The 112,533-nt window shown below is 67.7% G+C and carries 108 protein-coding genes, 2 tRNA genes and 1 pseudogene (1 of these 111 only partly in view); 56 read left to right on the top strand and 55 right to left on the bottom strand.

Features of this window, described 5'->3' with window-relative positions:
• Both ACFWF1_RS23650 and ACFWF1_RS23655 read left to right on the top strand, forming a co-directional pair.
• Positions 1 to 1,262, top strand: the 3' portion of a protein-coding gene (locus tag ACFWF1_RS23650) for an MFS transporter (RefSeq protein ID WP_379286537.1). The gene continues 289 nt to the left of window position 1, outside the view; 1,262 of the gene's 1,551 nt are visible here — the last part of the coding sequence; its start codon lies off the left edge, out of view; it ends in the stop codon at positions 1,260 to 1,262.
• Positions 1,252 to 1,860 (top strand): TetR family transcriptional regulator, encoded by a 609-nt coding sequence (locus tag ACFWF1_RS23655; protein WP_379286535.1) that lies wholly within the window; start codon positions 1,252 to 1,254, stop codon positions 1,858 to 1,860. The genes ACFWF1_RS23650 and ACFWF1_RS23655 overlap by 11 nt, the downstream gene beginning before the upstream one ends.
• A gap of 5 nt (positions 1,861 to 1,865) precedes the next feature.
• On the opposite strand, the gene ACFWF1_RS23660 is transcribed toward ACFWF1_RS23655, so the two are convergent.
• Positions 1,866 to 2,765 carry a phenylalanine 4-monooxygenase gene (locus ACFWF1_RS23660; RefSeq protein WP_379286533.1) on the bottom strand — a complete coding sequence of 300 codons (900 nt, stop codon included), beginning with the start codon at positions 2,763 to 2,765 and terminating at the stop codon, positions 1,866 to 1,868.
• A gap of 221 nt (positions 2,766 to 2,986) precedes the next feature.
• Here ACFWF1_RS23660 and ACFWF1_RS23665 point away from each other — a divergent pair, with 221 nt between their 5' ends.
• Positions 2,987 to 3,190, top strand: coding sequence for a type II toxin-antitoxin system VapB family antitoxin (locus tag ACFWF1_RS23665; RefSeq protein WP_379286531.1), 204 nt, complete (start codon positions 2,987 to 2,989; stop codon positions 3,188 to 3,190).
• Positions 3,191 to 3,199: 9 nt separating this feature from the next.
• Here the strand turns inward: ACFWF1_RS23665 and ACFWF1_RS23670 are convergent, their stop codons facing one another.
• Positions 3,200 to 4,720: an alpha/beta hydrolase gene (locus tag ACFWF1_RS23670; RefSeq protein WP_379286529.1), complete on the bottom strand. Its 1,521-nt coding sequence runs from the start codon at positions 4,718 to 4,720 to the stop codon at positions 3,200 to 3,202.
• Between the two features lie 161 nt (positions 4,721 to 4,881).
• On the opposite strand from ACFWF1_RS23670, the gene ACFWF1_RS23675 reads away from it, so the two are divergent.
• On the top strand, positions 4,882 to 5,562 hold the full coding sequence (locus ACFWF1_RS23675) for a RadC family protein (protein ID WP_379286527.1): 681 nt from the start codon (positions 4,882 to 4,884) through the stop codon (positions 5,560 to 5,562).
• An 18-nt stretch (positions 5,563 to 5,580) separates the two neighbouring features.
• Here the strand turns inward: ACFWF1_RS23675 and ACFWF1_RS23680 are convergent, their stop codons facing one another.
• A complete protein-coding gene (locus tag ACFWF1_RS23680; protein WP_379286525.1) occupies positions 5,581 to 7,233 on the bottom strand; it encodes an alkaline phosphatase D family protein in 1,653 nt (550 codons plus the stop codon).
• Between the two features lie 178 nt (positions 7,234 to 7,411).
• Here ACFWF1_RS23680 and ACFWF1_RS23685 point away from each other — a divergent pair, with 178 nt between their 5' ends.
• A complete protein-coding gene (locus ACFWF1_RS23685; protein ID WP_379286523.1) occupies positions 7,412 to 8,218 on the top strand; it encodes an LLM class flavin-dependent oxidoreductase in 807 nt (268 codons plus the stop codon).
• Between the two features lie 28 nt (positions 8,219 to 8,246).
• On the opposite strand, the gene ACFWF1_RS23690 is transcribed toward ACFWF1_RS23685, so the two are convergent.
• Positions 8,247 to 9,116, bottom strand: coding sequence for a hypothetical protein (locus tag ACFWF1_RS23690; protein ID WP_379286521.1), 870 nt, complete (start codon positions 9,114 to 9,116; stop codon positions 8,247 to 8,249).
• A gap of 45 nt (positions 9,117 to 9,161) precedes the next feature.
• Here ACFWF1_RS23690 and ACFWF1_RS23695 point away from each other — a divergent pair, with 45 nt between their 5' ends.
• The 3 genes from ACFWF1_RS23695 to ACFWF1_RS23705 are packed head-to-tail and all read left to right on the top strand — an operon-like array spanning position 9,162 to position 11,583.
• Positions 9,162 to 9,317 carry a hypothetical protein gene (locus ACFWF1_RS23695; RefSeq protein WP_379286519.1) on the top strand — a complete coding sequence of 52 codons (156 nt, stop codon included), beginning with the start codon at positions 9,162 to 9,164 and terminating at the stop codon, positions 9,315 to 9,317.
• Between the two features lie 36 nt (positions 9,318 to 9,353).
• Positions 9,354 to 9,692, top strand: coding sequence for a TIGR03618 family F420-dependent PPOX class oxidoreductase (locus ACFWF1_RS23700; protein ID WP_379286517.1), 339 nt, complete (start codon positions 9,354 to 9,356; stop codon positions 9,690 to 9,692).
• A gap of 58 nt (positions 9,693 to 9,750) precedes the next feature.
• Complete coding sequence (locus ACFWF1_RS23705; protein WP_379286515.1) at positions 9,751 to 11,583, top strand: hypothetical protein; 1,833 nt, start codon at positions 9,751 to 9,753, stop codon at positions 11,581 to 11,583.
• A gap of 75 nt (positions 11,584 to 11,658) precedes the next feature.
• Here the strand turns inward: ACFWF1_RS23705 and ACFWF1_RS23710 are convergent, their stop codons facing one another.
• Genes ACFWF1_RS23710 through sdhC form a run of 4 tightly spaced genes read right to left on the bottom strand, consistent with a single transcriptional unit; the run spans position 11,659 to position 15,042 of the window.
• Positions 11,659 to 12,429: a succinate dehydrogenase iron-sulfur subunit gene (locus ACFWF1_RS23710; protein ID WP_379286513.1), complete on the bottom strand. Its 771-nt coding sequence runs from the start codon at positions 12,427 to 12,429 to the stop codon at positions 11,659 to 11,661.
• Entirely contained in the window at positions 12,429 to 14,180 is a 1,752-nt protein-coding gene (gene sdhA / locus ACFWF1_RS23715; protein ID WP_379286621.1) for a succinate dehydrogenase flavoprotein subunit, read from the bottom strand. The genes ACFWF1_RS23710 and sdhA overlap by 1 nt, the downstream gene beginning before the upstream one ends.
• 30 nt (positions 14,181 to 14,210) lie before the next feature.
• On the bottom strand, positions 14,211 to 14,642 hold the full coding sequence (locus ACFWF1_RS23720; RefSeq protein ID WP_379286511.1) for a succinate dehydrogenase hydrophobic membrane anchor subunit: 432 nt from the start codon (positions 14,640 to 14,642) through the stop codon (positions 14,211 to 14,213).
• Between the two features lies 1 nt (position 14,643).
• A complete protein-coding gene (gene sdhC, locus ACFWF1_RS23725) occupies positions 14,644 to 15,042 on the bottom strand; it encodes a succinate dehydrogenase, cytochrome b556 subunit (protein ID WP_379286509.1) in 399 nt (132 codons plus the stop codon).
• Positions 15,043 to 15,319: 277 nt separating this feature from the next.
• On the opposite strand from sdhC, the gene ACFWF1_RS23730 reads away from it, so the two are divergent.
• Entirely contained in the window at positions 15,320 to 15,721 is a 402-nt protein-coding gene (locus ACFWF1_RS23730) for a cytidine deaminase (protein ID WP_357386542.1), read from the top strand.
• Positions 15,722 to 15,730: 9 nt separating this feature from the next.
• Here ACFWF1_RS23730 and ACFWF1_RS23735 read toward each other — a convergent pair whose 3' ends face one another.
• Entirely contained in the window at positions 15,731 to 16,000 is a 270-nt protein-coding gene (locus ACFWF1_RS23735) for a hypothetical protein (protein ID WP_379286507.1), read from the bottom strand.
• 99 nt (positions 16,001 to 16,099) lie between these two features.
• On the opposite strand from ACFWF1_RS23735, the gene ACFWF1_RS23740 reads away from it, so the two are divergent.
• From ACFWF1_RS23740 to ACFWF1_RS23750, 3 genes are all read left to right on the top strand, one after another.
• A complete protein-coding gene (locus ACFWF1_RS23740; RefSeq protein ID WP_379286505.1) occupies positions 16,100 to 17,389 on the top strand; it encodes a thymidine phosphorylase in 1,290 nt (429 codons plus the stop codon).
• 272 nt (positions 17,390 to 17,661) lie between these two features.
• A complete protein-coding gene (locus tag ACFWF1_RS23745; protein ID WP_379286504.1) occupies positions 17,662 to 18,759 on the top strand; it encodes an adenosine deaminase in 1,098 nt (365 codons plus the stop codon).
• A gap of 168 nt (positions 18,760 to 18,927) precedes the next feature.
• A complete protein-coding gene (locus ACFWF1_RS23750; protein ID WP_379286502.1) occupies positions 18,928 to 19,584 on the top strand; it encodes a hypothetical protein in 657 nt (218 codons plus the stop codon).
• A gap of 82 nt (positions 19,585 to 19,666) precedes the next feature.
• Here the strand turns inward: ACFWF1_RS23750 and ACFWF1_RS23755 are convergent, their stop codons facing one another.
• The 5 genes from ACFWF1_RS23755 to ACFWF1_RS23775 form a co-directional block, all read right to left on the bottom strand.
• Entirely contained in the window at positions 19,667 to 20,923 is a 1,257-nt protein-coding gene (locus tag ACFWF1_RS23755) for a primosomal protein (protein WP_379286500.1), read from the bottom strand.
• A 26-nt stretch (positions 20,924 to 20,949) separates the two neighbouring features.
• On the bottom strand, positions 20,950 to 21,297 hold the full coding sequence (locus ACFWF1_RS23760; RefSeq protein WP_379286498.1) for a YbaB/EbfC family nucleoid-associated protein: 348 nt from the start codon (positions 21,295 to 21,297) through the stop codon (positions 20,950 to 20,952).
• 76 nt (positions 21,298 to 21,373) lie between these two features.
• Positions 21,374 to 21,724: a hypothetical protein gene (locus ACFWF1_RS23765; protein ID WP_379286497.1), complete on the bottom strand. Its 351-nt coding sequence runs from the start codon at positions 21,722 to 21,724 to the stop codon at positions 21,374 to 21,376.
• Positions 21,721 to 22,851 carry an NlpC/P60 family protein gene (locus ACFWF1_RS23770; RefSeq protein ID WP_379286495.1) on the bottom strand — a complete coding sequence of 377 codons (1,131 nt, stop codon included), beginning with the start codon at positions 22,849 to 22,851 and terminating at the stop codon, positions 21,721 to 21,723. Before ACFWF1_RS23770 ends, ACFWF1_RS23765 begins: the two co-directional genes overlap by 4 nt.
• A gap of 4 nt (positions 22,852 to 22,855) precedes the next feature.
• Complete coding sequence (locus ACFWF1_RS23775) at positions 22,856 to 23,179, bottom strand: hypothetical protein (protein ID WP_379286493.1); 324 nt, start codon at positions 23,177 to 23,179, stop codon at positions 22,856 to 22,858.
• 147 nt (positions 23,180 to 23,326) lie between these two features.
• Here ACFWF1_RS23775 and upp point away from each other — a divergent pair, with 147 nt between their 5' ends.
• The gene (gene upp, locus ACFWF1_RS23780) at positions 23,327 to 23,950 is read left to right on the top strand and encodes a uracil phosphoribosyltransferase (protein WP_379286492.1); all 624 of its coding nucleotides are present in this window, start codon (positions 23,327 to 23,329) and stop codon (positions 23,948 to 23,950) included.
• Between the two features lie 19 nt (positions 23,951 to 23,969).
• On the opposite strand, the gene ACFWF1_RS23785 is transcribed toward upp, so the two are convergent.
• The 3 genes from ACFWF1_RS23785 to ACFWF1_RS23795 are packed head-to-tail and all read right to left on the bottom strand — an operon-like array spanning position 23,970 to position 26,492.
• Complete coding sequence (locus ACFWF1_RS23785; RefSeq protein WP_379286490.1) at positions 23,970 to 24,194, bottom strand: hypothetical protein; 225 nt, start codon at positions 24,192 to 24,194, stop codon at positions 23,970 to 23,972.
• Positions 24,195 to 24,215: 21 nt separating this feature from the next.
• Positions 24,216 to 25,712 carry a phospho-sugar mutase gene (locus tag ACFWF1_RS23790; protein WP_379286488.1) on the bottom strand — a complete coding sequence of 499 codons (1,497 nt, stop codon included), beginning with the start codon at positions 25,710 to 25,712 and terminating at the stop codon, positions 24,216 to 24,218.
• Positions 25,713 to 26,492: a purine-nucleoside phosphorylase gene (locus ACFWF1_RS23795; protein WP_379286486.1), complete on the bottom strand. Its 780-nt coding sequence runs from the start codon at positions 26,490 to 26,492 to the stop codon at positions 25,713 to 25,715.
• Positions 26,493 to 26,723: 231 nt separating this feature from the next.
• Between ACFWF1_RS23795 and ACFWF1_RS23800 the strand changes: the two genes are divergently transcribed.
• From ACFWF1_RS23800 to ACFWF1_RS23810, 3 genes are all read left to right on the top strand, one after another.
• Positions 26,724 to 27,428 carry an enoyl-CoA hydratase-related protein gene (locus ACFWF1_RS23800; RefSeq protein WP_379286484.1) on the top strand — a complete coding sequence of 235 codons (705 nt, stop codon included), beginning with the start codon at positions 26,724 to 26,726 and terminating at the stop codon, positions 27,426 to 27,428.
• Between the two features lie 214 nt (positions 27,429 to 27,642).
• Positions 27,643 to 28,815, top strand: coding sequence for a M20 family metallopeptidase (locus ACFWF1_RS23805; protein WP_379286619.1), 1,173 nt, complete (start codon positions 27,643 to 27,645; stop codon positions 28,813 to 28,815).
• A gap of 107 nt (positions 28,816 to 28,922) precedes the next feature.
• Positions 28,923 to 30,071, top strand: a complete 1,149-nt coding sequence (locus ACFWF1_RS23810) for a M20 family metallopeptidase (protein WP_379286617.1) — start codon at positions 28,923 to 28,925, stop codon at positions 30,069 to 30,071.
• A 69-nt stretch (positions 30,072 to 30,140) separates the two neighbouring features.
• Here ACFWF1_RS23810 and ACFWF1_RS23815 read toward each other — a convergent pair whose 3' ends face one another.
• Positions 30,141 to 30,614, bottom strand: a complete 474-nt coding sequence (locus ACFWF1_RS23815; RefSeq protein WP_150404309.1) for a gamma-glutamylcyclotransferase — start codon at positions 30,612 to 30,614, stop codon at positions 30,141 to 30,143.
• A 213-nt stretch (positions 30,615 to 30,827) separates the two neighbouring features.
• Here ACFWF1_RS23815 and ACFWF1_RS23820 point away from each other — a divergent pair, with 213 nt between their 5' ends.
• From ACFWF1_RS23820 to ACFWF1_RS23835, 4 genes are all read left to right on the top strand, one after another.
• Positions 30,828 to 32,231, top strand: a complete 1,404-nt coding sequence (locus ACFWF1_RS23820; RefSeq protein WP_379286482.1) for an NAD(P)H-quinone dehydrogenase — start codon at positions 30,828 to 30,830, stop codon at positions 32,229 to 32,231.
• 321 nt (positions 32,232 to 32,552) lie between these two features.
• Positions 32,553 to 33,623, top strand: a complete 1,071-nt coding sequence (locus ACFWF1_RS23825; protein ID WP_379286480.1) for a hypothetical protein — start codon at positions 32,553 to 32,555, stop codon at positions 33,621 to 33,623.
• A 79-nt stretch (positions 33,624 to 33,702) separates the two neighbouring features.
• Positions 33,703 to 34,740 (top strand): hypothetical protein, encoded by a 1,038-nt coding sequence (locus tag ACFWF1_RS23830; protein WP_379286479.1) that lies wholly within the window; start codon positions 33,703 to 33,705, stop codon positions 34,738 to 34,740.
• Between the two features lie 94 nt (positions 34,741 to 34,834).
• Positions 34,835 to 36,010, top strand: coding sequence for a PLP-dependent aminotransferase family protein (locus tag ACFWF1_RS23835; RefSeq protein ID WP_379286477.1), 1,176 nt, complete (start codon positions 34,835 to 34,837; stop codon positions 36,008 to 36,010).
• A gap of 30 nt (positions 36,011 to 36,040) precedes the next feature.
• Here the strand turns inward: ACFWF1_RS23835 and glpK are convergent, their stop codons facing one another.
• On the bottom strand, positions 36,041 to 37,540 hold the full coding sequence (gene glpK, locus ACFWF1_RS23840; RefSeq protein ID WP_379286475.1) for a glycerol kinase GlpK: 1,500 nt from the start codon (positions 37,538 to 37,540) through the stop codon (positions 36,041 to 36,043).
• Between the two features lie 255 nt (positions 37,541 to 37,795).
• Here glpK and ACFWF1_RS23845 point away from each other — a divergent pair, with 255 nt between their 5' ends.
• Positions 37,796 to 39,562, top strand: coding sequence for a glycerol-3-phosphate dehydrogenase/oxidase (locus ACFWF1_RS23845; protein ID WP_379286473.1), 1,767 nt, complete (start codon positions 37,796 to 37,798; stop codon positions 39,560 to 39,562).
• An 8-nt stretch (positions 39,563 to 39,570) separates the two neighbouring features.
• Here ACFWF1_RS23845 and ACFWF1_RS23850 read toward each other — a convergent pair whose 3' ends face one another.
• The 8 genes from ACFWF1_RS23850 to ACFWF1_RS23885 form a co-directional block, all read right to left on the bottom strand.
• The gene (locus ACFWF1_RS23850) at positions 39,571 to 40,566 is read right to left on the bottom strand and encodes a sensor histidine kinase (protein WP_379322215.1); all 996 of its coding nucleotides are present in this window, start codon (positions 40,564 to 40,566) and stop codon (positions 39,571 to 39,573) included.
• 275 nt (positions 40,567 to 40,841) lie between these two features.
• Positions 40,842 to 41,516: a winged helix-turn-helix domain-containing protein gene (locus tag ACFWF1_RS23855; RefSeq protein WP_379286472.1), complete on the bottom strand. Its 675-nt coding sequence runs from the start codon at positions 41,514 to 41,516 to the stop codon at positions 40,842 to 40,844.
• A gap of 108 nt (positions 41,517 to 41,624) precedes the next feature.
• Positions 41,625 to 41,846: a hypothetical protein gene (locus tag ACFWF1_RS23860; protein WP_379286470.1), complete on the bottom strand. Its 222-nt coding sequence runs from the start codon at positions 41,844 to 41,846 to the stop codon at positions 41,625 to 41,627.
• Between the two features lie 92 nt (positions 41,847 to 41,938).
• On the bottom strand, positions 41,939 to 42,508 hold the full coding sequence (locus tag ACFWF1_RS23865) for a TetR/AcrR family transcriptional regulator (RefSeq protein ID WP_379286613.1): 570 nt from the start codon (positions 42,506 to 42,508) through the stop codon (positions 41,939 to 41,941).
• Between the two features lie 86 nt (positions 42,509 to 42,594).
• Positions 42,595 to 43,956: a hydroxysqualene dehydroxylase HpnE gene (gene hpnE / locus ACFWF1_RS23870; protein WP_379286468.1), complete on the bottom strand. Its 1,362-nt coding sequence runs from the start codon at positions 43,954 to 43,956 to the stop codon at positions 42,595 to 42,597.
• A gap of 54 nt (positions 43,957 to 44,010) precedes the next feature.
• Entirely contained in the window at positions 44,011 to 44,193 is a 183-nt protein-coding gene (locus ACFWF1_RS23875) for a hypothetical protein (protein WP_357386591.1), read from the bottom strand.
• Between the two features lie 235 nt (positions 44,194 to 44,428).
• A complete protein-coding gene (locus ACFWF1_RS23880) occupies positions 44,429 to 45,211 on the bottom strand; it encodes a DNA-formamidopyrimidine glycosylase family protein (RefSeq protein ID WP_379286466.1) in 783 nt (260 codons plus the stop codon).
• A gap of 42 nt (positions 45,212 to 45,253) precedes the next feature.
• Positions 45,254 to 49,804, bottom strand: a complete 4,551-nt coding sequence (locus ACFWF1_RS23885; RefSeq protein WP_379286464.1) for an ATP-dependent helicase — start codon at positions 49,802 to 49,804, stop codon at positions 45,254 to 45,256.
• A gap of 211 nt (positions 49,805 to 50,015) precedes the next feature.
• Here ACFWF1_RS23885 and ACFWF1_RS23890 point away from each other — a divergent pair, with 211 nt between their 5' ends.
• Entirely contained in the window at positions 50,016 to 50,561 is a 546-nt protein-coding gene (locus tag ACFWF1_RS23890) for a histidine phosphatase family protein (RefSeq protein ID WP_150404323.1), read from the top strand.
• Here the strand turns inward: ACFWF1_RS23890 and ACFWF1_RS23895 are convergent.
• Positions 50,551 to 51,177, bottom strand: coding sequence for a TetR/AcrR family transcriptional regulator (locus tag ACFWF1_RS23895; RefSeq protein ID WP_379286462.1), 627 nt, complete (start codon positions 51,175 to 51,177; stop codon positions 50,551 to 50,553). The genes ACFWF1_RS23890 and ACFWF1_RS23895 overlap by 11 nt on opposite strands.
• Before the next feature lie 68 nt (positions 51,178 to 51,245).
• Here ACFWF1_RS23895 and ACFWF1_RS23900 point away from each other — a divergent pair, with 68 nt between their 5' ends.
• Together ACFWF1_RS23900 and ACFWF1_RS23905 are read left to right on the top strand one after the other, a co-directional pair.
• Entirely contained in the window at positions 51,246 to 52,193 is a 948-nt protein-coding gene (locus ACFWF1_RS23900) for a patatin-like phospholipase family protein (protein ID WP_379286460.1), read from the top strand.
• Positions 52,190 to 53,026 carry an SDR family oxidoreductase gene (locus tag ACFWF1_RS23905; RefSeq protein WP_379286459.1) on the top strand — a complete coding sequence of 279 codons (837 nt, stop codon included), beginning with the start codon at positions 52,190 to 52,192 and terminating at the stop codon, positions 53,024 to 53,026. The genes ACFWF1_RS23900 and ACFWF1_RS23905 overlap by 4 nt, the downstream gene beginning before the upstream one ends.
• Positions 53,027 to 53,079: 53 nt before the next feature.
• On the opposite strand, the gene ACFWF1_RS23910 is transcribed toward ACFWF1_RS23905, so the two are convergent.
• Positions 53,080 to 54,234, bottom strand: coding sequence for a lipase family protein (locus ACFWF1_RS23910; protein WP_379286611.1), 1,155 nt, complete (start codon positions 54,232 to 54,234; stop codon positions 53,080 to 53,082).
• Between the two features lie 688 nt (positions 54,235 to 54,922).
• Between ACFWF1_RS23910 and ACFWF1_RS23915 the strand changes: the two genes are divergently transcribed.
• On the top strand, positions 54,923 to 58,420 hold the full coding sequence (locus ACFWF1_RS23915) for an indolepyruvate ferredoxin oxidoreductase family protein (RefSeq protein ID WP_379286458.1): 3,498 nt from the start codon (positions 54,923 to 54,925) through the stop codon (positions 58,418 to 58,420).
• 101 nt (positions 58,421 to 58,521) lie between these two features.
• Here the strand turns inward: ACFWF1_RS23915 and ACFWF1_RS23920 are convergent, their stop codons facing one another.
• Positions 58,522 to 59,049: a hypothetical protein gene (locus ACFWF1_RS23920; RefSeq protein ID WP_379286456.1), complete on the bottom strand. Its 528-nt coding sequence runs from the start codon at positions 59,047 to 59,049 to the stop codon at positions 58,522 to 58,524.
• Positions 59,050 to 59,115: 66 nt separating this feature from the next.
• Between ACFWF1_RS23920 and ACFWF1_RS23925 the strand changes: the two genes are divergently transcribed.
• Both ACFWF1_RS23925 and ACFWF1_RS23930 read left to right on the top strand, forming a co-directional pair.
• On the top strand, positions 59,116 to 59,706 hold the full coding sequence (locus tag ACFWF1_RS23925) for a TetR/AcrR family transcriptional regulator (protein WP_379286454.1): 591 nt from the start codon (positions 59,116 to 59,118) through the stop codon (positions 59,704 to 59,706).
• A 101-nt stretch (positions 59,707 to 59,807) separates the two neighbouring features.
• A complete protein-coding gene (locus ACFWF1_RS23930; RefSeq protein ID WP_379286452.1) occupies positions 59,808 to 60,551 on the top strand; it encodes a helix-turn-helix domain-containing protein in 744 nt (247 codons plus the stop codon).
• A gap of 225 nt (positions 60,552 to 60,776) precedes the next feature.
• Here the strand turns inward: ACFWF1_RS23930 and ACFWF1_RS23935 are convergent, their stop codons facing one another.
• Both ACFWF1_RS23935 and ACFWF1_RS23940 read right to left on the bottom strand, forming a co-directional pair.
• The gene (locus ACFWF1_RS23935) at positions 60,777 to 61,403 is read right to left on the bottom strand and encodes a hypothetical protein (RefSeq protein WP_379286450.1); all 627 of its coding nucleotides are present in this window, start codon (positions 61,401 to 61,403) and stop codon (positions 60,777 to 60,779) included.
• Positions 61,404 to 61,688: 285 nt separating this feature from the next.
• Positions 61,689 to 61,762, bottom strand: a tRNA-Met gene (locus tag ACFWF1_RS23940).
• Positions 61,763 to 62,054: 292 nt separating this feature from the next.
• Here ACFWF1_RS23940 and ACFWF1_RS23945 point away from each other — a divergent pair.
• The 4 genes from ACFWF1_RS23945 to ACFWF1_RS23960 all read left to right on the top strand — a co-directional run bounded on the left by ACFWF1_RS23945 (position 62,055) and on the right by ACFWF1_RS23960 (position 67,715).
• Positions 62,055 to 63,722, top strand: coding sequence for an MDR family MFS transporter (locus ACFWF1_RS23945; RefSeq protein ID WP_379286449.1), 1,668 nt, complete (start codon positions 62,055 to 62,057; stop codon positions 63,720 to 63,722).
• A gap of 518 nt (positions 63,723 to 64,240) precedes the next feature.
• A complete protein-coding gene (locus ACFWF1_RS23950; protein WP_379286447.1) occupies positions 64,241 to 65,074 on the top strand; it encodes an acyl-CoA thioesterase in 834 nt (277 codons plus the stop codon).
• On the top strand, positions 65,074 to 66,465 hold the full coding sequence (locus ACFWF1_RS23955; RefSeq protein ID WP_379286445.1) for a hypothetical protein: 1,392 nt from the start codon (positions 65,074 to 65,076) through the stop codon (positions 66,463 to 66,465). The genes ACFWF1_RS23950 and ACFWF1_RS23955 overlap by 1 nt, the downstream gene beginning before the upstream one ends.
• Positions 66,462 to 67,715: a cytochrome P450 gene (locus ACFWF1_RS23960; RefSeq protein ID WP_379286443.1), complete on the top strand. Its 1,254-nt coding sequence runs from the start codon at positions 66,462 to 66,464 to the stop codon at positions 67,713 to 67,715. The genes ACFWF1_RS23955 and ACFWF1_RS23960 overlap by 4 nt, the downstream gene beginning before the upstream one ends.
• Positions 67,716 to 67,763: 48 nt before the next feature.
• Here the strand turns inward: ACFWF1_RS23960 and ACFWF1_RS23965 are convergent, their stop codons facing one another.
• Entirely contained in the window at positions 67,764 to 69,293 is a 1,530-nt protein-coding gene (locus ACFWF1_RS23965) for an aldehyde dehydrogenase family protein (protein ID WP_379286441.1), read from the bottom strand.
• A 112-nt stretch (positions 69,294 to 69,405) separates the two neighbouring features.
• Here ACFWF1_RS23965 and ACFWF1_RS23970 point away from each other — a divergent pair, with 112 nt between their 5' ends.
• From ACFWF1_RS23970 to ACFWF1_RS23980, 3 genes are all read left to right on the top strand, one after another.
• Positions 69,406 to 69,858 (top strand): Lrp/AsnC family transcriptional regulator, encoded by a 453-nt coding sequence (locus tag ACFWF1_RS23970; protein WP_150404358.1) that lies wholly within the window; start codon positions 69,406 to 69,408, stop codon positions 69,856 to 69,858.
• 63 nt (positions 69,859 to 69,921) lie between these two features.
• Positions 69,922 to 71,256 (top strand): L-lysine 6-transaminase, encoded by a 1,335-nt coding sequence (gene lat / locus ACFWF1_RS23975; protein WP_379286438.1) that lies wholly within the window; start codon positions 69,922 to 69,924, stop codon positions 71,254 to 71,256.
• Positions 71,257 to 71,447: 191 nt separating this feature from the next.
• The gene (locus tag ACFWF1_RS23980; RefSeq protein WP_379286436.1) at positions 71,448 to 72,659 is read left to right on the top strand and encodes a hypothetical protein; all 1,212 of its coding nucleotides are present in this window, start codon (positions 71,448 to 71,450) and stop codon (positions 72,657 to 72,659) included.
• Positions 72,660 to 72,753: 94 nt separating this feature from the next.
• On the opposite strand, the gene ACFWF1_RS23985 is transcribed toward ACFWF1_RS23980, so the two are convergent.
• Together ACFWF1_RS23985 and ACFWF1_RS23990 are read right to left on the bottom strand one after the other, a co-directional pair.
• The gene (locus tag ACFWF1_RS23985) at positions 72,754 to 73,098 is read right to left on the bottom strand and encodes a hypothetical protein (RefSeq protein WP_379286435.1); all 345 of its coding nucleotides are present in this window, start codon (positions 73,096 to 73,098) and stop codon (positions 72,754 to 72,756) included.
• Entirely contained in the window at positions 73,098 to 73,529 is a 432-nt protein-coding gene (locus ACFWF1_RS23990; protein WP_379286433.1) for a DUF1707 domain-containing protein, read from the bottom strand. The genes ACFWF1_RS23985 and ACFWF1_RS23990 overlap by 1 nt, the downstream gene beginning before the upstream one ends.
• A 268-nt stretch (positions 73,530 to 73,797) precedes the next feature.
• Here ACFWF1_RS23990 and ACFWF1_RS23995 point away from each other — a divergent pair, with 268 nt between their 5' ends.
• Complete coding sequence (locus ACFWF1_RS23995; protein ID WP_379286431.1) at positions 73,798 to 75,906, top strand: protein kinase; 2,109 nt, start codon at positions 73,798 to 73,800, stop codon at positions 75,904 to 75,906.
• Positions 75,907 to 76,002: 96 nt separating this feature from the next.
• Here the strand turns inward: ACFWF1_RS23995 and ACFWF1_RS24000 are convergent, their stop codons facing one another.
• The 3 genes from ACFWF1_RS24000 to ACFWF1_RS24010 all read right to left on the bottom strand — a co-directional run bounded on the left by ACFWF1_RS24000 (position 76,003) and on the right by ACFWF1_RS24010 (position 79,990).
• Complete coding sequence (locus tag ACFWF1_RS24000) at positions 76,003 to 76,941, bottom strand: patatin family protein (RefSeq protein WP_379286429.1); 939 nt, start codon at positions 76,939 to 76,941, stop codon at positions 76,003 to 76,005.
• 172 nt (positions 76,942 to 77,113) lie between these two features.
• Positions 77,114 to 78,916, bottom strand: a complete 1,803-nt coding sequence (locus tag ACFWF1_RS24005) for an acetyl/propionyl/methylcrotonyl-CoA carboxylase subunit alpha (RefSeq protein ID WP_379286428.1) — start codon at positions 78,914 to 78,916, stop codon at positions 77,114 to 77,116.
• A gap of 159 nt (positions 78,917 to 79,075) precedes the next feature.
• Positions 79,076 to 79,990, bottom strand: coding sequence for a sulfurtransferase (locus tag ACFWF1_RS24010; RefSeq protein ID WP_379286426.1), 915 nt, complete (start codon positions 79,988 to 79,990; stop codon positions 79,076 to 79,078).
• Between the two features lie 166 nt (positions 79,991 to 80,156).
• Here ACFWF1_RS24010 and ACFWF1_RS24015 point away from each other — a divergent pair, with 166 nt between their 5' ends.
• On the top strand, positions 80,157 to 80,963 hold the full coding sequence (locus ACFWF1_RS24015; protein ID WP_379286424.1) for a helix-turn-helix transcriptional regulator: 807 nt from the start codon (positions 80,157 to 80,159) through the stop codon (positions 80,961 to 80,963).
• Here the strand turns inward: ACFWF1_RS24015 and ACFWF1_RS24020 are convergent.
• The 3 genes from ACFWF1_RS24020 to ACFWF1_RS24030 form a co-directional block, all read right to left on the bottom strand.
• The gene (locus ACFWF1_RS24020; protein WP_379286422.1) at positions 80,889 to 81,524 is read right to left on the bottom strand and encodes a Maf family protein; all 636 of its coding nucleotides are present in this window, start codon (positions 81,522 to 81,524) and stop codon (positions 80,889 to 80,891) included. The genes ACFWF1_RS24015 and ACFWF1_RS24020 overlap by 75 nt on opposite strands.
• Complete coding sequence (locus tag ACFWF1_RS24025; RefSeq protein ID WP_379322212.1) at positions 81,521 to 81,844, bottom strand: acyl-CoA carboxylase subunit epsilon; 324 nt, start codon at positions 81,842 to 81,844, stop codon at positions 81,521 to 81,523. The genes ACFWF1_RS24020 and ACFWF1_RS24025 overlap by 4 nt, the downstream gene beginning before the upstream one ends.
• Before the next feature lie 170 nt (positions 81,845 to 82,014).
• Complete coding sequence (locus tag ACFWF1_RS24030; RefSeq protein WP_379286419.1) at positions 82,015 to 83,655, bottom strand: acyl-CoA carboxylase subunit beta; 1,641 nt, start codon at positions 83,653 to 83,655, stop codon at positions 82,015 to 82,017.
• A gap of 207 nt (positions 83,656 to 83,862) precedes the next feature.
• On the opposite strand from ACFWF1_RS24030, the gene ACFWF1_RS24035 reads away from it, so the two are divergent.
• Positions 83,863 to 84,045, top strand: coding sequence for a hypothetical protein (locus ACFWF1_RS24035; RefSeq protein WP_379286417.1), 183 nt, complete (start codon positions 83,863 to 83,865; stop codon positions 84,043 to 84,045).
• 81 nt (positions 84,046 to 84,126) lie between these two features.
• The gene (locus ACFWF1_RS24040) at positions 84,127 to 84,897 is read left to right on the top strand and encodes a biotin--[acetyl-CoA-carboxylase] ligase (protein WP_379322213.1); all 771 of its coding nucleotides are present in this window, start codon (positions 84,127 to 84,129) and stop codon (positions 84,895 to 84,897) included.
• 60 nt (positions 84,898 to 84,957) lie between these two features.
• Here ACFWF1_RS24040 and ACFWF1_RS24045 read toward each other — a convergent pair whose 3' ends face one another.
• A complete protein-coding gene (locus ACFWF1_RS24045; protein WP_379286413.1) occupies positions 84,958 to 85,911 on the bottom strand; it encodes an acyl-ACP desaturase in 954 nt (317 codons plus the stop codon).
• Between the two features lie 182 nt (positions 85,912 to 86,093).
• Between ACFWF1_RS24045 and ACFWF1_RS24050 the strand changes: the two genes are divergently transcribed.
• The 3 genes from ACFWF1_RS24050 (at position 86,094) to ACFWF1_RS24060 (ending at position 88,687) form a co-directional block, all read left to right on the top strand.
• The gene (locus tag ACFWF1_RS24050; protein WP_379286411.1) at positions 86,094 to 86,639 is read left to right on the top strand and encodes a PH domain-containing protein; all 546 of its coding nucleotides are present in this window, start codon (positions 86,094 to 86,096) and stop codon (positions 86,637 to 86,639) included.
• A gap of 61 nt (positions 86,640 to 86,700) precedes the next feature.
• Positions 86,701 to 87,378, top strand: coding sequence for a response regulator transcription factor (locus ACFWF1_RS24055; RefSeq protein WP_150408010.1), 678 nt, complete (start codon positions 86,701 to 86,703; stop codon positions 87,376 to 87,378).
• A gap of 1 nt (position 87,379) precedes the next feature.
• Positions 87,380 to 88,687: a sensor histidine kinase gene (locus ACFWF1_RS24060; protein WP_379286409.1), complete on the top strand. Its 1,308-nt coding sequence runs from the start codon at positions 87,380 to 87,382 to the stop codon at positions 88,685 to 88,687.
• A gap of 16 nt (positions 88,688 to 88,703) precedes the next feature.
• Here the strand turns inward: ACFWF1_RS24060 and ACFWF1_RS24065 are convergent.
• Positions 88,704 to 89,228: pseudogene (locus tag ACFWF1_RS24065) on the bottom strand (GtrA family protein); the annotation flags it as partial.
• 159 nt (positions 89,229 to 89,387) lie between these two features.
• On the opposite strand from ACFWF1_RS24065, the gene ACFWF1_RS24070 reads away from it, so the two are divergent.
• The 4 genes from ACFWF1_RS24070 to ACFWF1_RS24085 all read left to right on the top strand — a co-directional run bounded on the left by ACFWF1_RS24070 (position 89,388) and on the right by ACFWF1_RS24085 (position 93,565).
• Positions 89,388 to 90,560, top strand: coding sequence for a 5-(carboxyamino)imidazole ribonucleotide synthase (locus tag ACFWF1_RS24070; protein WP_379286407.1), 1,173 nt, complete (start codon positions 89,388 to 89,390; stop codon positions 90,558 to 90,560).
• The gene (purE, locus tag ACFWF1_RS24075) at positions 90,553 to 91,062 is read left to right on the top strand and encodes a 5-(carboxyamino)imidazole ribonucleotide mutase (RefSeq protein WP_379286405.1); all 510 of its coding nucleotides are present in this window, start codon (positions 90,553 to 90,555) and stop codon (positions 91,060 to 91,062) included. The genes ACFWF1_RS24070 and purE overlap by 8 nt, the downstream gene beginning before the upstream one ends.
• Before the next feature lie 529 nt (positions 91,063 to 91,591).
• Positions 91,592 to 92,275, top strand: coding sequence for a TetR family transcriptional regulator (locus tag ACFWF1_RS24080; protein WP_379286403.1), 684 nt, complete (start codon positions 91,592 to 91,594; stop codon positions 92,273 to 92,275).
• A 132-nt stretch (positions 92,276 to 92,407) separates the two neighbouring features.
• Positions 92,408 to 93,565, top strand: a complete 1,158-nt coding sequence (locus tag ACFWF1_RS24085) for an acyl-CoA dehydrogenase (protein WP_379286401.1) — start codon at positions 92,408 to 92,410, stop codon at positions 93,563 to 93,565.
• Positions 93,566 to 93,629: 64 nt separating this feature from the next.
• Here the strand turns inward: ACFWF1_RS24085 and ACFWF1_RS24090 are convergent, their stop codons facing one another.
• Entirely contained in the window at positions 93,630 to 94,445 is an 816-nt protein-coding gene (locus ACFWF1_RS24090; RefSeq protein WP_379286400.1) for an SGNH/GDSL hydrolase family protein, read from the bottom strand.
• A 21-nt stretch (positions 94,446 to 94,466) separates the two neighbouring features.
• Positions 94,467 to 95,147 carry a hypothetical protein gene (locus tag ACFWF1_RS24095; protein WP_379286398.1) on the bottom strand — a complete coding sequence of 227 codons (681 nt, stop codon included), beginning with the start codon at positions 95,145 to 95,147 and terminating at the stop codon, positions 94,467 to 94,469.
• A 67-nt stretch (positions 95,148 to 95,214) separates the two neighbouring features.
• Here ACFWF1_RS24095 and ACFWF1_RS24100 point away from each other — a divergent pair, with 67 nt between their 5' ends.
• On the top strand, positions 95,215 to 95,712 hold the full coding sequence (locus tag ACFWF1_RS24100; RefSeq protein WP_379286396.1) for a MarR family winged helix-turn-helix transcriptional regulator: 498 nt from the start codon (positions 95,215 to 95,217) through the stop codon (positions 95,710 to 95,712).
• A 16-nt stretch (positions 95,713 to 95,728) separates the two neighbouring features.
• Here ACFWF1_RS24100 and ACFWF1_RS24105 read toward each other — a convergent pair.
• The 3 genes from ACFWF1_RS24105 to ACFWF1_RS24115 all read right to left on the bottom strand — a co-directional run bounded on the left by ACFWF1_RS24105 (position 95,729) and on the right by ACFWF1_RS24115 (position 97,523).
• Positions 95,729 to 95,802, bottom strand: a tRNA-Leu gene (locus ACFWF1_RS24105).
• Between the two features lie 36 nt (positions 95,803 to 95,838).
• Positions 95,839 to 96,123 (bottom strand): GNAT family N-acetyltransferase, encoded by a 285-nt coding sequence (locus ACFWF1_RS24110; protein ID WP_379286394.1) that lies wholly within the window; start codon positions 96,121 to 96,123, stop codon positions 95,839 to 95,841.
• Between the two features lie 41 nt (positions 96,124 to 96,164).
• Positions 96,165 to 97,523, bottom strand: coding sequence for an FAD-binding oxidoreductase (locus ACFWF1_RS24115; protein ID WP_379286392.1), 1,359 nt, complete (start codon positions 97,521 to 97,523; stop codon positions 96,165 to 96,167).
• 240 nt (positions 97,524 to 97,763) lie between these two features.
• Between ACFWF1_RS24115 and ACFWF1_RS24120 the strand changes: the two genes are divergently transcribed.
• Genes ACFWF1_RS24120 through ACFWF1_RS24130 form a run of 3 tightly spaced genes read left to right on the top strand, consistent with a single transcriptional unit; the run spans position 97,764 to position 99,452 of the window.
• A complete protein-coding gene (locus tag ACFWF1_RS24120; protein WP_379286390.1) occupies positions 97,764 to 98,078 on the top strand; it encodes a hypothetical protein in 315 nt (104 codons plus the stop codon).
• A 57-nt stretch (positions 98,079 to 98,135) separates the two neighbouring features.
• Entirely contained in the window at positions 98,136 to 98,639 is a 504-nt protein-coding gene (locus tag ACFWF1_RS24125) for a GtrA family protein (RefSeq protein ID WP_379286389.1), read from the top strand.
• Positions 98,640 to 98,657: 18 nt separating this feature from the next.
• A complete protein-coding gene (locus ACFWF1_RS24130) occupies positions 98,658 to 99,452 on the top strand; it encodes a MerR family transcriptional regulator (protein WP_379286387.1) in 795 nt (264 codons plus the stop codon).
• Here ACFWF1_RS24130 and ACFWF1_RS24135 read toward each other — a convergent pair.
• Genes ACFWF1_RS24135 through ACFWF1_RS24145 form a run of 3 tightly spaced genes read right to left on the bottom strand, consistent with a single transcriptional unit; the run spans position 99,433 to position 101,418 of the window.
• The gene (locus tag ACFWF1_RS24135) at positions 99,433 to 100,086 is read right to left on the bottom strand and encodes a Type 1 glutamine amidotransferase-like domain-containing protein (protein WP_379286385.1); all 654 of its coding nucleotides are present in this window, start codon (positions 100,084 to 100,086) and stop codon (positions 99,433 to 99,435) included. The two genes, ACFWF1_RS24130 and ACFWF1_RS24135, sit on opposite strands and share 20 nt — an antisense overlap.
• 4 nt (positions 100,087 to 100,090) lie before the next feature.
• Complete coding sequence (locus ACFWF1_RS24140; protein WP_379286384.1) at positions 100,091 to 100,930, bottom strand: maleylpyruvate isomerase family mycothiol-dependent enzyme; 840 nt, start codon at positions 100,928 to 100,930, stop codon at positions 100,091 to 100,093.
• Positions 100,927 to 101,418: an HIT family protein gene (locus ACFWF1_RS24145; RefSeq protein WP_379286383.1), complete on the bottom strand. Its 492-nt coding sequence runs from the start codon at positions 101,416 to 101,418 to the stop codon at positions 100,927 to 100,929. Before ACFWF1_RS24145 ends, ACFWF1_RS24140 begins: the two co-directional genes overlap by 4 nt.
• A gap of 406 nt (positions 101,419 to 101,824) precedes the next feature.
• On the opposite strand from ACFWF1_RS24145, the gene ACFWF1_RS24150 reads away from it, so the two are divergent.
• From ACFWF1_RS24150 to ACFWF1_RS24165, 4 genes are all read left to right on the top strand, one after another.
• Positions 101,825 to 102,943, top strand: a complete 1,119-nt coding sequence (locus tag ACFWF1_RS24150; RefSeq protein ID WP_379286382.1) for a Re/Si-specific NAD(P)(+) transhydrogenase subunit alpha — start codon at positions 101,825 to 101,827, stop codon at positions 102,941 to 102,943.
• Complete coding sequence (locus tag ACFWF1_RS24155) at positions 102,943 to 103,257, top strand: NAD(P) transhydrogenase subunit alpha (RefSeq protein ID WP_107654393.1); 315 nt, start codon at positions 102,943 to 102,945, stop codon at positions 103,255 to 103,257. Before ACFWF1_RS24150 ends, ACFWF1_RS24155 begins: the two co-directional genes overlap by 1 nt.
• Complete coding sequence (locus ACFWF1_RS24160) at positions 103,257 to 104,690, top strand: NAD(P)(+) transhydrogenase (Re/Si-specific) subunit beta (protein WP_379286380.1); 1,434 nt, start codon at positions 103,257 to 103,259, stop codon at positions 104,688 to 104,690. The genes ACFWF1_RS24155 and ACFWF1_RS24160 overlap by 1 nt, the downstream gene beginning before the upstream one ends.
• 132 nt (positions 104,691 to 104,822) lie before the next feature.
• On the top strand, positions 104,823 to 105,950 hold the full coding sequence (locus ACFWF1_RS24165) for a DUF5925 domain-containing protein (protein WP_379286378.1): 1,128 nt from the start codon (positions 104,823 to 104,825) through the stop codon (positions 105,948 to 105,950).
• Here ACFWF1_RS24165 and ACFWF1_RS24170 read toward each other — a convergent pair.
• Positions 105,928 to 107,160 carry an MFS transporter gene (locus ACFWF1_RS24170; RefSeq protein WP_379286377.1) on the bottom strand — a complete coding sequence of 411 codons (1,233 nt, stop codon included), beginning with the start codon at positions 107,158 to 107,160 and terminating at the stop codon, positions 105,928 to 105,930. The two genes, ACFWF1_RS24165 and ACFWF1_RS24170, sit on opposite strands and share 23 nt — an antisense overlap.
• 206 nt (positions 107,161 to 107,366) lie before the next feature.
• Positions 107,367 to 108,209: an SDR family oxidoreductase gene (locus tag ACFWF1_RS24175; RefSeq protein ID WP_379286375.1), complete on the bottom strand. Its 843-nt coding sequence runs from the start codon at positions 108,207 to 108,209 to the stop codon at positions 107,367 to 107,369.
• Positions 108,210 to 108,291: 82 nt separating this feature from the next.
• Between ACFWF1_RS24175 and ACFWF1_RS24180 the strand changes: the two genes are divergently transcribed.
• The 3 genes from ACFWF1_RS24180 (at position 108,292) to ACFWF1_RS24190 (ending at position 110,917) form a co-directional block, all read left to right on the top strand.
• A complete protein-coding gene (locus ACFWF1_RS24180; protein WP_379286373.1) occupies positions 108,292 to 109,245 on the top strand; it encodes an AraC family transcriptional regulator in 954 nt (317 codons plus the stop codon).
• Between the two features lie 26 nt (positions 109,246 to 109,271).
• A complete protein-coding gene (locus ACFWF1_RS24185) occupies positions 109,272 to 109,664 on the top strand; it encodes an acyl-CoA thioesterase (RefSeq protein WP_379286609.1) in 393 nt (130 codons plus the stop codon).
• An 86-nt stretch (positions 109,665 to 109,750) separates the two neighbouring features.
• Entirely contained in the window at positions 109,751 to 110,917 is a 1,167-nt protein-coding gene (locus tag ACFWF1_RS24190) for an alpha/beta hydrolase family protein (RefSeq protein WP_379286371.1), read from the top strand.
• 106 nt (positions 110,918 to 111,023) lie between these two features.
• Here ACFWF1_RS24190 and ACFWF1_RS24195 read toward each other — a convergent pair whose 3' ends face one another.
• Positions 111,024 to 111,830: an SDR family oxidoreductase gene (locus ACFWF1_RS24195; RefSeq protein ID WP_379286370.1), complete on the bottom strand. Its 807-nt coding sequence runs from the start codon at positions 111,828 to 111,830 to the stop codon at positions 111,024 to 111,026.
• A 96-nt stretch (positions 111,831 to 111,926) separates the two neighbouring features.
• Positions 111,927 to 112,418 carry an Lrp/AsnC family transcriptional regulator gene (locus ACFWF1_RS24200; RefSeq protein ID WP_379286368.1) on the bottom strand — a complete coding sequence of 164 codons (492 nt, stop codon included), beginning with the start codon at positions 112,416 to 112,418 and terminating at the stop codon, positions 111,927 to 111,929.
• Positions 112,419 to 112,533 lie beyond the last annotated feature (115 nt).

Genomic DNA, 112,533 nt, shown 5'->3' on the forward strand with positions numbered 1-112,533 from the left:
CCGCGGGGCAGCTCATTGCCGGTCGGGTGGCGCTCGGCGTCGCGGCCGCGGTCATGATGCCGCTGTCCATGTCGGTGTTGCCCGCACTGTTCCCGGAGCCCGCCGAGCGGCAGCGTGCGCTCACCATCTGGGTGACCGCGTCGGCGCTCGGGATGCCGTTGGGCCCGATCGTCGGCGGTTGGCTGCTGCGGAACTTCTGGTGGGGTTCGGTGTTCCTGATCAATGTGCCGATGGTGATCGTCGGTGCGCTCGCCGTCTTCGCGCTGGTTCCGGAATCACGCAGCGCGAACCGACGCCGTATCGATGTGCCGGGTGTGTTGCTCTCGGCCGTCGGAATGCTCGGTCTCACCTATGGATTCATCCGGATCGGCGACCTCGGCTGGGGCAATGTGCCTGCCTGGGCCACCGTGCTGGCCGGTGCGCTGTTGCTCGGCGCCTTCGTGCTCTGGCAGCGCAGGACGGCGCATCCGCTGATCGATCTCGGATTGTTCGAGACGGCGGGATTCCGCTGGGGCACCGCGCTTTCCATCGTCATCAACTTCGCGATGTTCGGCATGTTCTTCACCGTGCCGCAGTACTTCCAGGCGGTACTCGGGGTCGACACCCTTGGTAGCGGGCTGCGATTGCTTCCGCTGATCGGCGGGCTGATCATCGGCAGCAGGCTGGTCGCCAAGGCCTTGCCGAAGCTCGGGACGAGGGTGGTGCTCGCCATCGGCTTCGCCCTGCTGGCCGCCGCGCTCGGGCTGGGCGCGATGACCAGTGTGGACAGCGGCTACGGCTTCACCGCACTGTGGACGACCCTGCTCGGCGCGGGGATGGGCCTGGCCATGCCGACGGCCATGGGCCTGGCGATGGGCGAGCTCACCGCGGAACGTTCCGGTTCCGGATCCGCATTGATCCAGGCGCTGCGCCAAGCGGGCGGCACCATCGGCGTCGCGGTACTCGGCACGGTGCTGTCCACCCGGTACCGCTCGGATCTCGGCTCGTTGAACCATGATCCGATCTCCGACGGGGTGAACGCAGGCGTCGCGGCGGCGCGTCAACTCGGCGATTCGGCGGTGCTGCACCAGGTGCAGAGCGCGTTCGTCGGTGGCATGGCCGCGATGCTGTGGGTCTGCGCGATCATGTGTGCGTTGTCGGCGGTGCTGGCCGCCGTCGTCATTCGATCGAAGCGACCCGCCGAGGTGGCCGCGGTGCGGCCGGAAGTCGTCGGTGGCGCCGTCCGGCCCGCCGATCAGTCAGAATCGACTTATGTCGGTTGAATTGTCCGGGGAAGAGCCTGCCGTGCGCGGCTTACGTGAGCGGAAGAAGGAGCGGACCCGCCGGACGATTCGCGAAGAAGCGTTCCGGCTGTTCCGCGAGCAGGGATACAGCGATACCACGGTCGAGCAGATAGCGGCCGCGGCCGACGTGTCGCCGAGCACCTTCTTTCGCTACTTTCCGACCAAGGAACAGCTGGTGCTCGCTGACGACCTCGATCCGGTGCTGATCGAGGCGATCCGCGCGCAACCGCCCGGCGTCGCGCCGCTGACCGCGCTCCGTAATGCGATGACGGACGTCTTCGAGGGGCTGTCCGCCGAGGCCTACGCGTTCGAACAAGAACGACAGGCGCTGGTGTATCACGTGCCCGAGTTGCGCTCGGCCATCGGCCTGGAAATGGAACGCAACATCGAGATGGTCGCCACCGTGATGGCCGAACGCGTCGGCGGCACCACCGACGATTTCGACATACGCGTACTCGCAGGCGCGTTGACGGGCGCGGGGCTGGCCGTCGCACGGATTACCCCGATCAATCCCGAGAACATCGGCCGGATGCTGGATCTGCTGGAAGCCGGGCTGCCGCTCAGCCGGGAGCAATGAGAAAGCTACTGCGCCCCCGCCGCACTCGACTGCCGCAGCCGATCCGGGGTCTCGTCGTCCATCGTCGCGAAGAAGCCGCCGATCACGTCCTCGATCTCGGCGACCGACTCGGCGCAGTACAGGATCGGCTGGTAGTGGGTGATGTCGTAGACCGCGGTGCCCATCACCGCGACATCGAGCGGGCGCAGATCGGCGGTCCGGAACTCCTCGATCTCACCGTAGGAGGACAGCAATCCCGCACCGTAACAGCGGACTTCGTCGTCCTGCCGGACCACGCCGAACTCCATCGAGAACCAGAAGACATTCGCGAGGAACTTCAGCGCGGGCTCGGTCTCCAGGCGCGCGACCGCCGCGCCGACCGCCTCGTAGATGGCGGCGAAGCGCGGGCTGGCGATCTGGTTCGCGTGGCCGATGATCTCGTGGATGGCGTCGGGCTCCGGGGTGTACAGCGGCGCCGAATGGTGCCGAATGTACTGGGTGGAGTGGAAGGTCCGATCGGCGAACGAGCCGAAGAACTGGCGCAGCGGCACCAGCCCGGCGGCCGGGGCGTAGCGGAATCCGCTGAGCGGCACCAGCGCCGCCGAGACCTCGTTCAGTTGCGGGATGTGGTCCTGGGGTAATGCGAGCCGCGCTGCGGCGTCCAGCACCTCGGCGCAGGCATAGGTCTGGTGTTTGCGGGCGAGCTCGGCCGAGGCGATCCGCCAGACCTGCTGCTCCTCGTCGGTGTAGTCGATCTGTGGAACAGGTTTGCCCGGTGCGTAATCGAGCGCAAGCGCGGCGATGGCATTGCGACGAGCCCGGTAGTCCGCGTCGTGCACGCCAGGGTGCTCGTCGCTCAGGTGGACGGTCACATCGCCGTCGCCGGACCGGGTCACCGGTGAGTACAGCTGCGCTTCGGTGAACATACGTCGATGCAAGCACCGCTCGGGCCTGCGGACAACAAAAGCCTGTGCAGCTTGGCAAACTGTCTAGCTGTTCGCGCCCTGCTGTGCAATTACCGGCATCGGACGACGGATTCCGGCGACGAGCTGACCAGTGACCGCAGACCGGCGCGCGGCCCCGACGCGATTCGCCAGACATCTTCGAGCGATATGGCGCAAAATGGCGAATGTACGAAGGAGGACGCATGAAATCCGTGCGGATCGATCTCGACCAGAAGCTGCTCGCCGCCGCGGCCGCCGTCATGGGCACCTCGACGAGCAACGCCACGATCAATGAGGCACTGCGCCGGATCGTCGTGCACGAGCGTCAATTGCGACATCTCGAAAAGCTCGCCGCCAACGCATTGTTCGCGCTGCCGAGGCCCGAGGTCGTGGTCGTCGACGGGTAGCTCAGCGGCTCACGGTTTCGCGCACCGCAGGCCCTCGGCCGGCGGTGTCAGGTCGATCAGATACTTCAGTACCGGCCGGTCCACACAGGTGATGCCCTCGAATGCGGCGCCGTGCTGGGTGCCCTCGTAGGTGATCAGCGCGGCGCCAAGGGTTTTGGCGAGGGTGACGCCACCGGGGTACGGCGTCGCCGGATCCCCGGTCACCGCGACGACCACGACCTTCGGCAGCCCGGCCACCTTCGGCACGTGCGGCTGGGCGGTCGGCGGGACCGGCCAGAACGCGCAGGCATCCAGTGGTGCCGAGGTGTCGGCGTTGCCTGTGCCGTCGTCGAAAGCCGGAGCGGCGGTCCGTGATCGGCGGACGATGTCGGCCGCCACGGCCCGGTCGGTCACCCGGACCTCCTCCAGGCAGAGCACCGCGCGGTGCACGTCGTCGGAGGAGGCGTCCTGGTATGCGGTCGCGTCGCCGAGCAATGCGTCGCCGCGGCCCTTGGCGAGCTCGGTCAACCCTTTGGTCAGGTCCGGCCAGGACGAGGGATGGTAGAGCGAGGCGATCGTCGCGGTGATGACGCCGCCGTAGTCGAGCCCCCGGATCGGGTGCTGGATCAGCGGCTTGACCAGCGCGCGGTAGTTGTCGTTCGCCTTCTTCGGATCGGTGCCGAGCGGGCAGTCCGGTGTCTTGGCGCAGTCGGCGGCGTAGGCGTCGAACGCCTGCTGGAAACCCGCGGCGGTGATCACCTCGTCGCCGATGTTCGTGGTGGGGTCGACGGGGGCGTCGAGGACCATCGCGCGCACCCGATCCGGAAACAGCTCGGCATAGGTCGAGCCGAGGCGGGTGCCGTAGGACCCGCCGAAGTAGGTCAGCTTCTGTTCGCCGAGCGCGGCCCGGACCACGTCCATGTCGCGGGCGACGTCGACGGTGCCGACGTGCTGGAGCAGCGTCAGCCCGGTGCGCCGCGCACACGAGTTGGCGTAGTCCTCGTTCTCCTCCTCGACCTGGTCGATCTCGGCGAGCGGGTTGGTCCGGCCGAGCACGCGCTGACCGGTCGCGTATTCGGCGGCCGAGCGGCAGGTGACGTGCGGGGTCGAGGCGCCGAGCCCGCGCACGTCCATCCCGATCAGGTCGAGCCGTTCGGCCACCGGTGACTTCGCCAGTGCCAGCGGCAAGTTCAGTCCGGGCGCACCGGGCCCGCCCGGGTTCGTCAGCAGCGACGCGACGCGGGTTCCGGTGGCGCGCAGGCGGGAGATGGCGATCCGGGCGGTGTCGCCGTCGGGTTTGCCGTAATCGATCGGCACCAGCACCCGCGCGCACTCGATCCCGGCCGCGCCGAGTTCCGCGCCGCCCTGGTAGCCGTCGCACGGACCCCAGGCCAGCGTTTGCTGGTAGTACCGATCGAGGGTCGGGGCCGGCGGCGCGGCGGGGTGGGTGTCCCGGGCGCACGCCGTCACCAGCAGCGCGACCGCGGCGATGACCACGGGCAGCAGCGTGTGGAGCTTCGGTGCCGCGGTTGCCTTGCGCGGTTTGAACATTCAGCTGCCCCTGTACTCGGTCGACGCACCCAGTGTGCCCGAACCGCACCGATCCGCAATCGTCGGATCGGACAACTCGGGCGGCCCCGCGGCCGCGGGCAACATGTCGGTAGGGCCTGGCACACTCCAGGACACTGTCGCCGTGACCAAGGGGTGGAACGATGCCGGTCTCTCTTATCGATGTACCCGTCGAGCAACGGCCGCGCGAGCGACTGCTCGCACTCGGTCCGCAGGCGCTCAGCGATGTCGAATTGCTGGCCTTGCTGTTACGGCACGGCAGGCCCGGCGCCAGCGCGCTGGATCTCGCGGTGGAACTACTCGTCGAACACGGCGGGCTGGCCGGATTGGCGGCGGCCCGGCCCGAGGAGTTGTCGCGCCGCGCCGGAGTCGGGGTGGCGAAGGCGGCGGCCCTGATCGCGGCGTTCCACCTCGGCTCCCGGGCCCGCGGCGACGCGGGCACGGCCGTACGCCTCGCCGACGCGTCGGATGTCGCCGCCGCGGCCCGCCCGCTGTTCACCGGCGCCCGGGTCGAGCGACTGCTCGTCCTGGTGTGCGACGCCCAGAACCAGTTGCGGCGCAAGGTATTCGTCGCCGAGGGCGCGGTCGACCAGGTCGCGGTCCCGGTCCGCGAAATCCTGAATACCGTGCTGCGCCACGACGGCCGCGCCTTCGCCGTCGTGCACAACCACCCCTCCGGCGACCCGACACCGAGCCTGGACGACCGCCGCGCCAGCACCGTGCTCGCCGAGGCCGCGCGCACCGTCGGCCTGCGCTTTCTCGACCACGTGGTGATCGCGGGCGAAACCTGGTGCAGCGCACCGGCCAGCACCAGCCGTCACTGACCGGTGCGGCGGCCGCGGTTATCTCGGGGCGTTGTCCGCTGGGCCCGCGATGGCACCGGGCTCGGTGTGCGGGGCCGACGCCTCCGGTTGCCAGGCCTGCGTGACGCCGGGGACCCGGTCCTGCACCACGAAACTGGCACGGGTGTGGATGGGGGCGCCGGGGCGGCGGATGTAGGGGACCACGCGGAAGTCGTTGCGCCACAGGGTGTGGTCGAGTTCGACGCGGACGTAGCCGCGTTGGGCGTTGAAGAATTTGAGGTCGGGGTTGGCGGCCAGGAGAGTGCGGCCCGCGTCGGTCAGGTCCGCGCCGTCGCCATTGCTCGAGATCGAGGTGCCGATGAATTCCGATGCTACGACCGGTGATTCGGGGTCGGCGAAGTCACGGCGCAGATCGGCGGCGTGATTCTGGTGGCGGTCGCCGGTGATCACGACGAGGTTGGGCACGTTGCGGTCGGCGGCCGCGCCGAGCACGGCGTTGCGGTCGGCCACATAGCCGTCCCAGGAGTCGGTGCCGACGGCGAGGGTCGGGCCGGCGTCCTGGTCGGACTGGCCCATCGATACCTGGTTGCCGATGATCTGCCAGCGGGCCGGGGAATGGGTGAATCCGTCGATCAGCCAATCCCGTTGTCGCGCACCCAATATCGTGCGATCGGGGTCGAGCCGGTCGGTGCAGTCGACGACGGTGCTGCCGTCGCCGCAGGCCTGCTTGTCGCGGTACTGCCTGGTGTCGAGCATCGTTATCTCGGCCAGGTCGCCGAAACCGTAGCGCCGGTGCAGGTGCATGCTCGGCCCCGACGGCAACTGTGCGATGCGCAGCGGCTGGTGTTCGTACATCGCCTGGAAGGCGGCGGCTTTGCGGCGGCGAAAGAGCGCGGGAATGCGGTAGATATCGAGTCCGAGCCCGGGGGAGTCGCCCGCCCAGTTGTTGTCGACCTCGTGATCGTCCATGGTGACCAGCCAGGGAAAGGCGGCATGCGCGGCGCGCAGCGGTTGCTCGGCCTTGGCCTGCGCGTAGCGCAGCCGGTAGCCGGCCAGATCGACGGCCTCGTCGCGAAACTGCGGCTCGACCACCATCCCCGCGCGGCCACGCGTCCAGCCCCGCTCGTAGATGTAATCACCAAGGTGCACAACCAGATCCAGGTCCTCGGCGCTCATGTGCTGGTAGGCGGTGTAGTAGCCGGAACTCCACGATTGGCAGGACGCGAACGCGAACCGCATCCGTGCGGTCGGCCGCCCCGGCGGCGGTGCCGTGCGGGTCCGGCCGACCGGCGACAGCACCGATCCCGCCCGGAATCGATAGAAATACCAGCGATCCGGCGCCAGCCCGGCGACCTCCGGGTGCACGCTGTGCGCGAGTTCGCGCGTCGCGACCGCGGCACCGCGCGTCACCACCCGCTGGAAGTTCTCATCATGCGCGACTTCGTATTCCACGGTCACCGGGTGCATCGGCATGCCGCCGAGCCCATCCGGGGCGAACGGATCCGGTGCCAGCCGCGTCCACAGCACCACGCCGTCGGCGGTCGGATCCCCCGACGCGACCCCCAAGCTGAACGGATCATCGGACCAGCGCGGCACCCGGAACCGTCCGCTGCTCGCCGCGGCCGCCCCCACCAGCACCGCCGCCGACCCGGCACCCCCGAATCTCAGCAGTTGCCGACGCGACAGACCCATACGTCAGGGTATATCGACCGGCGATCCGGAACAGGCTGTCCGCGAGTGCGCGTGCGCCTTTCGATACGGACAGGCGATGAGCGTTTGCCACATCATCATGAGCGCACAGGAGATTGGAACGCTCGCCACCGGCCCGTAGCGTCGTTTTCAGCAGCCGATAGCGAGTGATTGGACCGATATGACCATGGAGATAGGCGTTATCCTGCCCACCTCGACCCCCGATCCCGAGCGGCCGATCCTGGGCGACGTGCGGGCCAGCGCCCGATTCGCCGAAGAACTCGGGCTCGATTCGATCTGGTCCACCGATCACCTGGTGGCCAGCGCCCCGATGCTGGACAGCACCGTCACCCTGGCCACCGCCGCCGCGGTGACCGATCGCATCGGCATCGGTTACAACGTGCTGTTGCTGGCCCTGCGTCCGGTCGCCTGGGCGGCCAAGCAGATCAGCACGCTGCAGACGCTGTCCGGCAACCGGCTCGTCGTCGGTGTCGGCACCGGGAATCCGGCGCACGGCGACATCGGCTGGCGCGCGGCCGGAGTCTCGTTCGAGGATCGTGGGCGGCGCACCGACGAGGGATTGCGGGTGCTGCCCGGCCTGGTCACCGGACAGCCGACCGTGCTGGCCGACGGGCTCGAGGTGACCCTCGCGCCCGGTGCGGCGATGCCGCCGATCCTGATCGCGGGCAACAGCACTCGTGCGCGGCGCCGGGCCGCCGACTACGGCGAAGGGTGGATCACCATCCAATCCGATCCGGAGCAGCTGACCAAGGACATCGCGGAGCTGCACGAGCTCACCGAACAGCGCGGTCGCGCACCGCTGTCGGTCACGGTGCTGGCGGTCGGGTTGTCGTCGGACGTCGGACAGGCTGCCGCACAGCTCTCCGCTTATGCGGCACAGGGTGTCTCGCGGGTGGTCACCCTGCCGACGAGCGGGGATTGGCAGCGTGAATACGAGTTCGCCGCGAAGGTTCGTGCGGCGCTGTAGATCCGGACAGTTGGACCCGCATATTCGATCAGCGGGTCGGCGGGCCCAGTTTCAGCGGGCGGTACGCCGGCTCGGTGGATTCCGTGCCACTGCCGTTGACCTTCGCGCTGCTCTTGTCAGTGCCGGTGCTGTCGGCCCTGGTAGTGCTCTTATCCGCGCCTGCGCGGGTGGTTTCGTCTCCGGCGACCGGGGACGCCGCGCTCAGCGATGCCATTCCCGCACTCCCGGTAGCTATTCCGGCGGCGACACCCGCGCCCAGCGCGACACCGAAGGGCACCGCGGCGACACTGCCGCTGCCGAGCATGGCGCTGCCGGTACCCGCCATCGCGGCGAAGGGGGCGGCGGCCGCACCCGCGCCCGCGAGACTCGCGCTGCCGGTGCCCGCGGCCGCGCTACCCGCGCCGAGCATGGCCAACGGGGTGCCGAGTCCGCCGGTGGCGACGCTGCCCGAGGCGCCGGCGGCGGCACTGCCGGTGCCGAGCAACGCGGCACCCGCGCCGAGAACAACTCCGAGTGGCGCGAGCGCGGCGCTGCCGGTGCCGGCCGCCGCACTGCCGGTGCCGAGGAACGCCGCCCATGGTGCGGCGGCGACGCTGCCGGTGCCCAACAGTGCGCTGCCGGTGCCGATCAGGCCGGCCAGGCCGAGGCCGAACGCCGCGCCGCCCATGCCGAGCGGGCCCGCGGTATCGACGAGGCCCGGGTAGAGCAGGGTGTTGAGCACCGTGCGGTGGGGACCGGCCGGGCCGCGCGGATTCGCGACCACGGCCGAAGCCACATACGCCGCGACGCAATCGCGGTGTGGCACGGTACTGGTCGGGGCTGAGGCCGTAGCGGCGGCGGCAACCAGTGCGGGACAGGTCAGCACGGTCGCGGCGATCGCCGTTCGGAACACGTACATGAGTGAGCGCCTTCCTCCGGGCCACCCACGACGGTGCGTCGCGGCGTGACCGACGATGTGTCGGCAACTGGGGAGCACGTCCAAGATCAACTTACCGGCAACCTTCCGGTATTGATGGCAATTGGCTATCACGAAAAAACGACAGGCCGGTTTTCCGGTACGCCGATTACTGTCCAGCGCATGGGAATCACGCTCAGCTAAGCCACCATCGCCGTGCTAGACGCCAAGAACTAGGCGGTGCTCGCCACGATCAACGCCGAGGGCGGTCCGCAGACCTCCGCGATGTGGGTGCTCAGGGACGGCGACGACCTGCTGTTCTCCACCCTGGAAGGCCGGCTCGAGCACCGCAATATGGTGCGTGATCCGCGCGTCAGCGTGACCGTGATCGACTCCACCGACGGGGAGAGCTACGTCGAGTTGCGCGGTAAGGCGACCATCGTCCGCGACGTCGATCTCGAGGTCGGCCACCGGCTGTCGTGGAAGTACGACGGCAAGGACCATGCACTCCCCGCCGAAGGACAGGTTCGGGTAGCGGTTCGGGTCGAGGTCGAGAAGGCAACCGGATACGCGGCCTGACCACTGCGCTGCGGCGTCGCACCTAGGCATAGCCGGGCCGCCACTAGGGTGGCTCGGCATGGACACCGCTTCAATCGCACCGTCGATGGCCGTGCCCACCGGACGTCCGGGCGTGGCGCCGCTCATTCGACGCGGCCTCGGGCCGGTGTCGCCGATTCTTGCCGCGGCAGGGTGTTTGATCGTGCTGCAACTGGCCCTGCGCGGCTGGGTGGCGGGCAGCGGTTACTTCTACTGGGACGATCTGATCCTGGTCGGGAGGGCGGGCAGGTATCCGCTGTTTTCCGCTGATCTGCTGCTGCACGACCACGACGGGCATTTCATGCCGCTCGCCTTCGCCGCGGCGTGGGTAGCGACGACAGTGGCGCCGCTGGTGTGGGCGGTGCCCGCGCTCTCGCTGCTGATCGGGCAGCTCGCGGTGTCGTTGTCGGTGCTGCGCATGTTGCGGGTGCTGCTCGGCGACCGGTGGGCGCTGATCGTTCCGCTGACATTCTTTCTGTTCTCGCCGGTGGCGCTCCCGGCGTTCGCCTGGTGGTCGGCCGCATTGAACGCGCTGCCTTTGCAATTCGCGCTGGCCTGGGTTATCGGGGACGCGCTGCTTGTGGTGCGCACCGGACGGCAGCGGTACGTCGTGTCCGGGATGATCGTCCTCGCGGTGGCGCTGTTGTTCTTCGAGAAGTCGGTAATCATCCCGTTCGTCGCGTTCGCTGTGGCGGTGCTCGCCCACTATGTCGACGGGCGGGACGCCGCTGTTCGCACAGTGGCGCGGCGCGGTGTGCGGTTGTGGGTGGGTTCGGGCCTCGTGCTGCTCTGCTGGCTGGCGATGTATCTGGCGGTCGTCGGCTTTTCCGGCGTACACAACAATCCGCAGGGCCTGCGCGACTGGCTGCCCAACGCGACCTCGCTGGGGGTGGTGCCCGCGCTGGTCGGCGGGCCGTGGCGGTGGGAGCGATGGTTGCCTGCCGCGCCGTGGGCCGACCCGCCCGGCGCGGCGGTGGTCGTCGGCTGGGTCCTGCTGATTTCGGTTGTGGCACTGTCGATTTACACCAGGCGCCGCGTGTGGCCGGTCTGGGTACTCGCCGTCGCCTATGTGCTGCTGATGCAACTGCCGGTCGCGCTGGTGCGCGGCGGTCCGAACACCGCGGCCGAACTCATGCAGTCGCTGCGTTATTTCGCCGACCTCGGCGTGACGTTGTCCGTCGTTGCTGCACTGATACTGCGGGCGAGCCGGCGCAGTGGGACGCCGAGCCTCGGCCCGCGCACCGCAATACCGATGCTGGCATTGTTCGTTGCCAGCAGCCTGTTCTCCACCTACACCTTCGTCCGCTCCTGGAGCCCGAGCCCGACCAAAACCTATCTCGCGAACGTGAAGTCGGCCTTCGACCAGTGGGACGGTGTGCCGTTACTGGAGCAAGAGGTCCCCTGGGACGTGCTGAACCCGCTGGCCTACCCGCAAAACCTGACCAGCCAGGTCCTCGCCCCGATCACCACCCCGGGCGCCTTCGCCGACGCCACCCCGCACCTGCGCATGATCACCGACACCGGCACCATCGTCGAAGCCCAGGTCTGGTGGAACCGCCGCATCCTCCCCGGCCCGGACCCCAACTGTGGCTACCGAATCCGAGGCGCCGAGCCGACCTTCATTCCCCTCGACGGTCCCATGCTCGATCATGAGTGGACCGCCCAACTCAACTACCTGGCCAGTAGCGACGGTCAACTGTCGGTCGCCCTCGAACACGGCAAAACCGTGAAGGTCCCAGTCCGCCAAGGCCTCAACACGGTCTTCGTCCGTACCGTCGGCAGCGGCTCCGCCCTCCGAATCTCCTCCCGCACAGCAGGACTCACCGTCTGCCTGGGTTCCGGCCCCGTCGGCGTCGCCTCCTACGACAACTAGCGCGGTTCAATACTCCAATGAATGGCAAAGGCCGCCTGCATCTTTCGATGCAGGCGGCCTTCGGTGCCGGGGAGGTCAGCGGGCGAAGAGCAGGGCGCGCTTGACTTCTTGGATGGCCTTGGTGACTTCGATGCCGCGGGGGCAGGCGTCGGTGCAGTTGAAGGTGGTGCGGCAGCGCCACACGCCTTCGACGTCGTTGAGGATGTCGAGGCGTTCGCGGGCGCCTTCGTCGCGGCTGTCGAAGATGAAGCGGTGCGCGTTCACGATCGCGGCCGGGCCGAAGTAGCTGCCGTCGCTCCAGTACACGGGGCAGGAGGTGGTGCAGCAGGCGCACAGGATGCACTTGGTGGTGTCGTCGAAGCGAGCCCGGTCGGCCTGGCTCTGGATGCGCTCGCGGGTCGGCTCGTTACCCGAGGTCATCAGGTAGGGCTTCACCGCACGGAACGCGTCGAAGAACGGCTCCATGTTCACCACGAGGTCCTTCTCCACGGGCAGGCCGCGGATCGGCTCGACGGTGATCGTGAGGGACTTGCCGCCCTTGGGCAGCATGTCCTTCATCAGCACCTTGCAGGCCAGGCGGTTCACGCCATTGATCCGCATGGCATCGGAGCCACACACGCCGTGCGCACAGGAGCGGCGGAAGGTGAGCGTGCCGTCCAGGTAGGACTTGATGTAGATGAGCACGTTCAGGAAACGGTCCGTCGTCAGGACCGGCACCTGGAACGACTCCCAGTGCGCGCCCTTGTCGTCCTCCGGGTTGAACCGGGCGACCTTGACCGTGACCATCACCGAGCCCTCGGGGATCGGCGCGGGCTTGGCGGGAGGTGTCTCTAGTACGGCAGTCATCAGTACTTACGCTCCATCGGCTCGTAACGGGTCTGCACCACCGGCTTGAAGTCGAGGCGGATATCCGAGATGAGATCCGGGCTCTCCTTGTAGGCCATCGTGTGCCGCATGAAGTTCACGTCGTCGCGGTCCGGGTAGTCCTCGCGGGCGTGGCCGCCGCGCGATTCCTTGCGGTTGAGCGCACCGACGACGGTGACTTCGGCCAGCTCGAGCAGGAAGCCGAGCTCGACGGCCTCGAGCAGGTCGCTGTTGTAGCGCTTGCCCTTGTCCTGCACCGTGATCCGGCTGTAGCGCTCCTTGAGCACGTGGATGTCGGTGAGGGCTTGCTTGAGGGTGTCCTCGGTGCGGAACACGGCGGCGTTCATGTCCATCGTGTACTGCAGTTCGGTGCGGATGTCGGCGACGCGCTCGTTGCCGTGGTCGGACAGGATCAGCGCGAGCCAGTCCTGCACCATCCGCGCCGGGCTCTCCGGCATCTCGACGAACTCGGTGCGGTGCGCGTACTCCGCGGCGGCGATGCCGGCGCGGCGGCCGAACACGTTGATGTCCAGCAGCGAGTTGGTGCCGAGCCGGTTGGAGCCGTGCACCGAGACGCACGCGCATTCGCCGGCCGCGTAGAGGCCGGGCACCACGTCGGTGTTGTTGCGCAGCACCTCGCCGCGGATCTTGGTCGGGATGCCGCCCATCACGTAGTGGCAGGTCGGCATGACCGGAACCAGCTCGGTCACCGGGTCGACGCCGAGGTAGGTGCGGGCGAATTCGGTGATGTCGGGCAGCTTCTCCTCGAGCACGTCCGCGCCGAGGTGGGTCACGTCGATGTAGACGTAGTCCTTGTTCGGCCCGGCGCCGCGGCCCTCGAGCACCTCGAGCACCATCGAGCGGGCGACGATGTCGCGCGGCGCGAGGTCCTTGATGGTGGGGGCGTAGCGCTCCATGAACCGCTCGCCGCTGGCGTTGCGCAGGATGCCGCCCTCACCGCGGACGGCCTCCGAGATGAGGATGCCGAGACCCGCGAGACCTGTCGGATGGAACTGGTGGAACTCCATGTCCTCCAGCGGCAGACCCTTGCGGAACACGATCGCCATGCCGTCGCCGGTCAGCGTGTGTGCGTTCGAGGTGGTCTTGTACATCCGGCCCGAGCCGCCGGTGGCGAAGATGATCGACTTCGCGTGGAAGACGTGGATCTCGCCGGTGGCCAGCTCGTAGGCGACGACGCCGGTCGCGACCTGGCCGCGGTCGGTCTCGCTCATCACCAGGTCGAGCACGTAGAACTCGTTGTAGAACTCCACGTCGTGCTTGACGCAGTTCTGGTACAGCGTCTGCAGGATCATGTGGCCGGTGCGGTCGGCGGCGTAACACGCGCGGCGCACCGGCGCCTTGCCGTGGTCGCGGGTGTGCCCGCCGAAGCGGCGCTGGTCGATCTTGCCCTCGGGCGTCCGGTTGAACGGCAGGCCCATCTTCTCCAGGTCCATCACCGCGTCGATGGCCTCCTTGGCCATGATCTCCGCGGCATCCTGGTCGACCAGGTAGTCGCCACCCTTGACGGTGTCGAAGGTGTGCCATTCCCAGTTGTCTTCTTCGACGTTCGCCAGCGCGGCGCACATGCCACCCTGTGCCGCGCCGGTGTGGCTGCGGGTCGGGTAGAGCTTGGTCAGCACGGCGGTACGCGCCCGGGGCCCGGCCTCGATCGCCGCGCGCATGCCGGCGCCACCGGCACCGACGATCACGACGTCGTAGCGATGCTCCTGAATCCGCGAGTCACTCATCGAGTTGACCTGTTCCTAACTGATGTTGGGGTCGAAGGTGAATATGACGTAGGTGCCGACGGCCAGGATCAGGATCATCGAGATGGCCAGCAGTGTGTTCAGCCAGAATCGAGTCGAGTCCTTGCGGGAGTAGTCCGCGATCACCGTGCGCAGGCCGTTGCCGCCGTGCAGTTGGGCCAGCCAGAGCATGGACAGGTCCCACAGCTGCCAGAACGGGCTCGCCCAGCGGCCCGCGACGAAGCCGAAGTTGAGGCGCTTCACGCCGCCGTCGAGCAGCAGCATGATCGACATGTGGCCGAGCACGAGCACGATCAGCAGCAGGCCTGAGAAGCGCATGAACAGCCACGCGTACTTCTCGAAGTTGCCGTTCGCGCGCATCCGCGGCGAGCGCGGGTTGTCCAGGCTCGCGGGGCGATCGTGCGACTTACCGAGAACAGGTGCAGTCATCTCAGTGCTCCGTGAACAGGTAGAAGAACTGACGGCCGATAGCGGGCACCGCCAGCAGGAACCAGACCGTGAGGATGATCCACAGCATCAGGCGCTGGTACTTCGGGCCCTTGGCCCAGAAGTCGACCAGGATCACCCGGACGCCGTTGAGCGCGTGGAACAGCACGCAGACGACCAGGCCCATTTCCATCAGCGCGACGATGGGGCTCTTGTAGGTCTCGATCGCCCGGTTGTAGGTGTCCGGGCTGACCCGGACCAGCGCGGTGTCCAAGACGTGCACGAAGAGGAAGAAGAAGATGGTGACACCGGTGATCCGGTGCAGCGCCCAGGACCACATCCCGGGGTCGCCTCGGTACAGCGTCTTCCGCTTCGGCTGGGCCGGAGCTTCTATCGTGGTCATAGAGTGCGGTGCCTCCAACGTCGTTGATGGACCCGGTTCATTGATCCGAGGCCGGCTGCGTTGGGCGCAAATGCCCAGGTGGCTGCGCTGCGGCCCGCTGCCGGGAACCTGAACCGATCTGATCTGGACTCTAATCCTCTAGGTTTGCCGGAACTAATTCGGCGTGCCGTGCGTTGCGCTACAGTCTGGCGAGTTAGGTTTGCCTTTCTTGATCGCCGAAGGGTTCCCTCGAGGGCCTCGCGCGGCCAAGTTCAGCTCGTTTCAGAAGAGGTTCCCGATGTCGCAAATCGACTGGAAATCCCTGCACGACAACGCGATTCAAGTCATGCGCAATGCCTATGCGCCATACTCGCGGTTTCCGGTTGGTGCGGCAGCCCTCACTGTCGACGGCCGAATTGTGCGCGGGTGCAATGTGGAAAATGTCTCATACGGTTTGGGCCTGTGCGCCGAATGTGTACTCGTCGGTAACTTGCATTCGGATGGTGGCGGACGTTTGCTGGCCATCTCCTGTACCGATTCCCGCGGCGAAATCCTGATGCCGTGCGGGCGCTGCCGCCAACTGCTTTACGAACACGGGGGGCCCGACCTCTTGGTCGACCATAAGGACGGGCCCGTTCCGCTAAGCGCCTTGCTGCCAGATGCGTTCGGCCCGGACGACTTGGACGCCGGACAGATCTGAGCGAGCGGTTCAGAGCTCTGCGTCGAGTGCTGCGTCGATCTCGGCGTCGGTGGCGCGAGCGACCGGCGGGAACTCGATCGGCGCAGTCCCTAGCCGTTCCATGATCAGGGTGAAGGCCCGACTCGCGCTGTTGGTCCAGTCGATCAGCCGCCCGGTCTCGATCCTGGAGCCGGCGTCACCCCTGGTGAGCTTGTAGAGCGACTCGCTGTGCGTGTCTTCGATGTCGGTGACCCGCGTCTCGAGCACGCTGACGCGGCGGTCGATGTGTGTGGCTGTCATTGTTGCCCCAAGCCCCTCGAACGATTGATGTGGAGAGGCTATCGAACCTCACCGACAAGAAGCCGGACTTGTTTTCGATCTCGTGCCAGACTGGCGAATGTGACGGCACTGGACGCGGTTTCGATCATTACCGGCAAGCGGGACGGCGGCGAGCTGTCGGACGCGCAGATCGACTGGGTGGTCGATGGATTCACCCGCGGGGCGGTGGCGGACGAGCAGATGTCGGCGCTGGCGATGGCGATCGTGTGGCGCGGGATGACCCGGCGGGAGACGGCGCGGTGGACCAACGCGATGATCGCGTCGGGTAGCCGGATGGACTTCACCGATCTGCCGCGCCCGACCGTCGACAAGCATTCGACCGGCGGCGTGGGGGACAAGATCACGCTGCCGTTGGCGCCGCTGGTCGCCGCGTGCGGCGCCGCGGTGCCGCAGTTGTCCGGGCGCGGGCTCGGGCACACCGGCGGCACGCTCGACAAGCTCGAGGCCATCCCGGGCTGGCAGGCCGAGGTGTCGGTGCCACGTATGCGCGAGATCCTCGCCGACCCTGCGATCGGCGCGGTGGTGTGCGCGGCGGGCGCCGATCTCGCACCCGCCGACAAGCGGCTCTACGCGCTACGCGACGTGACCGGCACGGTCGAATCCATTCCGCTGATCGCCAGCTCGATCATGAGCAAGAAGATCGCCGAGGGCACCGCGGCGCTGGTGCTCGATGTGAAGGTCGGCGCGGGCGCGTTCCTGAAGACCCTGGACGGTGCCCGCGAATTGGCAACGGCCATGGTCGAATTGGGCACCGACGCCGGGGTGCGGACGGTGGCGCTGCTGACCGCGATGGACACGCCGCTCGGCCGCACCGCGGGCAATGCGCTCGAGGTCGCGGAGTCGGTCGAGGTGCTGGCCGGCGGCGGCCCGGCCGACATCGTGGAGCTCACCGTCACCCTGGCGCGTGAGATGGTCGCGCTGGCCGGCCTCGACATCGACCCCGCCGACGTGCTCGCGGATGGCCGGGCGATGGACCAGTGGCGCGCGATGGTCCGCGCCCAGGGTGGCGATCCGGACGCGGCACTGCCGAAGGCCGCGCACACCGAGATCGTGCGGGCCGACCGCGACGGCGTGCTGACCCGCCTGGACGCCATGGGAGTCGGCATCGCCGCTTGGCGCCTCGGCGCAGGCCGGGCCCGCCAAGGCGACCCGGTCCAGGCCGGTGCCGGAATCGAAATGCACGCCAAGCCAGGCGATTCCGTGACCGCAGGCCAGCCTCTGCTCACCTTGCACACCGACACCCCCGGCGCGTTCCTCGGCGCACACACCGCATTACTCGACGCCTTTGCCATCGGCGATGCCGTCGAAAAACCCACCACCCCACTCGTGCTCGGCCGCATCGACGCCTGACCCACCCGCTCGGCAAACGAATCAACTTGCCGCACAACAACCTGCGGTGATCTGTGCATCAAGGTGGATGGGCGCGGAGTTGCCGGCTGTTCGGTACACCGGCGTCGAGGTGTGCGGCATCGCACAGGCGTGGAGTTACTGCTGGTCAGTGCGGTATTCGGTGGGACGGGGTGGTGTCCGGGTGTGGGCCGGGGCGGGATGGGTGGGCAACGAGATGGTTGCCACTTCGGCAGTCGGGTGCCGTTCGGGCGCGGTGCGGCTACCGTCGTTACATGACTGGACCGACCGCATTGACCCTTGCCTCGATCCGCCAGGCGCCAAAAGCGCTGCTGCACGACCACCTCGACGGTGGTCTACGGCCCGCGACGGTGCTGGAGCTGGCCGCCGACTGCGGCTACGAGGACCTACCCGCCAACGATGAGGCGGCACTGGCCGCCTGGTTCCGGGACGCGGCCGACAGTGGATCGCTGGAACTCTATCTGGAAACCTTCGCGCACACCGTCGCCGTCATGCAGACGCCGGAGGGCCTGCGCCGAGTCGCCCGCGAATGCGCGGAGGACCTGTCCGCCGACGGTGTGGTGTACGCCGAGGTGCGCTTCGCCCCCGAACAGCACCTGGAACGCGGACTGACCCTCGATGAGGTCGTCGAGCACACCCTGGCAGGTTTCCGCGAAGGCGAGGCGGCAGCAGCTGCCGCGGGACGCCCGATCGTGGTCACCTGCCTGCTCACCGCCATGCGCCACGCCGCCCGCTCCCGCGAGATCGCCGAACTGACCGTGCGCTTCCGCGATCGCGGCGTCGGCGGCTTCGACATCGCGGGCGCGGAGGCCGGGTACCCGCCCAGCAGGCACCTGGACGCGTTCGAATACATGCGAGCCAACAGCGCGCACTTCACGATTCACGCGGGTGAGGCGTTCGGCCTGCCGTCGATCCACGAGGCGCTGGCCTTCTGCGGCTGCGACCGCCTCGGCCACGGCGTGCGGATCACCGACGACATCAGCGTGCCCGGCGCGATCGAGGACGCGCGCCTCGGGCTCGTCGCGAACTACGTGCGCGACATGCGCATTCCGCTGGAGCTGTGTCCGTCGTCGAATGTGCAGACCGGCGCGGTGCCCTCGCTGGACAAGCACCCGTTCGACCTGCTGGCCCGGCTGCGTTTCCGGGTGACGGTCAACACCGACAACCGGCTGATGAGCGACACCAGCATGAGCCAGGAAATGCTCAAGCTCGCCGACACGTTCGGTTACGGCTGGAGCGATCTGGAGCGCTTCACCATCAACGCGATGAAGTCGGCGTTCATCCCGTTCCCGGAGCGGCTGCGCATCATCGACAACATCATCAAGCCCGGCTACGCGGTGCTGCTCGGATAACGAAGGGCAGCAACAGGCTCCGCGCCCGGATCCCCAGCGGGACGAGGAGCTGGCCGAGGGGAACTGGTGCAGCGCCACTCGTGCGACGACCCAGTTCCCCGTGAGCCGCGTCTCGTCCGCCGGGACGGGGCGGAATGACCGGGATGCTGGTTCGCTAGCGTGCAGAGCATGGCGACACTGCGGATTTCCAGCCGGTTCAACGGACCGCCCGATTCCGGTAACGGCGGCTACGTGGGCGGACTGCTCGCCGAGCAGCACGGGGACGCCGCGGTCACGGTGATCCTGCGCAACCCGACGCCGTTGGACACACCGCTCGAGGTGCGGGCAGGCAGCCTGTACGACGGCGACACCTTGGTCGCCGAATCCCGGGTCGGCGAATTCGACCGGGACGCACCGCAATCCGTGCCGTTCGCGACGGCGGCCGCCGCGGCGAGCTCTTACCAGAGCAACGAGATGTTCGCGTCCTGCTTCGTCTGCGGCAGCGCCCGCACCGACGGATTACGCATCGAGGCAGGTGCGGTCGGCGACGGCCGCGTCGCCGCACCGTGGATCCCCGACGACTCCCTCCCACTAGGCCCCGCCGTCGTGTGGGCCGCGATGGACTGCCCCGGCGGCTGGTCACTCCCCAACATGTTCGACCGCCCCGCCCTCCTCGGCTCCATGACCGCCGCCGTCCACGCCCTCCCCGAGGTCGGCGAACACTGCGTGGTCATCGGCGAGAACCACGGCGAACAAGGCCGAAAATCGTTCTCCTCCACCGCCGTCTACGGTTCCGACGACCGTTTACTGGGCCGTGCCGAGCAGATCTGGATCCGCCTGCGGTAGCGGCCGCAGGTCGCCAACGTCGATACCGCGCACTCAGTCTGGTCTGAATGCGCGGTGTGGCGGGGCAGCGGGGCGAAACCAGCTACTGCTGGTTGAGCCTGGCCTCGAAGTTGCGCTCGAGGTCTCGCCAGGACTGTGCTTCCGCGGTGAACGGCGGGTTGGGGGCCATTCGGCTCGGGTCCGGGTTCAGCAGGTAGGAGACGTACCAGCCGAGCGGGTTGGACTGGGCGAGCGCCTGTTCCACGGTGTCGTCGCCCGCGTAGTCGGAGGCGTCGGTGAACAGTTCGACGGCGAGGTCGAGCTGTTCGATGTCGACCGCCTCCGGTCCTTCGGCCAGGTCGTCGGCGAGACCGGGGAGCACGTAGACGTTTTCGTCGGTGACCTCGACCTCGAGCGAACCGTCCACCGCCGCGGTCTGCACGTCGGCGAAGGTGCTCACCCGGGACAGGTCGTGCTCGTGGTCGTCGGCCAGGTACCTGGCCAGCGCGCGCTCCGAGGTGAACACGGTGATCGTGTTGTCGGAGCCGAGGAAGATCGGCTCGTCGTCGAGGTAGCAGCGCAGCGTGAAGTAGGTGCCGTCGGAGGCGATGATCTTGACCGGGTCGATGCCGACCTCGTGCCAGAACGACTCGTCCTCTTCGTCTTCTTCCTCGTCCTCGTCGTCCGCGTCGAGGTCGACGGGCTCGAACTCGTCCTCCTCGTTGTCCGCCGCGTCGTCGGCGTCGACCACGTTCTCCTCGGCGGCCAGCAGCTCGGCCTCGGCGACGGCGACCGCTTCCGCATCGACGTCGGGAGTGCTGACGACGGAGTCGATGGCGTCGAGGACGCTGTCCCAGCCCTTGGCGATGGCGGCGCCGATCTGGTCCCAGAGTTCCTCGCCGTCGCGCCCGAGGAAGGCGTTCACCCCGCCGGGCAGCGCGCCGAGCACCGGGTGCGACCCGAAGAACTTGGTCACCGTCTCCAGTTCGCACACCTCGCCGATGTTGCGAACCATGCTGAGGGTGTCCTCGAGCTCGGCGATGGTGTCCACATCGGGCTCACCGGCGGCCAGCTCGGGCACCGCGACCAGATCGAAGGAGAAGTTCTCCTCCGGCTCCAGTTCCACCGCCGACAGCCCGGCGACGACCTTCCATGCCGGATGCTCGACGAGGTCGTTGTCGGAGTTGGTCCGGATGAACGCGGCCAGCTCAGCAACGGTCTCGAAACCGTAGAGGGAGTCCTCGTGTCCGAGGAACGCCTCCCACTCGTCGTCACCGTCTCGCCAGCGCGGTGCCCACAGGGTGACGAGATCGCCGTCGGTCAGGCCGAGCTCGATCGGGACGATGTCTCCAGAAGCCATGAGCGGAAGCCTATCGACCTTCCGCGTCAGGCACTATCCGGCCCGCCCCCAATGGTTCCTTTGGCGTCGTCCGCCGCGGGAACGAATGACTCATTCAGTGTCGCAACGACCTTCGAGCGCTGGTTGCCCGCGTCCTCGGCGGCCTGCCTGCACGCCCAGACGATCAGCTGTCCGACCTCGGCCGGTGCCAGCGAAGTGACCGTTTCCGCGAGGCTCAATCCGACGAGCGCGCCGTCACTGTCGACTTCGACGGTGACCGCGCCGTCCTCGGTGGTGTGGCGCCCACGGACCTGCTTGAGGCCGTACAGCGCGGCCTCGAGTGCTTCCAGCTTCTGCGTCGCGTTGGCGACCAGAGCATCCATCTCAGCGCTCATGCCTGCGCCTCGCTGGCGCTCGGCTCCGGCATGAGCGCTGGGGCAGCTGTGTTCATTGTTCGCTCGCTCCGCTCACTCATACCGGCCTCATCCAGGTAGTCGGTCCCGTGTCCGCGTCATCGATCCGGTCGAGCTCGTCCACCGCCGCCTGGCGGGTGGGCAGGCCGAGCCGGTCCAGGATGTCGGCGGGCATGCCCGCCTCGGCGAGCAGCTCGCGCCGGCGCGCCTTGGCGGCGACGGTGGAGCGCTTGGTGAGCCGCAGGATCTCGTTCGCGAGACTCTGTGCGCCGTAACGATATTCGCTGCGCTCGAACTTGATTTCCACCGGCATGCCCTGATCGGTGGCGCGCACCGAGATGGTGCCCGATCGGTTCGTGCTGCCCGCGACCGTGACGTTGGGAACAGCCGGTTGCTGTGGCGCGCTCACGCTGTCGGCCTATAGAAGCCGTGGAAGCCCATCCCTGAGTTCTCCGTTCGAATTGAGCTGATCTGGACCGGGTCACCGGCCTCGACGAATTCTCCGTTGCCGATCACCATCGCGACATGACCGTCCCACACCGCCAGATCGCCGGGCATCAGGTCGCCGGGGGAGACCGAGGTGCCGATGGCCTGATCGGCGGCCAGGCGCGGTAGATCCATGCCCGCCTCGCCGTACGCGTATTTGGTCAGGCCGCTGCAGTCGAGTCCGGCGCCGGGCGTGTTGCCGCCCCACACGTACGGGGTGCCGACCGCGCTGATCGCCGAGCGGACCGCGGTCGCCGCCTTCTCGTTCGGCGCCTCCACCGTGCTGCCGTCGGGCAGCGTGATCTTCACGCCCTTGCCGTCGCTCGGCATGCCCGACGAACCGGTGTTCGGCTTCGGGTTACCCGGCGAGCTCGGGGTGCCGGAGGTGGATTTCGGCGATGCCGTCGAGGCCGGGATGGTGGACATCGCGGTGCCCATCAGACTGCTCGCCATCGAACCGACACCGCTGAGCGCACTGCTCGCGGTCGATGTCAGTTGCTGCACGCCGGCCGTGGTGACGGCGGGCGTCCCGGCCAGCGACGGCGTGGACGGCGGCGGGGTGAGGTCGGTCATCGAGGCGGTGTGCGTGGTGAGCTCGTTCTGTACCCGGCCGACCACGTTGAGTGCCTGGCCGAGGTGGTCGATCGCGGAGCCGACGATCATCGTCAATCCCGCGGGCGTCGCCAGTGCCGGGCCCGCGCTCGCCGCGGTGTTCACGAACGACTGGGCGATGCCGGTGAGGTCCTTCTGGCCCGATTCGATCTCGGCGGCGGCGGAGTTCACCACGGTTGCCATGTCGTTGCCACGGTCGGAGATGGTGGCGGCGGAGGTCTGCACCTTCAATGCCTTCGAGGTGGCGGCGTCGGCGGCCTGGCCGTCCCACGCGGAGTTCATGCCGTTGATGCTGTCGCGACCCATCTGGTGGATCTGGTCGACCGCGGTGGACGTGCTGCGCAGCGCGTCGGAGGGGCCGCCGGTCGGCAGCACGCCCGAGCCGAAGCTCGCGAGCAGATCGAAGATCGGCTTGGCCAGTGCGTTGATATCGATCACAGGCTCACCCGTCCAGTTCGGTGGCCACGCTCTGCAACGATCCCGCGTGGTTCAGGTCGGTCTCGGTGAGCACGGAGGCCGCGCCGGTGGCCGCGCCACCCATGCTGGCCAGCACCGCCGACAGCTGTCCGATCGAGGCGACGTGCCCGGCGTGCGCGGCGGCGTACGCGGCCATGAAATCGCCGCCGATCAACCCCATGATCGGGCCGAGCAGCGCAGGCTCGGCCGCGACCGCGCTCGCCCCGGCCGTGGCCATCTCCCCGGCCATCACGTGGGCGGTCGCGCCATAGGCTGCGATGCCCTCGGTGTCCGCCGACATCTTCCGCATCAGAGCTTCCCCCATCTGTTGTTCCCAGGCAGAGTACGTCATTCACTTGCTTCGACGCGCCCTCTTCCCGTTCGGTTCCCACCGATGCGAAAAAACTTTCGGGTGGAGCTTCGGCGGCGGGCCCACCGGTCACTTTATCGTTCCCTCATGCGTACTCACACCGTGGACCATCCGCTCGCCGCCGCCCTGTTGACCACGATGCGAGACGAGCGAACCGAGAATTCCGTCTTCCGCGCGGCGCTGCGCGATCTCACCAGGATCCTGATCTATGAGGCGCTGCGCGGGGCGCCGGTCCTGCGCTTCGAGATCACGACGCCGGTGGCCGTCACCGAGGGCGCGCGACTGGCGCGACCGCCGCTGCTGGTGCCGGTGCTGCGGGCGGGCCTCGGCATGCTCGACGTGGCCGCCGAGCTGATCCCCGACGCCAGGATCGGCTTCGTCGGCATCGCCCGCGACGAGGAAACCCACCAGCCGGTCCCGTATATGGAATCGCTGCCCGCCGACCTGGCCGGCCTCCCGGTCTACGTGCTCGACCCGATGCTGGCCACCGGCGGCTCGATGCTGCACACCCTCGAACTCCTGATCGCCCGCGGCGCCACCGACATCACCGCGGTCTGCGTCGTCGCGGCACCGGAAGGCGTTGCCGCACTGGCCGATTCAGGTCACCCGGTGAACCTGGTCACCGCCGCCGTCGACACGGGCCTGAACGAGAACGCCTACATCGTCCCCGGCCTCGGCGACGCGGGAGACCGCCAATTCGGGCCGCGCTAGCCGGTCCGAGCCGGGCTGTTCACCCGTCCTTGGACCGGGTGAACAGCTCCAGGTGCGAGCAGTCCTCGCATCGATAGGCGTCGACCAGCCAGTGCGTGCGGCCGGTCCGTATCGCGCCCCAGGAGCCGATTTCCAGCGGACCCTCGATCCAGCGGGCATGGCCGCGTGAACTGTCGCCGGAGTCCTCGATATAGCCGGGCCGCAGGCCCTGGCCGCCGCAGTGGGTACAGTGCATCGCCGTCATCAATTGATGATGCCTGGGTGGTCAGAGCCCCTGGCAGTATTCGCGCAATGCGGAAAGGTGTTGTCCCGCAGTTGTCCTCGCGGCGGCGAGGTCGGCGTGGGCCGAGACCGGTGTCAGCACCTCGAGATAGCACTTGAGTTTCGGCTCGGTGCCGGACGGGCGGACCACGATGCGCGCGGTGCTGCCTTCGAAAACGAGTGCGTCGGTGCGCATCCGGCCGCGCACCTGGAGCAGGTCGGCGTACTTGACCGGCTCGCCCGCGATCTCGTCCGGTGGGTTCGCGCGCAGCCGGGCCACCACGTCCGCGGCGGCCGCCGCCGAATCCAGCCGCAGCGACACCTGATCGGTGCTGTGCAGGCCGAATTCGACTGCGTAATCGTCCAGTTGGTCGGTCAGGGTGCGGCCCGCGGACTTCAGGCGCGCCACCAGATCGGCGGCGAGGACGGCGGCCGAGATGCCGTCCTTGTCGCGGACCGTGGCCGGATCGACGCAGTGGCCGATCGCCTCCTCGTAGGCGTAGACCAGGCCGTCGCCGGCCCGGGCCAGCCATTTGAAGCCGGTCAGCGTCTCCGCGTAGCGGGCGCCGCGGGCCGGGGCGAGCTTGGACAGCAGCCGCGACGACACGATCGTGGTCGCCACCAGCGCGTCCCGCGGTGCGGTGCGCAGCACGCAGTCGCCGAGCAGCACGCCGGTCTCGTCACCGCGCAGCATTCGCCAGGTGTTGTCCGGCAACGGAATTCCGACCGCGCAACGGTCGGCGTCGGGGTCGACGGCGATCGCCAAGTCCGCGCCGATCCGGGTGGCCAGGGCGAGCAGCAGATCGGTCGCGCCCGGCTCCTCCGGGTTCGGGAAGGCGACGGTGGGGAAGTCGGGATCGGGCGCGAACTGCTCCTCGACCACGTGCACGTCGGTGAATCCCGCAGCGGCGAGCGCCTTGACGACCAAGTCGCCACCGACGCCGTGCAACGGCGTCAGTGCGATTCGGATCGCGGCGCGCGCACCCTCGCCACCGATCACCGAGGGCAGCGACGACACCCGATTCAGATACCGCCGCACGATGTCGTCGTCCACCGGTTCGACCGGAGTTCGGGCGACGGGCTCGGTGACCGCATCGATGCAACGCTCGATCTCGGTGTCCGCCGGGGCGAGCAGCTGCGAGCCGCCGTCGAGATAGACCTTGTAGCCGTTGTCCGCAGCCGGATTGTGCGAGGCCGTGATCTGCACGCCGGCGACCGCGCCGAGCTCACGAACCGCGTAGGCGACCACCGGGGTCGGCAGCGGGCGCGGCAGCAACGTCACCGGAAAGCCCGCTGCGGCAAAGATTTCCGCCGTCGCGGTGGCGAATTCCGCGGAACCGTGCCGCGCGTCGCGGCCGACGATCACCGCGCCACCACCGAGGCAGCGCCCGCGCAACCACTCGACGATTCCGGCGGTGGCCCTGGTCACCGTCGTCACATTCATGCCGTCCGGACCGTCCTGCAGCGGTCCACGCAGACCGGCCGTGCCGAAGCGCAGCATCTACACCCGTTCCAGCACGCCGCGCAGCAGCTTGCCCAAGCGCGGTGCGGCGGCCTGGCCTTCGGCGAGCACCTCGGCGTGCGAGAGATGCCCGCCGGTGACGCCCGCGGCCAGGTTGGTGACCAGCGAGATGCCGAGCACCCTGGCGCCGAGCGCGCGGCAGGCGATGGCCTCCAGCACGGTCGACATGCCGACCAGATCGGCGCCCATGGTGCGCAGCATCCGGATCTCGGCCGGGGTCTCGTACTGCGGCCCGGTCAGGCCCGCGTACACGCCCTCGGTCAGGCTCGGGTCGATTTCCGTTGCCAGGGCCCGCAATTCGGGATCCCAGGCGTCGACGAGGTCGACGAAGGTGGCCCCGGTGAGCGGGGTGCGGCCGGTGAGATTCAGGTGATCGTTGATCAACACCGGCTCGCCGACGCGCAGCCCCTCGCGGATACCGCCCGCGGCGTTGGTGAGCAGCACGATCTCGACGCCCGCCGCGACGGCCGTGGTCACCGCGTGCACCACATCGGCGGGTTGATAGCCCTCGTACAGGTGCTGGCGGCCCATCAGCAGCAGCGTGGGCGTCGCACCGACGGTGATCGAGTGGACCATGCCGCCATGCCCCTGCGCGCTGGGCTTCCCGAACCCGGGCAGCTCCGCCATCGGCACCGACGCGACCGGCGTGCCGATCTCCGCGGCCGCCTCCTGCCAGCCCGAGCCGAGCACCACCGCAACCCGGTGACGCGGCACTCCAGTACGTTCGGCGATCGCCTCGGCGGCCTGTTCGGCAAGCATGGAGATCACTGTATTGGATTGCCGCGCTTGCGGCGCCGGGTGTGCGCGGCCTTCGGGTGCGCGTGGCGGAGCGGTCGACGCCTGCGCCGGTGGGCCGCGAAGCACGCCGGAACGATCCGGGCGTGCTGGTTGCGAGACGGGCGCACGGTGGCTACGTGCCAGGTAGGCGCCTCGGCGCAGGAATGCTACCCACGAGTAGGGGAGACGCCGTGCGCCGGATATTCTGCACCCATGCCGTATCTGGAACGTGATGGTGATGTCTTCGTCGTCTACCTCGGGAACGAGGGACAGACCGATAGCGAGAACCGCTTCCACCCCGACTGGATCGACGAGTTCCACGGCGTGCTCGACAAGGTCGAGGACTCCGAGGGCCCGGCCGCGCTGGTCACCGTGGCGACCGGCAAGTTCTACAGCAACGGCCTCGACACCGACTGGCTGTTCGGCAACCTGGGCAAGTCGCACGGCTACCTGGACCGCGTGCACTCGCTCTACACCCGGCTGCTGCAGTTCCCGATGCCGACGATCGCCGCGATCAACGGACACGCGTTCGGGGCGGGCGCCATGCTGGCCACCTCGCACGACTTCCGGGTGATGCGCGCCGACCGCGGCTTCTACTGCCTGCCCGAGGTGCACCTCGGCATGCCGTTCACCGTCGGGATGAACGCCCTGCTCACCGAGCGGCTGTCCAATCAGGTCTGCGTGCAGGCGATGACCACCGGCTACCGCTACCCGGCCGACGAGGCGATCGCCGCGGGCATCGTCGACGGCAAGGCCGACGCGGAGTCGTTGCTGGCGACCGCCGTGGCCAGGGCCGCGGCATTGGCGAGCAATCGCAAGCCGAATCTGCCGGTGATCAAGCGCGCGCTGCACGCCGGCGCGCTGGCCGGCCTCGCCGTGCCGACCACGCCGGAGAACCTCGTTTTCGCGACGGGATAACGTCGCGGCTGTCCGGTCGGCACACGCTGCGGCTCCGCCCAGCGCAACGCTCTGAACTGTGATAATGCCGGGAGAACGCGGCCAAGTGTGATCGGCCGGACAGATAAGGAGTGCGCTCGGTTTGCGGCCGAGTGCAACACTGTGTGCCATGCCACCACCGCGCAGCGGGCACCAGGAATCGCGCAGCGACTATGACGTCGCGCGCACCGATGCCATGCAGCAGTCGGACACGGCGATCAAGGCCGTGGCCGACCAGCTGATCGATCTTTCGCACTCGATTCACGCCGAGCCGGAGCTCGCGTTCGAGGAGACCCGAAGCGTCGCCAAGATCATCGCGCCGCTCGCCGAGCGCGGCTTCGAGGTCGCCACCGGCGTCGCCGAGCTGCCGACCGCTTTTCGCGCGAGCTTCGGCAGCGGCCCGCTCACCGTCGGCATCTGCGCGGAGTACGACGCGCTGCCCGGGATGGGACATGCCTGCGGGCACAACATCATTGCCGCCTCGGCCGTCGGCGCGGCGCTCGGCCTCGCCGAGGTCGCCGACGCACTCGGGCTCACCGTGCTGGTGCTCGGTACCCCCGCCGAGGAGAGCGGCGGCGGCAAGGTGCTGATGCTGGAGCACGGCGTGTTCGACGACGTGGCGATGGCGATGATGGTGCATCCCGGCCCGTTCGACATCGTCGGCGCGCGTTCGCTGGCGATGGCCGACCTGTCCATCGTGTTTCACGGCCGCGAGGCGCACGCCAGCGCGGCGCCGGAACTGGGCCGCAACGCGGGCGACGCGGTCACCGTCACCCAGGTAGCTCTCGGCTTGCTGCGTCAGCATCTCCAGCCTGGCCAGCAACTTCACGGTATAGTCGGCGATGGTGGCGTGGCCCCCAACATCGTGCCCGGACGTGCGGAACTGCTGTATTACCTACGCGCAGTCGACTCCGCATCTCTCGACAATCTGATGCGACGAGCGTCGGCGTGTTTCGAGGCGGGTGCCCTTGCGACCGGCTGCACCCAGGAAATCCGGACTGTCGCGCCGACATATACCGAGCTGACACCCGATCCGGCGTTACTGTTTGCCTACCGCGAGCAGATAACCGGTTTGGGACGAGTGCCGATCGCACCCGAGCTCGAGGCGTTGCGGCCGCTCGGAAGCACGGACATGGGCAACGTCACCAACGTCATTCCGGGCATCCACCCGGTCATCGGCATTGATGCCGGTGGCGCGGTGACGCATCAGCCCGGCTTCGCCGCGGCGAGCGTCAACGCTTCGGCGGATCGTGCGGTTGTCGATGGTGCGCTCGCACTCGCGCGTACCGCGATCGCCGCTGCCAGCGATGAAGAACAAAGAGACAGGTTGTTGCAACGGCTCGTTCAACGACAGGAGGACATTCGGTGAGCACTACCGGCCGTTCGGCGGAACGGGCGACGGGAATCGAGGCCGGGGCATGCGCCCTGGCCGAAGACCCGGCGGACATCGTATTGCCGAACACCGTAGGAACAGGTTTGGGATCAGTAGAGGGCTGGCTGGCCGAGCACGCGTCGGATCTCGTGCAGTTTCGCCGACACATCCACGCCAACCCGGAACTGTCCCGCACCGAGTTCGCCACCACCGAATTCATCTCGTCCTGGCTGATCAAGGCGGGTTTAACGCCGCAGCCGCTGCCCGGTGGCACCGGCTTGATCTGCGACATCGGCCCCGAGGGTCCGCGCATCGGCCTGCGCGCCGACATGGACGCGCTGCCGCTGCAGGAGTTCACCGGTTTGAGTTTCGCCTCCACCGTGCCCGGCGTCTCGCACGCCTGCGGGCACGACGCGCACACCACGATTCTGCTCGGCGCCGCGCTCGCGCTGGCCGAGGTGCCCGAGCTGCCGGTCGGTGTGCGACTGGTGTTCCAGCCCGCCGAGGAGGTCATGCCGGGCGGCGCGATCGACGTGGTCGCCACCGGCGCGATGGAGGGTGTGGAGCGGATCTTCGCGCTGCACTGCGATCCGCGATTGGAAGTCGGCCGGGTCGGCATCCGGGTCGGCGCGATCACCTCGGCCGCCGACACCGTCGAGCTGGTGCTGGATTCGCCGGGCGGGCACACCTCGCGCCCGCATCTCACCAGCGATCTGGTCTACGCCATCGGCACCGTGATCACCGGCCTGCCCGGTCTGCTCAGCCGCCGCATCGACCCGCGCACCAGCACCGTGATGGTGTGGGGTGCGGTCAGTGCAGGCAAGGCGCCCAACGCGATTCCGCAGACCGGCATGCTCACCGGCACCGTCCGCACCGGCGATCACGCGACCTGGTCGCTGCTGGAGCCGATGGTGCGCGAGATCGTCGACGGCCTGCTCGCCCCGACCGGCGTGCGATACCAGCTGAACTACCGTCGCGGCGTGCCGCCGGTGGTCAACGACGAACAGTCCACCCGGATGTTCGAGGACGCGATCCGCAGGATCGGTCCGGACGCGCTGGCCGACACCATGCAATCCGGTGGCGGCGAAGACTTCTCGTGGTATCTGGAGGAGGTGCCCGGCGCGATGGCGCGCCTCGGCGTCTGGTCCGGGCACGGCGAGCAGCTCGATCTGCATCAGCCGACCTTCGACCTCGACGAGCGGGCGCTCGCGGTGGGCGTGCGGGTGCTGACCAATATCGTGCTGAACGCCTAACCCGCGCCGCCGCATACTGATTCGAACCATGGCGTGGCCGACCCTCGGGTCGGCCACGTCGTTCGTGTGTCAGCCGAAGTTGCCGGGGCCCACGTTGCGGCTGTTGCGCGTGCGCAGCGAATGCACGTAATCCTCGGGCGCACCGGCCTTTTCGGCCGCGTCCGCGATGACCCCGATGTAGCGGGCCGAGGGCAGGCCGCCCTCGTACGCGTCGAGCACGTACAACCAGGACAGCGTCGGATCGGCACCACTCTCACTGCGCGTCACCCGCAGCCGGATCTTCTTGTGGATGCCGAAGTCCGAACCCTCCCAGCGGTCCAGCCGCTGCTCGTCTTCGGGCGACACGTCGTAGAGCACGACGAAAACTCGGGAGCCCGGCTCCTCGACCACCGTCGCCAGCGGCCCCTCCCAGCCGATGTCGTCACCAGCGAAGGTGAGCCGCCAGCCCTCCAACCAGCCCGTTCCGGACATGGGCGAGTGCGGACAGCGCTCGAGCATCTGGGTTGAGTCCATGTTGGACCCATAGGCGGCGTAGATCGGCACCACAGAAGGGTAGCCAATAACATCCGGGGATCGACTCTATCCCGGCCAGATGCGGCATTCCGGTGGCGCGTTCCGGGCGCGGCGACCGGGTAGAACCCGCATCGCGTAGCGATTCCGTGGGGGGAGGTGGCCGGGCGGCGGGTGGGCCTGCCTCGCCCGATAACGTTGACAGGTACCGGAGATCCCGGTGCGCAACCAGAAGCGGAGGTATCAATGACCCGCATAGCGATCATCGGTGGCGGACCGGCCGGTTACGAGGCGGCGCTGGTGGCAGCCCAGCACGGTGCGTCGGTGACGCTGATCGATAGCGACGGCATCGGCGGGGCTTGTGTCCTCTGGGACTGTGTCCCTTCGAAGACGTTCATCGCCTCTACCGGCGTGCGCACCGACCTGCGCCGCGCCCGCGATCTCGGCATCACCCTCGACCCGAACCAGGCGACGGTGCAACTGTCCGAGGTGAACGGCCGCGTCAAGGCGCTCGCGCTGGCTCAGTCCTCCGACATCCGGTCCAAGCTGCAGACCGTCGGCGTGACCGTGCTGGCCGGTCGCGCGGAGCTGACCGACGCGTCGACCGGGCTGGCCGCGCATCAGATCCTGGCCAAGCTGGCCGACGGCACCGAGCAGACCATCGAGGCCGAGGTTGTGTTGATCGCCACTGGGGCGAGCCCGCGCGTGTTGCCGGGCGCCGAGCCGGACGGTGAGCGGATCCTGAATTGGCGTCAGCTCTATGACTTGGCAGAACTGCCAGAGACGTTGGTAGTCGTCGGTTCCGGTGTCACGGGTGCCGAATTCGTCTCCGCGTACACCGAAATGGGTGTGCGGGTGCGGCTGGTCTCCAGCCGCGACCGGGTGCTGCCCGGCGAGGACGCCGACGCGGCGCTGGTACTGGAGGACGCGCTCGCCGAACGCGGTGTCGAGCTGGTGAAGCACGCGCGCGCCGACGCGGTGGAGCGCACCGCCGAGGGCGTGGTCGTCAAGCTGTCCGACGGCCGGACCGTCGCCGGATCGCACGCGCTGATGACCGTCGGTTCTACCCCCAATACCGAGGGGCTCGGCCTGGAGCGGGTCGGCATCGAACTCGACCGCGGTGGTTATCTGCGGGTCGACCGGGTGTCGCGGACCTCGGTGCCCGGCATCTACGCGGCGGGCGACTGCACCGGCCTGCTGCCGCTGGCCTCGGTGGCCGCGATGCAGGGCCGCATCGCGATGTACCACGCGCTCGGCGAGGGGGTCAGCCCGATCCGGCTGAAGACGGTGGCGTCCGCGGTGTTCACCCGCCCGGAGATCGCCACGGTCGGCGTGAGTCAGACCTCGATCGACAACGGCGAGACGCCCGCCCGCACGGTGATGCTGCCGCTGAACACCAACCCGAGGGCCAAGATGCTCGGCCTGCGCAGGGGTTTCGTGAAGATCTTCTGCCGCCCCGCCACCGGCGTGGTGATCGGCGGTGTGGTGGTGGCGCCGATCGCGTCCGAGCTGATCTTGCCGATCGCCCTTGCGGTGCAGAACAACCTGACCGTCAACGATCTCGCGCAGACCTTCTCGGTGTATCCGTCGCTGACCGGTTCGGTGACCGAGGCGGCTCGTCAGCTGATGCGGCACGACGACCTGGACTGATCTCGCAGCCGGGGTGCGGTGGCGACCAAGATTGACACGTCAGCTGAGGCGATTCGCCGACCTGGGTTGAATGGTCTTGCGGTTCAGCGCCGTTCGTGCAGCCTGAAGTTTTGATTCACATTGCTCATCAGGTCTACATATGGTTCACTTCCCGCAGAGATGCGATCGGCGGGCGGTCGCGTGGTTCGGTGTTCGGGGGGATGGCTCTTTTCCCAGTCGACACGTCGAATGACCTTCGCGTCGTTCGACGACCGGGCGTCTCGTCAGAGACAACTGAGTGTGACTGAACTCCAGGTCACACCCGGGAAAGGGAAACGAAAAGTGAAACATCGTAAGCCGAGTCGGGCGCAGCGAGCGATGGCGAGCACCTCGTTGCCACTGGCTGCCGCGGCCGCCGTGGCCTCTCTCTTGGCAGCGCCGGCGGGGGCCGCTCCTACCGATCCGAGCATTCCACCCACCACCGCGCCGCCGAGCCCAGCTCCGGTGCAGCCGGGGACGAACGAGGCACCGCCGAGTCCGGAAACCGCCAAGCCGGATCCGAACAAGCCGGCCAATCCGCAGACGCCGACCCAGCCTGGCGTCACCACGCCGGGTCAGCCCGGCGTCAATACGCCGGACCCGGTCATGCCGAATCCGAACAAGGATCCGAAGCTGGCCCAGCCGACGCAGCCGGGTGTCACCACCCCGCGCGTCGCGCCGCTGCCGGTGCCGGGTCAGTCGGATCAGCCGCAGCCCGCGGTCGTGCCGAATACGCCGCCGGGTGACCAGAAGCCGGCCCAGCCGGGTACCGCCACCCCGCAGCAGCCGGGTACGCCGGCCGCGCCGGGCACGCAGACCACCCCGAAGACCCCGGGCGACGAGAACGCGCAGGCCCAGCAGCCGGAGACGCTGGTCCAGCCGCAGCAGCAGCCGCGCTGGCAGTCCCCGCAGCTGCAGGCCGCGCCGCCCGCCCCGGTCGTCGAGATGACCGGTCCGCACCAGGAGATCGGTGCGAACGTCGACGGCGGCTCGCTGCTGCCGGGTTACGTGGCCAACACGCACCACTTCAACAACGAGTCGGGTTACGTCGGCACCATCGGGTACCGCACCCCGGCCGGTGCCGGTGAGGCCGGTGTGTCGGTCGAATACGTCGACGCCAACACCGTCAAGGTCACCACCTACACCGGTGGCGTCGGCCTCGCCGACAACAAGACGATCTCCGTCTTCGACACCACCCAGGCCAACCTGGCCAAGGCGGCCGTCGAGGACTGGATCAAGGAGCAGCCGGGCGGTGCCGCGGCACTCGAAGCGGCCGCGCAGGTTAAACTTCCGCTGCAGCCGGGCGATCTGGCTCCGCAAACGGCCGACGTGGGTGGTGTCACCACCCAGTGGGGTGGTTCACTCCAGTACTGAGACTGACTGGGGCTGATTCGACGGGTGGGGCGGTCGTTCGCGACCGCCCCATACGTGTGTCTTGGGGAAAGGATTGGGTGTGACCTCCGAGGGTGATCCGACGGAGAAGGAATCCGACGACCAGTCCGCGTCGGATTTCGGACCCCCGGTGGGCGAATTCGGCCCGCCTGTCTCAGAATTCGGACCTCCCGTCTCGGAATTCGGTCCGCCGGTCTCGGAATTCGGCCCGCCGATGGGCGATACCGGCCCGCACTGGCAGGTGACCGAGCAGACGGGCGAGCATCCCGAGCTGGTCTGGCGGCCCGCCGATGCCGGGACGACCCCGCCGCCGCCCCCGCAGTATCGGGCGCCGGACTCGACCTCGTTCCCCGAGCCGCGGCCGACTCCGCCGCCGGTGCCGCCGCGACTGCCGCCCGTCGATCGGGAGCAGGCCGCGGATCCCGACAAGGACTCGTGGTGGACCCGCCCGACCGACACGGGCAGCGTGCCGAAGCCGCCGCCGCTGACCTCGCCGAGCCTGTCCTGGTCGGATGATCCGATCGCGAAGATGCTGGCGCCGGCCACCCCGGCCGCGCCGCCGCCCCCGCCGAAGAAATCCGGCGGGCACGCCAGCCGCAACGTGCTCGCAGGCCTGCTGGCGGTCGTCATCCTGATCGGACTGACGGTGACCGTCATCATGGTGTCCAAGGGCAATGGCAGCGAAAACTCGGCCCCGCCCGCCGCGAGCAGCAGTGCGGGGAAGAGCTGCCCGGCCGACAAGACCGGCAAAGTGACCATCGGCAACGGCAATGGCGACACCACCAGTGGGGCGAATGCGATCCTCGGTTTCCAGTACGCCTTCTACGTCGAGCGCAGCGGCGAGCGGGCCCGGCGCTTCGTCGCGCCCGACGCGGAGAACGTGTCGCCGGCCGATGTCATCCAGCACGGCATCGACAACGAGGTTCCGACCGGCACCACGCACTGCCTGCGGATCGCCGAAGTGGCAGGCGACACGTTCAACGTGGACCTGACGCAGCGCAAGCCGGACGGCACGGAGACCATCTATCACCAGGTCATCACCACCGTGGTCCGGGACGGAAAGGTGCTCGTCTACTCGATCAAGCCGAGGGAGCTGTAACTATTCTCAGTATTTGGGAATAGTGTTTCATATAATGGTCGGCGATATGCGAAAGTAGACTTTCGCATATTGTGGCGTCCGTTCGGAGGTTCCCTTGTCGCCGACCATCCCACCGCTCGCGGCCAAGCTCGGCGGTTTGCAGAGCTCGGCGATTCGTGACCTGCTGAAGCTCACCACGCGCGCCGAGATCATCGGCCTGGCCGGCGGGTTACCCGACGCGGAACTGATGCCGCGCGAGCGGATCGCCGCCGCGGCGGACGCGGCACTGAGCAGCGCGGGCTGCCTGCAATACACCGAGTCGCCCGGCTGGCGGCCGCTGCGCGCGGTGCTCACCGAACGCGAATCGGCTCGGCTCGGCCGGACGGTGGACATCGACGAGGTCTTCGTGACTCATGGCTCGCAGCAGGCGCTTTCGCTGCTTGCCGAGGTGTTGCTCGATCCCGGTGCGTTGGTCGTCGTCGAGGATCCGGCGTATGTCGGTGCGCTGCAGGTCTTTCGGGCCGCCGGTGCGCGGATCGTCGCGGTGCCGCTGGACGCCGAGGGCATGCGCACCGATGTGCTCGCGGATCTGCTGGCTCGCGGGGAACGCCCGGCCGTGGTGCACACGGTGAGCAACTTCCACAATCCGGGCGGCGTGACGATGAGCCCGCAACGCCGCGCCCATCTCGCCGAACTCGCTGACGCGCACGGCTTCTGGGTGATCGAGGACGATCCGTACGGCGAGCTGTGGTTCGACACGCCCGCGCCCGCGCCGGTGGCGACATACTCCCGCAACGTGATTCGGCTGTCGAGTGCCTCGAAGATCCTGGCGCCCGCGCTGCGCGTCGGCTGGCTGGTCGCGCCGGACCCGGTGTGCCGCGCGGTGGAACTGCTGAAACAGGGTGCTGACCTTTGTGGTTCGGCGTTGACCCATCAGATCGCCGCCGACCTGCTCGCCGACGAGGCCTGGCTGACCGCGCAGGTCGACAACGTGCGCACCGTCTACGGCACCCGCGCCAAGTCCCTGGTTCACGCGGTGCGCACCCGGTTCGGCGACCGCGTGCACTGCACCGATGCGACCGGCGGCATGTTCGTCTGGGCCGACTTCACCGACGGCACCGACACGCAGGCCCTGCTACCGCGTGCCCTCGAGGCCGGTGTCGCCTACGTGCCGGGCTCCGCGTTCGCCGTCGACGGCGGCTACCGCAACTCGATGCGCATGTGCTTCACGACTTCTGACGCCGACACCCTGGCCGAGGCCGTGCGGCGCTTGGCCCGCGCCGCCGAATAGTCGATCCGCCACGCGGCATGCCGGTGTCGGTCAGTCGGCCCAGTCGTAGGTGCGTTCGACAGCCTTGTTCCACGACCTCAGGTGTTCGTCGCGATCCTCGGCGGACATCGTTGGCTCCCAGGTCTTGTCGGCGGCCCAGTTCTCCCGGATGTCGTCGGTGCCGGACCAGTAGCCGACCGCCAGGCCCGCGGCGTAGGCGGCGCCGAGCGCGGTGGTCTCGTTGACGACCGGGCGCACCACGGGCACGTCGAGGATGTCGGACTGGAACTGCATGAGCAGGTCGTTGCCGACCATGCCGCCGTCCACCTTCAGGGTGGTCAGTTCCAGGTCGAGGTGCTCGGATTCGGCGTCGGCGCGCATCGCGTCGACCACCTCACGGGTCTGAAAAGCGGTGGACTCCAAGATCGCTCGCGCCAGGTGGGCCTTGTTCACGAACCGGGTGAGCCCGGCGATGACGCCGCGCGCGTCCGGCCGCCAGCGCGGTGCGAACAGCCCGGAGAACGCGGGCACGAAGTAGGCGCCGCCGTTGTCCTCGACGCTGCGGGCCAGCGGCTCGATCTCGTCCGCCGAGGAGATGATGCCCAGGTTGTCCCGGAACCATTGCACCAGTGAGCCGGTCACCGCGATCGAGCCCTCCAGCGCGTACACGGCGGGCTCGTCGCCGAGCTGATAGCAGACGGTGGTGAGCAGGCCGTGCTTGCTGACCACGGGCGTGGTGCCGGTATTGAGCAGCATGAAATTGCCGGTGCCGTAAGTGTTCTTGGCCTCACCGGGGATCAGGCAGGCCTGGCCGAAGGTGGCGGCCTGCTGGTCGCCGAGGATGCCCGCGACCGGGATGCCTTTCAGCGGACCGGAGCTGATCTCCGCGTAAACCTCGGAGGAGCTACGGATTTCGGGCAGCAGCGACTCCGGCACCCCGAACTCCGCGCAGATCTCCGAATCCCATTGCCGGGTATTCAGATCCATCAACATGGTGCGCGAGGCGTTGGTGACGTCGGTGATGTGCTCACCGGTGAGGTTCCACAGCACCCAGCTGTCCATGGTGCCGAAACACAGCTCACCCGCCTCGGCCCGCTTGCGCGCACCGTCGACGTTGTCCAGGATCCAGCGCAGCTTCGGCCCGGCGAAGTAGGTGGACAGCGGCAGCCCGGTGCGCTCCTGGTAGCGGGTCGGCCCGATATCGCCGCCGAGCTCGGTGGTCAGCCGGTCGGTGCGGGTGTCCTGCCAGACGATGGCGTGGTGAATCGGCTTGCCGCTGGCGCGATCCCACACCACCGTGGTCTCGCGCTGGTTGGTGACGCCGACCGCCGCGATGTCGTCGCTGCTGAGCTTGTGCTGCTTCAGCACCTCACCGAGCACGAATTCGGTGTTTTTCCAGATGGTTTCGGCGTCGTGCTCGACCCAGCCCCGGCGTGGAAAGATCTGTTCGTGTTCCCGCTGGGCCACGCCGACGACGCGCCCCTGCCGATCGAAGACGATGCAGCGACTCGAAGTCGTGCCCTGGTCGATGGCGGCCACATAGCGACGCATTCGTGCAGGTTACTAAACAGACGGCGCGCTGTGTCCGATTGCGGCGTTCGCGGGTCCTGTCGCGGATCACATCGCCGTCCGCGCGCCGCTGGATTAGGGTCGGGTAGTGGTTACCGACGGGTAGTGCTGGACGACACGAGCGACGCCGTGATCGAAGAGATCCGCGGCCACTGGCATAGCCTGTAGCAAGAACAGCTCGATCGAATGCCCGAATATGACCACTACGTCGTCGATACGCGGCTGGAGGAGTCGAGCATGACCAAGAAACCGGAATCCCAGTTCCTCGGTCCGGAGCAGCGCCGGGCGGCCTGGGAGCGGTTCGGCAAGGACCACTTCGATGTGGTCGTCATCGGCGGCGGCGTGGTCGGCTCGGGTATCGCGCTCGACGCGGCCACCCGCGGGCTGAAGGTCGCGCTGGTCGAGGCCCGTGACCTCGCCTCCGGCACGTCGAGCCGGTCGTCGAAGATGTTCCACGGCGGCCTGCGCTATCTGGAGCAGCTGGAGTTCGGGCTGGTCCGCGAGGCGCTGAAGGAGCGCGAGCTCGCGATGTCCGCGCTGGCGCCGCACCTGGTCAAACCGCTGCGCTTCCTCTACCCGCTCACCCACCGCGCGTGGGAGCGCCCGTACGTCGCGGCCGGGCTGATGCTCTACGACACCATGGGGGGCGCCAAATCCGTTCCCGGCCAACGGCATCTGTCCAGGATGGGTGCACTTCGGCTGGCCCCCGGCCTGAAGCGCAGCGCGCTGATCGGCGGCATCAGCTACTACGACACGGTCGTCGACGACGCCAGGCACACCATGACGGTCGCCCGCACCGCCGCCCACTATGGCGCGGTGATCCGCACCTCCACCCAGGTGGTCGGCTTCCTGCGCGAGGCGGACCGGGTGGTCGGCGTGCAGGTGCGCGACAGCGAGGACGGCCGCACCGCCGACATCCGCGCGCACGTGGTGATCAACTCGACCGGCGTGTGGACCGACGAGGTGCAGGCACTGGCCCACCAGCGCGGCCGCTTCCACGTCCGGGCGTCCAAGGGTGTGCACATCGTGGTGCCGCGCGATCGCATCGTCAGCGACGCGGCGATCATCCTGCGCACGCCGACCTCGGTGCTGTTCGTCATCCCGTGGGGCACCCACTGGATCATCGGCACCACCGACACCGACTGGAACCTCGACCTCGCGCACCCGGCGGCCACCAAGGCCGACATCGACTATCTGCTGGACCGGGTCAACGACGTGCTGGTCACCCCGCTCACCCACGACGACATCGACGGCGTCTACGCGGGTCTGCGACCGCTGCTGGCGGGGGAGAGCGACGAGACCTCCAAGCTGTCCCGCGAACATGCCGTCGCCAGGGTCGCGCCCGGCCTGGTCAGCATCGCAGGCGGTAAGTACACCACCTATCGCGTGATGGCCTATGACGCCGTCGACGAAGCGGCGCAAGACATTCCGGCCCGCGTTTCGCCGTCGATCACCGAGAAGGTGCCGCTGCTCGGCGCCGACGGCTACTTCGCGCTGGTCAATCAGACGGTGCAGCTGGCCGACGCGTACAGCGTGCACCCGTACCGGATCAAGCACCTGCTCGATCGATACGGCGCGCTGATCGACGAGGTGATGGCGCTGGCGGACGGCAAACCCGAACTGCTGCAACCCATTACCGCGGCGCCGTCGTACCTGCAGGTGGAGGCCGTGTACGCGGCCGCCGCCGAGGGCGCGCTGCACCTGGACGACATCCTGGCCCGCCGCACCCGGATCTCCATCGAGTACCCGGACCGCGGTGCCGACTGCGCCGAGCAGGTGGCTCAGCTCGTCGCGCCGGTCCTCGGCTGGGACGACGCCGAAATCGAGCGTGAGGTAACGACTTACCGCGCCCGCGTCGAGGCGGAGATCCGTTCGCAGACCCAACCCGACGACGACTCCGCCGACGCGCTGCGCATCGCGGCGCCCGAGCCTCGTCCCGAGATTCTGGAGCCGGTCCCGGCGGACGGCGTGGTGAACAAGGAAGTGCGCCAGGCGAACCGGTAGTTCCGAACTCAGGAGAGCCCGAGCGTGGGCGGCGGTAGCGCGATGGTCGCGATGGTGCCGCCGCCCGGTGCCGGTTCCATAGTCGCGGTGCCGCCGTGTAGTTCGGCGATCCACGCCACCAGTGCCAGCCCGATGCCGCTGCCGCGTCCGCCGGTGACGCCGCGCTGGAACGGATTGCTCGATATCTGCGGGTGCAGCCCCGCGCCGTGATCGCGCACGCTGACGCGTCCCTCCGCGACGAACACTTCCACCGGCGCACCGGGATTGACCGCACCGTGCGTGATCGCATTCTCGATCAGATTGCGCACCGCCAGGCTCAGCAGGTTCGGGTCGCCGACGACCACCGTAGGGCTGCCGTGCACAACGACATCGGCCTTGAATTCCTCGGCAACCGACTCGGTGAGCTGATCGAGCAGCAACTGCACTCGCTCCATCGTCGTCACCCCCGCCTGCATTCGGGCCCGCGCGAGCAGACCCGCCACGATCCGCTCCATCCGGGTCCCCAGCTCGCCCGCCTCGGCCAGCGCGCGCTCCACCTCGTGCGGATTGCGCCGCCGCGGCGTGGTGACCAACCCCAAAGTGGTCAGCGGCGTGCGCAATTCGTGCGCGGCATCGCCGAGGAACCGTTCCTGCTCCTCGACCAGCACCAGCGCCTGACGCATGCTGCGGCCCGAAAGCGCGTGTGCCGCAAGGGCGGACAGGGTAACCAGGGTAAGACCGCCGACGACGAGCGCCCACAGCAGCAGCGCCCGATCGCGATCCATCAGTCCCGGATTCGTGCCGGCGACCACGACCGCCTGGGTTTTGGTGTCATCCCAGAAAAGCGGCGTTGCCGCCAGCCGCACCGGACGGCCTACGCCGTCGTACCCGTCCTGGAAGACGATTCCCTGCGCGCGCACGGCATCGTCGGCCAACGCCTCGGCGCCATTGTTCGGCGGCAGCCAGGAACGCAGGTGCCCGTAGATCTCGCGCCAGTGCCCGTTGCCGTCGTTGGTGACGATCATGACCGCGGTCTCGCCGTTGGCCAGGTCGTCCTTCTCGACCAGGTCGAGGTTGATCACCTGGTCGTCCGGGTCGAGGTCGATGGTGCGCCACAGTCCGGTCACCACCCGGTCCAGCGCGTCGTCGACGGCATGGTGGCGCGAGCGCGCGTCGATGGTCGCCGCGAGGACGCCGAGGATGATCAGGCAGGTCGCGGTGATGACGGTGATCAGTGCGGTCAGCTGCCTGCGGGTGCGGCGCAGCCTGGCCGCGGCGGGCCGGGCGTCGGAGGTGGAAATCAGGGTGCGAATGGGGCACTTCCGATCATGAAGCCGGTGCCGCGCACGGTCTCGATCACCTGCGGCGGCCCGAGTTTGCGGCGCAGCTGGGCGATCACGGCGTCGACGACATTCGATGCGGGCTCGGCCATCTCGTCCCAGCAGCACTCGATGAGTTCGCTGCGGGAGACCACACTGCCCGCGCGGGTGGCGAGCAGTTCGAGCACGGCGAATTCCTTCGGGGTCAGTGAGCGCAGAATGCCGGCGCGCTGGACGCGGCGGCGGGGCAGGTCGATGTCGATATCGCCGAGCACCAGACGGGCGGGCGCCGGATGTTCGCGGCGGCGGCTCAGCGCGCGCACCCTGGCGGCGAGTTCGGGCAGCGCGAACGGCTTGACGAGGTAGTCGTCGGCGCCGTGCTCGAAACCGGCGATGCGGTCGGCCAGCCCGTCGCGGGCGGTGAGCATCAGCACCGGCACCCGCTGGCCCGCGGCGCGTTGCGCGGCGACCAGGTGCAGGCCGTCACCGTCGGGCAGGCCGCGGTCGACGACGAGGACGTCGTAGGTGTTGACGGCGATCTTCAGGTCGGCATCCGCGAGACGGTAGGCCAGATCGACGGCGAAGCCCGCCGAGCGCAGCCCGGCGACGACTTCATTGCCAAGACCTTCATCGTCCTCGACCACCAGTACCCGCACGAGATCAGAGAATAGGTCATTTCAGACCAAGCCGATCCGTCATCCCGGGCGACCGCGGGGATGACGGATCGGCGCAGGCCGGATGGCGGTCCGGCACAGGTGTTGTGATCAGTTGCTGGAGTAGTACAGATCCCAATCGCCGGCGGGGGTCTGCTGGCACTGCCACCACTTCCAGTCCGGGTGCGCGGGGGCGTTCAAGCCGTCCGCCCGGCAGGCCGCCTCGGTGCCGTAGGTGCCGACGTAGATCGTCTCCGCGTTGGCCACCGCCGACCCTCCGGCGACGAGGCCTGCCGAGAGCGCGACGGCCGCGAGCAAGGTGCTGATCTTCATGTGTTTTCCTCTCTCCCCGGCGCGGGATCCGCGCCTGGAGAAAGAAAACCAAGCTGTCCGTGAGATTTTCGTGAGGCGGGCGACGCCGCAGCTCAGCGAGGTGCTTCCAGCCGCATCGCCCAGCCGACCAGCGAACGGATATAGCGCAGCACCATCTCGTCCGGATGTTTCGCCGGATCGGTGAGATGCAGCCGGGCCAGTTCCTCCAGCGCGGCCAGCAGGATTCGCTCGGTCGGCCCGTCGGGGTCGACCGTGACGCCGGCATAGCGGGACAGGTGTCGGGCGCCGATCGCCCGCGCGTAGGCCCGGCCGTGCTCGAGCCGGTCGCACAGGCCGGGCGGGCCGCCGTCGGGTGGGCTGAGGATGATCCGCCAACTGGTCGGCGCGGCATGCAGATAGGCGAGGATGCCGCGACCGACCTGATCGACGTCGACGGTTTCCGACCAGTCGACGCTGCCCACCCCGGCCAGCGCGATCGCCGATTCCCGGTCCAGCAGCGCGGTCATCAGCCCGGACAGGTCGGTGAACTGCTGATACACCAGGGCTCGCGCGACCTGGGATTCGCGCGCCACCCGGTCGATGCTGACCGCGCCGAAACCGTCGGCGGCCACGATGTCGCGCGCGACGTCCAGTAGCTGCGCCCGCCGGTCGGCCGCCGACATCCGGCGCTTGGGCGTCGGCTGGTCGGTGGGCGGTGGCTGGTCCGGCAAGGGCTGGGCGACGTACTCGGACGTGGCGCGATCCGTGCTCACCGCACCGACGGTAGCGCAAGCAGCAGATCGACCGCCCTGGCCGCGCTCTGTACTGCGCTTTCCATGGTCGCGGACCAGTCGGTGGCGGTCCAGTCGCCCGCGAGCACCAGCGTCGGCACCGAGGTGCGCTGGTCGGGGCGCAACGCGTGCGTGCCGACCACCTGCGAGAACGTCGCCTTCGGCATCCGAACCACGTGTCCCTGAAGCACCTTCGCGGCCTTGGCGGCGGGGTAGTAGCGGCGCAGCAGTGCCAGCTGCTCGGCCACGATCTCCTCGGTGGTCTTGTGGATCTGTTCGTAGGCGCCGCTGGTGGTCAGGCAGTACAGCCAGGCCCGATCGGTCTTACGGCCGGTCATCCGCTGGCGGTCGAAGACCTCGTCGATCACGCCGGTGCCGCCGATGAGTGCCTCGAATTCGGCCGTGGTGCCCAGCGGGCGATCCAGGTACAGGTTGGTGCTGACGATCGGCGTGTAGCCCAGTTTGTCTGCGGCGGCGTAGATTTCGGCGTGCTCGGGCAGATCGTCGAGCAGGCCGTTGACGTTGGAGTTGGGCACGGCACACACCACCGCGTCCGCGGGGACGGTGGTGCCGTCGGCCAGCGCCACCCCGGTGACCCGGCCGTCGAAGATGTTGATCCGGCGGGCCACCGCGCGATGCCGCACCGTGACCCCGTGCCGGGCAAAGACTTTCAGCGCGCCGGTGACGTAGAGCGTGTCCAGGTCGGTGGTGGGATAGCCGATGGTGGCGGGGCGCCGGTGTTTGATGCCGAGCCGGATGCCGGTGGCCATCACGTCGGCGAGCACCTTCGCCGACTCCTGCTGCACCGGTTCGGCCGCGACGCCGAGAGCCAGCCAATCCCACAGGGCCTCACGGGCTTTCGCCGGCATGCCGATGCGGTTGAACCACTGCTCGGTGGTCAGGTCGGGTAGGTCGGCAGGCTGGTGCAGGCATTGCCAGCCGAGCCGGAGGGTGGCGACGGCGGCGCGGACCCGTTCGAGCGGATTGGCGTCGGGGTGCGCGCCGGCCAGGGTGCGCAGCGCGCCGAAGCCCTTCGTGCTCATGGTGGCGCTGCGGCCGTCGGGCCAGCGCAGCGTGGCGTGCTGCGGGAAGGCGACGTAATGCCGGGTGCCGACGCTGGTGAGATATCGGAAGAGGTGCTCGTAGCCGCTGGCGATCACGTGCTGGCCGTTGTCCGGGAGGTCGTCGACCACGTCGACCCGCATGGCGTGCGTGCGGCCGCCGAGTCGGCCGCGGCGTTCCAGCAGGGTGACCTGCTTGCCCGCTTCGGCCAGCCAGACCGCGGCCGCGAGGCCGGCCAGTCCGCCGCCGATGACCACGTACCGCCGGGGATCGTTCATGCCGCGCTCCTCATCAACTTACATGTTGTAAGTTAAGCGGGAGGAGTCACTCCGTCAAGGGCGCGGCGACACCGAGGAGATCGCCGGGTGCGGCGCCTGCGGTGTCTGGGCATTCGAATTCGGATGCAGCAGTAGGTAACTGAAGAGCACGGTGGCCATGGTGGCCAGTGCGGCGAAGAAGAGGCGGGTGGCGATCGCGAGGAGCATGCGTCTGCCCGATCTCGATACCGTCGTCATGGCCTGCTCCTGTGCTGTGTCGTGACTGCCACGGATGTAGTCGTGCCGAGCGCGCCGATCATTAGCAACTGAGTGGCAAATTACAGTGGTGGACGGGTAATAGCCGGTGGGCACGCCGAGCGGTTGGTTCGGTTGCACAGTTGATTCGGTGCGGCGAACCAATGGGCTTGGTCCGAAGTCGGACTTTCCGCGATCAGATTTGTGCGGTGCCGCACGCACGTCCGCGGCCGCGCGCTCAGCGGCCCGGGAGCGGCTGGCAGCGGGGGCAGAAGTAGATGCCGCGTTCGCGGTAGGCGATGCGGTCGGACGCGGGTGCGGGATCGCCGAGCAGTTGTGACGCGATGGGTGTGCCACAGCGCTGGCAGGAACGGCGAGTCTTGCCGTAGACGAGCTCGCGCCGGGGTGGTTTCCGCACGGACTCCGCCAGGATCCGATGCGCCTCGTTCACCAGCGCGAGCAGGTCGGGCACCTGGGCGACCGGGGTGGTCGGGTGGACGCGGCGCAGGAAGCAGACCTCGCTTCGATAGACATTGCCGATGCCGGCCAGGTTCCGTTGATCCAGCAGCGCGATGCCGATCGGCTGGTCCGGGTAGCGCTCCAGTCGCCGGACCGCCTCTTCCGCATCCCAATCCGGACCGAGCAGGTCGGGTCCGAGGTGATCGATGACGGTGTGCTCGTCGGCGACGCGCAGCACCTCCACCTTGCCGAGCGAAAACCCCACGGCCTCGACCTCATCCGTGCGCAGCACCAGCCGGGCCGTCACGCGCGGCTTCGTCCAGCGTTGCCCGCAGTGGAAGACCCGCCAGGTGCCCTCCATCTTGAGGTGCGTGTGAATGCTCACCGTCGGCGTCCGAATGAACAGATGCTTCCCGTAGCTGCCGACGCTCTCCACGACCTGGTCTCGCAGATCGACGGTCGCATAGCGCGGCACCCGGAAGTCGCTGCCGGTCAACGTCTTACCGGCCAATGCCGCGCGCAGTCGCGCCGCGGTCAGGTAGACGGTGTCACCCTCGGGCATGCCACCGCCCGAGGTTCGTGGCGTCGTGCGGGATGCGCCGGCTCATGGGCGGCTCCGCAGGCGCAGGCCGCGGGGCGTGGTGGCGAAGCCCGCCTCGCTGAGGAAGCCCGCGAAGGTGTTGCCGTGCACGGTTTCTCCGTCGACCCGGTCGATGACGAGGGAGTCGACCCGGCGGCTGCGCACCAGGTCGGCCAAGGCTTGGGCGGCGGACTGGCGGGCGTTCGGGTCCTCGGTGAAGGTGAGCAGCGTCTTGCCGCCGCGTTCGAGGTAGAGCACCAGGTCGCCGTCGACGAGAACGACCAGCGCGCCGGCTTTTCGACCGGGGCGATGCCCGCTCTCGCCATCGCCTTTCGGCCAGCTCAACGCGGCGCCATAGGGATTGGCCGGATCGCACGCCGCCAGCGCGAGGGCCTTGCCGGTCTGCGGCCGCGTCTCGCCGGGGCGGCTGCGCTCGATATCGAACGACCGCAGTCGATCCACCACGTCGGTGGTGGAGAACTGGGCGCCACCGAGCGAATCGATGAAATACCCACGGCGGCAACGGCCCCGGTCCTCGAACTCGGTGAGCACGCGATACATCAGCGCGAAACCGCCGGGCACGCCCTCGTTCTGCACCGAGCCGCGCGTCAGCACGCCATATCTTTCCAGCAGCATGTCCGCGGTCGCATGCGCCCGAACGGTGTTGTCCGACACCCGCTCCGGCAGCAGCGACCAGCGCCCCGCCACCGCGGGCGGGCCGGACCGGGTCGGCATGCTCGGGCGCGGTAGGTAAGCCCGCCCGCGCGGCGCCCGGCGCGGCGTCCGATGGGCGGTGGTGCTCCGCGCGGTACCCGACAGCATGGCCCGCACCGGCGCGAAGGTATCGCCCGAAACCATTCCGGCCCAGACCAATTCCCACAGCGCCGCCGAGGCCTGGGTGTCGTCGAGTAGCCCGGTCGCATCGGACAGCTGCCGGAAGAAATACGCGCCGCCGCCGTACGGCACCGGTGTCGGGTTAGAAGTCTCGGTAGCGGCCGTTGGCGGCGCGAGGGATGCGCCCATAGCGGTGAGCAGGCGCAGCTGCACCTCGGACAGTTCGATGTCGTCGGGCGGTGCCAGGGTGAAGGGGGCCTGGTCGGTCAGGTGCAGCGCGACCCAGCCGTCCTTGGCGGTGATCGAGCCGTGGCCGGACCAGAGGACCTCGCCGGTGGCCATCAGCTCGTCGAGCATGGCGGGGGAGTAGTCGCGGACCCGGGCGGGCAGGACGAGCGACTCCCAGGCCGAGGCCGGGATCGGTACGCCCGCAAGCTGTTCCACCACGGTGGCGACACCGTCGACGCCGCGCAGCTCGCCGGTCCCGATGTGTTGCCAGGCCGGGAGGAAGCGGCCGAGGGTGGCCGTCGAGACCGGCTCGACCTCGTGCCGGGCGGCGGCCAGCGAGCGGCGGCGCAGTCGGCGAAGCACCTGTGCGTCGCACCATTCCGAGCCGGCCGCACCCGGCGTGAATTCGCCCTCCACGATGCGTTTTTCGGTGATCAGTTGATGCAGCGCGGTGGCGACGACGGCCGGGCCGAGGCCGAAGCGGGCAGCCACTGCCTCGGTGCTGAACGGACCGTGCGTTCGGGCGAACCGGCCGACCAGATCGCCGAGCGGATCGGCGACGGGTTCGATGAAGGCGGCGGGTGTACCGATCGGCAGGGGCACGCCGAGCGCGTCGCGCAGCCGGGAGGCGTCCTCCACGGCCACCCACCAGCTGCGGCCCGCGAAGGTAACCTCCAGGGCCCGGCGTGATTTCACCAGCTCGGCACCCCACTCGGTCGGGTCGTCGACACAGCGTTCGGCGGCCTCGGCGGCGGTGAGCGGTCCGAGCAGCCGCAGCAGGTCGGCGAGTCCTTCGGCGTCGCGGGCCTGGCGTTCCGGGGTGAGCCGCTGCAGTTCCCGTTCGGTCTGCTCGAGGACCGAGGCGTCGAGTAGCTCGCGTAGTTCCACCCGTCCGAGTAGTTCGGCGAGCAGGCTCGAGTCGAGCGATAGTGCGGCCGCACGGCGTTCGGCCAGCGGACTGTCGCCGTCGTACATGAACTGCCCGATGTAATCGAACAGCAGAGCGTTGGCGAACGGTGACGGCGTGGCCGTCTCCACCTCGACCAGGCGCAGTTGGCGGCGCGCCACCCGGCCGAGCAGGACGCGCAGCGACGGCAGATCGTAGACGTCGCGCAGACATTCGCGCACCGTCTCCAGCAGGATCGGGAAGTCGGGGAACTTGCGCGCTACGTCCAGCAGCTGCGCCGACCGTTGCCGCTGCTGCCAGAGCGGGGCACGCTTGCCGGGATCGCGGCGCGGCAGCAGCAGCGCCCGCGCGGCGCACTCGCGGAAGCGGGAGGCGAAAAGCGAGGAGCCGCCGACCTGTTCGGTGACGATGTCGTCGATCTCGTCGGGTTCGAAGACGAACAGCTCGGCACCGGGCGGATCGTCGGTGGTGTCGGGCAGGCGCACCACGATGCCGTCGTCGGAGGCGTTCGGCGCGGCGTCGACGCCGAACCGTTCGCGCAGCCTGGCCCCGATCGCCAGCGCCCACGGCGCGTGCACCGGCAGCCCGTACGGCGAGTGCAGCACCAGCCGCCAGTCGCCGAGCTCATCCCGGAACCGCTCCACCACCAGCGTTTTATCGGTGGGCAGGTGTCCGGTCGCGGTCCGCTGTTCGTCGAGCAGGGTGCCGAGGTTCGCGGTCGCGAACGCATCCAAACCGGCTGCCGAGGTGAGCTTTTCCAGATTCTCCGGATGCTGGCCGGCCTTCCGCACGAATTCGCCGAGCGCCCCGCCGAGTTCGGCGGGACGGCCCAATCCGTCGCCGTGCCAGAAGGGCAGCCGTCCCGGTTGCCCGAACGCGGGCGTCACCAGCACCCGGTCGAAGGTGATCTCCTCGATCCGCCAGCTCGTCGCGCCCAGTGCGAACACATCACCGACCCGCGACTCGTAGACCATTTCCTCGTCGAGTTCGCCCACCCGCGAAGCCTTTTCGCCGACCATGTAGACGGCGAACAGGCCACGGTCGGGGATCGCGCCGCCCGAGGTCACCGCAAGGCGTTGCGCGCCAGGTCTTCCGGTGAGCGTGCCCGCGTCCCGATCCCACACCAATCGCGGTCGCAGCTCGGCGAACTCGTCGGACGGATACCGTCCGGCCAAGAGGTCCAGCACCGACTCGTACGCCGAGCGCGGCAGCGCCGCATAGCTTCCGGTGCCGCGGACGATCTCGAACCAAGCGTCGACATCGATCGATTCCAGCGCGCACGCCGCCACCGTCTGCTGCGCCAGGATGTCCAGCGGATGCGCCGGAATCTGGATCGCCTCGATCTGCCCGGCGGTCATCCGCTGCGACGCCACCGCGCAGTGGATGACATCGGTGCGGTGCTTCGGAAACAGCACGCCGCGCGATATCTCGCCGACCTGATGCCCGGCCCGCCCGATCCGCTGCAGCCCGCTCGCCACCGACGGCGGCGCCTCCACCTGCACCACCAGATCGACCGCGCCCATATCGATGCCGAGTTCGAGGCTGCTGGTCGCGACCACGCAGCGCAGCCGCCCGCTCTTCAGATCGTCCTCGATGAGCGCGCGCTGCTCCTTGCTGACGGATCCGTGATGCGCCCGTGCGAGTAGCGGGCCCGCACCGTGGATCACTTCGGTCGACGCACCGAGCTGTGCGGGCGGCTTGTGCTCGGTCTCCACCGGTTCGCCGAGCCGCGCCGCATAGGTTTCGTTGAGCCGCGCGGTGAGCCGCTCGGCCAGCCTGCGCGAATTCGCGAACACGATCGAAGACCGGTGTTCCAGCACCAGATCCACGATGGCCTCGTCCACGTGCGGCCAGATCGAGCCGGGTTGATCGGACTCACCGGGTTCGGTCATATCCGCCACCGGCACCCGGACGGACAGGTCGAAGGTCTTCGGCGCGGGCGGCGAGACGATGGTGATCGGCGCGTTGCCGACCAGGAACCGGCCGACCTCGTCCGGCGGTCGGACCGTGGCAGACAGGCCGACGCGCTGTGCAGGCCGTTCGGTGAGCAGATCCAACCGAGCCAGCGACAACGCCAGATGCGCGCCACGCTTCGAACCGGCGATCGCATGGACCTCGTCCACGATCACCGTGCCCACGTCCCGCAACGTCTCCTTGGCCGCGGAGGTGAGCATCAAGAACAGCGACTCGGGTGTGGTGATCAGAATGTCCGGCGGCGTGCGCTGCATCGATCGCCGATCGGCCGCACTGGTATCCCCGGACCGGACCCCCACCGTGATCGCAGGCGGATCCAGCCCGAGCCGCTTGGCGGTCTGCGTCACCCCCACCAGCGGCGCCCGCAGATTGCGCTCCACGTCCACCGCCAGCGCTTTGAGCGGCGACACGTACAGCACCGAAGTCCCGGTCTTCTCCGTCGCCTTCGCACGAGTGGCCAGCTGATCGATCGCCCACAGGAACGCCGACAACGTCTTCCCCGACCCGGTCGGCGCGACCACCAGCGTGTGCTCACCCGCGGCGATCGCCTCCCACGCCCCGAGCTGAGCGGCCGTCGGCGCCGGAAAAGCACCGTCGAACCACTCCTGGGTAGCGGTGGAGAACTGAGCCATGGCATCAGTCTGCACCGGGCCACCGACAACCGATCTCGTCAATAAGAGGTGACAGCTGATTTCGCCGGCACATGGGTAACTCGTCGGGGACGAACCAAGCCCACCACCTCCTATACCGGCGGCCGCCAACGCTGCTCCAGCGGCACCTGAATCTGGCCTGAATTCCCGGAGAGGCGGAACAGCCGTATGCGCATAGCCGTACGCTTCGGCTGTGCAAAAGGTGCTCAGACTCGACCTGGTCAGCCATGGCATGACTGAGGCGATGCGGAAGGCACGTTTTCCAGTCGACGAATCGCTGACCGAAGCAGGCCGCCGGGCCATCTCCGGCTGCACGCCGCTCGCCGCACCCCGGGTGCTCACCGGACCCGAGCGCAGGACGGTCGAGACGGCGGCGCTGTTAGGGCTGCCCGGTGACGAGGACACCCGGCTACGCGACCTCGACGCGGGCGCCTGGCGGGGCGGGGCACTGATGTCGGTGCCCCAGGATGAGCTCTACGCGTGGCTCACCGACCCGATGTTCCGCGGCCACGGCGGCGAATCCGTGGTGGATGTGATCGAGCGGACCAGGTATTGGATGGCCGAGATCGCGTCGGAGGGTAAGTCGACCATCGCCGTCACCCATCCGGCCGTCATCCGGGCGGCCCTGCTGGTGACCCTGGACGCGCCGCCGAAATCGTTCTGGCGGATCGACATTCCACCGGGCAGCGTCACCCGGTTGCACTATCGCGGCGAGTGGACCCTGCACTTCACGGCGTGACCGCGCTCTTCGCGGCGAGCGGTCCGGTGCCGAGGGTGACCAGCAATCGCACGGCGTCGGTGATCAGCCGAGCCGGGATCGATGGGTCGATGGCGCGCTGCATGCCGAGGCCGATGCCCATGCTGAGGATTCCCGTCGCGGCGTCCTCGGCGGGCACCGGCAGCTCGATGCCCATGGTGTCGGCCAGCGTCTGCACCTGCGCGGCCACCGCGCCACGGACTACGCCGAGGCTCGACACCAGCGCCGCCTGCAGGGCGGGATCGTCGCGGGAGACGGTCGCGAACTCGAATTCGAGCATGGTCCAGCCGACGTCGCCGACGGTCCGTTCGGCCCACGCCTGAAACCGGTCGAGCTGTTCGTCGAAGCTGTCGCCCGCCGCGAGCAGCTCGGTCACCTCGTCGAACTTGGTCGCGTGGATCAGCTCGATCACCTCGAGGCCGAGCTCCTTCTTGGTGCGGAAATTCGAGTAGACCGCGCCCTTGGAGTAGCCGGCCTCCTCGGCGACCCGCTCCAGGCTGGTGCTCGCGTAGCCGTCGGCCAGGAAGAGGTCGCGTGCCGTGGCGATCAGGTCAGCGCGGGTGCGAGCCTGGCTCTCGGACCGGGTCAGTCGTGCCATGCCGTGATTCTACGTACCGTTAGATTTGGGATACCACTGGTATTTGAATTCTGTTAGTGTTTGGAACCATGGGTAACAACAACGGGTCGCAGCGACGCGGCCTGGCCATCGGTTGCGGTGGCACGCTCGGGGCCGCGTGGATCGTCGCTGCGCTGGCCGCGGTGCGGGACGCGCTGGACTGGGATCCGCGCGAGGCCGACGTGCTGATCGGGACGTCCGCGGGGGCGGAGTACGTGACCATGCTCGGCAGCGGCGTCTCGGTGGACGAGCTGGTCGACATGCAGAACGGCACGTCCACGAATCCGATTCTGTTGGCGCACATGCGGTCGGGGCCGGGGCGTTTTCCGCCGATACCGCGGCCGCGATTGGGTTCCTTCCGACTTCCCTTGCGCCGCATCGAGTCCGGGCAAGCGCTGCTTACCGCGGGTAGTGGGCTGTTGCCAGTCGGTGGTGGTGACGCGAGCTGGTTGGAGCTGCTGGCCGAGCGGTTGAACCCCGGTCGTTCCTGGGTGACGCATCCGGCGACCTGGCTGGTCAGCATGGATTACGCGACGGGAGAACGGGTTCCGTTCGGATCGCTCGACGCGCCGACCGCGCCGCTCGGTGCGGCCCTGCGCGCGTCGTGGGCGGTGCCCGGCTGGTTCCCGCCGGTACCCATTGCCGGACGCCGCTTCATCGACGGTGGCGCCGGTTCGACCGCCTCGGTGGATCTGCTGATCCCGGAAAAGCTCGACGAACTCGTCGTGCTCGCGCCGATGGCCTCGACCGGGAAGATCCCCGCGACCGGGGCCGGTCACCTCCTGGAACGGCAGATGCGAAACCGCATGAGCGCCAAGCTCGATGCCGAGATCGCCCAGCTGCGCGCGACCGGAACCAAGGTCCTGCGCCTGGACGCCACCGCCGAGGATCTCGCGGTGATGGGGCCCAACTTCATGGACGGCCGCCGCCGCCTCGACACCTTCCAGCACAGTCTGCGCAGCACCCGCCGTGCGCTCGAACAAGGAGCCTTCGCATGAGAATTCTCGGTCACGGATACCCCGACTTCGACCTGAAGGGCGCGCGCGTCCTGATCACCGGGGCGGGCCGCGGCATCGGCCAGTCCACCGCGGAACTGTTCGCGGCCAAGGGATCCGAGGTGGTGATCGCCGACGTCGACACCGTCGCCGCCGAAACCGCCGCTGCCGCCATCGGAGCCGAGTCCTACGAGCTCGACGTGCGCTCGCGCGGCCAGTGGGACAAGGTGATCGCCGACCTCGGCCACGTCGACGTCCTCGTCAACAATGCCGGCGTGATGCCCGCGGGTTCGTTCCTCGACGAGCCGGACGTGGTCGGCCAGGCCACCATGGACATCAACGTCTGGGGCCTCATCCACGGCATGCGCGCGGTCGCGCCCGGCATGATCGAGCGCGGCCACGGGCACATCATCAACGTGGCCTCGCTGGCGGGCAAGATCCCCATCCCCGGCCTCGCCGTCTACAACGCGAGCAAGTTCGCCGCCGTAGGCCTTTCCGCCGCAACGCGTTTGGAGTTCGCCCCGCAGGGCATCAGCGTCAGCTGCGTCATGCCCTCGGCCGTGCGCACCCGCCTCTCCTCCGGCCTCACCCTCGGTCACGGCATGCCCACCGTCGACCCCGAGGACGTCGCCGCCGCCATCCTGCGCACCGTCACCACCCGCAAGGGCGAGGTAGCCGTCCCCGGCTACCTCGGCCCCATCGACGTAGCCTTCGCCGCCACCCCGGAACGCGCCCTCCGCCTGTTCCGCCGCCTAATCGACGGCGACCGCGCCCTGCACCCCGCCGACGAAAAGACCCGCGCCGAATACGAAGACCAGGTCCGCTCCATCAGCTGAGCTACGAAAATGGGCCCCGGAGACGAACTCCGGGGCCCATTTTCGTGGTCAGGTCAGCAGTTGGTCGGGGCGGGTTCGCCGCGGAAACGCGCCTCCACGTAGTTCCAGGCCTGGACGAAGCCTGCGGCGGCGGTGGTCAGGTGTTCCGCTATTTCGTAGGGGTGGAACTCGACTCGGGCGCCTGCCTTGCAGTAGCGGTCGACCACTTCGGCTACCGGCGGGAAGAACGTCATCTCGTCGAAGCGGCCCTGCCAGATGTAGGTGGGGACGGTGGGTACGCCGTCGAAGTAGCGCAAGCTGTTCTCGCGCAACACCTGATGGGCGACCGGGCTGTCCATCAGGCTCTTGGAGGCGGCCATCTGCTCGGCGTTGCGGAACGCGCCGTGGAACAGCAGGAACCGGCGGCAGGCGTCGTGCGTGAATTCGCGGAACCACAGGCCGTTTTCGTTGAGTTGATCCGAAACCGGCAGCCGGTCAGGGTATTCGCGTTCGAGTCCCATCGCGGCGGCGAACGCCAGCCCGAACCCGGGGTGCGGGGCGAAGCCGAGCGCCATCGCCATCTCCTCGAGATCGGCGGGAATGCCGCCCGCCACTGAGGCGGTGATCTTCAGATCGGGCGCGTAGGTGGGCTGCAGTGCGGCCGCCCACGCGGTGGCCATCCCGCCGCCGGAGTAACCGGCAAGTGCGACAGGCGAATTGGCGAGACCGAGTTCGGCCACCTTCTGCACGGCCTTGACGCTGTCCAGGGTCATCATGCCGCTGAGTCGCGCGGCGCCGTAGGCGGAGGTGGGCCCGAGGTAGTCGGGCAGCGACACCGCCCAGCCGCGCCCGATCGGCAGCATCGCGCCGACCGCGTCCTGGAGTTCACCGTTGAACAGCGACCGGGACGGGTTGCACTGGGTACCAAGGGAATTGATCAGTGCCTGGTAGGAGACGAGGGGCGGGTTCGCGACACCGTTCGGCAGCAGGACGGTGGTCACGCCCATCACCGGATTGTTCTGCGAGTTGGTAGACCGGAACGCGACCTGCCAACCCGTGGTGCCGACATAGAGGCCGGTGTCGATCTTGCGGGCGCGCACGACATCGCCCGGTCGCAGCGTCGCCAGGTCGGCGGGCGCTGCGTAGAACACATCGGGATCGGGTGTGGGATAGAGCGGTTGGGCGTTCGCGGGCAGGCCGAGCAAGCCGGCCGAGACGACGCTCAACAACAGGATCGCGATCCTGAACGGAACTCTGTGCACGGTTTTCCTTCGAATCTCGGCCGTTATCGAGTTGCCGACCCCGACTACGCCTCGGCAACTCGAACGGACCACCACTGCATGGGAAACCGCAGCGAACGTCATCGTTCGCCACGCGGACGGACAGACAAGACCCCACAGCCGAACCGAAGGTCGGACCGGCACACCACCTTTCGGCTCAACGACTGCGGGCACCCGCGATAGCGGCACCATCCGCAGCGAACGTAGCGTCGCGCCCGCGACCCCGCGCAACCGGGTCCGGCATATTGGACAATTCACAATGCATTTCATGTGCGTTTGACCAAGGTCACTGCATTGGACACCTCGGTTATGGCACGTCATAGCGAACCGCTCTCGAAATTCGACCCGGACGAATCCGACGGGCGGGGCAGAGCGGAGCTGTCACTCGACGTTTGCCTCGGCCATGTCCCGTTTGCTGGGTGAGTCCGCGTGAGGTCGCCGCCGGTGTGTGGTGGCCGGGGTCACACCAAACCTCACATCGTGCATAGTGTGTGCCCATTCACAGGTGATGAGATTGCGCAACATGCTCAATTTGTAAAGCCAAGGTTGTTCATTTCGCCCTTCGAGGGCAGGGTAAAGGGCATCAAGTGCTCAACTAAGGCGGCGCCCGATCGGCGCCGACCGGACGGGTGGATGTATGACCGAGCTCGCCGATCACGACCTGATTCCGGCGCCCTATGACCTCGCCGACCGCTACCGCGTCGGCGCGGGCACCGTTGTCCTGACCGGGGTTCAAGCGATCGCGCGTCAACTGGTGGAACAGCACGTGCGTGACCTGCGCGCCGGACGGCGGGTCGGCACGTTCGTGTCGGGTTACCAGGGCAGTCCGCTCGGCGGCGTGGACAAGATGCTGGGCGGTATGCCCAATGTGCTTGCCGAGCACGATATTTCGTTCGTCCCGGGTTTGAACGAGGAGCTGGCCGCGACCTCGGTGTGGGGGAGTCAGGCCGATCTGCCGAAGGGAACCGCCACCCACGATGGCGTCGTCGGCGTGTGGTACGGGAAGGGCCCGGGCCTGGATCGGGCGACGGATGCGTTGCGGCACGCCAACATGTACGGCGCGAACGCCAACGGCGGGGTGCTGCTGCTGGTCGGTGACGATCCGGCCTCGAAGTCCTCGACGGTGCCCGCGGTGAGCGAGCGCTCGCTGGCCGCGATGAACATTCCGGTGCTGTTCCCGCGCAACGCCCGCGAGATCATCACCATGGGCCTGCACGGTGTTGCACTGTCGCGGGCCTCGGGTTGCCTTGTCGCGCTGAAGATCGTGGCCGACGTCGCCGACGGCGCCTGGTCGGTCGACGGCGACGCGGGCGACATCGACATCATCGTCCCGGAGATCACCTGGGAGGGACGGCCGTTCAACTACCTGCAGCGCCCGATGGCGGCGCCGACGGACAGCGTGATCGCCGAGGCGGACCTGTACGGCCCGCGCTGGGAGGTGGTCAAGGCCTACAGCACGCTCAACGACCTCGACGTGATCGAGCTGGACCCGCCGCACGCCACCATCGGAATCGCCGCCACCGGAACCACTTTCGACGCCGTGCGGCAGGCACTGATCGATCTCGGCGTAGACGACGACGCGCTCGTCCGCGCGGGCGTCCGGTTGCTGCGCATCGGCATGCCGTTTCCCATTGCGCCCGAACGGGTTCGGCAGTTCGCCAAGGGGCTGACCCGGCTGGTGGTGGTCGAGGACAAGACGGCCTTCATCGAGACCCAGATCCGGGAGATCCTGTACGGCACGGCCGACGCCCCGGAGATCATCGGCAAGCGCGACGCCGCCGGTCGCCCGCTGTTCGGCCAGGACGGCGAACTCACCACCGGCCGGATCACCAAGCCGCTGAGCCGCGCCCTGCACGGCTACCTGGACACGAAACGTCCACTGCCACAGCCGCTGTCGCTGGCGGTATTGCCCGCCAAACGCGCCGCCTACTTCTGCAGCGGCTGCCCGCACAACCGATCCACCGCGGTGCCGGAGGGTTCGCTGGCCGGTGGCGGCATCGGCTGCCACACCATGGTGACCATGTCGGGTCGCGAGGACAGCCAGGTCACCGGCCTGACCCAGATGGGCGGCGAGGGCGCGCAGTGGATCGGCCAGGCGCCGTTCACCGATGTGCCGCACCTGTTCCAGAACATCGGCGACGGCACGTTCTTCCACTCCGGCCAGCTCGCCGTGCAGGCCTGCATCGCCGCCGGGGTGAACATCACCTACAAGCTGCTCTACAACGACGTCGTCGCGATGACCGGCGCTCAGGACGCCGAGGGCGCGCTCGCGGTGCCGATGCTGACCCACAAGCTCAGCACCGAAGGCGTCGCGCAGATCATCATCTGCGCCGACGAGCCGAAGAAGTACCGCAAGCGCGATCTCGCGCCGGGCACCCGGCTGTGGCATCGCGATCGGCTCGATGAGGCCCAGCGCGCGCTGCGCGAGGTACCCGGCGTCACCGTGCTCATCTACGACCAGCACTGTGCCGCCGACGCCCGCCGGCAGCGCAAGCGCGGCACCCTGCCGACCCGCCGGACCCGGGTCGTCATCAACGAGGCGGTCTGCGAGGGCTGCGGCGACTGCGGCGTCAAGAGCAACTGCCTGTCCGTGCAGCCGGTGGACACCGAATTCGGCCGCAAGACCCGCATCGACCAGACCTCCTGCAACACCGACTACACCTGCATGGACGGCGACTGCCCGTCCTTCGTCACGGTGGAACTGCCGGATCCGGCAAAGGCCAAGAAGCGCAAGGCAACCCAGCGTCCGGCGCCGCCGGTGCTGCCCGATCTCGCGCAGCCCGTGCTGACGACGACACAGAACGTCTTTCTCGCCGGCATCGGCGGTACGGGCATCGTCACGGTGAACCAGGTGCTGGCCACCGCCGCGCTGCGCGCCGGTTACGAGGTGGCGAGCCTGGATCAGATCGGCCTGAGCCAGAAGGCGGGACCGGTCGTCTCGCACCTGCGCTTCGCCACCGGCGAGCTGGAGCCCGCGAACCGGCTGACCCCGGGTTCGGCGGACTGCATCATCGCCTTCGACCTGCTGACCGCCACCGACAACAAGAACCTGGCCTACGGCTCGAACGCGAACACCCTGTCCGTCGCGTCCACCAGCAAGACCCCGACCGGGGACATGGTGTACGACAAGGCCGTTGAGTACCCGGAGACCCCGGCGCTGCTGTCCAGGCTCGAGCAGGCGTCGCGCGAGGTGCGTTCTTTCGACGCGCTCGCCGCCGCCGAGGTGCTGTTCGGCAACACCGCGGCCGCCAACTTCCTGATGGTCGGCGCCGCGTACCAGCTCGGCGGCCTGCGGCTGCCCGCAGCGTCGATCGAGGAGGCCATCGAGATCAACGGCGTCGCCGTGAACGCCAATATCGCGGCGTTCCGCTGGGGCCGGATCGCGGTCGCCCGGCCGGACGAGTTCGCCGCCGCGACCGGGCGCAGGCAGGCCGAGCGCGCCGAAATCAAGGTTCCGGCAGATCTTTTCGACGGTCTGACGGCGACAGGTGAGACCAAGCGGCTCGTGCATCTGCGTGCCGCGGAGCTGATCGGGTTCCAGGGTGTCCGTATCGCCCGCGACTATGTCCGTACGGTGCAACATATTTGGGACGCACAGCAGCGCACCACCGAGCGCACCGAGTTCAGCGAGCAGGTGGCGCGCGGGCTGTACAAGTTCACCGCCTATAAGGACGAGTACGAGGTGGCCCGCCGCCTGGTTGACCCGGCCTTCCTGGACGAGGTCGCGGGTCAGCTGCCCGAAGGGGCGAACCTCACCTACAAGCTGCACCCGCCGGTGCTGCGAGCCATGGGCCGCAAGAAGAAGATCGGCATCGGACCGCGCGGCCATCTCGCGCTCAAGGTGCTGGCCAAGGGAAAGCGGCTGCGCGGCACCAAGTTCGACCCCTTCGGCTATGCCCACGTGCGTCGGGTCGAGCGCATCCTGCTCGCCCACTACACCGAGATGGTGACGACGCTCGCGGACACACTCGACGAGGCGGGCTACGACCGCGCGGTGCGGGCCGCCGCGCTCGCCGACACCGTGCGTGGCTACGAGGACATCAAGCTCGCCAATGTGGAGCTGTACCGGAACAGCCTGCGCGACCTCGGTATCGAGCCGCCGGTGCTGGAGACCAAGAGCGCGGCTGGGCAGTAGACCGCGCGCCTGGTCGAGCGTGAGGCGCCACGCTCCCGGGCACATGGAAAGCGGCCCGCAACTGACCGTTGCGGGCCGCTTTCTTATTGGTGGACAAGGAGTTACGACCGCCGAGGAATGACGGTGTAGCTGAACGAGATCGCGAAATCGACCGCGAGGACCAGCGTCCACGGCGCCATGACGCCCCACAGCGGCGCCGTGCGATCGACATCGCCGACCAGCAGGGTGAATACGCCGAGCACCGCGGCGGCCACCGCGTAGGCGAGCAGGTGCTTGAACCATTGCCCGCGCTCGCGGGCGGCATGCTCGCGCCCCGCTTCCGGCGGCCGCACCGGGGCCGGTCCACCGGCGAACCGATGCGCGAATCGCTGATCGGCCCAGTCGATCAGCTGCGAACCGAAGGCGATCGACACGCCGATATAGATCGCCGCGAGGCCATGTGTGAGGGACGCCGCGCCGCCGCGCCGCAGGTCGAGCACCGAGGCGGCCAGCAACACCACATCCACCAGGGGAACGCTGGCGAGCAGCACAGTGCTCACCCGGCGGGCCGAGGTCAGATAGCGGACCGCGAGGCCGAGCAGCAGCAACACCCAGAAGCCGACCTCGCAGCCGATGATCAGCGCAATCACAAGAATCTCTCCTTTTTCGCACGGTCGAGCTTTATAAAAGATAACACGACTGTGTGAAAATGAACCATGCCGAAGATCGTGGACCACCAGGCCCGCCGCGTGGAGCTCGCCGAGGCGGTCTGGCGCGTCATCACCCGCGACGGCGTGGACGGGATCTCCATCCGCTCGGTAGCCGCCGAGGCGGGCTGGTCCTCCGGCGCCCTGCGCCACTACTTCGCGACCCGCGCCGAACTGCTGGCCTTCGCCTGCGAGCAGGTGATCGCCCGGGTCACCGTTCGCATCGTGGCGCTCCCGCGCGCCGAATCCCTCCGCGACATGGTCCGCGCCATCCTGCACGAGACCCTGCCCCTCGACGAGCACCGAATCACGGAGGCCCGCATCGCCTTTGCCTTCGTGGTCCTCGGCCTGGCCGATCCGCACCTAGCGGAGGTCCAACGCGAGCATTTCGGCCAGCTCCACGACCTGTGCCGCCATCTCATCGAAGACCTGGCCGAACAAGGCCAACTGTCCCAGCGGATTCCAGAGCGGGACGTCGCGGCAAGACAACTGCACGCCTTGATCGACGGACTCAGCCTGCAGGGTCTGGCAGGTCATCTGACGCCGGCCGAGATGACCGCTCAGCTGGACGTGTTCCTGAACGAGCTCATCACCGGCTGACGGTCGGCGGCAGCGACTCTCAAAACGGTTGCCCCGGTATGGAACCGATCGGGCGATCCGCGCGTCCAACCAGGTAGTCAAGAAGAGTAACTGGGGGAACGATGAACACTGCGCAACTGAGCTGGGGCATCGAAAAGATGACCAAGCCCAACGCATTCGCGCATCCGAGTCTGCGCGACTATCTGGATCCGGCGAACGGACCGTGCGGGAGCCTGCTGGCACCGGCCTTCGAGCTCGAGTTCGCCGACTACGACGAACTCACCGCACGCGGGGACGTCGACGGTGCACCGATCGTGCTCCCGGTCAACACCGAGCACCAGGCCGAACGCCTGCGCTCGATCCGCGCGACGCATGCCATGGGCCTGATCGTCGCGGTCACCAACGACCTCACCGGCCACTCGACCTACTTCGCCATCCGCTCCGGCGCCAACTTCGTAGTCAACATCGCGATATCGGTCGAGCGCCAAGCCGAACTCCTCCGCACCCAACTGCTCGACCACGTGCGTTCGGTGCGCCAGGATCGACTGCCGTCGGTGCGCGGTTCGGTACCGACCGGCCAGCGACCGGAGTCGACCCGAAACATCGCACCCCCCAAGGACATCCGACGGACGACCGCGCAGAACGGCCAGGTCGAGTTGGACGAGTTCGACACCCACCTGTTGCGAATGCTGCGCACATCGATGACCGTCGCCGAGATCGCGCGACTCAACTACCTTTCGGAGCGCTCGATGTACCGCCGCATCCGGAATCTGTACGAAACCCTGGGCGTACACAGCCGCGCGGAACTGGTCAGGTCGGCCCACCGTGCGGAACCGTCTGCCCCGCTCGCTCTGCTGCGCCGTTGAGCCAACGTCTGGAGACCGATCACGTGTCGCGGTGGCTAGGAACTAGCTGCGGAGATACCTCACTGGTGAGCAAACCTCGTCGTGACCGGAGCCGGGAGCGGACGCACCACGGCCGACGATCCACCGGCAACGAAAATGGCCCGGAACCATAGGGTTTCGGGCCGTTTCGCTCGCCTGGGTGCGGCCGGGACAGTACGTAGGTCACTGCCGCTCGCGTCCACGCTGTTAAAGCCCTGCCCGTTTGCGACTCTCGGCGACGCGTTCCTCGATCTCCGCCTCCGTCGGGATGATCAGCTCCTTCTTGGGCGGGGACGGCTTGACACCGCCGATCGCCGCGTTCATGTCGCGGATGAACTCGATGAATCCGTAGGACTCCGCGTTCTTCTCGGCGATGAGCTCCGCGCGGGCAACCGAATAATGCATCGCCTTGACGTTATTCCACCGCCACTGTTCCTGTTGGTCTTGATACCACGGCTCCAGCCGACGCGGATCGGCCGTGCTGACGAATGCGTCCGATGCGGAATGAATCACGTCGACGGCGAAGAGTTCTCGTTCGTTCATCGTTCCCTCCCAACGGAGCTCGCCGAAGCCGCGCTCATCCGTCGTGATGGTCCCGATCTGCTGCCCGATGCTTTTCATGGTTGTCTGGCCGAACCAGACCTTGTACGTGGCCGAGGGGGTGGCCGCGTGCGCAGCATAGAGCTCGATGGCGAGTTTCACCGCGTTGCCGTCGAGTTCGTAGACCACTGCCCCGCCGAGACTGCTCTCGGCACCGTTCCACACAGCCTTGTCCCCGCCAGCAAAACCGGTGCCATCCTGATTGATGAGCAGCGCTTTCTGTGGAGTTCCCATGTCATACCTCCTGCAAGGACTGTCGAAAGTATCATCTGGTACTACAGAGTTACTTGTACCAGCCTTGCGTCGAAGCCGCGGTTGATATCGGCCGACTCATACTGGGGCAGAGGCGAATTCAGTAGCACGCACCGCGTCGTCCGGATGGGTTTATCGGCGACCATCCGCGCGGCTACCTGACGGCTGCCGCACCACACCTGTTTGACCGGAACGTTGGGTAAGGCGTGATTAGGCCGAAAAATGGCCCAGGTCTGAGAGATTCGATCTCTCAGACCTGGGCCGTTGTAGCGGGGACAGGATTTGAACCTGCGACCTCTGGGTTATGAGCCCAGCGAGCTACCGAGCTGCTCCACCCCGCGTCGGGTGTTCCCCAACCCTACACACTGAGTGGCTAGATACGAAAACGCCTGGTGGAGCGTGTCGTCGGGAGGGTGGGTGGCTCGGAAACGGGGCATCCGCGTAAAGGTGGCGAGTGTGGCTTGGGTCACATTAGACCTGGACTTGAGATAGGCATCACTCGACGCTTCCCGAATCGTGACCGAGGTTTATCGTTGCTGCTTAGTTCGTGGGCGCGAGGTCGCCGCGGTCCGGGGATGGGATTGGCCGCAGTTCAACAACTGATGCTCGATTTGCTGAATTCAGGAGTTGCTGATGGCGCTGACTCATCGCGGACATCGGACCGAGCAGGTAGCTGTACAGGCGGGTGGCTTCACCCACCGGCAGGTGCTGGTCATTCTGAGTGGCCTGGTTCTCGGCATGTTCATGGCGGCGCTGGATCAGACGATCACCGCGACGGCCGTGCGGACCATTGCCGATGATCTGTCCGGTTACTCGCTGCAGGCGTGGGTCACCACGGCGTATCTGATCACTGCGACATTGACGACGCCGTTGTACGGCAAATTGTCGGATATGTACGGCCGCAGGCCATTTCTGCTCGCCGCGATCGTGATATTCGTCGGCGGATCGCTGCTGTGCACGGTGGCGCAGTCGATGTATCAGCTCGCGGTGTTCCGTGCCGTTCAGGGTGTGGGGGCGGGCGGGTTGATGTCGCTGGCGTCGGCCATCCTCGGTGACATCGTGAGTCCGCGCGAGCGGGCGAAGTACCAGGGCCATTTCCTCGCCACCTGGGCGACGGCCAGTGTGATCGGGCCGGTGCTCGGCGGGCTTTTCGCCAGTCAGCACACGATTGCGGGGATCACCGGGTGGCGCTGGGTGTTCTTGATCAACGTTCCGGTCGGCCTGATCGCGCTGGTGGTGGTGTATCGGGTGGTGCGGATGCCGAGGAGTAATCCGGCGCGGGTCCCGGTCGACTGGCTCGGCACCGTAACCTTCGCCACCGGCATCACACCATTGCTGATCGTGGCCGAGCAGGGGCGCACTTGGGGATGGACCAGCGTGGGTGCGTTGGCCTGCTACACGATCGGCGTGATCGGGTTGGTCGCGTTTGTCGGGATCGAAGCCAAGATGGGCGACGCGGCGCTGATTCCGTTGCGGCTCTTCCGAAATCGGACCTTTGCGCTCGGTGTCGCGATCGCGCTGGTGGTGGGTGCGGCGTTGTTCGGCGGCATCATTCTGGTTCCGCAGTATCTGCAGGTGGTGCGCGGGGCCAGTCCGATAGCCGCGGGCCTGCAACTGCTGCCGATGGTCGGCGGGCTGATGGTGGGTTCGATCGTCTCGAACCGGCTCATCTCGCGCACCGGTCGCTACCGCGCCTTCCCGATCATCGGCACCGCCACGGTGGCTGTCGGTCTGTTCTTGTTCCACTATCTGACGCCGGAAACGCCGCTGTGGCGAACCATGATCTTCATGGCGATCACCGGCTTCGGGCTGGGAAATCTGTTGCAGCCCATCACCTTGGCCATTCAGAACGCCGCCGCGCCCAAGGATATGGGCGTATCGAGCGCGGCCGCGACGTTCTTCCGTCAGGTCGGCGGCACGCTCGGTGTCGCGGCCTTGCTGTCGACGCTGTTCGGCCTGCTGCCGACCAAGGTGACCGCCGCGCTCGAGGCCGCCTCCACGCGCCCGGCGTATCAGCAGGCGGTGCTGGCGGGATTGCACAGCAGCAATCCCGCCGACGTGGCCTTCGCGCAGGGGCTGGTGCATCACGACCAGGCGGCGGTGCAAAAGGTGCTCGACGACAGCTCGGTGATTCAGCAGTTGAACCCGACGCTCGCCGGGCCGTTGCAGACGGGCTTCGCCGAATCCATGTCGGCGGTGTATGTCGCTGCCGCATTGCTCGCACTGGTCGCATTTGTCATGGTTTTGTTCTGGAAGGAGATCCCGCTGCGGGAATCCGGTGGGGTCGAGGGATCTGTCTGAGAGAGCGGAATTGCATGTTAGCGATACGTTACGGCGTAGCTAATTATTCGCTTCGTATAACTCATTGATCCCTATAACGCAACTGTCCCGATGGCTCGGCACGTGGTTGCCGATGTTTCCGGGCGTGGGATCGGGGATTATTCGTTGTCGGCAGTGAGTCGGGAAGTAGGTCAAATCCGACAACTGGGAAATAGTTCTCTTTCCTTATCCTTACTGTTGAGAGCTTATTTTGTGACGATTCACAAGGCGAATCGGCATGCTGTGGCGAATTGCTGTAAACCGCTCGCGTAAAGATTTCGTAGGGGTTGTGTGATCTGAAGAACAGCACCTTGAAGTCTATTAGCTGGAGGTTCACTGTGTCTGATACGACGTGTATCACGATGAGATTGAAACGTCATCGAGTTGCGTCACAAAACCTATCCGCGAGTCAGCGAATGCGATTCCAGATCCGCGCTGACACTGGGTAGGAGCCGCGACAGCGTGGTCGCCGATATCGGATACCGCAAAGAAGGTTGACCATGGTTGAACTACTCGACGCAATGGCGGTGGAACAAATCGACACGAATTTCTTTCGTGGCAAGCTCCAGCACCGCACCGCGCTGGTTCGGACGTTCGGTGGCGAAGTGGCGGCACGTGCGCTGGCGGCCGGCTCGTCCGGGATGCACGCCGGATTCGCCGTCCATTCGATACACGGATACTTCGTCCGTTCGACGACACCGGAGATTCCGATCGACTACCTGGTCGACACCGTCAAGCTCGGCCGCTCCTTCGCCGTTCGCCGGATACGGGCCCTGCAGCACGGCCGGGAAACCTTCCTGATGGTCGCCTCGTTCCATGTCGGCGGGCACGGGGTACGGCATGCCGACCCGTGTCCGGAGGCCCCCGACCCCGATTCGCTGGCACCCATCGGCATGGGCGACACGGGCAACGAATGGGACGGCTGGGACATCCGCCGGGTACCGGACGGCGCGATCTGCGCGGCGCGCCAGCAGGTTTGGCTCCGCTACACCCGCGAGCTGCCGGACTGCGCGGTCACGCACAGCTGCGCACTCACCTACGCCAGCGATATGACGCTGCTCGGAGCCGCCGTCGCGGCGCACCCCGGTATTGCCATTCAGACTGCCGCACTGGACTATTCGATCTGGTTCATGCGCCCGTTCCGGGTGGACGATTGGCTGCTCTACGACGAGATATCGCCCTCCGCAGCGGGCGGCCGGGCGTTCACCCAGGGCCGGATATTCAGTCGCAACGGCGATTTGGTGGCGATGGTCGCGCAGGAGCGGATGCTGCGGCTGGCCGAGCCCGCCTTCCTGTCGGATGCGGCAGGCCTGCTGGATCGGGAGGCGTCCTGATGGCCGCCCCGGTGTATGTCGGTCTCACCGACAAGGCGTTCCTGCGGCTGCATCACGGCTACGGCGCACCGGTCATCAGCCAGACGGTGACGGTGCTGGCCAATCAGCTCACCGAGGACGAGTTGCGGGCGATGTACACCCAACTGCGCTCCGGCCCGTTCATGCGGCGGGTACGGCGCCCGCGGGTACCGTTCGCCCGGTCGCGCTGGGTGCTCGCGGACACCGCCTTGCCGCTGTGCCTGGAGCGTGCCGCGATCGACGACGGTGACGCGCTCGCTTGGGCGAATGATCAGGCGCAGTATCCACTCGACCCCGAGCAGGGGTATGGGTGGCGCCTGTCGGCGGTGCCGACGCGCTCCGGCGGCATGGTCTGTTCCTGTGTCGCGTCGCACGCCATCGCCGACGGCCACGCGGGACTGATGGCGGCCATCGGGCTGGTTCAACCCGAACTGGCGACGACGGCAGGCCTCGACGAGGCCGGCCGTCTGCGCGACGACCTGAAGGACGGCACCAGCCGTGGTATCGCCGTGGTGCGCGAAGTGGTTTCGGAAGCGCGACGCGCGTACCGGGACCCAGTCCACCGCAAGGCGATCCGCCAGGCGCTGTCTCGCCGTGACTCGACGCCGGAGCGCACGCCGCTCGGCTGGCGCGAAGGCTCGATCATCGCCACCTTCGACGCGGCGCAGTGGAAGGATCTCGCGGCCGAGCGCGGCGGTTCGCCCAACACGCTGTATCTGGCGCTGGTCGCCGATCTGCTGCGGCACTGCGGGTCGGTCGGCGAGACGGCCCCGCTGGTGCTGATGACCGCCGTACGGATCCTGCGGGAGCAGGACCAGATCGACTCGAATTCCTTTGCCCGCGTACCGATCGTGGTGCAGCGGGAGTGGCTGGATCGGTACGACCTCGCGCCGCTGCGTGCGGCGAGCAAGGCCGGATTCGGTGCGGTGCACGGGGTCGGTGCCGGTGGGATCTCGCGCCCGCGGAACATGCCGCCCGAGCTGATCGACGTGCTGCCCGAAGCGGTGGTGGAACGGCTCGCCGACATTCCGCCGATCACCGTCGGCATGTGCTCCAACATGGGCGTGCTCGACCCGTTCGTGCCGACGGTGATGCGCAACGGCGCGGAGCCGACCATGTTCGTGATGCGCGGTGTGTTCCAGGGGATCGACACCGAGCAGGCCGGTCGCCAGCCGATCGCGCTGGCGACCTGGTTGTCGGAGTTCGACGGGAAGATCCAGTGGGTCCTGGAGAGCATCAAACCCGAAATGGCGCACACCGATGAAGAACTGGGCTTTCTGGCGCGACTGGTCGCCGAGGCCTGGGGATTGAAACCGCTCCACGTCAGCAGTGGCGGCGGCAGTAACAGCAAGACCGCCCGGGAGTTCTCATGACCAAGCCATTGATCAAACTAGGCACCGACTTTGTCTACAACCCGCACCCGGTGTACGACGAACTGCGCAAGCAGGGCCCGATTCACCATGTCCTGCTGCCCAACGGGCTGACGTCCTGGCTGGTGGTCGACTATCAGCTCGCGCGGGAGGTGCTCGCCGACGGCCGGATCAAGAAGGGTGCGGCCGCCCTCGCGCCGATCACGACGCGACTGCGGGCGGGCGATACGTACACGACGGTGAGCACGGATCTGTGGGAGCACATGCTCACTTCCGACCCGCCGGACCACACCCGCCTGCGCAAACTGGTGACCAAAGCGTTCACCGCGCGCACCGTAGAGCAGCTGCATCCGCGGATCGACGCGCTCGCGGACAAGCTGCTCGACGAGATGGCGGGCCGGACCGAGGTCGACCTGATCGCCGACTACGCGCTGCCCATTCCGATGACGGTCATCTGCGAACTGTTCGGGGTGCCGGAGGCGGATCGGGCGCGGTTCCGTGATCTGTCGACCACGATGACGGCATCGTCCACGGAGAACGCGGAAGATCAAGAGGCGGCGGCGAATTCGCCGTTCTACGCGACGGCGGCCGAGCGTGGTGCGGCGAGCATCGAGCTGGCCACCTATCTGATCGGGCTGGTCGCCGGGCGCTCGAAGGACCTCGGCGAGGATCTGCTGTCTCAGCTGATCATGGCGAACCACGAGGGTGACAAGCTCAGCGACAAGGAACTCATCGCGATGCTGTTCCTGATCCTGGTGGCCGGGCACGAGACGACGGTCAACTTGATCGGCAACGGCCTCTACGCGATGCTGCGTGACCGGGTGCTGTACGAGGAGCTCACCCGCGCACCGGAGCAGATTCCGGCGGCCATCGAGGAGTTCCTGCGGCACGAGGGCCCCGTCCATCTGGCCACGCTGCGGTACACCTCGGAGCCGGTTACCTTGGCGGGCATCGACATTCCGGCCGAGGAGCTGGTGTCGGTGTCGCTGGCCGCCGCGGATCACGACCCGAACCAGTTCGGGAACCCGCACGGCATCGAGATCGGCCAGACCGGCAAGAGCAAGGGCGGGCACCTGGCCTTCGGGCACGGCATCCACTACTGCGTCGGCGCGCCGCTGGCCCGGTTGGAGGCGAAGGTGGCCTTCGACAAGATCCTGGCCCGGTATCCGAACATGAAGATGGCCGACGAGGTGCAGTGGCGGCCGAGTACCTTCCTGCGCGGTCTGCAAACGCTGCCGACCGTGATCGACTGACCGACGAGGGGCCCAGATCAGTGGTGATCTGGGCCCCTGAGTCGTGGCTCAGCCGAACTTGATGCCCTGTGCCAGTGGCAGTTCGGCGGAGTAGTTGATCGTGTTGGTGGCCCGGCGCATGTACGCCTTCCACGAATCCGAACCGGATTCGCGGCCGCCGCCGGTCTGCTTCTCGCCGCCGAACGCGCCGCCGATCTCGGCGCCGGAGGTGCCGATGTTGACGTTGGCGATGCCGCAGTCGGAGCCGTCGGCGGCCAGGAAGCGTTCGGCCTCGCGCTGGTCGGCGGTGAACACCGACGACGAAAGCCCTTGCGGCACTTCGTTGTGCAGGGCGATCGCGCTGTCGAAGTCGTGATAGGTCAGCACGTACAGGATCGGCGCGAAGGTCTCCTCGCGCACCACCGCGGTCTGCGCGGGCATCCGCACGATCGCGGGCCGCACGTAGTAGGCGTCGTCGCCGAAACCGTCGACTCGCTCACCGCCGCAGATCAATTCGCCGCCGTCGGCGAGCGCCTTGTCCAGCGCGGCCCGCATGCCCGCGTAGGCCCTGCCGTCGATCAGCGGACCGACCAGCACCCCGTCCTCCAGCGGGTTGCCAACGCGCAGTTGCTGATACGCGCTCTCGATCCGCTCGATCAGCGGCCCGACCACGTCGGCGTGCACGATCAGCCGCCGCAGCGAGGTACACCGCTGCCCGGCCGTGCCCGCCGCCGAGAACACGATGCCGCGCGCCGCGAGCTCCAAATCCGCTGAGGGCGTGACGATCGCGCCGTTGTTGCCGCCGAGCTCCAGCAGGCAGCGGCCGAACCGTTCGGCCACCCGCGGCGCCACGATCCGGCCCATCCGCACCGAGCCGGTCGCGCTCACCAGCGCCACCCGCTCGTCGTCCACCAGCTGGGAGCCGACCTCGGCCGCGCCCTGAATCAGTTGGTGCACTTCGGGATCCGCGCCGACGTCGGTAGCGGCCCGGCGCAGCAGGGTGTGGCAGGCCAGCGCGGTCAGCGGCGTCGTCTCCGACGGCTTCCACACCACCGTGTCGCCGCAGACCAGCGCGATCGCGGTGTTCCACGCCCACACGGCTACCGGGAAGTTGAACGCCGAGATGACCCCGACGACACCCAGCGGATGCCAGGTCTCCATCAGCCGGTGCCCCGGACGCTCGGACGGCATCGTCTGTCCGTACAGCTGCCGCGACAGGCCGATCGCGAACTCGCAGACGTCGATCATCTCCTGCACCTCGCCCGCGGCCTCGGCGCCGATCTTGCCGGCCTCCAGGGTCACCAGCTCGGCGAGCTCACTCTTGTGCGTGGTGAGCAGTTCGGCCAGCCTGCGCACCACCGCGGCGCGGATCGGTGCGGGCACCGTGCGCCAGGCGCCGAATGCCCTGGCCGCGCGGTCGATCGCAGCATCGACCTCGGCCGATGTGCTCGATTGCAGGCTCATCAACTGGGTGCCGGTGATGGGGCTGCGGGCGGGCAGGTCGCCCGATTCGGGGGGTTGGACACCGAGGCCGCGCAGCACCGCTGCCGCGCGCTCCGCGAGTTCCCGGGTGGACTGGTCGCCGAGTACATCCGTCATCTGTTGCTCCGCCGTACCTTTCGGCCGCAATGCGGCATCTGTGTCCCATGTCTTGGGAGGATCGGGGTCAGGTTTCTGCCACGAGGGGGTCCGCCTGGGTTAGTCTCCGCTGATGGCGGATACACCTGCACGACCTGCACTCGACGATATTGATCGCCTGCTGATTCGTGAACTGATGGCCGATGGTCGCGCCACGTTGTCGAACCTGGCCGAGAAGGCGAGCCTGTCGGTGTCCGCCGTGCAATCGCGGGTACGCAGGCTGGAAGCGCGCGGGGTGATCCGCGGCTACACGGCGCACGTCGACCCGGAGGCCCTTGGCCAGCTGTTGTCGGCATTCGTCGCGATCACTCCTCTCGACCCTTCGCAGCCGGATGACGCCCCGGCAGTGTTGCAGCACATCCCCGGGATCGAGGCGTGCCACTCGGTAGCAGGCGATGAGAGCTACATGCTGCTGGTCCGGGTGGCCTCGCCGCGGCACCTCGAGCAGCTGCTGCAGGAGATCAGAGCGACCGCCAACGTCAGGACCCGAAGCACCATCATCCTGCAGACATTCTATGACAGGTAGCCGTTACGTGTAATTAATCCGCTTTCCTGTACAGAAACCGTAAATTTTCGTATCCTCGGTGGTGTGACCATCGAACTGGAACGCACCCGCCCGGCGGTCACCCCCGCCGCCCGGGTGCACGAGATTCTGTCGGCCAGCATCCTTGCTGATGGCTTCGATTTAGTGCTGGACCTCCAACAGTCCCGCGGCTGCACGCTCGTAGACGAACGCGACGGCAGCTCCTATCTGGACATGTTCGGCTTCTTCGCGTCCAACGCGCTGGGGATGAACCACCCCGCGCTGGCCGAGGACGACATCTTCCGCGAGGAGCTGGTGACCGCCGCCCTCAACAAGCCGAGCAACTCCGACATCTACACCGTGGAAATGGCCCGGTTCGTCGAGACGTTCGTGCGGGTGCTGGGCGATCCCCGGTTGCCGCACCTGTTCTTCATCGACGGCGGCGGGCTCGCGGTGGAGAACGCGCTGAAGATCGCGTTCGACTGGAAGAGCAGGCACAACGAAAGCAACGGCCGCGCACCGGAACTCGGCACCAAGGTGCTGCACCTGACCGGCGCGTTCCACGGCCGCACCGGCTACACCATGTCGCTGACCAACACCGACCCGGTGAAGACCGCCCGGTTCCCCAAGTTCGACTGGCCGCGCATCGACGCGCCGTTCCTGTCCGACGACCACGACATCGACGAGGTCGAAGCCCGCGCGCTGGACCAGGCGCGCCGCGCGTTCGCCGAAAACCGGCACGACATAGCGTGTTTCATCGCCGAGCCGATCCAGGGCGAGGGCGGCGACCGGCACCTGCGGCCGGAGTTCCTGCAGGCGATGCAGCGGCTCTGCCACGAGAACGACGCACTGTTCGTGCTCGACGAGGTGCAGACCGGCGTCGGCATGACCGGGACCACCTGGGCCTACCAGCAGCTCGGGGTGCAGCCCGACATCATCGCGTTCGGCAAGAAGACCCAGGTGTGCGGCGTGATGGCCGGCGGGCGGGTCGACGAGGTGCCCGACAACGTGTTCGTGGTCAACTCCCGGATCAACTCGACCTGGGGCGGCAACCTCACCGACATGGTGCGGGTGCGGCGCATTCTCGAGGTGCTGGAGCAGGATTCGCTGATCGAACGGTCCCGTGCGCTCGGCGCGCACCTGCTCGATCGGCTGCAGACCTTGGCCGCGCAGCACCCGAGCATCACCGAACCGCGTGGCCGTGGGCTGATGTGCGCGGTCACCGTGTCGTCGGTGCAGCTGCGCGACGAGGTGCTCACCGCGTTGCGCGAGCGTGAGCACGTGCTGATCCTCGGCACCGGCGAGCGGAGCATCCGGTTCCGGCCGCCGCTGACGGTGTCCGCCGCCGAACTCGATGCCGCGGTCGACGCGCTGGATCGGGTGCTCGCGGGCTTCGAGTAGGCCGCGACTTCAGTTACGCGGGGCGTGCCGGACAGAACTCTGTCCGGCACGCCTTGCGTTTATCCTGCTTAACAGGACGTTTCGGGCAATCCGCTGGCCTCGGCGCGGACTGCCGGGAAACGCCGGTGCCGGCCTTTAGGCTTCGCACCCATGTCATCTCGTCTTCACCCCCTCCTGGCACGGTGCAGCGCGTGAACCGACAGCGCATGTACCCGGGCTGCGCACCCCATACCCTCGTCGTATCGATCGCGGTGCTGACCGCCGTAACCGGTTGCGCCGCCAGCGAAGCCGGGACGGTCGGTACGCCCGCCGCCCCGGCGCCCACGATCGCGGCCGCCGGACCGCCGCCGCAGCTGACCGACCTGCTACCCGGGATGCCGCCGCCGCTGTCGCCGACCGACGTCTACGCCGCGAATCGGGAACTGAGTCCGGCTGTGGCGGACCATCGTTCGCTGGTCTACGTGCCCAACAGCGAGTCACACTCGGTCTCGGTGATCGATCCGGCCACCTTCGAGGTGATCGACAACTTCCCCGCGGGCGGCGCGGAACCGCAGCACGTGGTGCCGTCGTATGACCTGCAGACGTTGTATGTCACCAACGATCTGCCGATCGGCGCGGGCAGTCTGCTGCCGATCGATCCGCGCACCGGCACACCGGGAGAACCGATTCCGGTGCGCGACCCCTACAACATGTATTTCACGCCGGACGGTCAGTTCGCGGTGGTGGTGGCCGAGGCCGACAAGTCGCTCGACTTCTATGATCCGCGGACCTGGGAGAAGCTGCACTCGATGGCGGTGCCCGACTGTGCGGGCGTCGACCACCTGGACTTCACCGCCGACGGCCGCTTCGCCCTCGCCAGTTGCGAATTCACCGGCCGGATGCTGGTTTTCGACGTCGCCGAGCGCGCGGTGGTCAAGATGATCGACCTGCCGGGCGGGCGCTCCAGCATGCCGCAGGACGTGAAACTGTCCCCGGACGGGCGCACCTTCTTCATCGCCGACATGGTCGCCGACGGCATCTACACCGTCGACGCATACTTCTTCGAGAACACCGGGTTCGTGCCGACCGGCAAAGGCGCGCACGGACTTTACGTGACCCGCGACTCCAGTCAGATGCTCGTCACCAACCGGCACGAAGGCAGCATCTCGGTGTGGGACTTCGCCGCGAACGCGCTGGTACACAAGTGGTTCCTGCCCGGCGGCGGCAGCCCCGACATGGGCAATATCTCCGCCGACGGACAGGTCTTCTGGGTCTCCGGTCGCCACAACAGCGAGGTCTACGCCGTAGATATCGTCAACTGGGAGCTGTTGGCCCGCATCCCCGTAGGCAAGGGTGCACACGGCCTAACCGTCTGGCCCCAACCAGGCCGCTACTCCACCGGCCACACCGGAGTCATGCGATAGACGCTGCCGCCGCGCACATTTCGTTGTGCTGCGCACGTAATCGCTGGCGAGGACGTGCGCAGCGGGCGAGGATCCGCGCGGCAGGCGGAGTGGTTCAGTGAGTGATCGGGCGTAGGCCCAGGGCGCCTTCCACGAATCGGTGGACGGTGGTCAGGCCTGCTTCGAGGGCGGGTTCGTAGCCTTCGCGGGCCCAGCCGGTGAGTTCGGCGGTGCCGTCGGCGGTGGGGTGTGCGCCTATTTCGGCGACCATCTCGGCGGTTGTCGGTTCGCAAACCGCCCAGGAGAAGTGGGATTCGTCGGCCCACCCCGCGGTGCGCACTGCGACATAGTCGGGGTCGGTGATGCCGCCCTCGGCCAGGGCGGGGCGGTCATCGATGCGGTCGTCCGCGCGCAGGGCGCGCAGATACCAAGTCCCGGCGTTGATCTCGATGGGTTCCATCAGTCGATGGCGTCGCGGCCGCGGTTCCTGCGGTCGCCGCGGTCGCGTCGGCGGCCGCGGTCGTCCTGGTTGTGCCTGCTGCCGAACAGCAGGGCGCCCATCAGCGGGATGGCCAGGAACCACAGCCAGCTGTGGGTGACGAAGAAGAGGATGACCGCGATGATCGGGACGACGGCCATTACCCGCTCCGGCCACTCGGAGAGGAAACCCGACTCCGCCTTTGCGGGCACCGCGGCGGCTTTGACCAGCGGATCCGGCAGATCGGCGAACACCGGTGTGACATCGCCGCGGGTGACGGCGGCCGCGATTACCGCGCTGCGCTCGTCGAATTCCGCGACGCTGAGCCGCCCGGCGGCGAAATGATCGGACAGCCGCTGCATCGCTTCCTCGCGTTCCGCGGTGCCGATACGGACTTCGGGTAGCTCCTCCATGAGGAAAGGCTAGCGCCAGGTTCGACACCGTGCGCAAACCGTTGGCGGTTGGTTAGTGACGAGGCTCGCGAAGGGGTTGCGGCTAGTCCGATGCGGACGGGGTGTCGTTGACGACACACTGGCCGGTGGGACAGGGCGGGGTTAGGCTCCGAAGGAGGTTGGGTTCTTTGGTCCTCGCGGCGTGAGCTGGTGTTTTCCAGCGCTGCCGTGCTCGATCGGAGACCGACGGGCCGGGCCTGGACAAGTCGACGGTGACTGGAGGTTCGCGATGGGGGAGGTGCGATTCGGGGGGTACCGGCTGGAGCGGTTGCTCGGCCGGGGTGGCATGGGTCAGGTCTGGCTGGCATACGACGATGCGGGCGCGCGCTGGGTGGCGTTGAAGCTGCTGCCGACCGAGCTCGCGGCGGATGCGGGATATCGCAAGCGATTCGAGCGCGAGGCCGAGGTGGTGGCCTGGCTGCGTGATCCGCATATTCCGCGGATCCATCGGTTCGGCGAGATCGACGGCCGGCTGTTCATCGACATGGAGTTCGTCGAGGGGCATGATCTGGCAGGCAAGGTGGCCGCCGGAAAGTTGGCGCCTGCCGCGGCCGTCGGGATCGTCGGGCAGGTGGCCGTTGCGCTGGATACCGCGCATCGTGCCGGGCTGGTACACCGAGATGTCAAGCCGTCCAACATCGTTGTGCACTCCAGCGGGTTCGCCTATCTGATCGACTTCGGCATCGCGCACGGCATCGGCCAAACCGCGGTCACGACAACCGGATTGGCGATCGGAACGCTGGCCTACATGGCCCCGGAGCGGTTCACCGGTAAAGCAGACGCTCGTTCCGACGTGTACTCGCTGGCCTGCGTCCTCTACGAATGCCTAACCGCCGCACGGCCTTACGGCGACACCGACCCTGCCCAGCAGATGCACGCGCACTTGATGACCGCCCCGCCGCGCGCCGCCTTGCGCAACCCCGCCGTTCCCGCCGCGCTGGACGCCGTCATCGCCCGCGCCATGGCCAAGAGTCCAGCTGACCGCTATCCCACCGCAGGAGATTTCGCCGCTGCGGCGCACGCCGCGATCGGCACACAGCCGTCCGCATCGCCGGTACGTCCACCGAAATCGCCTGCCCTGACCAAGGTTCTGCCAGACTCCGGTCCCACGCCCACCCGCGTCGAGACCCGTCGAGCGGAACATGCACAGCCTGTCGGGTCGATGTGGGGCGTGCCGCGATCTGGTCCGGTGCCGACCAATGGCGCGGGATCGGTGCAGCCGATAGCGGCCGCACATGCGGCGAAACAGCTTGCGCCGACGAAGGTCCTGCCGGAACCGGGCCCGACGCCGACTCGGGTGGAGACTCGATTCGAGGTGGTGCCTGCGAGTCATCTTCCGCCGCAGTCATATCCGGCTACGTCGGCCCGTGCCGTCGAGCAGTATCGAGGGTCCGGCGCGGTGCGTGGGTATGCCGTAGCGCCACAGCGGGATGCCGCTGTGTCGGTTGACCATCCGTCGGATTACCGCCCGTTGCGGCCGGGTTCGGGTGCACCACAGGCGGGTTCGGTTGCGCAACAAGTCGGGGCGGCTGCGCGGGGGTTGCGTGCCCTTGTGCTGCCGCGTTCGAAGCCGGGAAATGTAGGTCCGGCGGGACATCCTCGAGTGGTGCAGTCCCACCCAGGGGTTCCTCAGCAGCGTTACCCCGTCGGCTACGGGCGGAAGGTGTTCCCGGCTCCGGCGAAACGTGCCGTGTATCAGCGGTATTCGGATGCTCGTCGACCGTTCGTTCCGGTGCGGCGGCCTCGGCGCAAGCGCGGCGGGGTGCTGTCCAAGGTGATCGGGGCGCTGGTTGTCGTGTTCCTGACGCCGTTCATGTTGGCGGCCGGGTGTGTGGCGCTGTTGGCGGGCACCCGGGTGAGTGACTCGGGCGGGACGGGTGCGCCGCGGCCGACGGCGATGGCGGAGGAGAATCCGGCGCCACCACCGGATCGGCCTGAGGCGCCGGGACTTCCGGCCGCCGGTACTCCGGTGCGGGACGGCAAGTTCGAGTTCGTCGTGCGCAATGTCGATACCGGCGTCCACCGGGTCGGACTCCAGTCGGCGACGGGTTCGTTCGTCGTCGTCACCCTCGACGTGCACAACATCTCCGACGAGTCGAAATGGTTCCTCCCGGTCGGCCAGCGCCTGTTCGACGCGCAGGGCACCCCGTTCGACCACAACGTCACCGCGACCATGTGGCAGTCCGCCCAGCACGGCTACAACTACTCGTTCGAACTGCCCCCCGGCCAATCCGCAACCACCCAACTGGTTTTCGACGTGCCATCCGACACCACCCCAACCCACCTCGAACTACACGACTTCGTCCTCTCCAACGGCGTCACCGTCCGCGTGGACTAACCCGTCCCTAGCGCGCTGGAAGTCGATGTTCCGCAGCTCGGTAACACCTTGGTAGGTAAACCTTTACGGAGGTCGCGTGCGGCTTTGTAATGACCCTCAGGCGACGCGGACCGTATCCGAGAGCACCGCGTGGACCGCGCGGCGGCCGATCTCCAGCGCCTCGGTGAGCAGCGTGGTGTCGCGGGCGGCGCTATCGATGTCGGGGGAGCCGAGGGGCGGGTGGACCTGGAGGACGGCGTCGCCGAGTTCGGCGAGGGCGCGGTCTTCGATGGCCTGCTGGTGCGGGCGTCGGATCCAGGCGCGGTAGGCGCCGGGGGCGGTCGCGCGCAGGTAGCCGCCGCCGACGACTCGGTGCAGCAGGGAGGCGGGCGGGCGCTGTTCGTCGATGCGGCGGGTGCGCAGCACGAGCGCGTGCGTGGCGCCGCCGCGGACGGCGGTGCGGATCGGGACGGTTTCGGTGAGGCCGCCGTCGAAGTACTGCGCGTCGCCGAGCGGGACCGGTGGGCCGGCCAGGAGGGGCAGGCCCGCGGAGGCCCGCAGCGCGCGCATCAGGGTGCGTTTGTCGACGATGTGTGGGTGCAGGTCCACTGCGCGGCCAGTGCGAATATCGGTGGCGATGGGGTGAAACGTGGTGGGGTTGGCCAGGATTGCCGGGAAGTTCATCCCCTCGATGCCGTCGTAGACCTGATGCACCAGGTAGCGCAGATCGAAGGCGGGGCGCCCGCGCAGCATCCTGGACGGGTCGATGGCGCGGCGCATGATCGCCGGATCGGTCCAGGAGCGCATTCCGGACATCGCGCGCCCGCCGAGCAGCCAGGCACCGTTGATCGCACCCGCCGAGGTGCCGTAGACGGCGTCGAAGACCGCGCCGAAGCCGAGTTCCTCGAGCGCCGACACCATGCCGCTGGAGTACACCCCGCGACTGCCGCCACCCTCGACGACGAGCACCAGCCGATTCCCGTCGGCGCGGTTTCCCGCCGCGCGACGGGCGCGGATCATCTCCGCGACGACGGAGACGATCTGCGTACTGGTCACCGGACCACGATACGACAGAGCGGGCGCGGACGTCATTGTCCTGCGCCCGCCCGAAGCGGTGTTCGCCCTACGTTTACGCGAGCTGCACTACTTGGTCGCATCGAATCCGACGCGAGAGCGGTCGGCCTGCTGGATGCGATCGCCGCATCGCTCGATCAGGCCCGACCAGCTGCTACTTGATCTCGGCGAGCACCGTGCCCTGGGTGATCGCGGCACCGGCCTCGACGGCCAGCCCGGTAACCACACCCGCCTTGTGCGCGTTGACCGGGTTCTCCATCTTCATGGCCTCGAGCACCACGATCAGGTCGCCCGCCTCGACGGTCTGGCCCTCTTCCACGGCCACCTTCACCACGGTGCCCTGCATGGGCGCGGTGACCGCGTCACCGGAGGCCGCACCGGCACCGGCGCCGCCACGCTTGCGCGGCTTGGGCTTCTTGCGGACCACGGCGGCGCCATTGCCCGCGGCGACGGGGCCACCGCCACCGAGGCTGAACTGCCCGGGCAGCGACACCTCGACGCGACGACCGCCGACCTCGACGACCACCTTCTGCCGGGGCAGGTCCTCGTCCTCGTCGGCCTGCGCGCCGCCGGTAAACGGCTCGACGGTGTTGTTCCACTCGTTTTCGATCCACTTGGTGTAGACGTCGAACTTCGTGCCGTCACCGATGAACGCGGGATCTTCGACGATCGCCCGGTGGAACGGGATGACCGTGGCGAGCCCGTCGACGTGGTACTCGGCCAGCGCGCGCCGGGCCCGCTCGAGCGCCTGAGTGCGGTTCTCGCCGGTGACGATCAGCTTGGCCAGCATCGAGTCGAACTGACCGCCGATCACGCTGCCCTCGACCACCCCGGAGTCCACCCGCACGCCGGGGCCGCTGGGCTCCCGGTAGACGGTGACCGGGCCGGGCGCGGGCAGGAAGCCGCGACCGGCGTCCTCACCGTTGATGCGGAATTCGAACGAGTGTCCGCGCGGGGTCGGGTCTTCCTTGATCGTCAGCTCTTCGCCGTTGGCGATCCGGAACTGCTGGCGCACCAGGTCGATGCCGGCGGTCTCCTCGGTGACCGGGTGCTCGACCTGCAGCCGGGTGTTCACCTCGAGGAACGACACCGTCTCGCCCTGCACCAGGTACTCGACCGTGCCCGCGCCGTAGTAGCCGGCTTCGCGGCAGATCGCCTTGGCCGAGGCGTGGATCTTCGCGCGCACGTCGTCGGACAGGAACGGCGCGGGCGCCTCCTCGACCAGCTTCTGGAACCGGCGCTGCAGCGAGCAGTCGCGGGTACCGGCGACCACCACGTTGCCGTGCTGGTCGGCGATGACCTGCGCCTCGACGTGGCGGGCCTTGTCCAGGTACTGCTCGACGAAGCACTCGCCGCGACCGAACGCGGCGACCGCCTCGCGGGTGGCCGACTCGAACAGCTCGGGGATCTCCTCGATGGTGTGCGCGACCTTCATGCCGCGGCCACCGCCGCCGAAGGCGGCCTTGATCGCGACCGGCACGCCGTACTCCTTGGCGAAGGCGACGACCTCGTCGGCGTTCTTCACCGGGTCTTTGGTGCCCGCGGCCATCGGAGCCTTGGCGCGCTCGGCGATGTGCCGCGCGGTGACCTTGTCGCCGAGATCGCGGATCGACTGCGGCGACGGGCCGATCCAGATCAGCCCGGCGTCGAGCACGGCCTGGGCGAAGTCGGCGTTCTCGGAAAGGAATCCGTAGCCGGGGTGGATGGCGTCGGCGCCGGAGCGCGACGCGGCATCGAGGATCTTGTCGAACACGAGGTACGACTCGGCCGAGGTCTGGCCGCCGAGCGCGAACGCCTCGTCGGCGAGCTGTACGAAGGGGGCTTCGGCATCCGGCTCCGCGTAGACCGCGACGCTACCGATGCCCGCGTCCTTGGCCGCCCGAATCACGCGCACGGCGATCTCGCCTCGATTAGCTACGAGTACCTTGGTGATCCGCGCGCTGGCATGGCTGGGCACTGAGCCTCCTGTGTGAAATCTTGGTCGCCCCGTGGTCGACGAAACTACGTCTGGGCGAGTGTAGGCAGTCTGCCAACAGACGCCGAACTCGGCCAGTCCTACTGGACAGTAGGCGGCGCGGCGCCAACCGGCTACCCCCAGGAGAAAGGCGTGCGTGCGCTACTTGCCGCGGGCCCGGCGGGCGGTACCGGCCGGTGCCGCACCGGGTTCAGTCCCCTTGGCGATCGGCATACGCACCGAATTGCCCCATTCGGTCCATGAACCGTCGTAATTGCGCACGGTGTCGAACCCGAGCAGATAGGTCAGCACGAACCAGGTGTGGCTGGAACGTTCGCCGACCCGGCTGTAGACCACCAGATCGTCCTCGGCGGCCAGCGCGCCGTAGATCGCGTCCAGCTCGGTGCGCGAGCGGAACCGGCCGTCGTTGTTGAAGGCCTCGGTCCACGGAACATTCGCGGCGGTGGGGATGTGCCCACCGCGCAACGCCGCGTCCTCCGGATTGATCGGCGGCTGGATCAACGCGCCGGAGTACTCCTCGGGCGAACGGACATCGATCAGCGGCTTGCCGAGGTGGGCCAGCACGTCCTCGCGGAACGCGCGCGCAGTGCTGTCGTCGCGTTTGACGGCCGGATAGTCGCTGGGGGTGAGGTGTGGGATGTCGAAAGTGGTGTCGCGTTCCTCGGAAATCCACGCGCCCCGACCGCCGTCCAGCAACCGCACATCTTTGTGTCCGAACAAAGTGAAAACCCACAATGTGTGCGCCGCCTGCGCGTTGCCCCGATCACCGTAGATCACCACGGTATCGTCTCGCTCGATTCCCTTGGCGCGCATCAACTCGGTGAATCGGGCTCCGTCGATGTAGTCACGGGTGACCGGATCGTTCAGATCGCCCCGCCAATCGATCTTGGTAGCGCCGGGAACATGCCCTATGTCATATAGCAATATGTCCTCGTTGGACTCGACGATCTTGAGTCCTGACGTGCCGATGTTTGCCGACAGCCACTCCGTGGTTACTAGTCGGTGAGGATGTGCGTAAGAACCAAATGCGGGATGAGGGTCCGGAGCAGCGGGCACGATGTGGGTCCTTCACGCGTGGTAGACGGTGGTTTCAGCGGTTCGGGTCTCACAGTGATGGTATGTGTGAGGCGTTAGTGGCTCTCGTTTCAGATCACAAATCGGCTGAATGAGCGAATAAATCGCACCTGCATCCGATAAAGTCTCCCGGGAGGAGGGGTGAGCTATGTCCGATTCTTGGCCGCGGCGGCGACTGCTCGCGATCCTACGTGGCGCCAGCGAGCCTCTCGACGCCCAGGAACTGGCCAGAATCACCGGACAACACGTCACCACGGTTCGGTTTCATCTGGACGTGCTCACCAGGGAATCCCTGGTGCGGCAATTTCAGCAACCGCCGCGGGGTCGCGGTCGTCCGCGCATCGGATACAGCGCGGTGCAGCGATCGGTCGGTTATCAGGAACTCGCGCAGGTGCTCGCCGATCAGCTCGGGCCCGATCCGCGCAGGCGCTCCGAGGCGGCCATCGCGGCCGGGCGGTCCTGGGGCGCGAAACTCGACGCCGGTGACCATCGGGTCGAGTCGCTGGAAGAAGCCAAAGAAGTGGCCATGACGGTGCTTTCGGAGCTGGGCTTCGCGCCGGAACGCGATCCGAACGAGACCACCGAGCAGGCATTGATCCGGCTCACCGCCTGCCCGCTGCGCGAACTCGCGCGCACGCACTCCGAAGTGGTGTGCGGTGTGCATCTCGGCCTGATCAAAGAGGTGCTCGACCGCAGCGGCGCGCGCGGCGAGGTGAACGTGCGCCTGCATCCGTTCGTCGAGCCGGAACTGTGTGTGGTCCGGCTGGAGATGATGGCGCGGCGCGAGCAGGAGATGCGCCGCGAGCCGGACGGCCGCGAGGTCGTCACGGTGCCGGTGGCCGGCGATTCGGCGGGCTCGGAGCCGCTGATCGCGCCGCCGTCAGGTGGCCGGGTGGCCCCACAACTGCGTAACGGCGACCCCAACGTCGCCAAGCAGTCGGCGCAGCAGTGGTAGACCGATGCCGATCACGCTCGACGGATCACCGTCGATGCGCTCGACGAACCAGCCGCCCAGTCCGTCGAGGGTGAACGCGCCCGCCACCTGGAGCGGCTCGCCGGTGGCGATGTAGGCGTCCAGCTCGTCGGGTTCCGGCTTGGCGAAATGCACTGTGGTGGAACTGCAGTCGATGGCCTCGGCGGTAATGCGGCCGTCCCGCAGGCGCAGGACGCAGTGTCCGGTCACCAGATCGGCGCTGCGCCCGGCCATTTCGCCCCAGCGGGCCCTGGCCACCTCGGCGGTGTGCGGCTTGCCCTGTAGCTCGCCGTCCACCAGCAGCATCGAATCACAGCCGACGACAACACAATCGGCGCCGAGTTCGGGAATCGTCGCGGCGACCGCCGCGGCTTTGGCCTTGGCCAGCTCGACGACGACCACCTCGGGCGAGGTGCCGTCGGGCAGCGCGGCCTGGAGTGCGTCCTCGTCCACATCGGACACCCGGACGATCGGATCGATGCCCGCCGAGCGGAGTACTTCCCGACGGGCCGGGGACGCGGAGGCGAGAACGAACCTGGTCACCCGCGCAGGTGCGACAGCTGCGGGAAGGCGTAGGGGGAGAACGGGGAGGTGCCCCGGTGCATGAAGGTGGGGCGACCCCACATGTCCGCCGGACCGGTCTTGCCTGCCGCCGTGCTCTCCGCGGCCGCGGACAGCACACAGACCAGCGCGGCGATCTCCTCGTCGCTCGGGTTGCCCTTCACCACGGTGAAGAACGGCGCCGCGGACTGGGCCGCGGACTCGGCGACAGGCGCGTCGACCTGCGCCGCCTCGACCTCGTCGCTGATCGTTGCGACGGTCAGGTCGAGTTCGGCGGCGGTCAAAACATCTTCTTCTGCCACGGTTGTCACAGTGCCAGATCCTCTCTTTGCCTGATCAGGCGTGTTCCCTGTTAAAAATCAGCGGGGCCGGTGATGCGATCATCCTCGGATCCACTCATTGCGTCGCTACAACCAGTGTGCGCGGCCCACCGAGAGTATCGCTGGAGCGCGGCCGGGTGTTGCGGCCGGAATCACAGCGGGATGTTGCCGTGCTTCTTCGGCGGCAGCGTTACCATCTTGCGCTCGAGCAGCCGCAGCGCCGAGACGATCTGGCCGCGGGTGTGCGAGGGCGGGATGACCGCGTCCACATAGCCGCGTTCGGCGGCGATGTAGGGGTTCACCAAGGTGTCCTCGTACTCGTTCTGCAGCTGAAGCCGCAGCGCATCGACGTCATCGCCACCCTTGGCCGCATCGGCCAGCTGCTTGCGGTAGACGAACCCGACGGCGCCGGAGGCACCCATCACCGCGATCTGCGCGGTCGGCCAGGCCAGGTTCACGTCGGCACCCATGTGCTTGGAACCCATCACGTCGTACGCGCCGCCGTAGGCCTTGCGGGTGATGACCGTGATCTTTCCCACAGTCGCCTCGCCGTAGGCGTAGAGCAGCTTCGCGCCGCGCCGGATGATGCCGTTGTACTCCTGGCCGGTGCCGGGCAGGAAGCCGGGCACGTCGACCAGGGTGAGGATCGGAATGTTGAACGCGTCGCAGGTGCGCACGAACCGCGCGGCCTTCTCCGAGGCGTCGATGTCCAGGCAGCCCGCGAACTGGGTGGGCTGGTTGGCCACGATTCCGACGCTGCGGCCGTCGATCCGGCCGAAGCCGACGATGATGTTCATCGCGCGCTCGGCCTGCACCTCGAGGAACTCGTCGTCGTCGAGCAGGCGACGGATCACCTCGTGCATGTCGTAGGGCTGGTTCGGCGAGTCCGGGATGATCGAGTCCAGCTCGCGGTCCTCGTCGGTGAGCGAGTCCTCGATCGCACCCTCGATCGGGTCGGTGGCCGGGAAGCGCGGCGCCTCGGCGCGGTTGTTGCTCGGCAGGTAGGACAGCAGGTCCTTGACGTAGTCCAGCGCGTCCTGCTCGCCGGAGGCGACGTAGTGCGCCACACCGGATTTCACCATGTGCGTCTGCGCGCCACCCAGGTCCTCCATGGTGACGTCCTCGCCGGTGACCGTCTTGATGACGTCGGGTCCGGTGACGAACATCTGGCTGGTCCCGTCGACCATCACCACGAAGTCGGTGAGCGCGGGGGAGTACACGTGGCCACCCGCGGCCGCGCCCATGATCAGCGAGATCTGCGGGATCACGCCGGAGGCCTGGATGTTGCGGTGGAAGATCTCGCCGTAGAGGCCGAGCGAGACGACACCCTCCTGGATGCGCGCGCCCGCGCCCTCGTTGATGCCGACCAGCGGACGGCCGGTCTTGAGCGCCAGGTCCATCACCTTGACGATCTTCTCGCCGTAGACCTCGCCGAGGCTGCCACCGAACACGGTGACGTCCTGGCTGAAGATGCACACGTCGCGGCCGTCGATGGTGCCGTACCCGGTCACCACGCCGTCGCCGAGCGGGCGGTTGTCGGCCAAGCCGAAGTTCACGCTGCGGTGCCGCGCCAGTGCGTCGAGTTCGACGAAGGAGCCCTCGTCCAGCAGCGCCAGGATGCGCTCGCGGGCGGTCATCTTGCCCTTGGCGTGCACCTTGTCGACCGCGGCCTCACCCATCGGGTGCTGTGCCTCATCCAGCCGATTCCGCAGGTCAGCCAGCTTCCCGGCGGTGGTGTGGATGTCGGGGGCGCCCGCTGGATCTTGTGCGGACTGCTGCTGGACACTCGTCATGGCTCCGGAGTGTAACGAGTGACAGTGGTTCCCACTAACCCAGTAGGGGCTACCGGTGGGTAAAAAGCGCAGCTAGATCGTGTTGTCGAGGTGAATTTTCGGGTCATGTGGCGCGTTTGCGCCGGTAGGAAATCGGTATCTATCCAGATGGGGGACCAGTTAGCCTGGGGGAGTCCAGTTTTCGTGCTCAGGGGGAGGAGCCCAGTTATGTGGGAATGGAGCAAGACCGTCGCGGAATACGCGGCCGCGGCGTCGTGGACGAGCTGTCACAACCGCGAGAACGAGCCGACGATCCTGGACCCGGAAAACAAGCCCGAGGTCAGCCATGGGAACGCCGAAGGGGCCGACGGTGCGGCACGCGCACCGAGTAGCTACGTCCTCGTCGGGTAGTCGACTGCGACCTCGTCGGGCAGGCCATCGCGCACCAAGTAGCCTGCCCGAGTGACCAGGTCTCCGTTAGATGCAGAGCAGTTGCGACGCAGTCTTGTCGAACAGCCCGAGCTGTCGTTCTTCCGCCACATCGAGGTGGTGGAGTCGACCGGGTCCACCAACGCGGACCTGATCGCGCGCGCAGGCGAACCGGACGCCGATCGCGCGGTACTCCTTGCAGAGGCGCAGGAGCAAGGGCGCGGCAGGCACGCACGCACCTGGGTCAGCCCGCCGCGGGCACAGATCTCCATGTCGCTGTTGGTGCGGCTGGATGGGATCGAGCCCGCGGTGCTCGGCTGGCTGCCGCTGCTCACCGGCATCGCCGTGGTCGACGCACTGCGCGCGACGGCCGGAGTGGACGCGAACCTCAAGTGGCCCAACGATGTGCTGATCGGTTGCCGCAAGGTGGCGGGCATCCTGGCCGAGGTCGCGACGAGCAACGACGCACCGGCGGTGGTCATCGGAATGGGGCTGAACGTCAGCCTGACCGAGGCGGAACTGCCGGTGCCCCATGCCATTTCGCTCACCATCGCCGGTGCCGCGAACACCGACCGGACGCTGCTGGTGCAGTCGATGCTGACCGAATTCGCGCGTCGTTTCACGGCATGGCGCGACGCGGACTGGCGGACCGCCGACCTCGCCGCCGCGTACCGCGAGCGGTGCGCGACGCTGGGCGTGCAGGTGCGCGCCGAATTGCCCGGCGGCCGAACGCTTACCGGCATCGCCACCGATATCGATGACGCGGGTCGCCTGCTGATCGGTGACCAGCCGGTCTCGGCCGGCGATGTCACCCACCTGCGCGCCGAGTACTGACAACGCGCGCCGAGTACTGAAAACGAAAGAGCCGCACTGGAAACAGTGCGGCTCTTCGCGTCAGGCGGGCTGCAGCGCGGCTTTCGCGGCTTCCCTGGCGAACATGCGGTCGCGCTGTTCCTCGAACTTGAGCACGTCCTGCTCCAGCTTCTCGATGAACACGCCGAGCTCCTCCCGCGCCTGCTCGCCGCGCGGCCCGAAGTCATTGCGCTCGAAGATGTTCCACTGCTTGAGCACCGGCGCGACCACGTCTTCCAGATGCTGGCGCAGATCGTAGATACCGTGCTTGGCCATCAGCACGCCGTTGCGGCGGAAGTTGGGCATGCCCGCGCCCGGCATGATGAAATGCGTCAGGATCTTCGTGATCGCCATCATCGCCTGATCGGGCGCCAGGTCCAGGCCCGCGCCGCACATGTTCCGGTAGAAGATCATGTGCAGGTTCTCGTCGGCGGCGATGCGCTGCAGCATGCGGTCGGCGATCGCGTCGTTGCACACCCGGCCGGTGTTGCGGTGCGAGACGCGGGTGGCCAGCTCCTGGAACGTCACATAGGTGACGCTCTCCATGAATCCGCCCCAGTTGTCCGGCGCGGCAACCCCGTTCGTCATGTGGATCATCCGCGCTTGTTCGAGCGCGACCGGATCCACGCCGCGGGTGACCACCAGATAGTCGCGGATGGCGATGCCGTGCCGGTTCTCCTCGGCGGTCCAGCGGCCGACCCAGGTGCCCCACGCGCCGTCCTGGGAGAAGTTCTCGGCGATCTCACGGTGGTAGGAGGGCAGGTTGTCCTCGGTGAGCAGGTTGGTGATCATGGCGACCTTGGCCACTTCGCTCAGCTTGGATTGTTCGGGGGCCCAATCCTGCCCGCCCATCGCGGCGAAATTGCGGCCCTCGTCCCACGGGATGTAGTCGTGCGGGTGCCAGTCCTTGGCCAACGACAGGTGCCGGTTGAGATTCTGTTCGGCTACCGGCTGAAGTTCGGTCAGGATTTCCAGCTGAGTCAGGTCTTTGGTCACACATGCCTCCACGGTCGTATTCGGCGACTTTGTTCGAGCAGAACTGCTTGCGGACAGAGCGTTCGAGCCAGATCGAACGGAGCACGCCAGCGCGGATCGGACACACGCAGGCAGACGATTGTGCAGCACGACGCGGTGCAGTGTCCGGCATTTCGGCATCTTTACGCGGTAGTGTTCCCGCCATGGGTTATCCGGAGGATGTGCTTGCGCCGGAAGAGCAGCTGATCCTGCACCGTCATCCGCATTGGAAGATGTTGTTCTGGCCGATCGTGACGTTGATCGTGATCACCGCACTCGCCGGTTTCGCAGGGGGACTCGCTTCGCGCAAAGCCGAGGGGACCGCGCGGACGGCACTGCTGATCGCGGTGCTGGTCGTCTGGGTGGTCATCGTCGTGTGGCGTTGTGTCGCACCGGTTCTCAGCTGGAAGTCGACGCATTTCATCATCACCGACCGGCGCGTGCTGGTCCGGCAGGGCGTGCTCACGCACACCGGCATCGACATTCCGATGAGCCGCATCTCGAGCGTGCAGTTCCGGCACGGGCTGTTCGACCGGATGCTCGGCACCGGCACACTGATCATCGAATCGTCCTCCTCGGAACCGCTCGAATTCGATGACATTCCGGCCGTGCAGAAGGTGCACGCGCTGATGTACCACCAAGTCTTCGACGTCGAAAACGGCGATAACGGACGCGGCGAGCACAGGAGCGAGCACGGCGACTACCGATGAATGAGGCATCACGCATGAGGGGTAGGGGGCGGGTAACGGGTAGGCCCGTTAACCTGGGCATATGACGGCCGTACTGCTAGCAGAAGACGACGAGGCGATTGCCGCGCCGTTGTCGCGCGCCCTGGGGCGCGAGGGGTACTCGGTGACCGTCGAGCGCTTCGGTCCCGCCGTGCTCGAGCGGGCACTGGAGGGCCATCACGATCTTTTGATTCTCGACCTCGGCCTGCCCGGCATGGACGGGCTCGAGGTGTGCCGTCAGGTGCGCGCCCGCGGCGCCGACCTGGCCGTGCTGATGCTCACCGCGCGCACCGACGAGGTGGACTTCGTGGTCGGGTTGGACGCGGGCGCCGACGATTACGTCGGCAAGCCGTTCCGCCTGGCCGAGCTGCTCGCCCGGGTGCGAGCGCTGTTGCGGCGCAGCGGGATCGGCGACGACACGGTGGAGGTCGGCGGCATCCGGCTGGAGCCCGCCGCCCGCCGGGTGCTGGTGAACGGCGTCGAGATCGGCCTGGCGAACAAGGAATACGAGTTGCTGAAGGTGCTGATCGACCGCGCGGGCCAGGTGGTGCCGCGCGAGACCATCCTGCGCGAGGTGTGGGGCGACGCCGAACTGCGCGGCTCCAAGACCCTCGACATGCACATGTCCTGGCTGCGTCGCAAGATCGGCGACGAGGGCCCGATGGCCGAGCGGCGCATCGTCACCGTGCGCGGTGTCGGGTTCCGGCTGAATACCGACTGACGTGCGACGCAGAATTCTGCGGTCCATGCTCACCGTGCTGACCCTCACCACGGTGGTGCTCGGGCTGCCGCTGATCTACACGGCCTGGCTGTGGGTCGAGGACATCACCCGCGACGACCTGCAGAGCAAGCTCGGCCAGATCGCCACCGCGATCATCGTCCAGGAGCAGAACGACGGCATGGTGCTCGGCGAGCTCGACACCCGATCGGTGGAGCCGCTGCTCCCGCGGGACGGCAAGCTCACCATCATCTATCCGGCGCCACAGGACAACGCCTCCCGCCTGGACATCGGCGTGACCCAGGTTCCCGACCCGCTGGTCGAGTCGTTGTCGATGGGGACCAAGGGGTCGCTGCGCCTGGAGGTCCCCTCGGCGCCGATGCACGCCAGGCAGCGTCAGGCCGTCGCAGTGGTGGCCTTGGCGGTGCTGGCCTCGCTCGGCGCCGCGGTATCGGTCGCGGTGATCACCGCGCGCCGGGTGGCCGATCCGCTGCGCGATGTGGCGGCGCGGGCGGCGCGGCTGGCCATGGGCGACTTCCGGCCGGACCCGCGCAGGCACGGGATCTCCGAACTCGATCGGGTCTCCGACGTACTCGACTCGGCGACGGTGGAGATCGCCGGGCGGCTGCAGCGTGAGCATGCCCTGGTCGCCGACGTCTCGCATCAGCTGCGCAGCCGGCTCACCGCGGTGCGCCTGCGGCTGGACGAGTTGTCCACGCACGCCGATCAAGAGGTGGTGCACGAGGCCGAGGAGGCGATGGCGCAGGTCGATCGGCTCACCGATGCGATCGACGACCTGGTGCGCGCGTCTCGCGACGAGGACGCCGCCGATCTGGATCCGGTGCCGGTGATGGAGGAACTGCGCGGGGTCGTCACCGAGTGGACGCATCCGTTCACCGAGAAGGGCCGGTCGCTGAAGCTGATCGGCGACGAGTCGTTGCTGGCGCCGATCACCGGATCGCGCCTGCGCGAAGCGGTTTCGGTGCTCGTGGACAACGCGCTGATGCACGGCGGCGGGACCTGCACGGTGTCGGTGCGCACCGTGCGGCCCGGGGTCGACCGGGATCCGCTGGTGTGTGTGGAGGTCGCCGACGAAGGTGACGGCGTGCGAGATGAATTGGCACCGCACATTTTCGACCGCGGTTTCTCCGCGGGCGGCTCGACCGGTGTCGGGCTGGCCTTGGCCAGAGCATTGGTGGAGGCGGACGGTGGGCGGCTGGAACTGCAGCGACGCCGGCCCGCGCTGTTCGCGGTGTTTCTCGGCTCCTCCGCCTATCGCACGGTGAACGCGGTGGTCACCGAGCCGCGGTGAATCAGTTGCGGCGGAATTCCTCGTCGACCAGGTCTTCGAATTCGGCGGCGATCTCGTTCATTTCGTCGGGGAAAACCCAACGGCGCATCGCCCAGAACCGGAACGCCATCTGCAGCAGGTTGCCGATGATGAAGGCGCTGATGAAGTCCGCGACATTCTCGACGGTGAAGCTCACGTCGGGCTGGCGCAGGTCGAAGACGTAGCTCGACACCCACAGCGGGATGAACGCGAGCACGACGCCGACGCCGCTGACTCCGAAGAACAGCAGCGCCTCGTGATGCCGCTCGCGACCGCCGCGGTTCCGGAACGACCATTCGCGATTCAGGATGTAGGACGCGATGACCGCGATGACACCGGAGATGATTTTCGCGGTGACCGGCTTCTCGGAGAGCACGGTCCATTTCAGCGCGTAGAAGATGCCGCTATCGATCACGAAGGTTGTCGCACCGACGATGGCGAACTTGATCAGCTCCCGATGCCGGTACGCGACCTCCGCGAGCGGCTTGGGGAGGACGCTCACCACGTCGTCGACGAATGACACGGGCCGAGTCTACCGCTACCCGGTGGTGGTGCCTCGGCTCGTCCGAGTGGAAGCGACTTGCTGGGGGATAGCGTCACCCGCTCCCGCGTGGGGACATTTCCGCCGGTTATGACAATATTGTCGAACGTGAGCTCCGGCCGGTCTTTCGATCCCTCTGCTATGCCCACCGTCACAATGATCGGCGGTGGCCAGTTGGCGCGCATGACGCACCAGGCCGCGATCGCGCTCGGCCAGCGGCTACGCGTGCTCGCGGAGAATCCCGACGACCCGGCGGCCCAGGTCAGCCCCGAGGTCGTGCTCGGCAGTCACAACGATCTGACCGCGCTGCGCAAGGCCGCGATCGGGTCGCACGCGCTGACCTTCGACCACGAGGGCGTGCCTACCGAGCATCTCGAGGCGCTGGTCGCCGAGGGCGTGAACGTGCAGCCGCCGCCGCGCGCGCTGATCTTCGCGCAGGACAAGCTGGCCATGCGCGTCAAGCTGTCCGAGCTCGGCCTGCCGGTGCCCGCGTTCGCGCCGGTGACCACGGTGGCCGACGCGGTGCGCTTCGGCGCGGAACATGACTGGCGGATCGTGCTCAAAGCGGTACGTGGCGGTTACGACGGTCGTGGTGTGTGGATGCCGGAGTCGGCGGACGAGGCCACGGCGATCGTGACCGCTCAGCTCGCGCACGGCGCGCAGCTGCTGGCCGAGGCGAAGGTGGATCTGAAGCGCGAGCTGTCGGCGATGGTGGCGCGCTCGCCGTTCGGGCAGGCCGCGACCTGGCCGGTGGTGGAGACCGTGCAGCGTAACGGCCAGTGCGCCGTGGTGATCGCGCCCGCGCCGGACCTCGACGACGATCTGGCCGCCGCGGCGGAGACGTTGGCGCTCAACCTGGCCAAGGAGCTGGGTGTGGTCGGCGCGATGGCGGTGGAACTGTTCGAAACCCACGACGGCAAGCTGCTGGTGAACGAACTGGCGATGCGACCGCACAACTCCGGGCACTGGGGCATGGACGGGGCCCGCACCGGGCAGTTCGAGCAGCATCTGCGCGCGGTGCTGGACTACCCGCTCGGCGACACCTGCCCGTTGGCCCCGGTCACCGTGATGGCCAACATTCTCGGCGCGGCCGAGGCGCCCGCCATGTCGATGGACGAGCGCCTGCACCATCTGTTCGCGCGGATGCCCGACGCCAAGGTGCACATGTACGGCAAGGGCGAACGCCCCGACCGCAAGATCGGGCACATCAACATTCTCGGTGACGAGGTCGCCGTGGTGCGGGAAAGAGCTGAGCGAGCGGCACATTGGATGTCGCACGCGGTATGGACCGATGGATGGGATCCCCATGAGTGACGTGAGCACCCCGCAGGTAGGCCTGATCATGGGCAGCGACTCCGACTGGCCCACCATGGAAGCCGCCGCGGAAGCGTTGGCGGAGTTCGGCATTCGCTTCGAGGTCGGCGTCGTCTCGGCGCACCGCACCCCCCAGCGCATGCTCGACTACGCCCGCGAAGCCGCCGACCGCGGCCTCCAGGTCATCATCGCCGGTGCGGGCGGCGCCGCCCACCTCCCCGGCATGGTCGCCTCCGCCACCCCCCTCCCGGTAATCGGCGTCCCCGTCCCCCTCAAATACCTGGACGGCATGGACTCCCTCCTCTCCATAGTCCAAATGCCCGCAGGCGTCCCCGTAGCCACCGTCTCCATCGGCGGCGCCCGCAACGCAGGCCTCCTAGCCGTCCGCATCCTCGCCGCCCACAACCCACCCCTCCGCACCCGCATGCAGGACTTCCAAACCGGCCTGGAAAAAATGGTCCTCGAAAAAGACCAAGCCCTCCGCACCAAACTCCTCGGCTAACCCCGAACCCCAACAGCCGCACCCTCACTCGGGACCCGCACCCTCTCTAGGGCCCTATTCCGAGTGCACATCCCAAGAGAGAGTGCAGATCCCGAGGCGAAACATCCTCGAGGGCGCAACCATGGCCAGCTCGCCACGCGAAAACCCCGTCCGTACACCCACTGTGTCAGCCGAACACCGCTTGTACCGGGTGTGTGGCTGACACAGCGGGTGCACGGCGGTAGCTTCACCACCCCGGAACCCGAGATTCGCTGATTATTGGGCTCTCGAAACGCCAACACAGCCAAATGACCACCTCCAGAACGCGACATCTGGTTGCTTGCGGCATCGAGCAGAGTCATATGGCTGCTGTTGAAGATCAACTAGCGTCCATTTGACTCGACTCGACTGCGGTTCTGCGTGGCGAGCTCGGCGTGCGAGGGAATGTCGACACTCGGCGGTCTGGGCGGGGAGGAATGCCGGCAGGTTGATGGCTTCGCGTCGGCCGTGCTGGTCGGGGTTGGCAGGTCGGCCTCGCTACGGTGAGGGTGTGACTACTGGTGACATCCGGCCGCGGGGCGGGGACGACAACACGCGGTTTCGGCTGACTGTTGTTGATCAGGCGTTGCGGTTGTTTGCTGAGAAGGGGTATGAGGCGACGACTGTTGAGGAGATCGCGGAGGCGGCGGGGATTTCGCGGCGGACGTTCTTTCGGCAGTTTCGGTCGAAAGAGGATGTGATCTTTGCCGATCACGAGTCGCAGTTGGCGCAGGCGGCGGAGTTTTTGGCGGCGTCGCGCGGGGATGCGTGGGAGACGGTGTGCGAGGCCGTTGTTCAGGTGTTCGAGCGGTTCACGCAGTGGCGGGAGATCGCGGAGCGGCGCTATCAGGTGGTGCGGCGGGTGCCCGCGCTGCGCGAGCGGGAGATCGTGACGGTGTTCCGGTATGAGCGGCTGTTCACCGATTATCTGCGGGACCGGCTGCCCGAGGTGCCGGATCTGGCGCGGGTGCAGTACACCGCCGCGGTGACCGCGACGCACAACTATCTGCTGCGGCGCATGGTGCGCGGGGAGTCGGACGCGGGTGCGGCGGATCTGCGCGTCGAACTGGCCGCGATTCCGCGCGGCGCGGGACGGCGCGTTGGCGCCGATGAACTGGTGGTCGCGGTGTTCCCGCGCGACACCCCACCCCGGCAGGTCGCCGATCTGGTGGCACGCAAACTCGGTAGTCTTTGAGCTAGGTCAAGTGCGACCAATCTGACACTGAGTGCCAGGAAGAATCCGCACGTTGCGGCCCTGCCTGGGCGTACACTAGAGAAGAATGTGGCACTGAGTGCCGACATGTACCGACGACCAGGAGTGAGCCCCATGGCGGGAAATCCCGATTTCGACCTGTTCAAGCTCGAGGACTTCCACGACGAACTGCGTGCGGCCATCCGCGGCCTCGCCGAGAAGGAGATCGCCCCGCACGCCAAGGACGTCGACGGCAACGCCCGCTTCCCGGAGGAGGCGCTCACCGCGCTCAACGCCGCGGGCTTCAACGCCGTGCACGTACCGGAGGCCTACGGCGGCCAGGGCGCCGACTCGGTGGCCACCTGCATCGTGATCGAAGAGGTCGCCCGCGTCTGCGGTTCCTCCTCGCTCATCCCCGCCGTCAACAAGCTCGGCACCATGGGCCTGATCCTCAACGGTTCCGAAGAACTCAAGCAGCAGGTGCTGTCCGACATTGTCAACGGCGAGATGGCCTCCTACGCGCTGTCCGAGCGCGAGGCCGGTTCCGACGCCGCCAGCATGCGCACCCGCGCGAAGCAGGAGGGCGACGACTGGATCCTCAACGGCTCCAAGTGCTGGATCACCAACGGCGGCAAGTCTTCCTGGTACACCGTGATGGCCGTGACCGATGCGGACAAGGGCGCCAACGGTATTTCGGCGTTCCTGGTGCACAAGGATGACGAGGGCTTCGTCGTCGGCCCGCTCGAGCACAAGCTCGGCATCAAGGGATCGCCCACGGCGGAACTGTATTTCGAGAACTGCCGGGTGCCGGGTGACCGCATCGTCGGCGAGCCGGGCACCGGCTTCAAGACCGCGCTGCAGACCCTCGACCACACCCGCCCGACCATCGGCGCGCAGGCTGTCGGTCTCGCGCAGGGCGCGCTCGACGCGGCCATCGCCTACACCAAGGACCGCAAGCAGTTCGGCAAGGCGATCGCCGATTTCCAGAACACCCAGTTCATGATCGCCGACATGGCGATGAAGATCGAGGCCGCCCGCCTCATGGTCTACACCTCGGCCGCTCGCGCCGAGCGCGGCGAGAAGAACCTCGGCTTCATCTCCGCCGCCGCCAAGTGTTTCGCGTCGGATGTCGCGATGGAGGTGACCACCAACGCCGTCCAGCTGTTCGGTGGCGCCGGCTACACCACCGATTTCCCGGTGGAGCGAATGATGCGCGACGCCAAGATCACTCAGATCTACGAGGGCACCAACCAGATCCAGCGCCTCGTCATGTCGCGCGCGCTGCTGCGCTGAGCGTTCGCAGTCGACAGTAAGGCGGCGCCGAGATTCGTTCTCGGCGCCGCCTTTTCGTTGCCGGTCAGGAGATTTCGGCGAGCGATGAGACGATGACGCGGGTGAGGGCGACCTGTCCCGCCGGAGTGAGGTGTACCCCGTCCGGTTCGAACAGGCCCGAGTTGGGGTGGGTGACCGCCAGCGTGTCGATGGCCGGTTCCGGCCGGTCGAGCAGTAGTCGCGCCGTCTCCTCGTGATCCTTTGTGCGCCAACTGATCTGCGCCTGCTGAAAGGGCGGGTAGGCGGCGATGAGCGCCTCGTCCATATCGTGCGGGGTGACCCAGACCCAGCGGGTGCCACCGCGTCGCACCCCCGCGTCGTGCAGCAGGCTCAGGTTGCGGGCCGTCTCTTCGGCACTGACCACGCGCGGCCCGTCGCTGCCGAGGCGTTGGGCGTCATTGGCGCCGAGTTGGCAGAGCACCCAGTCCGGACGTAGAAAGCCGAGTGCGGCAATCCCTTTCAACGTCTGCGTGGTCGTCGCCCCCGAGACGGCCAGGTTGGTCAAGGTGATTCCGTCGGTCGGCCGCCGCAGTTCGAGCAGGTGGCGCAGGATTTCGAACCAGGACAGCCGATCGGCGGTGCTGCTCTCGCCGAGGGCGACCACGCGGGCGCCGGGCGCGAAGGGCAGTCGATCGACCTGGCCCGCGACCCACGCCTCGGTGAGCAGGCCGGCCGCCGCCGTGCGGGCCTGTTCGGCGAATTCCGTACGCAGCGAGTGGTATTCGTCGGCCGTCAGGCCGAACAGTGCCGCGATGTGCGCGTCGTCGACCCCGTTCAAGAAGGGGAGCGACAGTTCGGGCCGCTGGAATCGGGCCAGTTTGGCGGCCATCTGGGTGGTCATGGTTTTCCTTCCGGGGTGGAGCTACGAACGGGGAAGCAGGAAGCCAACGGCGATCAGCCAGGCCATCCCGGTGAAACGAGCGATGGGCAGCAGGAACGCGGCCGCGGTGACGGCGAGCGACGCGGTGGTGCCCAGCGCGATGAGCGCGATCACCAGCCCCACCGTCAGCAGCCACGGCGCGAGCCGCCGTTGCGGCAGTGCGCTGAGTGCGATCCCTGCGATGAGTAAGCCGGTCGCCACCACATTGCCGGGTCCGCCGCAGAGGAACGCGAGGGTGTGCAGGGCGCGGACCAGCGCCGGGTCGGTGACCACCTCCGGCACGGTCAGCACCCAGCTGACCACGGCGGAGCAGATCAGGAAGGCGGCGGCCAACGTGCCGCCGATCGACGCGAGTGCCGGAGCGAATCCGTCGGCGATCCGCCGCACCCGCGCCGTGCCGGCCGCCACGAAGAGGGCCAGCGGGATGGCGCTCGCGAATTGCAGCACTGCGCCGGTGCGTACCGCGCCGGGGTGGTCGCGGAAGTAGGCGAGCGCGTCGTCGGCCGCGCCGAACGGCGACGGAAACGGGCTGCCGCCGGCCAGGACCGTGCTGAGGACCAGCCCGGCGACGAACAGTCCGGCGGCGACGGCCGCGAGTGGGCCGAGTGGTGGTTCGAGGCTTTTCGCTGGTCGATCCAGCGGAGTTGGTGCTGACAGCGCCATGACAATCCGTTCTCAACTGTGAATCGTTCTTATATGTGAACGATTACCTGATGGGTACGATAGCCGCGTGGCCGAATCGGAGCAAGAGGTTGTCGAGCAGGCGCGTCCCATGCGCGCGGTGGCCTTTCTCCTTGCCCAGCTAGGCGCGCATGCGACACAGCGCTTTTCCGAACGCATCGCCGAAATCGGGCTCACCCCACCGGAAGTCGGCATCCTGCGGATGATCGCCGCCGAACCAGGCCGTAGCCAGCGCTCACTCGCCGCCGAACTCGGCGTCGTCCCCAGCCGGGTTGTCGCGCTGATCGATCCGCTCGACAGCAAGGGGCTCATCGAACGCCGCCGCAGCGCGACGGACCGGCGCAATCACGAACTGCACCTCACCCCGGCGGCGGGCAAGCTGCTCGCGCGCCTGGCCACCGTGGCGGTAGCGCACGAAACGGAACTGACCGCAGCGCTGTCGGACACCGAGTATCAGGAATTCGCCGACCTGCTCGGCCGTCTCGTCGCCGCCCGGGAGTTGGCACCGGGCGTTCATCCCGGCTACCGCACGCACGACCCGAGCTAGTCGCCGGCGGTCACTGTGCCCTCGGTCAGACTCGAACTGACACTGGACGGGTTTTGAATCCGTTGCCTCTGCCAATTGGGCTACGAGGGCAAAAAACGGGTCACCGCTTTCAAGGTGACCCGGGTGTCAGCCGACCAGGTCGGCGTATTCGCGGTGTTCGGCGATGTACTTCTCGACGTACCAGCAGGTCGGGATGATGGAGTAGCCGTTGTCGCGGGAGTCTTTCAGCGCGTATTCGACGACCTCGGCGGCCACCCCACGGCCACGGAATTCCGGGAACGTCATCGTGTGATGGAAATCGCGGACCTTCGGGTCGTCGCGCTGGGCGTAGTCGGCATAGCCGGCGAGGGTGTCGTCGAGATATATCTCGAAACGCGTGTCGGCGACGTTGTGCTCGAGCCTGGTGGTCATGATCTGGTGAAACTCCTTCGCGGCCGGGAATGTTCCGTGGACTAGAGAATCGCGCCGGGATTGAGAATGCCGTGCGGGTCCAGCGCGTCCTTGATGCGGTGGGTCAGGGCCATCACGTCCGCGCCGAGCTGATCGGGCAGCCACGCCTTCTTCAGCCGTCCAACGCCGTGCTCGCCGGTGATGGTGCCGCCGAGCGCGATCGCCAGGTCCATGATCTCGCCGAAGGCGCGGTGCGCGCGCTCGGTCATCGCGGCGTCGTCCGGATCGTGCACGATCAACGGGTGGGTGTTGCCGTCCCCGGCGTGCGCGATCACCGAAACCATCACGTCGTTGCGTTCCGCGATCTCGGCGACGCCGCGCACCAGATCACCCAGTCGCGGCAGCGGCACACCGACGTCCTCGAGCAGTAGCGTGCCGAGCTTTTCCACCGCCGGAATGGCGAAACGCCGTGCCGCTGTGAATGCTTCGCCTTCTTCCGGATCTTCGGTGTGGAAAACCTCTGCCGCGCCCGCCTTTTCGCAAGCCGCCACCATGATTTCGGCTTCCCGCCTTGCGAATTCGCCCGGCGCGTCCGAGCGAGCGACCAGCAGCGCCGCTGCGTTGCGGTCCAGCCCCATCCGTAACTCGTCCTCGACCGCGTTGATCGACACCGAATCCATGAATTCCAGCATGGAGGGCCGCAATTCGCCGGTGATCGCGAGGATCGCGTCGACCGCGGCGGCCAGCGTCGCGAAGGTCGCGACGACCGTGCTCTGCGGCGGTTGCGCGGGCAGCAGCCGCAGCGTCAGCTCGGTGATGATGCCGAGCGTGCCCTCGCTGCCGACGAACAGCTTGGTCAGCGACAGTCCGGCCGAATCCTTGAGTCGCGGTCCGCCGAGCCGCAGCACCGTCCCGTCGGCCAGCACCACCTCCATGCCGAGCACGTAATCGGTTGTCACGCCGTACTTCACGCAGCACAGCCCGCCCGCGTTGGTGGCCGCGTTGCCGCCGATCGAGCAGATCTCGAACGACGACGGATCGGGCGGATACCAGAGCCCGTGCCCGGCGGCCGCGCGCTTCACCTCGGCGTTCAGCAGGCCGGGCTGCACCACCGCGGTGCGGGTGACCGGGTCGATGGTGATCGCCCGCATCCGCTCGGTGCTCACCACGAGGCCGCCGTCCACCGCGGTGGCGCCGCCGGACAGTCCGGAGCCCGCGCCGCGCGGCACCACCGCGATCCGTCGCTCGTGCGCCCAGCGCAGGGTCGTCGCGACGTCATCGGTGCTGGTAGCGCGGATCACGGCGAGCGGAGTGCCCGCGTCGGGATCACGCGCCCAGTCCTGCCGGTAGCTCGCGAGAAGGTCAGGGTCGGTGACTACCGCGCCGTCGGATAGCCCCTCGATCAGGTCATGCAGGTCCACCCATCCCACGCTAGACCGCCCAGGCGGTGAGGCCACGCAAGCCACCGAATGTGATGTCACCCGCCCCAGTGGTGTTCGGGCCGGTTCGAGATAACAATGCCGAGAGGGGCTTGTTGTTCGGGGCATCGAGTTCTCCCGGCACCGCACGAGGGGGCGCCGGATTTCGTGCATTGCGAATCGCGGATCGACACGTTGTTCAGATCGGCGCACCGTCGCAACGCAACTCGGAGGGATGTTCGGATGCAGGACCAATCGCACGGTCGCCGGGAACTGGTCGCCGCGATGTGCTCCAGCGAGTTCGTCGACGGCGGCATCGACCAGGCGGCGCTACGCCGCATCCACGCGGGCGACCACACCGAATGGCTCACCGTCCTGGACCGCTCCGGCATCTTCGGCAAGGAAACTCTCGCCGACCTCACCACCCAGTGGCACCGCAACCCACGCGAACTACTGGAAACCCTGCTCACCGAGGCCGACGACGTCACCAGGCGCCGCTGCCTGACCGCGTGGTCCGCCCTGGACCGCGGCGTCACCAGCACGGCCCAGATCAGCTGACTATCCAGTTCGCTGGTTGATCACCTCGTGGACACTTGGCGCTGGCAGGCTGGCAGCGTGCATGAGCTGGCGAAAACCACCGACACGGTCGCCGACCGGTTCACCCGATGGTGTGAGGTCGTGGTCGCGTGGCTGCCGTGGGGGCTGAATCGGCTTGTCGCCCCGACCTTCCTCGGCTTCGCGCTGATCAACAGTTTCACGTTCGGCGTCGACCTGCTGTTGCTCACGATTTTTCACGGCTGGTGGGGCCTGCCCGTCTGGCTGGCGGTCACCATCGCCTACGTGTGCGCGTTCGGGCTCAGCTTCGTGCTCAACCGCACCTTCAACTTCCATTCGCACGCGCCGGTCGGCAAGCAGGCCGCCGTGTACGGCGTGGTCGTCGCGATCAACTACGTCGCGTTCATCCTCGGTGTCGGCAGTGGCCTCACCGCGCTCGGTCTCGAATACCACCTGTCCCGGCTGCTGGCCGGAGCGTGTGAGGCCGTCTACATGTACAGCGCGATGCGCTGGGTCGTGTTCCGCCGCGAGCCGAAGCCCGAACTTGCACCTCACGCGACGTGAGGTCATAGCGTCCTAGGTGTGGCGAACACCAACGGATACGTCAAGGTCGGCGAGCTGGCCACGGTGACCGGGCTGACCGTGCGCACCCTGCACTACTACGACGAGATCGGCCTGCTCTCACCCTCGGGCCGCAGCGGGGCCGGGCATCGGTTGTATTCGAACGACGACGTGCAACGCCTGTATCGGATCGGCCTGCTGCGCAATCTCGGCCTGCGCCTGGACGAGGTGGCGGCGGCTCTCGACGATCCCGCCTGGGACCTGTCCGGCGTGATGCTCCGGCACGTGGCCGAACTCGACCGCAGACTTGCCGTCGGCCACCGGCTGCGTCAGCGCTTGACGACCATGGTCGCCACCGTCACCGACCACCGCAGCCTCGAAACACGGGAGCTGCTGGACACTTTGGAGGACATGGCCATGCTCGACACCAAGATTCAGCGACGCATCCCGACGCTCGTCTACCGCGATATCGCCGCCGCCCACGAATACCTGACCACCGTGTTCGGCATGGAACCCGGGCGGATCTCCCGGGGTGAGGACGGCACCGTGCACCACGCGGAGGTCACCGCTGGTGACGGCGTGATCTGGTTGCACGCGGTCTCCGAGCAGTTCAAACTGCAGTCGCCGATCACCTTGGGCGCCTGCACCGAGGGCATGTCGATCGTCGTCGAGGATGTGGACGCGCACTTCCGGCACGCGAAGGCGGCGGGCGCCGAGATTCTGTACGAGCCCACCGATCAGTTCTACGGTTACCGCGACTACAGCGCGCGCGACCTCGAGCAGCGGCTGTGGTCGTTCATGACTCCGCTCGACTGATCAGCACCTCGGTCCGGTCGCCGTCGACCACGATCGCGTCGTCGTCGGTGAGCGCCCAGTGTGCGATGCCCGCGGCGCGATAGGACTCGGCGAGTTCGCCGCATTCGCCGGTCGGGTCGGTGGGGGAGTCGACGTGCGGGACGATCCGGCGATCGACCAAACCCAGTCCGTCCCACTGTGGTTCGATCCCGCACGTCGGCGCGACTTCGGCGGGATCGTCTACCGACTCGATCCCGTGCAGATCAGGGGTCAGCACGCAGGCGCCCGCGCTATACCCGGCGTACACCAGGGCATCGGCGGCGAGCAGTTTGGGTAGCACGAGATCGGCACCGCTGCGGGCGAATTGGGCGCGCAGCACGAAGGTGTTGCCGCCGCGCACCCACAGCAGCGGGAAGCCGGCCAGCGTCCGCTCCAATTCCGCTGGGCTGCCGACGAAGTCGCGCAGGTCGACGGTCTCGGGTGCGTAGCCGAGCTTGCGCAGCGGCACCATGTCGCTGGTGACCAACCCCGCCCATGCCTCCGGCCACGCATCACAGGCGTTGGGAATCAACGCGACTCGCCCCGGCTCGCCGACCATCGCGGCGAGCCGATCGTAGTGTGCCCCGAACCGGTAGCTGGACAGGAAGAGTCGCACCGGATCAGATCGTGAAGGCCAGATTGCGAATCAGTCGCCGCCCGAGCTCCTCGTCGCCGGTGATGGCGATCTCGTCCAGATGCTCGTCCGCTGCGGTACGCCCGCCGCCGAGGCGAACGAAAAGCTCAGAGGGCAGCTGGATTTCGACGTCGGCAGGCTCGTCGAACGAGTCCACGTAACCGGCCCGACCTGCCACCTGGATGTGCAGGGTCCTGGCCAGCGTTCCGGTCAGCGTGCATGTGATCCGCGAACCATCGGGCGCCTCACCCTTTTTCACCACCACGCGCGGCACACTGCCCAGGAACTCGGCGAACGCCAGCTCGCCACGCGGCCCGCCCTCGTCGACCCGAACGCCGAGCGCGTCCGCGATATCGAGCTCGTGCATCCAGCAGTCGAACAACCGCACTCGCATGAATCGCCCGTAACTGACCTGCCCGATCGGCGACTGGGTTAGCGCCTCCCACTCCGTATCACCCATCGCGGCAAGGGCTTTGCGCCTGCGGTCGACGATCTCGCCGAATACGGCGAGCAGCCGGACCCCGGACATCGGCCGCATCCGGTCCACCCAGATCTCGTTGAACACCGCGGTCTCGTTGCGGACATGCGGCAGCGTGCTCACATCGGTCTTCACGGTGAGCGGGTCGTGCGGCGGCGGACGCTCGCCGAGCAGCCACGATTCGGTGCCGACGACATGGGCGACCACATCGAACACCGTCCAGCCGGGCAGCGAGGTCGGTGCGCGCCACTGGTTTTCGTCGATCTCGGCGACCAGCGCGGCGATCGCGTCCCACTGTTCGGACAGCCGGGCCGACAGCTCGGTCCGGTCCAGCGTCGGGTCGGTCATTGCTGCGCTCCTTCGTCGGGGCCTTCCATGCCCAGTTTCCCACTGTGGCCCGGCTTTTCGTCGCGCTCCAGCGCCGCGATCCCGCCTTGAATGGCGACCGCGGTGGACTGCGCGTCGTGCGGGCGGCGCAGCACGAAACCGGCCGCGAAGCGGAACTTGTCGCCGTGCTTGCGTGGGATCACGTGCAAATGGACGTGCGGGACCGTCTGAAACGCGGCGGTACCGTCGTTGAGCAGCAGGTTGGCGCCGTCGGCGGCGAGGGTGCTGCGCCGCACCGCGAGCGCGAGCCGATGCCCGGCGCGGAATACGTACGCGCCGAGTTCGGCGTCGAGATCCTCGAGCTCGGTGGCGTGCTGTTTCGGCACCACCAGCATGTGACCGCGGGCGATCGGCCGGATATCGAGGAAGGCACAGAGGGTGTCGTCCTCGTACACCTTTGTTGCCGGGGCCTCGCCGGCCACGATGCGGCAGAAGACGCAGTCGTTCACACCGCAGGACCTTACGGCGTACGAGCGGTACGGAACAGCCCCGCGCGCGAAACGCCCATGACGCACGTCACTATTCGCGTCCGCGACCACGCCCTGACCTGCTGTCGAACCTAAAGGTAAGCAATGGACCTGCGGGTTCGCTCTTGTCGCGGTCACCGGCAGCGACAAACATCAGTACCGGCGCTCCTCCGAACAGCGGCGAGCGCAGGAGGTGACCACGATGTTCGCGACGACCTGGCGAATCCGGCAAAGCGGCGGAATCAGGCATGATCTTGTGACGGGCGTCTCAGCGGTCTGCACAAAACGGCAGGTACAGTTGCGAGGATTTGGCCGACCTTACTCAGAAGTAACATCGTCCGGTTGTCCATCTGAGGCCTGAAGCTCAGCACGAGAAGGAACTGACATAGTGGAGACAACGCAGAGCGTAGGCGACGAGTCGCCACGCGGCGCGCGTGTCGGAGTCGTTCGCGAGTCCAACGCGGGCGAACGACGTGTCGCATTGGTGCCGAAGATCATTCCGACCCTGCTGAAGCAGGGCGTGCAGGTGGTGATCGAGTCCGGCGCCGGGCTCGGCGCGCTCATTCCCGACAGCGCCTACGAAGCGGCGGGCGCGACGATCGGCGATCCGTGGTCGGCCGAGGTGGTCGTCAAGGTCGCCCCGCCCAGCGACGCCGAGGTGGCCAAGCTGTCCAGCGGGCAGACCCTGATCGGCTTCCTGGCCCCGCGCAACGCGGAAAACCAGATCGGCAAGCTGAAATCCGCTGGCGTGCAAGCGTTCGCGGTCGAAGCGATCCCGCGCATCTCGCGCGCCCAGGTGATGGACGCGCTCTCCTCACAGGCCAACGTCGCCGGGTACAAGGCCGTGCTGCTGGCCGCGTCCGAGTCGACCCGCTTCTTCCCGATGCTCACCACCGCGGCGGGCACGGTGAAGCCCGCGACCGTGCTGGTGCTCGGTGTCGGTGTCGCCGGTCTGCAGGCGCTGGCCACCGCCAAGCGCCTCGGCGGCCGCACCACGGGCTACGACGTGCGCCCCGAGGTCGCCGATCAGGTGCGCTCGGTCGGTGCGCAGTGGCTCGATCTCGGCATCGACGCCGCCGGTGAGGGCGGCTACGCCCGCGAGCTCACCGACGAGGAAAAGGCAAAGCAGCAACAGGCTTTGGAAGACGCGATCAAGGGCTTCGACGTGGTGATCACCACCGCGCTGGTGCCGGGGCGGCCCGCGCCGCGACTGGTGACCGCCGCCGCTGTGGAGGGCATGAAGCCCGGCAGCGTGATCGTCGACCTGGCCGGCGAGACCGGCGGCAACTGCGAGCTGACCGAGCCGGGTGAGGTCGTGGTCAAGCACGAGGTCACCATCGCCTCGCCACTGAACCTGCCCGCCACCATGCCGGAGCACGCCAGCGAGCTCTATTCGAAGAACATCTCGGCACTGCTGGAACTGATGCTGGTCGACGGGAAAATCGCGCCCGACTTCAGCGATCAGGTGCTCGCCGATTCCTGCGTGACACGTGAGGTGGAAGCCTGATGTACACCGAACTTCTCGCGAACATCGCGATCCTGGTCTTGTCCGGGTTCGTCGGGTTCGCCGTCATCTCGAAGGTCCCCAACACCCTGCACACGCCACTCATGTCCGGTACCAACGCGATTCACGGCATCGTCGTGCTCGGCGCGCTGGTCACCCTCGGCAATGTGCAGGATCCGTCGATCCTGACCCAGATCATCCTGTTCGTCGCCGTGGTGTTCGGAACCCTCAATGTCATCGGTGGTTTCGTGGTGACCGACCGCATGCTGGGCATGTTCAAGGGCAAAAAAGCGGCCCCGGTGAAGGCGGAGAAGTGATGCATACCTTCGACAACGTTTCCTACCTGGTCAACGGCCTCTACATCGTCGCCTTCGGCATGTTCATCTACGGCCTGATGGGCCTGACCGGCCCGAAGACCGCCGTGCGCGGCAACCTGATCGCGGCGGCCGGCATGGTCATCGCCGTGGTCGCGACGCTGATCTCGGTGCGCCACACCAGCAACTGGATCCTGATCGTGGCCGGTCTGGTGGTCGGCGTCGCGCTCGGTGTGCCGCCGGCCAAGTTCACCAAGATGACCGCCATGCCGCAGCTGGTCGCCGCGTTCAACGGCGTGGGCGGTGGCACCGTCGCGCTGATCGCGTGGTCGGAATTCCTCAACAGCCAAGGCTTTTCGCACTTCGACGAAGAGCCCACCGTGCACATCGTGGTCGGCTCGCTGTTCGCGGCGATCATCGGCTCGATCTCGTTCTGGGGCTCGCTGATCGCGTTCGGCAAGCTGCAGGAGATCCTGCCCGGCCGTCCGCTCGGTCTCGGCAAGTTGCAGCAGCCGCTGAATCTGCTGCTGCTGATCGGTGCGGTCGCCGCGGCGGTCGTGATCGGCATCGGCGCCACCAATGACGGTGTGTCCCAACTGTGGATGATCGCGGTGCTCGTGCTGGCCGGTGTGCTCGGCCTCGCGGTGGTGCTGCCGATCGGCGGCGCGGACATGCCGGTGGTCATCTCGCTGCTCAACGCGTTGACCGGATTGTCGGCCGCCGCAGCGGGTTTGGCGTTGAACAACACCGCGATGATCGTGGCGGGCATGATCGTCGGCGCGTCCGGCACCATCCTGACCAACCTGATGGCCAAGGCCATGAACCGGTCCATCCCGGCCATCGTGGCGGGCGGATTCGGCGGCGGCGGAACGGCTCCCGGGACGAGCGGCGACGGCGAGGCCAAGCAGGCCAAGGCCACCTCGGCGGCGGACGCGGCGATCCAGATGGCCTACGCCAACCAGGTCATCGTGGTCCCCGGCTACGGCATGGCCGTCGCTCAGGCTCAGCACGCGGTCAAGGAGATGGCAGCTCTGCTCGAAGCCAAGGGCGTCGAGGTCAAGTACGCCATCCACCCGGTCGCGGGTCGCATGCCCGGTCACATGAACGTGCTGCTGGCCGAGGCCGAGGTCTCCTATGACGCGCTCAAGGAAATGGACGACATCAACGGCGAGTTCTCGCGCACCGATGTCGCCCTGGTCATCGGCGCCAACGACGTCACGAACCCGGCCGCCCGCGAGGATGCCAGCAGCCCGATCTACGGCATGCCGGTCCTCAACGTCGACCAGGCCAAGAGCGTCATCGTGCTCAAGCGTTCGATGAACTCCGGCTTCGCCGGCATCGACAACCCGCTGTTCTACGCCGACCACACCTCCATGCTGTTCGGCGACGCGAAGAAGTCCGTCGGCGCGGTCACCGAGGAACTGAAGGCGCTGTAAACACCTGCGCCAGCGCGCGAACGGCCCCCTGCTCACGGCGAGCAGGGGGCCGTTTGCCGCTAATTGGGTAGACACGGCGGTGCCGTAACCCTGATCATGCTCGGAGTGTCTGCACGTAATGAGCCTCTTCGGTTGATCGACCCGAGCGAGCCCTCGGCCGATCTCGCCGAGCGGCTGCCGTGGGCTGTCACGGTCGACTCCGCCTACTCCACCCGCGACGCGATCGACGCCCTCGCGGTGACGCCGTTCCTGCGCGGCGATCAACCCTGCGCGCACATCGCGCGAATCGAACGGATCAACCCCGACGCGCTGCTGCGCCCCGAATACGGCCGGGTGGTGCGTTCGGTGCAGGAGGACGACAGCACCGCGGCCCTGGTGGTCGGCACCGGCTGGTCGCTGCGCGCCATCCGCTGGTCCGGCGGGTCGGCGATGGTCGAGGTGACCGCCGAGACCGACGAACTGGCCGCCACCGTGCTCGCCGAGTCGATCAAGGGCGCGGCCGCGCAGCCCGAGGTGGGCGAGACCATCGAGATGGGCTTCTGGCACATGACCGGCCACGGCCCGCAGCGCCGGGGCCACACCATCTCGGCACCGGAGTGGCCGGCGATTCGTGGCAACTACCCCGAGGATGTCGCGGGCGCGCTGGATCGGCTGATGGCGTTGACGGCGGCCGACGTGCGCGGCCGTCTCGTGCTGCTGCACGGACCGCCCGGCACCGGAAAGACCACGGCGCTGAGGGCGCTCGCCCGCGCGTGGGCACCGTGGTGCCAGTTCGACTGCGTGCTCGACCCCGAGGTGATGTTCGGCAAGCCCGGCTACCTGATGGACGTGGCGGCGGGCGTCGACGGCGACGACGACACCAAGCGCTGGCGCATGCTGGTGCTGGAGGACTGCGACGAGCTGATCCGCGGCGAGGCGAAAGAGACGGCGGGTCAGGGCCTTTCGCGGCTGCTCAACCTGACCGACGGCATGCTCGGCCAGGGCAGGGACGTGCTGGTCGCGATCACCACCAACGAGGACCTGTCCCGGCTGCACCCCGCGGTCACCCGGCCGGGGCGCTGCCTGGCCCAGCTCGAGGTCGGCCGGTTGTCGCCGGCGGAGTCGGCGGCCTGGCTCGCCAGGGAACGTCGTCCTGATACTCCGGCCGATGCCGCCTGCCCGGACGGTGCGACGCTGGCGGAACTGGTGGCGCTGCGCGACGGCGACACCAAAATTCAAGCGATCAAGGCAGATCCGGTCAATCCGGGTCTCTACCTGTGACGCGGTCCGCAAGCGGCGAGCTCTCGGTGTTTGCCGGCGCGACGACTCCGGCATAGCGGCAGCACACCAGCACCGCGATGAGCGGCACAGCGATCGCGGTGGTGAGTGGGACCACCGCGGTGAGCCAGCCGATCACCGCGGGTCCGGCCAGTAGGCCGAGGTAGCCGAAGCTGAAGACGCGCGACATGTCGGTCGCCGCTTTGCCGGTACCGAGATTGCCTGCGGCGGTGAAGATCTGGGGGACGCTGCCGGACAGGCCGAGGCCCGTCAAAGCCCAGCCGAGCAAGGTCAGTGGGATCCAGGGGGACGCCAGGATCATGGTCAGTCCGAGTGCCGAGATCAGCATGCCGTAGCGGACGACGGCGACCCGGCCGAAGGCGCCGCTCACCCGGTCGGTGGCGAGGCGGCCCGCGGTCATCGCGACCGAGAAGGCGCCGAAAGCCAGTGCCGCCGTGGCCGCGTCGGCGTCGAGGTGCTCGCGCAGCTGCAGGGTGCTCCAGTCGGCGGCCACACCCTCGGTGAGCAACACCGCGAACGCGATCACTGCCAGCGCCAAGACCTTTCGGCTGTGCTCGCGTCCGCTGGCCGCCTGCGGGACCGTGCGTTTCTGGTTCTCGGCGGCCGGTTGTTGCGGATCGGTGTCGCGGAGCAGGCGCGGCAGGGCCGCGAAGGTCAATGCGATGCAGGCGATTGCCGCCGATACCAGCGTTATTCGCAGATCCAACCCGGCGCGCAAGGTCGCGGCACCGAGCAGCGACCCGAGCAGTCCACCGCCGGAGAACAGCGCGTGGAACGCCGCCATGATCGGGCGGCCGTACGCCCGTTCCACATGCACCGCTTGGGTATTCATCGACACGTCCAGCGCGCCGTTGCCGAAACCGAAGCAGGCCAACGCGATCGCCAGGGTGACCGGGCCGGTAGCGAGACCGGGCCCGATCAGCGCGACCGACGCGATGACCGCGGCGGCGCCGACCAGCGTGCGACTGCCGAACCGATCGGCCAGCGGTCCGGCGATGCGCATGCCGACGATGCCCGCACCGGCCATCAGCAGGATGAACATCCCGAGCGTCGACTTCGACACGCCGGTCCGATCGGTGATCGGCGGAATGTGCACGACCCACATCGCCAGCAGGAAGCCGTTCAAGCCGAACACCGTGAACACGGCGGCCCTGGCGACGCGGGTCGGTCGGTCAGCGGTCGGAGTCACCATCGTCTCGACGGTACCGATGAGATTTCTGCGTGCGTCCACCCCCTCGATGTCGGCAAGCGCCCGGCGCGACCTCGCGGGATCCGGGGCAGGACATCCTCGGCCTACCGGTCCGGAAGCCGGATCGCGCCAGTGCGATCCAGCTCCACGGGTCGTTCGCTCAGTCTCTGCTTGTCGTCTGCACAGTCTCTATTTGTTTCAACCACGCACTAGCCCTGGATGTTCCAGATTCCCGTCGCGGCTGTCTCGCGGGCGTATTCGGTGAAATCCTTTGGCTCCCGGCCCAACGCGCGCCGCACACCGTCGGCGGTCTTCGAATTCCGGCCGTCCAAGATCGTGCCGAACAGGTAGTCGAGCAGGCTCACCACATCGGCGGGCACCTGGTAATCGGTCAGTGCCGCAACGAAGTCCGTGCGCGAGACCGGAATGAAGGCGATCTCGCGCCCGGTCGCCGCGGCGATCTCCGCCACCGCCGCGGCGAAGGTCAGTGCGCGCGGCCCGGTCAACTCGTAGACCTCGCCTTGATGGCCGTCCGCGGTGAGTGCTCGCACGGCGACATCGGCGATGTCGTCGGCGTGCACGAACGGTTCCGGCACATCACCATTGGGCAGCGCGACCTCCCCGGCCAGGATGTAATCGGTGAACGCGCCCTCGCTGAAGTTCTGTGCGAAGAAGCTGCACCGCACGATGGTCCAGTCGAGGCCGGATTCCTGCACGATCTCCTCGCATTCGACCGCCTCCGGCTCGCCGCGACCGGACAGCAGCACCAGCTTGCGCAGGCCGCTCTGCTTCGCGGCGGCCGCGAACGCGCGCAGGGTCTCGGGGGCGCCGGGCACCGCGAGATCGGGCTGGTACGCGACGTAGGCGGCGTGCACGCCTGCCAGTGCCGCGGACCAGGTGGCGCGATCTTCCCAGCTGAACGGGATCTCGGCCGAGCGCGATCCGATCCGGATCGAGTGGCCCGCCTGCTCGAGCCGGGCGGCGACCCGGCTGCCGGTCTTGCCGGTCCCGCCGGTGACGAGGATGAGGTCGGTTGTGTTGCTGTTTGTCATGGCCCAAGTACACCGTCGGGGGGCCTGGACGAGACATAGTTCAGCAGCTCATGACCATGCGTGATCGTCTACTGTGGATGACGTGGATGCGCTCGCCAGTCTGCTCGAAGGACCACGTGCCCGCGGCGCGTTCGTGATGTGCTCGTTGCTGAAGCCGCCGTGGTCGCTGCGCATTCAGGACGAGGCGTCGCTCGCCGTGGTGTCGATGGTGCGCGGCGGCGCCTGGATCATGATGGGCGACAACGCGCCGCGACAATTGTGCGAAGGCGATGTCGCGATCTTCCGTGGACCCGATTACTACACGCTCGCCGACGACCCGGCCACCGAGCCGGACATCGTTATCCATCCGGGCAATGTCACGAAGACGCTCGACGGCGAAGTCCTCTGCGACACACTGAGTCTCGGCGTGCGCCAGTGGGGGACCGACGCCGACGGCGCGACCATGATGGTGACCGGAACCTACGAGTCGGCAGGCGCCGCCAGCCAGCGCCTGCTGCGCGCCCTGCCATCGGTCATCGTGTTGCAACGCGGCGACTTCGACACCAGGCTGCTCGACATCCTGGTCGACGAGGCCGTCAAGGAGGAGCCTGCCCAGGGCGTCGTGCTGGACCGGCTGCTGGACATGGTGCTGATCGCCGCCCTGCGCGCCTGGTTCGCGCGCAACGACGCGCCCGCCTGGTATCACGCCTACAGCGACCCCCTGGTCGGCAAGGCGCTGCGGCTGCTGCAACACAATCCGGCGCACGGCTGGACGGTGGCCAGCCTGGCCGAGGCGGTCGGGGTGTCCAGGGCCGCGCTGGCTCGCCGCTTCACCGACCTGGTCGGCGAGCCGCCGATGTCCTTCCTCACCGAATGGCGCCTCGCGCTGGCCGCGGACCTGCTGGCCGAATCCGACGCCACCATCGAGGCCATCGCCCGCCAGGTCGGGTACGGCAGCGCCTTCGCCCTGAGCACCGCCTTCAAACGCCACTTCGGCGTCAGCCCGCGCGACCACCGTCAGGGCGCCACCCCGGCTGAGCTATCGTCGGCCGGGTGACGCAGCAGTATCCGGTGCTCTGGCCGATGCCGACCCGCTGGGCGGACAACGACCACTACGGGCACGTGAACAACGTGACGTACTACGCGTACTTCGACACCGCGGTCAACGCGTGGCTGATGCACGCCACCGGCACCGACATCCGCGACCTGCCCGCGCTCGGCGTGGTCGCGCAGACCTCGTGCCAATACGTCGGCTCGCTCAGCTTCCCGGACCAACTGCAGGTCGGCCTGCGCGTCTCCCGTCTCGGCCGCTCCAGCATCACCTACGACCTGGCCATCTTCCGTGACGCCGACGGCGAGCTCGAACTCGCCGCCACCGGCGTCTTCGTACACGTCTACGTCGACGCCGAAACCCGTAAGCCAGTAGAGATTCCGGCCGTCATCCGCACCGCCGCCACCACCCTCGTCACCGACTGAGCGTGTGCGGCAACGGGTTTTGTTGCTAGCGTCGGAGTTGCGGCCTGGGAGTGGTCGCAGTAGAACTTGCGCCACCTCGTGGGGGAATGTTGATCAGTCGGTTGTTTGTCGTGCTGTTGTCCGCTGTCGCGTTAGTAGCGGGAAGTACCGCTTTTTCCGGTGCTGCGCCGGTGGGGGTGACGGTGCTGCCGCGGCCGGGCGGCCAATCTCCGGTCGGCACAACGACTCTGCATCTGGTCGATGCCACGCGGCCGGACCCGTTCGAGCCGGCGCGGTCCCGCGAGTTGATGGTGTCGGTGTTCTATCCGGCCGCTCAGGTCGACAAATATCCGCGGGCACACTACGCGTCTACCGTGCTGATCCCGGAACTCGGGAAGCGCTTCGGTATCGAGCTGCCCGGCCTGCTCACCAACTCTTACAGCGGTGCACCCGCGCTTGCGGGGTCGGCGTATCCGGTGCTTCTGTTTACGCCGGGAGCGGGGGTTTCGCGGGTGCTGAGCACCGGCCTGGCGGAGGATCTCGCCAGCAGAGGCTACGTGGTGGTGACCATCGACCACACCTATGAGGTGCAGATGGTGGAGTTCCCCGGTGGCAGGCTCATCCCGGGTACGCCGATGGCCGCCTTCGACAAGCAGACCCGGCACCGGTACGCGGATGCCAGGATGCTCGACATCCAGCTCGTCCTGAACTCACTCACGGGACTTGCGCGCGGCGAGAATCCGGACGCCGAACATCGTGACCTGCCCGCAGGCATCGATCGTGCCCTCGACTTGGACCGCATCGGCATGGTCGGGCACTCGCTCGGCGGATTCACCGCCGTCGAGTCGATGCACGACGACCGCCGCATCGACGCCGCGGTCGATCTCGACGGGCAGATCGGCATCGACGAGGATTTCGGCCGTGCGGCGACCGAGGGCGTCGACCGGCCGGTACTGGTGCTGGTGAGCCAGCAGATCACCGAGGTGGGCGACGCCGTGCCGTCGTTGGATGCGTTCTGGCAGCACGGCACCGGTTGGAAACGCCAACTGATGCTGCGGGATTCGGCCCACTACGACTTCACCGATATGCCCGCGCTGGTACCCGAACCGGCCAGGCCGCTCAGCAAACGATACATCGGGCCTATCCCCGCCGACCGCGCCACGACCCTGGTAGGCACCTACGTCGCGGCCATGTTCGACAAGTTCCTGCGCGATCGTTCGGGCACCGTCCTCGACCAGCCGCCGGCCGACCCGGAGATCGTCGTCGACCGCTGACGACGCCCCTTGAACCGCACGCCTTCTGATTTCTGGCACCTAAATTCGCATGCGATTTCCGGTGCCAGAAATCAGAAGGCGTGCGGCGGCGCGGCAGGGGACGCGGTCAGGCTTGCAGTGCGGCCTGGAAGCGGCGCATGCCGTCGATCCAGCGGTCGTAGTCGGTGCCCTTGTGGCGGTACATCTTCAGTACCTCCGGGTGCGGCAGGATCAGGAAGTGCTCGGCTTCGATACCGGCGGCGACGATCTCGGCGACCTGATCCGGGGACAGCACCGCGCCCGCCGTCTTCACGGCCTTCACCGCGAGTTCGGCCTCGGCGGCGTGCTCCGACGGGACCAGGCCGGTATGCAGGAGTTGGGTGTCCACCCCCATCGGACAGAGGCAACTCACTCGAATGCCCTTGTCCCCGTAGGTGACTGACAACCACTCGGCGAATCCGACGGCAGCATGCTTGGAGACCGAGTAGGGCGCGGACCCGAGCTGGGTGAGCAGGCCCGCCGCCGACGCGGTCGACACGAAATAGCCTGACCCGCGCGCCAGCCAGTCGGGGACCAGCAGCCGTGCCGCCCGGACATGGGCGAGCACATTGACCTCCAGCGCCGACGCCCATTGCGCATCGGTGCTGTCGAGCCCGGCGCCGCCGCCGATGCCCGCGTTCGCGAAATAGAGGTCCACCGGCCCGAATTCGGACTCGGCGCGATCGATCAGCACGCGGATCACTCGTTCGTCCGAAACGTCGCCGCCGACCGCGACCGCTGCGGCACCCAGAGATTCGGCGACACGGGTCGCTCCGTCAGCATTGAGGTCGGCCAGCACCACGCGCGCACCGTCGGCAACCAGCTTGCGGGCCAACGCCTCTCCGATGCCCGCGCCGGCCCCCGTGACGATCGCAACCTTGCCCGAAATCTCCATTCCCGCACCCTAGTGGGGCTGCGCGGGCTCGCCGCTACGAATTCGACAACGGATCTATCGGGTGCGCGGTCAAGCGGTTCCGCGGATAAATATCGGTCAGTTACCGCGCGAGAGTCGATTCAGCAGCGGCGCGGTGCGCGGGCCGACCAGCTCCCGCATCACCAGCGCCATGTTGGTGCGCTCGACGCCGGGAATCTTCAGTATCTGCCCGGCAATTCGATACAGGTCGTCGGCGTCCCTGGCGACCACGCGGACCGTCAGATCGGTGAGTCCGGTCATGCCGCACACCTCGGTCACCTCCGGCACCTCGGCGAGTTCGTCTACGACACAATCCAATTGGTGCTGGTCGACGACCACCGCGACAAAGGCGGCCAGCGGATAGCCCAGCGCGCGCGGCTGCACCCGGCGCTCGAAACTGCCGAGCACGCCGCCCGCCTCCCAGCGTGACAGCCGGGCCTGCACGGTGTTGCGGGACAGCCCGAGCCGGGCGGCCAGCTCCACGCCGGTGGCTCTCGGATTGGCGACCAGTTCCAGCAATAGCCTGGCGTCGGTGGCGTCCAAGGTCACGTCGACGGTTTCTCTGGTCATACGCGCAGTATGACATTGCGACTGGGGTAAGAATTGAGCATTCTGCGCATTCGCGTGTCTATCACTTGCGCAGATCGCATTATCGTGGATGCTGTGAGGTAGAGCACACCGGAAT

This window comes from Nocardia sp. NPDC060255, assembly GCF_042727395.1.
In the GTDB taxonomy this organism is placed as follows: Bacteria; Actinomycetota; Actinomycetes; order Mycobacteriales; family Mycobacteriaceae; genus Nocardia.

Bases quoted from the DNA above. Each gene is read 5' to 3' on its own strand.
- ACFWF1_RS23900 (WP_379286460.1), top strand. From the start codon at position 51,246: ATGGGTAACAACAACGGGTCGCAGCGACGCGGCCTGGCCATCGGTTGC.
- ACFWF1_RS23925 (WP_379286454.1), top strand. From the start codon at position 59,116: ATGCCGAAGATCGTGGACCACCAGGCCCGCCGCGTGGAGCTCGCCGAG.
- ACFWF1_RS24120 (WP_379286390.1), top strand. From the start codon at position 97,764: ATGCAGGACCAATCGCACGGTCGCCGGGAACTGGTCGCCGCGATGTGC.
- ACFWF1_RS23905 (WP_379286459.1), top strand. From the start codon at position 52,190: ATGAGAATTCTCGGTCACGGATACCCCGACTTCGACCTGAAGGGCGCG.
- ACFWF1_RS24015 (WP_379286424.1), top strand. From the start codon at position 80,157: ATGTCCGATTCTTGGCCGCGGCGGCGACTGCTCGCGATCCTACGTGGC.
- ACFWF1_RS24190 (WP_379286371.1), top strand. From the start codon at position 109,751: ATGTTGATCAGTCGGTTGTTTGTCGTGCTGTTGTCCGCTGTCGCGTTA.
- ACFWF1_RS23665 (WP_379286531.1), top strand. From the start codon at position 2,987: ATGAAATCCGTGCGGATCGATCTCGACCAGAAGCTGCTCGCCGCCGCG.
- ACFWF1_RS23785 (WP_379286490.1), bottom strand. From the start codon at position 24,194: ATGACGGCGATGCACTGTACCCACTGCGGCGGCCAGGGCCTGCGGCCC.
- ACFWF1_RS23745 (WP_379286504.1), top strand. From the start codon at position 17,662: ATGACTGGACCGACCGCATTGACCCTTGCCTCGATCCGCCAGGCGCCA.
- ACFWF1_RS23720 (WP_379286511.1), bottom strand. From the start codon at position 14,642: ATGACTGCACCTGTTCTCGGTAAGTCGCACGATCGCCCCGCGAGCCTG.
- ACFWF1_RS24030 (WP_379286419.1), bottom strand. From the start codon at position 83,655: ATGACGAGTGTCCAGCAGCAGTCCGCACAAGATCCAGCGGGCGCCCCC.
- ACFWF1_RS23730 (WP_357386542.1), top strand. From the start codon at position 15,320: ATGTCGCAAATCGACTGGAAATCCCTGCACGACAACGCGATTCAAGTC.
- ACFWF1_RS23945 (WP_379286449.1), top strand. From the start codon at position 62,055: ATGGCGCTGACTCATCGCGGACATCGGACCGAGCAGGTAGCTGTACAG.
- ACFWF1_RS24140 (WP_379286384.1), bottom strand. From the start codon at position 100,930: ATGACCGACCCGACGCTGGACCGGACCGAGCTGTCGGCCCGGCTGTCC.
- ACFWF1_RS23860 (WP_379286470.1), bottom strand. From the start codon at position 41,846: ATGAAGATCAGCACCTTGCTCGCGGCCGTCGCGCTCTCGGCAGGCCTC.
- ACFWF1_RS23820 (WP_379286482.1), top strand. From the start codon at position 30,828: ATGACCCGCATAGCGATCATCGGTGGCGGACCGGCCGGTTACGAGGCG.
- ACFWF1_RS24200 (WP_379286368.1), bottom strand. From the start codon at position 112,418: ATGACCAGAGAAACCGTCGACGTGACCTTGGACGCCACCGACGCCAGG.
- ACFWF1_RS24035 (WP_379286417.1), top strand. From the start codon at position 83,863: ATGTGGGAATGGAGCAAGACCGTCGCGGAATACGCGGCCGCGGCGTCG.
- ACFWF1_RS24155 (WP_107654393.1), top strand. From the start codon at position 102,943: ATGTACACCGAACTTCTCGCGAACATCGCGATCCTGGTCTTGTCCGGG.
- ACFWF1_RS23965 (WP_379286441.1), bottom strand. From the start codon at position 69,293: ATGACGGATGTACTCGGCGACCAGTCCACCCGGGAACTCGCGGAGCGC.
- ACFWF1_RS23675 (WP_379286527.1), top strand. From the start codon at position 4,882: ATGCCGGTCTCTCTTATCGATGTACCCGTCGAGCAACGGCCGCGCGAG.
- ACFWF1_RS24195 (WP_379286370.1), bottom strand. From the start codon at position 111,830: ATGGAGATTTCGGGCAAGGTTGCGATCGTCACGGGGGCCGGCGCGGGC.
- ACFWF1_RS23680 (WP_379286525.1), bottom strand. From the start codon at position 7,233: ATGGGTCTGTCGCGTCGGCAACTGCTGAGATTCGGGGGTGCCGGGTCG.
- ACFWF1_RS23690 (WP_379286521.1), bottom strand. From the start codon at position 9,116: ATGTACGTGTTCCGAACGGCGATCGCCGCGACCGTGCTGACCTGTCCC.
- ACFWF1_RS23705 (WP_379286515.1), top strand. From the start codon at position 9,751: ATGGACACCGCTTCAATCGCACCGTCGATGGCCGTGCCCACCGGACGT.
- ACFWF1_RS23880 (WP_379286466.1), bottom strand. From the start codon at position 45,211: ATGCCCGAGGGTGACACCGTCTACCTGACCGCGGCGCGACTGCGCGCG.
- ACFWF1_RS23845 (WP_379286473.1), top strand. From the start codon at position 37,796: ATGACCAAGAAACCGGAATCCCAGTTCCTCGGTCCGGAGCAGCGCCGG.
- ACFWF1_RS23760 (WP_379286498.1), bottom strand. From the start codon at position 21,297: ATGAGCGCTGAGATGGATGCTCTGGTCGCCAACGCGACGCAGAAGCTG.
- ACFWF1_RS23850 (WP_379322215.1), bottom strand. From the start codon at position 40,566: ATGATCGTCACCAACGACGGCAACGGGCACTGGCGCGAGATCTACGGG.
- ACFWF1_RS24055 (WP_150408010.1), top strand. From the start codon at position 86,701: ATGACGGCCGTACTGCTAGCAGAAGACGACGAGGCGATTGCCGCGCCG.
- ACFWF1_RS23865 (WP_379286613.1), bottom strand. From the start codon at position 42,508: ATGTCGGCGGCCGACCGGCGGGCGCAGCTACTGGACGTCGCGCGCGAC.
- ACFWF1_RS23915 (WP_379286458.1), top strand. From the start codon at position 54,923: ATGACCGAGCTCGCCGATCACGACCTGATTCCGGCGCCCTATGACCTC.
- ACFWF1_RS23660 (WP_379286533.1), bottom strand. From the start codon at position 2,765: ATGTTCACCGAAGCGCAGCTGTACTCACCGGTGACCCGGTCCGGCGAC.
- ACFWF1_RS23950 (WP_379286447.1), top strand. From the start codon at position 64,241: ATGGTTGAACTACTCGACGCAATGGCGGTGGAACAAATCGACACGAAT.
- ACFWF1_RS24050 (WP_379286411.1), top strand. From the start codon at position 86,094: ATGGGTTATCCGGAGGATGTGCTTGCGCCGGAAGAGCAGCTGATCCTG.
- ACFWF1_RS24095 (WP_379286398.1), bottom strand. From the start codon at position 95,147: ATGGCGCTGTCAGCACCAACTCCGCTGGATCGACCAGCGAAAAGCCTC.
- ACFWF1_RS24170 (WP_379286377.1), bottom strand. From the start codon at position 107,160: ATGGTGACTCCGACCGCTGACCGACCGACCCGCGTCGCCAGGGCCGCC.
- ACFWF1_RS24160 (WP_379286380.1), top strand. From the start codon at position 103,257: ATGCATACCTTCGACAACGTTTCCTACCTGGTCAACGGCCTCTACATC.
- ACFWF1_RS23875 (WP_357386591.1), bottom strand. From the start codon at position 44,193: ATGACGACGGTATCGAGATCGGGCAGACGCATGCTCCTCGCGATCGCC.
- ACFWF1_RS24070 (WP_379286407.1), top strand. From the start codon at position 89,388: ATGCCCACCGTCACAATGATCGGCGGTGGCCAGTTGGCGCGCATGACG.
- ACFWF1_RS23805 (WP_379286619.1), top strand. From the start codon at position 27,643: ATGCAGCAGTCGGACACGGCGATCAAGGCCGTGGCCGACCAGCTGATC.
- ACFWF1_RS23935 (WP_379286450.1), bottom strand. From the start codon at position 61,403: ATGGGAACTCCACAGAAAGCGCTGCTCATCAATCAGGATGGCACCGGT.
- ACFWF1_RS23795 (WP_379286486.1), bottom strand. From the start codon at position 26,492: ATGCTTGCCGAACAGGCCGCCGAGGCGATCGCCGAACGTACTGGAGTG.
- ACFWF1_RS23655 (WP_379286535.1), top strand. From the start codon at position 1,252: ATGTCGGTTGAATTGTCCGGGGAAGAGCCTGCCGTGCGCGGCTTACGT.
- ACFWF1_RS24175 (WP_379286375.1), bottom strand. From the start codon at position 108,209: ATGACAAACAGCAACACAACCGACCTCATCCTCGTCACCGGCGGGACC.
- purE (WP_379286405.1), top strand. From the start codon at position 90,553: ATGAGTGACGTGAGCACCCCGCAGGTAGGCCTGATCATGGGCAGCGAC.
- ACFWF1_RS23710 (WP_379286513.1), bottom strand. From the start codon at position 12,429: ATGACTGCCGTACTAGAGACACCTCCCGCCAAGCCCGCGCCGATCCCC.
- ACFWF1_RS24090 (WP_379286400.1), bottom strand. From the start codon at position 94,445: ATGACCACCCAGATGGCCGCCAAACTGGCCCGATTCCAGCGGCCCGAA.
- ACFWF1_RS23970 (WP_150404358.1), top strand. From the start codon at position 69,406: ATGGCGGATACACCTGCACGACCTGCACTCGACGATATTGATCGCCTG.
- ACFWF1_RS23790 (WP_379286488.1), bottom strand. From the start codon at position 25,712: ATGCTGCGCTTCGGCACGGCCGGTCTGCGTGGACCGCTGCAGGACGGT.
- upp (WP_379286492.1), top strand. From the start codon at position 23,327: ATGCGTACTCACACCGTGGACCATCCGCTCGCCGCCGCCCTGTTGACC.
- ACFWF1_RS23670 (WP_379286529.1), bottom strand. From the start codon at position 4,720: ATGTTCAAACCGCGCAAGGCAACCGCGGCACCGAAGCTCCACACGCTG.
- glpK (WP_379286475.1), bottom strand. From the start codon at position 37,540: ATGCGTCGCTATGTGGCCGCCATCGACCAGGGCACGACTTCGAGTCGC.
- ACFWF1_RS23755 (WP_379286500.1), bottom strand. From the start codon at position 20,923: ATGGCTTCTGGAGACATCGTCCCGATCGAGCTCGGCCTGACCGACGGC.
- ACFWF1_RS23885 (WP_379286464.1), bottom strand. From the start codon at position 49,804: ATGGCTCAGTTCTCCACCGCTACCCAGGAGTGGTTCGACGGTGCTTTT.
- ACFWF1_RS23750 (WP_379286502.1), top strand. From the start codon at position 18,928: ATGGCGACACTGCGGATTTCCAGCCGGTTCAACGGACCGCCCGATTCC.
- ACFWF1_RS23990 (WP_379286433.1), bottom strand. From the start codon at position 73,529: ATGGAGGAGCTACCCGAAGTCCGTATCGGCACCGCGGAACGCGAGGAA.
- ACFWF1_RS23955 (WP_379286445.1), top strand. From the start codon at position 65,074: ATGGCCGCCCCGGTGTATGTCGGTCTCACCGACAAGGCGTTCCTGCGG.
- ACFWF1_RS24185 (WP_379286609.1), top strand. From the start codon at position 109,272: ATGCCGACCCGCTGGGCGGACAACGACCACTACGGGCACGTGAACAAC.
- ACFWF1_RS23995 (WP_379286431.1), top strand. From the start codon at position 73,798: ATGGGGGAGGTGCGATTCGGGGGGTACCGGCTGGAGCGGTTGCTCGGC.
- ACFWF1_RS23775 (WP_379286493.1), bottom strand. From the start codon at position 23,179: ATGCGGAAGATGTCGGCGGACACCGAGGGCATCGCAGCCTATGGCGCG.
- ACFWF1_RS23800 (WP_379286484.1), top strand. From the start codon at position 26,724: ATGCCGTATCTGGAACGTGATGGTGATGTCTTCGTCGTCTACCTCGGG.
- ACFWF1_RS23685 (WP_379286523.1), top strand. From the start codon at position 7,412: ATGACCATGGAGATAGGCGTTATCCTGCCCACCTCGACCCCCGATCCC.
- ACFWF1_RS23930 (WP_379286452.1), top strand. From the start codon at position 59,808: ATGAACACTGCGCAACTGAGCTGGGGCATCGAAAAGATGACCAAGCCC.
- ACFWF1_RS24110 (WP_379286394.1), bottom strand. From the start codon at position 96,123: ATGACCACCAGGCTCGAGCACAACGTCGCCGACACGCGTTTCGAGATA.
- hpnE (WP_379286468.1), bottom strand. From the start codon at position 43,956: ATGAACGATCCCCGGCGGTACGTGGTCATCGGCGGCGGACTGGCCGGC.
- sdhC (WP_379286509.1), bottom strand. From the start codon at position 15,042: ATGACCACGATAGAAGCTCCGGCCCAGCCGAAGCGGAAGACGCTGTAC.
- ACFWF1_RS23895 (WP_379286462.1), bottom strand. From the start codon at position 51,177: ATGGCACGACTGACCCGGTCCGAGAGCCAGGCTCGCACCCGCGCTGAC.
- ACFWF1_RS23960 (WP_379286443.1), top strand. From the start codon at position 66,462: ATGACCAAGCCATTGATCAAACTAGGCACCGACTTTGTCTACAACCCG.
- ACFWF1_RS24085 (WP_379286401.1), top strand. From the start codon at position 92,408: ATGGCGGGAAATCCCGATTTCGACCTGTTCAAGCTCGAGGACTTCCAC.
- ACFWF1_RS23735 (WP_379286507.1), bottom strand. From the start codon at position 16,000: ATGACAGCCACACACATCGACCGCCGCGTCAGCGTGCTCGAGACGCGG.
- ACFWF1_RS23985 (WP_379286435.1), bottom strand. From the start codon at position 73,098: ATGGAACCCATCGAGATCAACGCCGGGACTTGGTATCTGCGCGCCCTG.